At 62.7% G+C, this 113,061-nt stretch carries 112 protein-coding genes, 1 tRNA gene and 4 pseudogenes (1 of these 117 only partly in view); 61 read left to right on the top strand and 56 right to left on the bottom strand.

Features of this window, described 5'->3' with window-relative positions:
• From fmt to truA, 3 genes are all read left to right on the top strand, one after another.
• Positions 1–822, top strand: an 822-nt coding sequence (gene fmt, locus X773_RS57585) for a methionyl-tRNA formyltransferase (protein WP_023677467.1), incomplete at its 5' end; no start/stop codon positions are given.
• A complete protein-coding gene (locus X773_RS57590; protein ID WP_023677468.1) occupies positions 819–1,328 on the top strand; it encodes an N-acetyltransferase in 510 nt (169 codons plus the stop codon). The genes fmt and X773_RS57590, both read left to right, overlap by 4 nt.
• Positions 1,329–1,346: 18 nt before the next feature.
• A complete protein-coding gene (gene truA / locus X773_RS57595) occupies positions 1,347–2,102 on the top strand; it encodes a tRNA pseudouridine(38-40) synthase TruA (RefSeq protein ID WP_023677469.1) in 756 nt (251 codons plus the stop codon).
• Here truA and X773_RS57600 read toward each other — a convergent pair.
• Positions 2,084–2,692 (bottom strand): hypothetical protein, encoded by a 609-nt coding sequence (locus X773_RS57600; RefSeq protein ID WP_023677470.1) that lies wholly within the window; start codon positions 2,690–2,692, stop codon positions 2,084–2,086. The genes truA and X773_RS57600 overlap by 19 nt on opposite strands.
• A gap of 2 nt (positions 2,693–2,694) precedes the next feature.
• Positions 2,695–3,905 (bottom strand): annotated as a pseudogene (gene dapE / locus X773_RS57605) (succinyl-diaminopimelate desuccinylase).
• 129 nt (positions 3,906–4,034) lie between these two features.
• Between dapE and X773_RS57610 the strand changes: the two are divergent.
• Positions 4,035–5,071: pseudogene (locus tag X773_RS57610) on the top strand (2-dehydropantoate 2-reductase).
• Here the strand turns inward: X773_RS57610 and X773_RS57615 are convergent.
• The 4 genes from X773_RS57615 to dapD all read right to left on the bottom strand — a co-directional run bounded on the left by X773_RS57615 (position 5,061) and on the right by dapD (position 8,569).
• Entirely contained in the window at positions 5,061–6,161 is a 1,101-nt protein-coding gene (locus X773_RS57615) for a GGDEF domain-containing protein (RefSeq protein WP_023677471.1), read from the bottom strand. The pseudogene X773_RS57610 and the gene X773_RS57615 overlap by 11 nt on opposite strands.
• Positions 6,162–6,496: 335 nt before the next feature.
• Complete coding sequence (locus X773_RS57620) at positions 6,497–7,285, bottom strand: hypothetical protein (protein WP_023677472.1); 789 nt, start codon at positions 7,283–7,285, stop codon at positions 6,497–6,499.
• Between the two features lie 21 nt (positions 7,286–7,306).
• Positions 7,307–7,684: a DUF805 domain-containing protein gene (locus tag X773_RS57625; protein WP_023677473.1), complete on the bottom strand. Its 378-nt coding sequence runs from the start codon at positions 7,682–7,684 to the stop codon at positions 7,307–7,309.
• Positions 7,685–7,714: 30 nt separating this feature from the next.
• On the bottom strand, positions 7,715–8,569 hold the full coding sequence (dapD, locus tag X773_RS57630; protein ID WP_023677474.1) for a 2,3,4,5-tetrahydropyridine-2,6-dicarboxylate N-succinyltransferase: 855 nt from the start codon (positions 8,567–8,569) through the stop codon (positions 7,715–7,717).
• Between the two features lie 145 nt (positions 8,570–8,714).
• Here dapD and X773_RS57635 point away from each other — a divergent pair, with 145 nt between their 5' ends.
• Positions 8,715–9,554, top strand: coding sequence for an LOG family protein (locus tag X773_RS57635; RefSeq protein ID WP_023677475.1), 840 nt, complete (start codon positions 8,715–8,717; stop codon positions 9,552–9,554).
• A gap of 34 nt (positions 9,555–9,588) precedes the next feature.
• On the opposite strand, the gene X773_RS57640 is transcribed toward X773_RS57635, so the two are convergent.
• Positions 9,589–10,296 (bottom strand): pyrimidine 5'-nucleotidase, encoded by a 708-nt coding sequence (locus tag X773_RS57640; RefSeq protein ID WP_023677476.1) that lies wholly within the window; start codon positions 10,294–10,296, stop codon positions 9,589–9,591.
• Positions 10,297–10,457: 161 nt separating this feature from the next.
• Here X773_RS57640 and X773_RS57645 point away from each other — a divergent pair, with 161 nt between their 5' ends.
• Positions 10,458–11,219, top strand: a complete 762-nt coding sequence (locus X773_RS57645) for a GGDEF domain-containing protein (protein ID WP_023677477.1) — start codon at positions 10,458–10,460, stop codon at positions 11,217–11,219.
• Positions 11,220–11,268: 49 nt separating this feature from the next.
• On the opposite strand, the gene X773_RS77365 is transcribed toward X773_RS57645, so the two are convergent.
• Entirely contained in the window at positions 11,269–11,436 is a 168-nt protein-coding gene (locus X773_RS77365; protein ID WP_023677478.1) for a hypothetical protein, read from the bottom strand.
• A 93-nt stretch (positions 11,437–11,529) separates the two neighbouring features.
• Between X773_RS77365 and X773_RS57650 the strand changes: the two genes are divergently transcribed.
• Positions 11,530–12,030, top strand: a complete 501-nt coding sequence (locus tag X773_RS57650) for a MarR family transcriptional regulator (protein ID WP_023677479.1) — start codon at positions 11,530–11,532, stop codon at positions 12,028–12,030.
• On the opposite strand, the gene phhA is transcribed toward X773_RS57650, so the two are convergent.
• Positions 12,025–12,858 (bottom strand): phenylalanine 4-monooxygenase, encoded by an 834-nt coding sequence (gene phhA / locus X773_RS57655; protein ID WP_023677480.1) that lies wholly within the window; start codon positions 12,856–12,858, stop codon positions 12,025–12,027. The two genes, X773_RS57650 and phhA, sit on opposite strands and share 6 nt — an antisense overlap.
• Positions 12,859–12,998: 140 nt before the next feature.
• Here phhA and X773_RS57660 point away from each other — a divergent pair, with 140 nt between their 5' ends.
• Positions 12,999–13,475, top strand: coding sequence for an Lrp/AsnC family transcriptional regulator (locus X773_RS57660; protein ID WP_023677481.1), 477 nt, complete (start codon positions 12,999–13,001; stop codon positions 13,473–13,475).
• 102 nt (positions 13,476–13,577) lie between these two features.
• A pseudogene (bchE, locus tag X773_RS57665) lies at positions 13,578–15,115 on the top strand (magnesium-protoporphyrin IX monomethyl ester anaerobic oxidative cyclase).
• A 19-nt stretch (positions 15,116–15,134) separates the two neighbouring features.
• Here the strand turns inward: bchE and argB are convergent.
• Together argB and X773_RS57675 are read right to left on the bottom strand one after the other, a co-directional pair.
• Entirely contained in the window at positions 15,135–16,028 is an 894-nt protein-coding gene (gene argB, locus X773_RS57670; RefSeq protein WP_023677482.1) for an acetylglutamate kinase, read from the bottom strand.
• A 96-nt stretch (positions 16,029–16,124) separates the two neighbouring features.
• Positions 16,125–17,621 carry an amidase gene (locus X773_RS57675; RefSeq protein WP_023677483.1) on the bottom strand — a complete coding sequence of 499 codons (1,497 nt, stop codon included), beginning with the start codon at positions 17,619–17,621 and terminating at the stop codon, positions 16,125–16,127.
• A 126-nt stretch (positions 17,622–17,747) separates the two neighbouring features.
• Here X773_RS57675 and X773_RS57680 point away from each other — a divergent pair, with 126 nt between their 5' ends.
• The 4 genes from X773_RS57680 to msrB all read left to right on the top strand — a co-directional run bounded on the left by X773_RS57680 (position 17,748) and on the right by msrB (position 20,425).
• Positions 17,748–18,287, top strand: a complete 540-nt coding sequence (locus X773_RS57680; protein ID WP_023677484.1) for a sigma-70 family RNA polymerase sigma factor — start codon at positions 17,748–17,750, stop codon at positions 18,285–18,287.
• Positions 18,284–18,988: an anti-sigma factor gene (locus tag X773_RS57685; RefSeq protein WP_023677485.1), complete on the top strand. Its 705-nt coding sequence runs from the start codon at positions 18,284–18,286 to the stop codon at positions 18,986–18,988. The genes X773_RS57680 and X773_RS57685 overlap by 4 nt, the downstream gene beginning before the upstream one ends.
• A 204-nt stretch (positions 18,989–19,192) precedes the next feature.
• Complete coding sequence (locus X773_RS57690; RefSeq protein ID WP_023677486.1) at positions 19,193–19,750, top strand: fasciclin domain-containing protein; 558 nt, start codon at positions 19,193–19,195, stop codon at positions 19,748–19,750.
• Between the two features lie 174 nt (positions 19,751–19,924).
• Positions 19,925–20,425 (top strand): peptide-methionine (R)-S-oxide reductase MsrB, encoded by a 501-nt coding sequence (msrB, locus tag X773_RS57695; protein ID WP_023677487.1) that lies wholly within the window; start codon positions 19,925–19,927, stop codon positions 20,423–20,425.
• A 126-nt stretch (positions 20,426–20,551) separates the two neighbouring features.
• Here the strand turns inward: msrB and X773_RS57700 are convergent, their stop codons facing one another.
• Together X773_RS57700 and X773_RS57705 are read right to left on the bottom strand one after the other, a co-directional pair.
• Positions 20,552–22,105: a DHA2 family efflux MFS transporter permease subunit gene (locus tag X773_RS57700; protein WP_245274730.1), complete on the bottom strand. Its 1,554-nt coding sequence runs from the start codon at positions 22,103–22,105 to the stop codon at positions 20,552–20,554.
• Positions 22,106–22,173: 68 nt separating this feature from the next.
• Positions 22,174–23,352, bottom strand: a complete 1,179-nt coding sequence (locus tag X773_RS57705) for an HlyD family secretion protein (protein ID WP_023677489.1) — start codon at positions 23,350–23,352, stop codon at positions 22,174–22,176.
• A 143-nt stretch (positions 23,353–23,495) separates the two neighbouring features.
• Here X773_RS57705 and X773_RS57710 point away from each other — a divergent pair, with 143 nt between their 5' ends.
• Positions 23,496–24,245 carry a TetR/AcrR family transcriptional regulator gene (locus X773_RS57710; protein ID WP_023677490.1) on the top strand — a complete coding sequence of 250 codons (750 nt, stop codon included), beginning with the start codon at positions 23,496–23,498 and terminating at the stop codon, positions 24,243–24,245.
• A 21-nt stretch (positions 24,246–24,266) separates the two neighbouring features.
• On the opposite strand, the gene yihA is transcribed toward X773_RS57710, so the two are convergent.
• The 5 genes from yihA to rpmH form a co-directional block, all read right to left on the bottom strand.
• Positions 24,267–24,926, bottom strand: coding sequence for a ribosome biogenesis GTP-binding protein YihA/YsxC (gene yihA / locus X773_RS57715; protein WP_031211985.1), 660 nt, complete (start codon positions 24,924–24,926; stop codon positions 24,267–24,269).
• Positions 24,923–25,561, bottom strand: a complete 639-nt coding sequence (locus X773_RS57720) for a CatB-related O-acetyltransferase (protein WP_023677492.1) — start codon at positions 25,559–25,561, stop codon at positions 24,923–24,925. The genes yihA and X773_RS57720 overlap by 4 nt, the downstream gene beginning before the upstream one ends.
• Before the next feature lie 143 nt (positions 25,562–25,704).
• Positions 25,705–27,528 carry a membrane protein insertase YidC gene (yidC, locus tag X773_RS57725; protein WP_023677493.1) on the bottom strand — a complete coding sequence of 608 codons (1,824 nt, stop codon included), beginning with the start codon at positions 27,526–27,528 and terminating at the stop codon, positions 25,705–25,707.
• 13 nt (positions 27,529–27,541) lie between these two features.
• Positions 27,542–27,895, bottom strand: coding sequence for a ribonuclease P protein component (gene rnpA, locus X773_RS57730; RefSeq protein WP_023677494.1), 354 nt, complete (start codon positions 27,893–27,895; stop codon positions 27,542–27,544).
• Positions 27,896–27,918: 23 nt separating this feature from the next.
• Positions 27,919–28,053: a 50S ribosomal protein L34 gene (rpmH, locus tag X773_RS57735; protein ID WP_008833937.1), complete on the bottom strand. Its 135-nt coding sequence runs from the start codon at positions 28,051–28,053 to the stop codon at positions 27,919–27,921.
• Between the two features lie 334 nt (positions 28,054–28,387).
• On the opposite strand from rpmH, the gene X773_RS57740 reads away from it, so the two are divergent.
• From X773_RS57740 to X773_RS57750, 3 genes are all read left to right on the top strand, one after another.
• A complete protein-coding gene (locus X773_RS57740; RefSeq protein WP_023677495.1) occupies positions 28,388–29,875 on the top strand; it encodes a HAMP domain-containing sensor histidine kinase in 1,488 nt (495 codons plus the stop codon).
• A gap of 325 nt (positions 29,876–30,200) precedes the next feature.
• Positions 30,201–30,277, top strand: a tRNA-Arg gene (locus X773_RS57745).
• Between the two features lie 638 nt (positions 30,278–30,915).
• A complete protein-coding gene (locus X773_RS57750) occupies positions 30,916–31,230 on the top strand; it encodes an antibiotic biosynthesis monooxygenase (protein WP_023677497.1) in 315 nt (104 codons plus the stop codon).
• A 46-nt stretch (positions 31,231–31,276) separates the two neighbouring features.
• On the opposite strand, the gene X773_RS57755 is transcribed toward X773_RS57750, so the two are convergent.
• Both X773_RS57755 and X773_RS57760 read right to left on the bottom strand, forming a co-directional pair.
• The gene (locus X773_RS57755) at positions 31,277–32,419 is read right to left on the bottom strand and encodes an alpha-hydroxy acid oxidase (RefSeq protein ID WP_023677498.1); all 1,143 of its coding nucleotides are present in this window, start codon (positions 32,417–32,419) and stop codon (positions 31,277–31,279) included.
• 69 nt (positions 32,420–32,488) lie between these two features.
• Positions 32,489–33,595, bottom strand: coding sequence for a LacI family DNA-binding transcriptional regulator (locus X773_RS57760; RefSeq protein ID WP_031211986.1), 1,107 nt, complete (start codon positions 33,593–33,595; stop codon positions 32,489–32,491).
• A gap of 454 nt (positions 33,596–34,049) precedes the next feature.
• Here X773_RS57760 and X773_RS57765 point away from each other — a divergent pair, with 454 nt between their 5' ends.
• The 4 genes from X773_RS57765 (at position 34,050) to X773_RS57780 (ending at position 38,451) form a co-directional block, all read left to right on the top strand.
• Positions 34,050–35,012 carry a sugar-binding protein gene (locus X773_RS57765; protein WP_023677500.1) on the top strand — a complete coding sequence of 321 codons (963 nt, stop codon included), beginning with the start codon at positions 34,050–34,052 and terminating at the stop codon, positions 35,010–35,012.
• A gap of 114 nt (positions 35,013–35,126) precedes the next feature.
• A complete protein-coding gene (locus X773_RS57770) occupies positions 35,127–36,671 on the top strand; it encodes a sugar ABC transporter ATP-binding protein (RefSeq protein WP_023677501.1) in 1,545 nt (514 codons plus the stop codon).
• A 99-nt stretch (positions 36,672–36,770) separates the two neighbouring features.
• Positions 36,771–37,766 (top strand): ABC transporter permease, encoded by a 996-nt coding sequence (locus X773_RS57775; protein WP_023677502.1) that lies wholly within the window; start codon positions 36,771–36,773, stop codon positions 37,764–37,766.
• A 154-nt stretch (positions 37,767–37,920) separates the two neighbouring features.
• Positions 37,921–38,451 (top strand): DUF2231 domain-containing protein, encoded by a 531-nt coding sequence (locus X773_RS57780; protein WP_023677503.1) that lies wholly within the window; start codon positions 37,921–37,923, stop codon positions 38,449–38,451.
• A 91-nt stretch (positions 38,452–38,542) separates the two neighbouring features.
• Here the strand turns inward: X773_RS57780 and phnN are convergent, their stop codons facing one another.
• The 9 genes from phnN to X773_RS57825 form a co-directional block, all read right to left on the bottom strand.
• Positions 38,543–39,172, bottom strand: a complete 630-nt coding sequence (gene phnN / locus X773_RS57785; protein ID WP_023677504.1) for a phosphonate metabolism protein/1,5-bisphosphokinase (PRPP-forming) PhnN — start codon at positions 39,170–39,172, stop codon at positions 38,543–38,545.
• Positions 39,169–40,308: an alpha-D-ribose 1-methylphosphonate 5-triphosphate diphosphatase gene (locus X773_RS57790; protein WP_023677505.1), complete on the bottom strand. Its 1,140-nt coding sequence runs from the start codon at positions 40,306–40,308 to the stop codon at positions 39,169–39,171. The genes phnN and X773_RS57790 overlap by 4 nt, the downstream gene beginning before the upstream one ends.
• Before the next feature lie 96 nt (positions 40,309–40,404).
• Entirely contained in the window at positions 40,405–41,112 is a 708-nt protein-coding gene (locus X773_RS57795; protein WP_023677506.1) for a DUF1045 domain-containing protein, read from the bottom strand.
• 154 nt (positions 41,113–41,266) lie between these two features.
• Positions 41,267–42,079 (bottom strand): 5-deoxy-glucuronate isomerase, encoded by an 813-nt coding sequence (gene iolB / locus X773_RS57800; protein ID WP_023677507.1) that lies wholly within the window; start codon positions 42,077–42,079, stop codon positions 41,267–41,269.
• Positions 42,080–42,081: 2 nt separating this feature from the next.
• Positions 42,082–42,300 (bottom strand): hypothetical protein, encoded by a 219-nt coding sequence (locus X773_RS57805; RefSeq protein ID WP_023677508.1) that lies wholly within the window; start codon positions 42,298–42,300, stop codon positions 42,082–42,084.
• Between the two features lie 27 nt (positions 42,301–42,327).
• Positions 42,328–43,245, bottom strand: coding sequence for a myo-inosose-2 dehydratase (gene iolE, locus X773_RS57810; RefSeq protein WP_023677509.1), 918 nt, complete (start codon positions 43,243–43,245; stop codon positions 42,328–42,330).
• 44 nt (positions 43,246–43,289) lie between these two features.
• Positions 43,290–45,134: a 3D-(3,5/4)-trihydroxycyclohexane-1,2-dione acylhydrolase (decyclizing) gene (gene iolD, locus X773_RS57815; RefSeq protein ID WP_023677510.1), complete on the bottom strand. Its 1,845-nt coding sequence runs from the start codon at positions 45,132–45,134 to the stop codon at positions 43,290–43,292.
• Between the two features lie 34 nt (positions 45,135–45,168).
• The gene (iolC, locus tag X773_RS57820) at positions 45,169–47,103 is read right to left on the bottom strand and encodes a 5-dehydro-2-deoxygluconokinase (RefSeq protein ID WP_023677511.1); all 1,935 of its coding nucleotides are present in this window, start codon (positions 47,101–47,103) and stop codon (positions 45,169–45,171) included.
• Between the two features lie 200 nt (positions 47,104–47,303).
• Complete coding sequence (locus X773_RS57825; RefSeq protein ID WP_023677512.1) at positions 47,304–48,032, bottom strand: SDR family oxidoreductase; 729 nt, start codon at positions 48,030–48,032, stop codon at positions 47,304–47,306.
• Between the two features lie 138 nt (positions 48,033–48,170).
• Between X773_RS57825 and X773_RS57830 the strand changes: the two genes are divergently transcribed.
• Positions 48,171–49,061 carry an AraC family transcriptional regulator gene (locus tag X773_RS57830; RefSeq protein ID WP_023677513.1) on the top strand — a complete coding sequence of 297 codons (891 nt, stop codon included), beginning with the start codon at positions 48,171–48,173 and terminating at the stop codon, positions 49,059–49,061.
• Here X773_RS57830 and X773_RS57835 read toward each other — a convergent pair.
• The gene (locus X773_RS57835; RefSeq protein WP_023677514.1) at positions 49,058–49,903 is read right to left on the bottom strand and encodes a MurR/RpiR family transcriptional regulator; all 846 of its coding nucleotides are present in this window, start codon (positions 49,901–49,903) and stop codon (positions 49,058–49,060) included. The two genes, X773_RS57830 and X773_RS57835, sit on opposite strands and share 4 nt — an antisense overlap.
• Before the next feature lie 153 nt (positions 49,904–50,056).
• Between X773_RS57835 and X773_RS57840 the strand changes: the two genes are divergently transcribed.
• The gene (locus X773_RS57840; protein ID WP_023677515.1) at positions 50,057–51,166 is read left to right on the top strand and encodes a Gfo/Idh/MocA family oxidoreductase; all 1,110 of its coding nucleotides are present in this window, start codon (positions 50,057–50,059) and stop codon (positions 51,164–51,166) included.
• 213 nt (positions 51,167–51,379) lie between these two features.
• Here the strand turns inward: X773_RS57840 and X773_RS57845 are convergent, their stop codons facing one another.
• The 7 genes from X773_RS57845 to X773_RS57875 form a co-directional block, all read right to left on the bottom strand.
• Positions 51,380–52,471, bottom strand: a complete 1,092-nt coding sequence (locus tag X773_RS57845) for a 3-deoxy-7-phosphoheptulonate synthase (RefSeq protein WP_023677516.1) — start codon at positions 52,469–52,471, stop codon at positions 51,380–51,382.
• A 474-nt stretch (positions 52,472–52,945) separates the two neighbouring features.
• Positions 52,946–53,740, bottom strand: coding sequence for an SDR family oxidoreductase (locus X773_RS57850; RefSeq protein WP_023677517.1), 795 nt, complete (start codon positions 53,738–53,740; stop codon positions 52,946–52,948).
• A gap of 23 nt (positions 53,741–53,763) precedes the next feature.
• Positions 53,764–54,765, bottom strand: coding sequence for an inositol 2-dehydrogenase (gene iolG / locus X773_RS57855; protein ID WP_023677518.1), 1,002 nt, complete (start codon positions 54,763–54,765; stop codon positions 53,764–53,766).
• Positions 54,766–54,833: 68 nt separating this feature from the next.
• On the bottom strand, positions 54,834–55,601 hold the full coding sequence (locus X773_RS57860) for an ATP-binding cassette domain-containing protein (RefSeq protein ID WP_023677519.1): 768 nt from the start codon (positions 55,599–55,601) through the stop codon (positions 54,834–54,836).
• A 2-nt stretch (positions 55,602–55,603) separates the two neighbouring features.
• The gene (locus X773_RS57865; RefSeq protein ID WP_023677520.1) at positions 55,604–56,680 is read right to left on the bottom strand and encodes an ABC transporter permease; all 1,077 of its coding nucleotides are present in this window, start codon (positions 56,678–56,680) and stop codon (positions 55,604–55,606) included.
• A 114-nt stretch (positions 56,681–56,794) separates the two neighbouring features.
• Complete coding sequence (locus tag X773_RS57870; RefSeq protein WP_023677521.1) at positions 56,795–57,736, bottom strand: sugar ABC transporter substrate-binding protein; 942 nt, start codon at positions 57,734–57,736, stop codon at positions 56,795–56,797.
• A 309-nt stretch (positions 57,737–58,045) separates the two neighbouring features.
• Positions 58,046–59,077, bottom strand: a complete 1,032-nt coding sequence (locus X773_RS57875) for a LacI family DNA-binding transcriptional regulator (protein WP_023677522.1) — start codon at positions 59,075–59,077, stop codon at positions 58,046–58,048.
• A gap of 134 nt (positions 59,078–59,211) precedes the next feature.
• Between X773_RS57875 and X773_RS57880 the strand changes: the two genes are divergently transcribed.
• From X773_RS57880 to X773_RS57890, 3 genes are read left to right on the top strand one after another with little or no spacing between them, the layout of a single operon-like run.
• Positions 59,212–60,342, top strand: coding sequence for a fatty acid desaturase family protein (locus X773_RS57880; RefSeq protein WP_051406153.1), 1,131 nt, complete (start codon positions 59,212–59,214; stop codon positions 60,340–60,342).
• A gap of 41 nt (positions 60,343–60,383) precedes the next feature.
• A complete protein-coding gene (locus X773_RS57885) occupies positions 60,384–60,698 on the top strand; it encodes a MocE family 2Fe-2S type ferredoxin (RefSeq protein WP_023677524.1) in 315 nt (104 codons plus the stop codon).
• 2 nt (positions 60,699–60,700) lie between these two features.
• Positions 60,701–61,930, top strand: a complete 1,230-nt coding sequence (locus X773_RS57890) for an FAD-dependent oxidoreductase (RefSeq protein WP_023677525.1) — start codon at positions 60,701–60,703, stop codon at positions 61,928–61,930.
• Between the two features lie 34 nt (positions 61,931–61,964).
• Here the strand turns inward: X773_RS57890 and X773_RS57895 are convergent, their stop codons facing one another.
• From X773_RS57895 to hslV, 5 genes are all read right to left on the bottom strand, one after another.
• Positions 61,965–62,924 carry a DUF1402 family protein gene (locus tag X773_RS57895; RefSeq protein ID WP_023677526.1) on the bottom strand — a complete coding sequence of 320 codons (960 nt, stop codon included), beginning with the start codon at positions 62,922–62,924 and terminating at the stop codon, positions 61,965–61,967.
• A gap of 182 nt (positions 62,925–63,106) precedes the next feature.
• A complete protein-coding gene (gene hslU / locus X773_RS57900) occupies positions 63,107–64,420 on the bottom strand; it encodes an ATP-dependent protease ATPase subunit HslU (protein ID WP_023677527.1) in 1,314 nt (437 codons plus the stop codon).
• Positions 64,421–64,424: 4 nt separating this feature from the next.
• Positions 64,425–65,021, bottom strand: coding sequence for a DUF2585 domain-containing protein (locus X773_RS57905; protein ID WP_023677528.1), 597 nt, complete (start codon positions 65,019–65,021; stop codon positions 64,425–64,427).
• A gap of 4 nt (positions 65,022–65,025) precedes the next feature.
• Entirely contained in the window at positions 65,026–65,568 is a 543-nt protein-coding gene (locus tag X773_RS57910; protein WP_023677529.1) for a GNAT family N-acetyltransferase, read from the bottom strand.
• A complete protein-coding gene (hslV, locus tag X773_RS57915; protein WP_023677530.1) occupies positions 65,558–66,109 on the bottom strand; it encodes an ATP-dependent protease subunit HslV in 552 nt (183 codons plus the stop codon). Before hslV ends, X773_RS57910 begins: the two co-directional genes overlap by 11 nt.
• 226 nt (positions 66,110–66,335) lie before the next feature.
• Between hslV and hisB the strand changes: the two genes are divergently transcribed.
• The 14 genes and pseudogenes from hisB (at position 66,336) to X773_RS57980 (ending at position 77,678) form a co-directional block, all read left to right on the top strand.
• The gene (gene hisB / locus X773_RS57920; protein WP_023677531.1) at positions 66,336–66,935 is read left to right on the top strand and encodes an imidazoleglycerol-phosphate dehydratase HisB; all 600 of its coding nucleotides are present in this window, start codon (positions 66,336–66,338) and stop codon (positions 66,933–66,935) included.
• 4 nt (positions 66,936–66,939) lie between these two features.
• Positions 66,940–67,413 carry a DUF2628 domain-containing protein gene (locus tag X773_RS57925; protein WP_023677532.1) on the top strand — a complete coding sequence of 158 codons (474 nt, stop codon included), beginning with the start codon at positions 66,940–66,942 and terminating at the stop codon, positions 67,411–67,413.
• Position 67,414: 1 nt separating this feature from the next.
• The gene (hisH, locus tag X773_RS57930; RefSeq protein ID WP_023677533.1) at positions 67,415–68,065 is read left to right on the top strand and encodes an imidazole glycerol phosphate synthase subunit HisH; all 651 of its coding nucleotides are present in this window, start codon (positions 67,415–67,417) and stop codon (positions 68,063–68,065) included.
• Between the two features lie 3 nt (positions 68,066–68,068).
• Positions 68,069–68,359, top strand: coding sequence for a DUF1330 domain-containing protein (locus X773_RS57935; RefSeq protein WP_023677534.1), 291 nt, complete (start codon positions 68,069–68,071; stop codon positions 68,357–68,359).
• A 2-nt stretch (positions 68,360–68,361) separates the two neighbouring features.
• Positions 68,362–69,105 carry a 1-(5-phosphoribosyl)-5-[(5-phosphoribosylamino)methylideneamino]imidazole-4-carboxamide isomerase gene (gene hisA, locus X773_RS57940; RefSeq protein WP_023677535.1) on the top strand — a complete coding sequence of 248 codons (744 nt, stop codon included), beginning with the start codon at positions 68,362–68,364 and terminating at the stop codon, positions 69,103–69,105.
• A 3-nt stretch (positions 69,106–69,108) separates the two neighbouring features.
• Positions 69,109–69,945, top strand: a complete 837-nt coding sequence (locus X773_RS57945) for an arginase family protein (protein WP_023677536.1) — start codon at positions 69,109–69,111, stop codon at positions 69,943–69,945.
• Entirely contained in the window at positions 69,942–70,736 is a 795-nt protein-coding gene (gene hisF, locus X773_RS57950) for an imidazole glycerol phosphate synthase subunit HisF (protein ID WP_023677537.1), read from the top strand. Before X773_RS57945 ends, hisF begins: the two co-directional genes overlap by 4 nt.
• Positions 70,737–70,772: 36 nt before the next feature.
• Positions 70,773–71,173 (top strand): annotated as a pseudogene (gene hisE / locus X773_RS0138110) (phosphoribosyl-ATP diphosphatase).
• A gap of 18 nt (positions 71,174–71,191) precedes the next feature.
• Positions 71,192–72,151, top strand: a complete 960-nt coding sequence (gene coaA, locus X773_RS57955; RefSeq protein ID WP_023677538.1) for a type I pantothenate kinase — start codon at positions 71,192–71,194, stop codon at positions 72,149–72,151.
• A gap of 77 nt (positions 72,152–72,228) precedes the next feature.
• Entirely contained in the window at positions 72,229–73,236 is a 1,008-nt protein-coding gene (locus tag X773_RS57960) for a glycosyltransferase family 2 protein (protein ID WP_051406152.1), read from the top strand.
• A complete protein-coding gene (locus X773_RS57965) occupies positions 73,236–74,006 on the top strand; it encodes a class I SAM-dependent methyltransferase (protein ID WP_023677540.1) in 771 nt (256 codons plus the stop codon). Before X773_RS57960 ends, X773_RS57965 begins: the two co-directional genes overlap by 1 nt.
• 7 nt (positions 74,007–74,013) lie before the next feature.
• Positions 74,014–74,409 carry a GtrA family protein gene (locus X773_RS57970; RefSeq protein ID WP_023677541.1) on the top strand — a complete coding sequence of 132 codons (396 nt, stop codon included), beginning with the start codon at positions 74,014–74,016 and terminating at the stop codon, positions 74,407–74,409.
• Positions 74,410–74,482: 73 nt separating this feature from the next.
• Entirely contained in the window at positions 74,483–75,973 is a 1,491-nt protein-coding gene (locus X773_RS57975; RefSeq protein ID WP_023677542.1) for a hypothetical protein, read from the top strand.
• A gap of 91 nt (positions 75,974–76,064) precedes the next feature.
• Positions 76,065–77,678, top strand: coding sequence for a hypothetical protein (locus tag X773_RS57980; protein ID WP_023677543.1), 1,614 nt, complete (start codon positions 76,065–76,067; stop codon positions 77,676–77,678).
• Here X773_RS57980 and X773_RS57985 read toward each other — a convergent pair.
• The 3 genes from X773_RS57985 to X773_RS57995 form a co-directional block, all read right to left on the bottom strand.
• Positions 77,641–78,258, bottom strand: coding sequence for an alpha-ketoglutarate-dependent dioxygenase AlkB (locus tag X773_RS57985; RefSeq protein WP_023677544.1), 618 nt, complete (start codon positions 78,256–78,258; stop codon positions 77,641–77,643). The genes X773_RS57980 and X773_RS57985 overlap by 38 nt on opposite strands.
• A gap of 131 nt (positions 78,259–78,389) precedes the next feature.
• Complete coding sequence (arfB, locus tag X773_RS57990; protein WP_023677545.1) at positions 78,390–78,827, bottom strand: alternative ribosome rescue aminoacyl-tRNA hydrolase ArfB; 438 nt, start codon at positions 78,825–78,827, stop codon at positions 78,390–78,392.
• 79 nt (positions 78,828–78,906) lie between these two features.
• Positions 78,907–80,517 (bottom strand): phosphoenolpyruvate carboxykinase, encoded by a 1,611-nt coding sequence (locus tag X773_RS57995; protein ID WP_023677546.1) that lies wholly within the window; start codon positions 80,515–80,517, stop codon positions 78,907–78,909.
• A gap of 342 nt (positions 80,518–80,859) precedes the next feature.
• Here X773_RS57995 and X773_RS58000 point away from each other — a divergent pair, with 342 nt between their 5' ends.
• The 13 genes from X773_RS58000 to X773_RS58060 all read left to right on the top strand — a co-directional run bounded on the left by X773_RS58000 (position 80,860) and on the right by X773_RS58060 (position 98,786).
• Positions 80,860–81,561 (top strand): response regulator transcription factor, encoded by a 702-nt coding sequence (locus X773_RS58000; protein WP_023677547.1) that lies wholly within the window; start codon positions 80,860–80,862, stop codon positions 81,559–81,561.
• 22 nt (positions 81,562–81,583) lie between these two features.
• Positions 81,584–83,368 (top strand): sensor histidine kinase, encoded by a 1,785-nt coding sequence (locus X773_RS58005; protein WP_023677548.1) that lies wholly within the window; start codon positions 81,584–81,586, stop codon positions 83,366–83,368.
• 31 nt (positions 83,369–83,399) lie between these two features.
• A complete protein-coding gene (locus X773_RS58010) occupies positions 83,400–83,846 on the top strand; it encodes an HPr kinase (protein WP_023677549.1) in 447 nt (148 codons plus the stop codon).
• 164 nt (positions 83,847–84,010) lie between these two features.
• The gene (locus X773_RS58015) at positions 84,011–84,412 is read left to right on the top strand and encodes a PTS sugar transporter subunit IIA (protein WP_023677550.1); all 402 of its coding nucleotides are present in this window, start codon (positions 84,011–84,013) and stop codon (positions 84,410–84,412) included.
• Complete coding sequence (locus tag X773_RS58020; RefSeq protein ID WP_023677551.1) at positions 84,409–84,705, top strand: HPr family phosphocarrier protein; 297 nt, start codon at positions 84,409–84,411, stop codon at positions 84,703–84,705. Before X773_RS58015 ends, X773_RS58020 begins: the two co-directional genes overlap by 4 nt.
• 156 nt (positions 84,706–84,861) lie before the next feature.
• The gene (gene ahcY, locus X773_RS58025; RefSeq protein ID WP_023677552.1) at positions 84,862–86,262 is read left to right on the top strand and encodes an adenosylhomocysteinase; all 1,401 of its coding nucleotides are present in this window, start codon (positions 84,862–84,864) and stop codon (positions 86,260–86,262) included.
• Positions 86,263–86,450: 188 nt separating this feature from the next.
• The gene (locus X773_RS58030; RefSeq protein ID WP_023677553.1) at positions 86,451–89,012 is read left to right on the top strand and encodes a PAS domain-containing sensor histidine kinase; all 2,562 of its coding nucleotides are present in this window, start codon (positions 86,451–86,453) and stop codon (positions 89,010–89,012) included.
• An 8-nt stretch (positions 89,013–89,020) separates the two neighbouring features.
• Positions 89,021–90,532, top strand: a complete 1,512-nt coding sequence (gene tsaE / locus X773_RS58035; RefSeq protein ID WP_023677554.1) for a tRNA (adenosine(37)-N6)-threonylcarbamoyltransferase complex ATPase subunit type 1 TsaE — start codon at positions 89,021–89,023, stop codon at positions 90,530–90,532.
• A gap of 41 nt (positions 90,533–90,573) precedes the next feature.
• Positions 90,574–91,332 (top strand): nucleotidyltransferase family protein, encoded by a 759-nt coding sequence (locus tag X773_RS58040; RefSeq protein WP_023677555.1) that lies wholly within the window; start codon positions 90,574–90,576, stop codon positions 91,330–91,332.
• Entirely contained in the window at positions 91,329–94,466 is a 3,138-nt protein-coding gene (gene addB / locus X773_RS58045) for a double-strand break repair protein AddB (RefSeq protein ID WP_023677556.1), read from the top strand. Before X773_RS58040 ends, addB begins: the two co-directional genes overlap by 4 nt.
• Positions 94,463–97,975, top strand: coding sequence for a double-strand break repair helicase AddA (gene addA, locus X773_RS58050; protein ID WP_023677557.1), 3,513 nt, complete (start codon positions 94,463–94,465; stop codon positions 97,973–97,975). Before addB ends, addA begins: the two co-directional genes overlap by 4 nt.
• Positions 97,976–98,048: 73 nt before the next feature.
• On the top strand, positions 98,049–98,372 hold the full coding sequence (gene trxA, locus X773_RS58055; protein ID WP_023677558.1) for a thioredoxin: 324 nt from the start codon (positions 98,049–98,051) through the stop codon (positions 98,370–98,372).
• A 132-nt stretch (positions 98,373–98,504) separates the two neighbouring features.
• A complete protein-coding gene (locus tag X773_RS58060) occupies positions 98,505–98,786 on the top strand; it encodes a cupin domain-containing protein (RefSeq protein ID WP_023677559.1) in 282 nt (93 codons plus the stop codon).
• A gap of 48 nt (positions 98,787–98,834) precedes the next feature.
• On the opposite strand, the gene X773_RS58065 is transcribed toward X773_RS58060, so the two are convergent.
• The 6 genes from X773_RS58065 to X773_RS58090 form a co-directional block, all read right to left on the bottom strand.
• Positions 98,835–99,254: a VOC family protein gene (locus X773_RS58065; protein WP_023677560.1), complete on the bottom strand. Its 420-nt coding sequence runs from the start codon at positions 99,252–99,254 to the stop codon at positions 98,835–98,837.
• A 61-nt stretch (positions 99,255–99,315) separates the two neighbouring features.
• Positions 99,316–100,641 (bottom strand): folylpolyglutamate synthase/dihydrofolate synthase family protein, encoded by a 1,326-nt coding sequence (locus X773_RS58070; protein WP_023677561.1) that lies wholly within the window; start codon positions 100,639–100,641, stop codon positions 99,316–99,318.
• A 62-nt stretch (positions 100,642–100,703) separates the two neighbouring features.
• Positions 100,704–101,630, bottom strand: coding sequence for an acetyl-CoA carboxylase, carboxyltransferase subunit beta (gene accD, locus X773_RS58075; RefSeq protein ID WP_023677562.1), 927 nt, complete (start codon positions 101,628–101,630; stop codon positions 100,704–100,706).
• A gap of 37 nt (positions 101,631–101,667) precedes the next feature.
• Positions 101,668–102,507 (bottom strand): tryptophan synthase subunit alpha, encoded by an 840-nt coding sequence (trpA, locus tag X773_RS58080; RefSeq protein WP_023677563.1) that lies wholly within the window; start codon positions 102,505–102,507, stop codon positions 101,668–101,670.
• A gap of 2 nt (positions 102,508–102,509) precedes the next feature.
• Positions 102,510–103,760: a tryptophan synthase subunit beta gene (gene trpB, locus X773_RS58085; RefSeq protein WP_023677564.1), complete on the bottom strand. Its 1,251-nt coding sequence runs from the start codon at positions 103,758–103,760 to the stop codon at positions 102,510–102,512.
• 33 nt (positions 103,761–103,793) lie between these two features.
• The gene (locus X773_RS58090) at positions 103,794–104,453 is read right to left on the bottom strand and encodes a phosphoribosylanthranilate isomerase (RefSeq protein WP_023677565.1); all 660 of its coding nucleotides are present in this window, start codon (positions 104,451–104,453) and stop codon (positions 103,794–103,796) included.
• A 167-nt stretch (positions 104,454–104,620) separates the two neighbouring features.
• Between X773_RS58090 and X773_RS58095 the strand changes: the two genes are divergently transcribed.
• The gene (locus tag X773_RS58095; protein WP_023677566.1) at positions 104,621–104,839 is read left to right on the top strand and encodes a hypothetical protein; all 219 of its coding nucleotides are present in this window, start codon (positions 104,621–104,623) and stop codon (positions 104,837–104,839) included.
• 31 nt (positions 104,840–104,870) lie between these two features.
• Here the strand turns inward: X773_RS58095 and X773_RS58100 are convergent, their stop codons facing one another.
• The 3 genes from X773_RS58100 to X773_RS58110 all read right to left on the bottom strand — a co-directional run bounded on the left by X773_RS58100 (position 104,871) and on the right by X773_RS58110 (position 106,689).
• Positions 104,871–105,338, bottom strand: coding sequence for a hypothetical protein (locus tag X773_RS58100; RefSeq protein ID WP_031211993.1), 468 nt, complete (start codon positions 105,336–105,338; stop codon positions 104,871–104,873).
• A 3-nt stretch (positions 105,339–105,341) separates the two neighbouring features.
• Positions 105,342–106,100 (bottom strand): M48 family metallopeptidase, encoded by a 759-nt coding sequence (locus X773_RS58105; RefSeq protein ID WP_023677568.1) that lies wholly within the window; start codon positions 106,098–106,100, stop codon positions 105,342–105,344.
• A gap of 100 nt (positions 106,101–106,200) precedes the next feature.
• Complete coding sequence (locus X773_RS58110) at positions 106,201–106,689, bottom strand: DUF2852 domain-containing protein (protein WP_023677569.1); 489 nt, start codon at positions 106,687–106,689, stop codon at positions 106,201–106,203.
• On the opposite strand from X773_RS58110, the gene X773_RS77370 reads away from it, so the two are divergent.
• Positions 106,619–106,819 (top strand): hypothetical protein, encoded by a 201-nt coding sequence (locus X773_RS77370; RefSeq protein ID WP_198023569.1) that lies wholly within the window; start codon positions 106,619–106,621, stop codon positions 106,817–106,819. The genes X773_RS58110 and X773_RS77370 overlap by 71 nt on opposite strands.
• A 128-nt stretch (positions 106,820–106,947) precedes the next feature.
• Here the strand turns inward: X773_RS77370 and X773_RS58115 are convergent, their stop codons facing one another.
• Positions 106,948–107,412, bottom strand: coding sequence for an Lrp/AsnC ligand binding domain-containing protein (locus X773_RS58115; protein WP_023677570.1), 465 nt, complete (start codon positions 107,410–107,412; stop codon positions 106,948–106,950).
• Between the two features lie 170 nt (positions 107,413–107,582).
• Here X773_RS58115 and X773_RS58120 point away from each other — a divergent pair, with 170 nt between their 5' ends.
• The gene (locus X773_RS58120; RefSeq protein WP_023677571.1) at positions 107,583–108,596 is read left to right on the top strand and encodes a 1-aminocyclopropane-1-carboxylate deaminase; all 1,014 of its coding nucleotides are present in this window, start codon (positions 107,583–107,585) and stop codon (positions 108,594–108,596) included.
• Between the two features lie 2 nt (positions 108,597–108,598).
• On the opposite strand, the gene X773_RS58125 is transcribed toward X773_RS58120, so the two are convergent.
• The gene (locus tag X773_RS58125; protein WP_023677572.1) at positions 108,599–109,366 is read right to left on the bottom strand and encodes an alpha/beta hydrolase; all 768 of its coding nucleotides are present in this window, start codon (positions 109,364–109,366) and stop codon (positions 108,599–108,601) included.
• Between the two features lie 215 nt (positions 109,367–109,581).
• On the opposite strand from X773_RS58125, the gene infC reads away from it, so the two are divergent.
• From infC to pheS, 5 genes are all read left to right on the top strand, one after another.
• Positions 109,582–110,118: a translation initiation factor IF-3 gene (gene infC / locus X773_RS58130; protein WP_023677573.1), complete on the top strand. Its 537-nt coding sequence runs from the start codon at positions 109,582–109,584 to the stop codon at positions 110,116–110,118.
• 202 nt (positions 110,119–110,320) lie between these two features.
• Complete coding sequence (locus X773_RS58135) at positions 110,321–110,962, top strand: isoprenylcysteine carboxylmethyltransferase family protein (protein WP_023677574.1); 642 nt, start codon at positions 110,321–110,323, stop codon at positions 110,960–110,962.
• 179 nt (positions 110,963–111,141) lie between these two features.
• On the top strand, positions 111,142–111,345 hold the full coding sequence (gene rpmI, locus X773_RS58140; RefSeq protein ID WP_006201248.1) for a 50S ribosomal protein L35: 204 nt from the start codon (positions 111,142–111,144) through the stop codon (positions 111,343–111,345).
• A gap of 147 nt (positions 111,346–111,492) precedes the next feature.
• Complete coding sequence (rplT, locus tag X773_RS58145) at positions 111,493–111,894, top strand: 50S ribosomal protein L20 (RefSeq protein ID WP_006201247.1); 402 nt, start codon at positions 111,493–111,495, stop codon at positions 111,892–111,894.
• A 96-nt stretch (positions 111,895–111,990) separates the two neighbouring features.
• Positions 111,991–113,061, top strand: the 5' portion of a protein-coding gene (pheS, locus tag X773_RS58150; protein ID WP_023677575.1) for a phenylalanine--tRNA ligase subunit alpha. 15 nt of this gene lie beyond the right edge of the window; only the first 1,071 of its 1,086 coding nucleotides appear in the window; it begins with the start codon at positions 111,991–111,993; its stop codon lies beyond the right edge, outside the window.

Consider the following 113,061-nt stretch of genomic DNA (forward strand, 5'->3'; position numbering starts at 1 on the left):
GGCGGCCGGCGCGGGCTCGAACTGACGCCGTCGCCGGTGCAGCGCGAGGCGGAGCGGCTGGGCATCGAGGTGCGGTCGCCGGTGTCGCTGAAGAGCGAGGCGGAGCAGGAGGCGTTCCGCGCCTTGCGTGCCGACGTCGCCGTGGTCGTCGCCTACGGATTGCTTCTACCCAAACCCATTCTCGAGGCGCCGCGGCTCGGTTGCCTCAACGGTCACGCATCGCTATTGCCGCGCTGGCGCGGCGCTGCCCCTATCCAGCGCGCCATCATGGCCGGCGATACCGAAACGGGCATTATGGTGATGCGGATGGAGGAAGGCCTCGACACCGGGCCGGTGGCAATGGTTGAAAAATGTCCCATTGGACCCGACATGACGGCCGGCGATCTGCACGACCGGCTGATGGTCCTCGGTGCTGCGCTGATCGTGCAAGCGCTCGAACGGCTGGAGCGGAATACGCTGACATTTACCACACAGGCGGAGGTGGGGGTGACCTACGCCAAGAAAATCGATAAATCGGAGACTCGCATAGACTGGCTGCGACCTGCCGGCGACGTGCACAACCAGATTCGCGGCCTGTCGCCCTTTCCCGGTGCATGGTGCGAGGCCGAAATCGGCGGCCGCGTGGAACGGCTGAAACTGCTTCGCTCGACGCTCTCGCAAGGCGCCGGCGAACCGGGAGGAATTCTCGATGACCGGCTGACGGTCGCCTGCGGGTCAGGCGCGATCAGGCCGGTCGAAGTTCAACGTGCGGGCGGAAGGCCCATTGCCGCGCAGGAGTTTCTGCGCGGGGCCAAGCTCGAAAAAGGAATGAAATTGTCATGAGCATGATGTCCATACGCGCGGCGACGCCGCGGGACCGCGAGGCGATCCGCCTTGTCGAAGAACACGCGTTCGGCCAGCAGACGGAGGCCGGACTGGTCGACGCGCTGGTCACCGGCGGTGATGCCGTCGTCGAACTGGTGGCGGACGAAGACGGGCAAGTGGTCGGCCATATCCTGTTTTCACGGCTCTTCGTGCAGAATGGCGGCAAGAGTTTCCCGGCGGTGGCGCTGGCGCCTCTAGCGGTCGAGCCGTCGTTCCACGGCACCGGCATCGGCGGTGCGCTGGTCCGCGAGGCGCATATCCGCCTGAAAGCTGCCGGCGAGACGCTCGCCGTGGTGCTCGGCGATCCGGCCTATTATGGGCGTTTCGGCTACAGCCGTGCCCGTGCCGCGAAATTCGACAGCGACTACCAAAGCGAGGCTTTGCAGGCGCTTGCCTGGGGCGAGGCGCCGGAGACCGGCAGGCTGGTCTACGCCTCGGCCTTCGGCTCAGCCCTCGCCGCCTGATTTCGCCTCGATCCGGGAATGCCGCGTTTTCGCCTCGACATCGAATATGACGGCAGTCTCTTCGCCGGCTGGCAGCGCCAGGCCAACCAGCCATCGGTGCAGCAGGCGATCGAGCAGGCGATCGAGAAGTTCTGTGGTGAGCAGGTTTCGCTGCGCGCCGCCGGCCGCACCGATGCCGGCGTCCATGCGACCGCTCAGGTGGCGCATGTCGATCTGATCAAGGCATGGCCCGGCGACAAGGTGCGCGACGCCGTCAACGCGCATCTGCAGGCGGCCAAGGTGCGCATCGCCATCCTGAAGGCCGCCGTCGTGCCGGATGGCTTCGATGCGCGTTTCTCGGCGATCAGCCGCCATTACCTCTACCGCATCGTCAATCGCCGCGCGCCGGCGGCGCTCGACAAGGGCAAGATCTGGTGGGTACCGAAGCAGCTCGATGCCGGTGCCATGCACGAAGCGGCAAAGGTGCTGCTTGGCCGGCATGATTTCACCACCTTCCGCTCGACCCAGTGCCAAGCCACCAGCCCCGTCCGCACGCTCGACCGGCTGGATGTCAGCCGGGCGGGCGATTTCATTGAGGTCCGCGCTTCGGCGCGGTCATTCCTGCACAACCAGGTGCGCTCGATGGTCGGCTCGCTCAAACGTGTCGGCGAAGGCGGCTGGACTGTTGCCGACCTCAAGGCGGCGCTTGAGGCGCGCGACCGTGCGGCCTGCGGTCAGGTGGCGCCGCCCGACGGGCTGTTTCTCGTCGGCGTCGATTATCCGACGCCTGGCTGATCCGGAACGCTGATCCCGAGCAGCGCCTGCAGGCCGAACAGGACGATCAGCGACGCCACGAACATGCCGGCAAAAACGGCGCTGCCGGCGGCCGCACCCCTGCCGATCGCAACGTTGGTCATCCGCCAGGTCAAGACCATCGACAGCGCGAACAACAGCAGCGACACGAGTCCGGAGACTTCGTTGGCCGACGTCAGGAAAAGCCGGATCAACGCCGATGGCAGCATCATCCAGGCGATGATCGCCGAGGCCCAATTGCTGGCCACGACATAATGGACGAAACGGCCGCCGACGCCGACCCGCGGCGCCACCAGGGCGAGGCCTATGAGCGGCAGCACCCAGGCGCCGATATCGACGGTTGCCAGGCGGATCAACATGCTGAAACGGCCGACGAATGCGTTGGGATCGCCGATTTCGTTGGCAATACCGACCCAGCCGACGATCAGTGCCGGCGCCGCGACAACGATGGCAAAAAAGGAGTTCCAGAATCCGTCCGCCGAAAGGTCGAGCAGGCGAAATCCGTCGGCCTTGCCGAGCATCAGCCGCCAGGCACCGGCAAGCGAAGCGTAGGTTTCATCCGCTGAAAGCATCACTAGGATATGTCCTGCGCAAACCAGTCTTCAACGAAGCGCAGATAAATCTGCGTCAGCGTCTCGAGGTCGGCAATCGCCACGCGTTCGTCGACCATGTGCATGGTCTTGCCGACCAGTCCGAATTCGACCACCGGACAATAATCCTTGATGAAGCGGGCATCGGAGGTGCCGCCGGAGGTGGAGAGCGCCGGCTTCCTGCCGGTCACCGCCTTGATCGAGCCGCCAAGCGTCTCGATCAACCTGTCGTCGCGTGTCAGGAAAACATGGCTCGGCCCGTCGCGCCAGACGANCGCCAGACGATCTCGTAGTCGACCGGCGTCTTCTTGCCGGCGCGGTATTTCTTGCGTTTCGCCGCCCGGTCGAGGCGGTTGTGGATCTCGGCCTGGATCGTCTCGGCGGTCCATGTGTCATTGAAGCGAATATTGAAGGTAGCCGCCGCCTTCGCCGGGATGACGTTGGTGGCAGGATTGCCGACATCGATGGAGGTGACCTCAAGATTGGTCGGCTGGAAATCCCTTGTTCCGTTGTCGAAGACGGGGTCAAGCAAGGCGTCGACCAGCGTCACCAGGCCGCGCACCGGGTTGTCGGCTAGCTGCGGATAGGCGGCGTGTCCCTGGCGGCCGTTGACGACGACCGTGCCCGATAGCGAGCCGCGCCGGCCGATCTTGATCATATCGCCGAGCGCGTCGGGATTGGTCGGCTCGCCGACGATCGAGGCATCCCATTTCTCGCCCTTGGCGGCCGCCCATTCGAGCAGCTTCGTCGTGCCGTTAATCGCCGGCCCTTCCTCATCGCCGGTGATCAGCAGCGAGACCGACCCCTTCGGGCCGCCCTTCTGCGCGATATGTCGCGCTACCGCCGCGACGAAACAAGCAATGCCGCCCTTCATGTCGACGGCGCCGCGGCCGAACATCTCGCCATTGGCGATCTCGGCGCCAAAGGGTGGGTGCGTCCAGGCTGTTTCATCGCCCACCGGCACGACATCGGTATGGCCGGCAAACATCAGATGCGGGCCGTTGCCGGAACGCCGCGCGTAAAGGTTCTCTATGTCAGGTGTGCCGGATTCGGAAAACACCGGGCGCTCGACGGCAAAGCCGAGCGGCTTCAACATTTCTTCCAGCGCGCTCAGCGCACCGCCTTCGGCGGGCGTCACGGAAGCGCAGCGGATGAGAGCAGCCAGATTTCTGGTCGGATCGGTAGGCAGCGTCATGGGCAAAAGCGATAGTCGAAAGCGCAAGGCCTGTCACGGCCAGACATAAGGGCCAGCCATGCCGCCGACATTATGGTTTTCATGCCGTATAGTTGCGGCAAGGCCTCTCGACCAGGACAGGGCCATCGCATGATCACGCATGGCAGGACGATCGTAATCGCCGGTGCCGGCAGTATCGGCTGCTACGCCTCCGGCTGCCTGATACTTGCCGGGCGAAAGGTGGTTCTGCTGGCGCGGTCTCGCATCGAGANGAGAAGGCGCTGCAAAAAGGTGGATTGCGCATCACCGACCGTGATGGCCGCGACCGATCCGTCAAGCCGGAGGCATTGTCGGTCACCGCCGATCCGGCCGCGGCATTCCCCGGTGCCGATGTCATCCTGCTAACGGTCAAGAGCGGCGCGACGCAGGACATGGCCGGGCTTATTGCGGCCCATGCCCGACCGGATGCGGTGGTACTCAGTCTGCAGAACGGCGTCGACAATGCCGATAAGTTGCGAGCCCATCTCGCCGCCCGGCGGGTGCTCGCGGGCATGGTGCCGTTCAACGTGGTCCAATCGGCGGAGGGCGAATTGCCGCTTCGTCTGCACCGCGCCAGCGGCGGCAAGGTGATGATCGAACAGGGTCCGACAGGCCTTGACGAACTGCTTGACGTTGAGGGCTTTGCCGTCGCCACGCATGGTGACATCGAAGCGGTGCTATGGGGCAAGCTGCTGCTCAACCTCAACAACGCGCTGGTGGCGCTTTCCGGCCTGCCGCTGGCGGCAGAGCTTGCCGATCGCCGCTGGCGGCTGATCCTGGCCGGCCAGATCGACGAAGCATTGGCGGCAATGATGGCGACGGGCATCGAACCCGCTCGCATCGCCGGCCTGCGTCCCGCGCTGCTGCCGAAAGTGCTTCGCCTGCCCGACTGGCTGTTCAAGTTCTTGGCGCGGCGGATGCTTGCCATCGACCCTGCCGCGCGTTCGTCGATGTGGGATGACCTTCAGCGCCGCCGGCCGACGGAGATCGGCGAACTGCAAGGCGCGGTCCTGCGTTTGGCCGAAAAGGCCGGCACGCCGGCGCCGTTGCTGAAGCATGTCACGGCACTGGTGCGCGCGGCCGAGCAGAAGAGGCGCGGATCGCCCTGCCAGACGCCGGAAGCCGTTGTCGCGACCGTCAGATCGTAGCCCGCACAGGCGCCCAGTAACGGCCCTTGCCGGTGCGCTTGGCTTCGTAGAGCGCATGGTCGGAACAGGTGAGCAGGATTTCCGGATCGCCTCCGTCGGCGGGTGCGCATGCGCTGCCGACGCTCAAGCCGACATGGATGGCGGAGCCGACTCCGAGGTCGAAGGGCACCGAGACCTTTTCGATGGCCCGCTTTGCCAGGTAGGTGGCCTCGATCTCCGAGGTTGCGGGCAAAAGAATGACGAATTCGTCTCCGCCGATACGGAAGACCACGTCCCCCGGACGGAAGCCGCGCTTCAATCGTTCGGCCACCTTGCGCAGCAGCACGTCGCCGACGGCGTGGCCAAAACGGTCGTTGACCTGTTTGAAACCGTCGAGATCCATGCTGAGCACTGCAAACGGCTTGCCGCCATTGGCGGCCGGCGCCGCAAGGTCGCGGCACATGTCGCGCAATTTCTCCTGCAGGAAGATGCGGTTTGGCAGGCCGGTCAGCGCGTCCTTGATGGCCAGGTCGCGATTGTCCAGTTCGGCGCGGATCATGCGGGCATTGATTGCGTGGTTCTGAAGCAGCACGATGATGACGCCGGCCACATAGAACGGCGTTTGAATTCCGACGATCGGCATTCCGGGCGCCGCAGAAAACAATGCACCGACCACGTAAGGCAGGCTTACGGCCAACATGACGAATATGGCGAAGCGCGGGGTCGCCGCATTGCGTGACGACACCACGCCGACGACGCCTGCGACATTCAAGGCGGCAAGTACGGAAAGCGCCATATTCCCGCTGGCAACACAGCCATAGCAGCCGAGGCCGAAAACGACCGACCAGACGCCGCTGGCTGCCATCAGGCCCGCCAGCGGCCCTTTCGAGCCGCGCCTGCGGGCCTGCTCGCATTCCCGCATCAGCAGAACGCGGACGGTGAAAAGCATCAGGTCGGCGGCAATCCAGGCGTAGGGCCACCAATCCCCGGTGGCAAGAGCGGCGCTGACCGCAACCAACAGAACGCTGATGGTGCCGAACAGGACCGCGAATTTGCGCTCGAAGGTGGTGTCGAGAAGCCGGGCGCGGACAGCTTCCGGTTCCAATTTCATCGGCGAAGAGAACCAGGCAAACAGGCGAGCGGCGGCGCTCCACGTTTTGCGCGGCTCCTTGGTGGTCAGGGATAGGTCGCTTGCCAGTCGAGCGCTCCGTGCCGGTCGACACAGTCTTCGCCGGCATGCTGGGCCAGGGTGATTAACATTCGCTTAGAGCATCCGGCGCAAAACCGGGCTTTCGGAACTCCCCGTTCCGCCGCTCTGGAGCAATTCCAGGAAAAGTGTGAAGCGGTTTTCCGTCCGGAATTGCGTCAAAACAAAAAGATAGAGCGGTTCGGCGTTTCTGCGAAACGATGAACCGTTCTAGCGGATCTGCCGCCGGATGGCCGGTTTTAGCTTGCCGGCCCCGGTTGTCTGCGGACTGCAGGCCGACGCGGCGGACCCGGCTCGGGATAGGTCTTCGCCGCACGTGCCGGCTGCCCATGAGGGGTTTCGATCAGCGTGATCTTCTGCCAGATCTTTCGCGAGAGGTTCGAAGCCAGGTTCTCGATGTCGTTGACGCCGTCGATGACCACGGCGTCATTGACCGACTGCGCAAACAGCGCGGCGATCTTGCCGGTGATCGACAGCATCTCGGAGCAGTAGTCGAGATAGCGGGCAAGGTCGGCGGCGTTGGTGATGCGGGCTGGCGAATGCGCAGTCGGCTTGAAACTGGCTGAAAGCGTTGCCGGATCCTTGGTCAGCTGGTGCATGTCGATGACGTGGATCAGCGAACGCAGCCCGTGGAGCTGGCGAAACACCCGCTTGCGCTTGATCCGCTCCTCGGAGCGAATCAGGGCCAGAAAGCCCAGCACCGCGAGGATGATCATGTTGAGGGAGGCTTCGATGCCTTGCACCGACTGGAAGGCATCGTGGTTTCCCGAGATGCGGCCGAGCGGCAGGATTGTGCCGACGAACAGGAACATCAGCGCTCCGACGACGAAGGCGGCGATGATGAGGCCGCGCAGCCACCAGATCGGCGCCTCCAGCGCCTTGGCTGCCTTTGCCAGATCGCGCGACAGCGACACGAGCTCGGCGGCGACGCCGCGCAAGCCGGCATCGGGAAAACGCTCGGCGACGCGCTCTTCCAGCCGTTCGGCGGTTTCGAGGATCAGTTTCGAATCAAGCGAGCGGTAGCGCATGACGAAATATCCGATCGGCGCTCAGGGTTCGGCCGGTGCGTTGGTGCGCTTGCCGTAGCGGTTGGGTCCCGGCTGCCCGGGAAATAGGCAAAGCACGAGGAAAGCGATAATCGAGACAACCGGCACGAACAGCACCAGCGCCGCAACGCCCGGCTTGTCGAGGTCATGCAACCGCTTCACCGCCAGCACCACGTTCGACCAAAGCGAGGCAATGAAGGCGATGAAGAAAATGAACGACCACATGTTGCTCTCGGTAGTGCCTTCCGGAACCAGCGTGAAACGGTAGAGTGGGAGGGCCTGTATGATGGCCACCAGCAGTCCTCCCAGAAAATAGGCCGCGCGGCTGACGCGGCCCGAAGTTCTGAAGAAAAGCCAGATGAGGTCTGATCTGTCAGGCAAGCGAATTCCGTCCGTATTCGTTGAGAAAGATCAATCGCGCAGCAATTCGTTGATCGATGTCTTGGAACGGGTTCTGGCGTCGACCCGCTTGACGATGACGGCGCAGTAGAGGCTGGGGCCGGGCTCGTTGTTTGGAAAAGGCTTGCCCGGCAGCGAGCCGGCGACGACGACGGAATTAGGCGGCACCTCGCCGTAGAAGATCTCGCCGGTGGCGCGGTCGACGATCTTGGTCGACTGGCCGATGAAGACGCCCATGCCGAGCACCGAGCCTTCGCGAACGATGCAGCCTTCGACCACTTCGGAACGGGCGCCGATGAAGCAATTGTCCTCGATGATGGTTGGGCCGGCCTGCATCGGCTCCAGCACACCGCCGATGCCGACGCCGCCCGACAGATGCACATTCTTGCCGATCTGGGCACAGGAGCCGACCGAAGCCCAGGTGTCGACCATGGTGCCGCTGTCGACATAGGCGCCGACATTGACGAAGGACGGCATCAACACGGCGCCGGGCGCGACATAGGCGGAGCGGCGCACGATCGACGACGGCACGGCGCGGAAGCCCGCCTTCTCAAAATCGACGGCGCTCCAGCCGTCGAACTTCGAAGGCACCTTGTCCCACCATACCGCCTGACCGGGACCGCCCTTTATGATCTCCATCGGGGTGAGCCGGAAAGACAGCAGCACCGCTTTTTTCAGCCACTGGTTGACGTGCCATTTGCCGTCGGCCTGCCGCTCGGCGACGCGGGCGACGCCCCGGTCGAGCAGGTCGAGCGCCGATTGGATGGCCTCGCGCGTCTCGCCGCGGGTTGCGGTCGAAATCGTGTCGCGTTCCTCGAAGGCGTTCTCGATGATCTCCTCGAGGCTCGCGAGATCGGGCTTCGACATGAATTCGCTCCATTACCAAGCTGTTAAGGGCCGGCGCCTTAACCTGTTTGAAAGTCGCGCGGACCCTATGTGAAGGCTTGGGGAGGGTCAATCGCAGCAGCGTCACGGGACGGCGCAAGTGAATGATTGGACGGGTAAAGCAAATATGACTCCCATGGAAAAGGCGGGATGGACGCCGCTGCCGCATTCGGACGAGGATCTGGAGCGGTCGAGAAGCGTGCCGGACACGCCGCAAACGCGCGCGGAGACATACCGGCTGGCCTGGAACGATCCCGATTTCATGACGCGGCGCGAGTTGCGCGCGGTCAGGCTGCAGCTCGAACTGCTGAAACCGGAGATGATCCTGGCCGAGCGCGGCATCCAATCGACCGTCATCCTGTTCGGCGGCGCCCGCATTCCCGAGCCCGGCGGCGAAGCCTGGGCGGCCAAGAACGAGACGCAGAAGAAGAACCTCGAGCAAAACAGCAAATATTACGAGGAGGCGCGCAAATTCGCCCGCCTCTGCTCGCAGCAGTCGGCCACCTCGTACTATCGCGAATTCGTCGTGGTGACCGGCGGCGGGCCGGGCGTCATGGAGGCCGGCAATCGTGGCGCCGACGATGTCGGCGCGCCTTCGATCGGTCTCAACATCGTGCTGCCGCACGAGCAGGCGCCAAACGCCTACGTGACGCCGGAACTCTGCTTCAACTTCCACTATTTCGCGATCCGCAAGATGCATTTCGTCATGCGTGCCAAGGCCGTTGCGGTGTTTCCAGGCGGCTTCGGCACGATGGACGAGTTCTTCGAAACGCTGACCCTGATCCAGACCGGCCGAATGGAACGCGTGCCGGTCATCCTGTTCGGCAAGGCTTTCTGGGCAAGGGCGATCGACCTCGATTTCCTCGCCGAGCAAGGCACGATCACGCCCGGCGACCAGGATATCATCGATTTCGTCGACACTGCCGACGAGGCCTGGGGGATCGTCAGCCGCTTCTATAAACTTTGACATGCAAGCAAGGACTTGAAGCGCGCCGGCTGCCTCAAGCAGGGACTTCCACGATCGCCGTGAGAAAGCCGGCGAGGTCGTCGGTGACGAAGTCCACATCGTCCTCGTTGGCCGGGTCGCGTTCCCAGATTTCCGAGAAGGTCGGCTCGAAATTGCGCGGCACCACCAACACTGTGGTCATGCCCAGCGATTTCGGCACCGACAGGTTGCGGGCAAGATCTTCGAACATCACCGCATTTTGCCCGGTAACGGCGTGGAGTTCGGCAAATTTCTCATAGGATTGCCGCGCCGGCTTGGGGTTCAGTCCGGCTGCGACGATATCGAAAATATCATCGAAATGCTCGAGAATGCCCAACTGCCGCGCGGTGCGTTCGGCATGCCGGCGATCCCCGTTGGTGAAGATGAATTTACGGCCGGGAAGCTGGCGAATGGCGGTGCCTAGGACGGGATCTGGAACCAGCCAGGAATAATCGATGTCGTGGACCTTCTCGAGAAAATCGTCGGGGTCGATGCCGTGGCGCGTCATCAATCCGTTCAGCGTCGTGCCATATTCGCGGTAGAGCTCCTTTTGCAGCTTGCGTGCTTCCTCGCGCGGCAGCGTCAGCAATTCTCCGACGTAGGCGGTCATCTTCACATCGATCTGCGAGAACAGATTCGAATGGTGCGGATAAAGCGTGTTGTCGAGATCGAACACCCAGTCGGTGACATGGGCAAAGCGGGCGGGGTCGGGAAGTGTGGTCATACGTCCTTATGGCACGAAACGATCTTTCTAACAGGAGGTTTATCCACAACCTATGCGCGCCCTGGGTAGTAAAAATGGCGCCATGATTAAAATCTTAAGCATCGCCGAAAGGTGACATTCAGCGCTTTGCTGGAACCAAGGCGGACCAGTGGGAGCAAGCGATGAATCGCATATTTCTAAAGTCTGCCGCCATCGCTTTCGCCTCCGTCGCGGTCTCGCTTTTGCTGACGCTGATCGTCGTGCCGGCAATGGGGTTTCCGATCAATCGCACCATTTGGCTGACATCCACCGTGTGCCCGCTCGCGCTTGCCTGGAGCGTCGGCGCCTATACGTTCTGGCAGGGCGAAAGGTTGCAGACCGCGCATCGCGAGCTCGCCCGCGCCCATGCCCAACTCGCCGCCGCGCACAGGCGCTTGGCGGAAAAGGCGAGCCGCGACGACATGACCGGCATGCTCAACCGCGAAAGTTTCTTTGCCGCTCTCGACGGCTCTCGGCGCAAATCCGATCGCGGGGCATTGCTGATCGTCGATGCCGACCATTTCAAGACCATCAACGACAGCTACGGCCATCTGATCGGCGACGATGCGCTGCTCCTGATCGCAAACGCGATAGAGCGTGGCGTGCGCAGCGGCGACGTGCTTGGCCGCATCGGCGGCGAGGAATTCTGCGCCCTTCTGATTGGTGCCACCGAACACGAGGCCAGGCGCATCGCCGAGCGCATCCGCCGTGAAGTCGAGCGTATCCGTTTCCGGCCCGTCGACGAACGAACGGTTCCGCTGACAGTCAGTATTGGCGGCATCACCTGCGGCAGAGACGCCGCAGTGTCGGAGCTAATGCGCGCCGCCGACCAGCGGCTCTACGAGGCCAAGCATCGCGGCCGCAATCTGTCGATCATCGACCGCGATATTTCCGAAGCCGCCTGAGCTCGGCCCTAAGCCTTCTGCTGCATTCAACCGCGCCGCTGCCAGACTGTCAAAATCCGAAGATGGCGATGCGGAACAGCAGGGCGGCCGCCGCCAGCGCCACCAGAGCGATGCCAAGGCCAATGGGAGAGCCCCAGCCATACCACTCCATCGCCAGCTTGGCATATTTGAACTCCTCGGCCGGTGTGAGTGGGCCGCGCGTCGGGGTCTGATTCATGTTTCACTCCTTGCAGGCTGCGACAGGCCTTGCCTTGCGCCTGATGCAGCATATTACTATAATGGACGTAATGTTAGGCAGATTGATAGTTAGATGGTCGAAATAAATTCGTCAAGCATGAATCGGGCCGACATGAAGACCGCCATCAGCCTTGCCATTATGGGCTGGCAGGACGCGACGCAGGCTTATGACGAGGCAGTGGGCGATAGGCTTGGGCTGAGTATGGCGGAACGCCATTGCCTGGCGCTGCTCTATGGCGGCCCGCGATCGGCTGGCGAGGTCGCGGCCGCAACAGGATTGACGCCGGCCGCGGTCACCGCGCTGATCGACCGGCTGGAGGCGCGCGGCCTGCTGACACGAACGCGCAGCCTTGAGGACAGGCGCAAGGTGGTCATAGAGGCGACGGAACTCACGCGAGAACTATCGACGCGCTATTATGGCGCGATCGCGCAGGAGGGGGAAAAGGTGATCGCCACATTCAGCGACACTGAGCTCGCCACGATCCTGCGCTTCGTCACGGCGTCCCTCGACCTTCAGCGCGACCAACTGGCCCGGCTGAAGGCCGAGGCGTTGGAAACAGCCGACAGCCTATAGGCTCGCCGGGTCGAGCGCTGGCTCGCCTTTGCGGCGCGCCACGATCGCCGCAAGATCGGCGGTCTCGAAAGCATCGCGCAGGGCGTCGAACGACGGCAGCACGAAATAGGCGCGCTGGAACTTATCGATCTCGTAGCCGGTGCGCATTACGGTTTCCAGGTCGAAGGGGACATGGTGCGCCTCGCCGCCTTCGACCGCGAACTGAAGCTCGGTGAAGGATGACATCAGCCCGGCACCGAAAGCCTTCAGCGGCTGGCCCGGCTCGCGTATCAGCCCGTATTCGACGGTGTACCAGTAAAGCCTGGTGATCATCTCGTCGCCGCCGAGCGCAATCACGCTGTCGGCCTTTTTGCCATACATCTGCATGAAGTCGGCAAAGACCGGCTGCGTCAGGATCGGCACGTGACCGAAGAAATCGTGGAACATGTCGGGCTCGACGATGTAGTCGAGCTCCTTTTGGGTTCGCAGCCAGTTGGTGACCGGGAAGCGGCGGTTGGCGAGGTGGTCGAAGAACGGCTGGGCGGGGATGAGCCCCGGCACGGCGACGATCTCCCAGCCGGTGAGCTTGCGCAGCTTCTCGCTGACCGCACCGAAATCCGGGATCTTGTCGAGAAGGCCGAGCGCCGCAACGCCATCGAGATAGGAATGGTGGGCGAGCTTCCTGGTCAGCTTCGTCTGGCGGTCGCACAGCGTGCGCCACACCGCCTGTTCTTGGTCGCTATAATTGTAGCCCTGCGCCACGGTGAAATCGGCACGGCAGACCGAATAATCGCCGCGAAGGCCTCGCGCAGCGCATTCGCGGGCATAGTCGGCAACGTTCATTGTCATGGCTTGCTCTCCCTGGAAATCATGATCAGCGGATTGCCGGAAATTCTAGCGGGATGGCGCGAGGCAAATCAGCTTTGATGGTGGCTCAAATGCGGGGTTGGAGGTAAAAGACTCCACGGTCGAGCTTTGGGAGAGTGAAAATGCCTCAGTTTGATGAATTCGAGATCAAGATGCTCGACATCCTGCAACGCGACGGGCGCAAGCCGGTCTCCGAATTGGCGCAGGAGATTGGGCTGTCGACGACACCTTGCGCGCGGCGCTTCGAGGCCCTTCAGCAAGCGGGCATCATAAAGGGCTTTGCTGCGGTGCTCAGCCGCCGCGCCGTCGGGCTGATGGTCGAAGTGTTCATCCAGGTGCGCCTCGTAACCCACAGCGACGGCTCGCCCGAAACCTTTATCGCCGCCGTGCAACGCATGGACGAGGTGTCGTCGTGCTGGACGATGACTGGAGACTACGATTTCCTGCTGCATGTCATGGTGCCGTCGGTCGACGAGCTCAATGCCTTCGTCATGCACCGGCTGATGCGGCTCGAAGGCGTGCGCGACGTACACACGCAGCTTGTGCTGCAGAACATCAAGGGGCCTGGCCATGTCCCGCTTGCACATCTCAGACGATAGGCATTTCTGCGGAAAAGCTGCACACAAACTGCTGAAGCGAGCCAATCTCCAGAGCTAGATCGCCGACTACGACATGCGGACCGCCATTGCATAAGGCCCGCCATGAAAATCGTCTTGATCAACCCGCCGCATACCGCCATCGGCAGCCGTGTGCCGGACGACCATCTGCCGCCGCTCGGCTTGCTGGCACTGGGCGGTCCGCTGATCGACGCGGGACATCAACTACGGCTTGTGGACGCCGAATTCGGGCCGATGGCGCTTGCCACGCTGGTCCGGGACGCCTTGAGCGACCATCCCGACTGCATTCTGATCGGCCATTCCGGCTCGACCTCTGCACATCCGACAGCCCTGCTGATCGCCGGCATGGTCAAGGACATCGAGCCAGCGACAATCCTGATTTATGGCGGCGTGTTTCCGACCTATCACTGGCGCGACATACTGGCCGAAACGCATGCCTTCGACTTCATCGTGCGCGGCGAGGGCGAGGCGACAATCGTCGCGCTGGTCGAAGCGCTTGAGAAACGCAAGCCGCTGTCGGACGTGGCGGGGATCGCTTTTCCTGACGATTCGCGCCGTCCTTTTGCCACCCGGCCGGCAAGGACGACGCCAATTTCGACGATTACCGCATCGGCTGGGAACTGATCGACTTCAGCCGCTATAGCTATTGGGGAGACAAGCGTGCGGTGGTCATGCAGTTCTCGCGAGGCTGTCCGCATCTGTGCAACTATTGCGGCCAGCGCGGCTTCTGGACGCGCTGGCGGCACCGCGACCCCGGGAAGTTCGCGCGGGAGATTGCCTGGCTACACCGCGAGCATGGCGTCGAGCTGATCAACCTTGCCGACGAGAACCCGACGTCGTCCAAAAAAGCCTGGCGCGCCTTTCTCGATGCGATGATCGCCGAGAATGTGCCGGTGCTGATCGTCGGCTCCACCCGCGCCGACGACATCGTCCGCGACGCCGACAGCCTGCATCTCTATCGCCAGGCCGGCGTCATCCGCTGGCTGCTTGGCATGGAAAATACCGACGAGCAGACGCTTGCATTGATCCGCAAGGGCGGCAGCACCTCATCCGACCGCGAGGCGATACGGCTGCTGCGCCTCAATGGCATCTTGTCGATGGCGACCTGGGTGGCCGGTTTCGAGGACGAAAGTTTGCGCGACCTCTGGCGCGGCTTCCGCCAGCTGATCGCTTATGACCCCGACCAGATCCAGGCGCTCTATGTAACGCCGCACCGCTGGACGCCGTTCTTCAGGATTGCCAGGGACCGCAAGGTGATCCAACTGGACGCCCGCCTGTGGGACTACAAGCACCAGGTGCTGCGGATGACGCGCCTCAAGCCGTGGATGTTGTTCTTCGCCATCAAGCTGATCGAACTGGCCGTGCAGTCGCGGCCCAAGGCGCTGGCGCGCATCCTGTTCCACAAGGATCCGGAGCAACGGCATTCGATGCGCTGGTACACCAAAATGGGCCGCCGCGTCTGGTTCCGCGAAGTCTGGGGCTTTCTGGTCCGCGACCGCCGCCTGAAAAATGGCCCGACGCTCGCCGAATTCTGGGGCGCGCCGCAAGACGAGGAAGAGGAATCGATGGTTGTCGAACGCCTGTCGCGTCAGTCCGTGACCGCTATTTCGCCAAACGCCTGAGCCCCTCAGACACCCGGCCTCACGGCACGATCAGCGTGCCGGCGCCGTGTTCGGTGAACAGCTCGAGCAGCACCGCATGCGGCGTCTTGCCGTTGAGGATGACGACGCCTGCGACGCCGCGCTCGATTGCCTCGATGCAGGTCTCGACTTTGGGGATCATGCCGCCCGAGACAGTGCCGTCCTTGATCAGGGCCTTGGCCTCGGCCACGGTCAACTCGTCGATCAGCTTCTTGTCCTTGTCGAGCACGCCGGGCACGTCGGTAAGGAACAGCAGGCGCGTCGCCTGGCAGGCGCCGGCGATGGCGCCGGCAAAAGTGTCGGCGTTGATGTTGTAGGTATGGCCGTCGCGGCCGGGCGCCACCGGCGCCAGCACCGGGATCATTTCGGACCGCGCCAGGAGGTCGAGCAATGTGCGGTCGACCTCGACAGGCTCACCAACGAAGCCCAGGTCGAGCACCCGCTCGATGTTGGAATCCGGATCGATCATGGTCTTGCGCGCCTTTTCGGCAAACACCATGTTGCCGTCCTTGCCGCACAGCCCGATCGCCCACTCGCCCTCGGCATTGATCAGCGCGACGATCTCCTTGTTGATCGACCCGGCCAGCACCATCTCGACAATCTCGACGGTCTTCTGGTCGGTGACGCGCAAGCCGCCCTCGAATTTGGATTCGATGCCCATCTTGCTGAGCATGGCGCCGATCTGCGGCCCGCCGCCATGCACGACGATCGGGTTGACGCCGGATTGTTTCAAAAGTGCGATGTCGCGGGCGAAAGCCTTGCCGAGCGCGATGTCGCCCATCGCGTGGCCGCCATATTTCACCACGACCGTCTTGTTCTCGTAGCGCTGCATATAGGGCAGCGCCCTTGAAAGCAGCGCGGCCTGCATTTCGGCGGTGGCGGCGACATCCGTCATCGGCGTGGTTCCCAGCTTGGCATGAACGGCGGCGTCTTAGCGAGAATTGGACGAGGGGGCAAACGGCTTTGCTGTCACGATCGATCAAATCACCGCCTATGCCGGCCGCTGCAGCGGCGCCCGTCGGCCCAGCCAGCCCGAGATCCTTTCCATCTGCGCGGCGAACGACAAAAGCGTTTCCTCGTCGCCGGGGCGGCCGGCGGCCTGGACGCCGAGCGGCAGGCCGGCATCGGTGACGTAAACCGGAAGCGTGATCGACGGTTGCCCGCTGACGTTCTGGATCGCCGGCCAGTGGGTGAACCACAGGCTCTTGTCCATCAGCTGGCCGAATAGCGGCTTGAACTTCAGCAGGCCGGCGAGGCGCAGTCTGTCCAGAACATTCTCGATGAATTCGTCGGCGCCTTTCGGGTCCATGGTGCCGCAGGCGAGCGGCGGGTGCGCGATGACAGGCATCAGCACTGCATCATAGTGCGCGGTTTCGGTGATAAGCCGGCGCGAGGTTGCGTGCAGCCGCTGCAGGCCGGCATAGATTTCGCCGGCCGAGAGAATTTCACCGAACCGGCTCATCACGCGCGTGGCGCGTTCGATGTCGCCTGAGATGGAGCGGCCGACGCGCAAGGCCTCGCCACGCATCGTGCCGGCCACCGCCGCAGCGACGGTTCTGGCGAAATCGGCGATGAAATCGCGATCGATATAGGGCAGGTCGATCTCCTCGACGCTGTGTCCGCCTTCGCGCGCCAGCCCGATCGCCGCATCCAGAGCTTTCAACGTCTCTTCCGATATCGGCAGGCCGAGCGGCGATTTTCGATAGAAGGCGAGCTTGAGCTTGCCCGGATCGCGCCCGGCGGCCGCAGTGAAACTGCCGTTCGGCGAGGGTGCCGCGTAGGGCGACAGCGGGTCGGGCCCGTGGGTCAGGTCGAGCAGCAGGGCCGTATCGCGCACCGAGCGGGCCAGCGCATGGTCGACGACGAAGCCGTACCAGCTTTCGGTGACGAGCGGCGTCAAGGGTACGCGGCCGCGCGAGGTTTTCAGCCCGATCAGCCCGGTACAAGCCGCAGGCACCCTGATCGAGCCGCCGCCATCCGAGGCATGTGCCACCGGCACGACGCCGGCCGCGACCAGCGCAGCCGCACCGCCTGAGGAACCGCCGGTCGTATGCGCGGTGTCCCATGGGTTGCGGGTGATGCCGAAAGCCGCCGATTCGGTCACCAGCCTCAGCCCGTGTTCGGGTGCGGTGCTGGTGGCGATCGGAATCAGGCCGGCGGCCAGATAGCGCTCCGTCATCACCGAGCTGAAATCGGGGGTGAAGGCCGGGATGCGGCTGCCGCCATGCGTCGGCACGCCCTTCATAGCGATGCCAAGATCCTTCAGCGCAAAGGGCACTCCGGCAAACGGCAGCTTGCGATCGACGGTTTTCGCCCGCGCCCGCGCCGCCTCATAGAGCGGTTCGGCGATGGCGTTGATCTCCGGGTGGGTGGCCTCGGCCCGGGCGATCGCCGCATCGACGAGATCTTGCGGTGTAATGTCTCCCTTGTGCACGAGTGCGACCTGGCCGGTTGCGTCATGCTCCCACAGAACCCGCTCGATCGACATGGTCGCCCTCCCGCTCATTGCAAGCTAGCGGGCGGCGATTTCATTGGCAATCGACGCTGGCGCTGCCGGTGCGCAAGACCATTTCAGTCGTTGCAAATACATTGCAATCGCCTAATTTGGCGGCGGATGACGCCGCAGGACATCAGCAACCTGATTGTCCGGACTTCGATGAAGGACCGGGCTGCGTTCGATCTGCTCTACCGGCAGACCAGCGCGAAACTTTTCGGCGTCTGCCTTCGTGTATTGAAGGATCGGGGAGATGCAGAAGAGGCGCTTCAAGAGGTCTTCGTCAAGATATGGACGAAGGCGGACCGTTTCGCCGTTTCGGATCTGAGCCCGATCTCTTGGCTGGTGGCCATTGCGCGCAATCATGCGATCGATCGGATCAGGGCGCGGCGAGAGCCTGCCGCCTATATCGATGCCGCGCTCGACGTGGCCGATCCGGCGCCGGGGCCGGAGGCCATGGCCGTGGCGGGCGGTGAGTCCGAACGCATCTACCATTGTCTCAAGGAATTGGAGAAGGACCGGGCGGCGGCCGTCCGGGGCGCCTATCTGGATGGCAAAAGCTATGCCGAACTGGCGGAGCGCTATGGCGTACCGCTGAACACGATGCGGACCTGGCTGCGCCGCAGCCTGTTGAAACTGAGAGAATGCCTGGAAAGATGACGCTGGCTGACGACAATGGACCGGAACGTGGGGGCGACGACCTGTTCGCCGCCGAATACGTTCTTGGCGTTCTGGCCGCCGATGAACGCGAGATCGCGTCGCGCCGCATCGATGCGGACGCCGCCTTCGCGCGCCTTGTCGATGCCTGGGAGGCGCATCTTTCGCCGATGGCCGCCGCCTATCCGGAGACAGAGCCTCCGATCAGGGTCAAGGAAGCATTGGACCGCCGGCTGTTCGCTGCAGAGCCGCGCGCCGGCCTGTGGTCGAGCCTTGGCTTCTGGCGCGGTCTTGCCGCCGCCGCCATTGCGGCACTGGCGATCTACATCGCCGTGCCTTACTTCCGCCCGTCCACCGAACCGCCGCAGGCGCGGCTTGTCGCCTCGCTGGCGGCCGAAGGCAGCGACGTCAAATATCTCGTCGTCTACGATGCCGCCCGTCACGAGGTCGGTCTTTCCCACGTTTCCGGCGAGCGGGCCGCCGGCAAGGACTTCGAGCTGTGGATGATCGAAGGCAAGAAGGCGCCGGTGTCGATGGGCGTCATCCCGGCCGGTGCGACCGCGCATTTGGCCATCCCGCCCGCCGTCCAGGAGAAATTGGCGAAAGGCGCCGTGCTTGCGGTCAGCGTTGAGCCTGCCGGCGGTTCACCGACCGGCCAGCCGACTGGACCGGTGGTCGCAGCGGGCGATCTGAAGAGCATCTGACCGCTTCTCATCTCCGGAAGCAGACCTGAAATCTATCTCCCGCGATTGAAACGCCTGCAAAGCTTGTTGGCGGCTGTCGATCCGCGCCGGGCAAATTGCAGCGACAAATATTTTTTTGCGGAGAGGACGAAACTCCAGCATTTCTATCGCGTATCTCCTTGCGTTCCCAAATGAGGGGAACGATAACCCGAGGAGATTGAAATCATGCGTAAATTCGCCACCCTTTTGCTTGCCGGCACGGTCGCCATATCCGCGCTCGCCACCATTGCCTATGCTCAAAATCCGATGGTCGGCGGCGCCGCCATGTATGCCCAGAAAAACATCGTCGAAAATGCTGTCAACTCGAAGGACCACACGACGCTGGTCGCTGCCGTCAAGGCAGGCGGCCTGGTCGATACGCTGCAAAGCGCTGGCCCCTTCACTGTGTTCGCGCCGACCAACGAGGCCTTTGCGGCACTTCCAGCCGGCACGGTGGAGACGCTGCTCAGGCCTGAAAACAAGGACAAGCTCGTCAAGATCCTGACTTGCCATGTCATCGGCGCCAAAGCGATGGCCGCCGACGTCGCCAAGATGGTCAAGAACGACGGCGGCACCCACAAGGTCAAGACGGTCGGTGGTTGCGAACTGTCGCTCAAGGCCGACGGCGGCAAGGTCACCGTGACCGACGAGAACGGCAACGTCGCCAATGTGACCATCGCCGATGTCGAGCAGTCCAACGGCGTCATCCACGTCGTCGACAAGGTTCTCCTGCCGAAGATGTAACAAACGCACGCTGCCGGCGAAGATATCACTAAGGGCCTCCCTGCGCACACTCCGCGCCGTTCACGCAAGATGTGGATAGGCGCGGAGTCCCGCTTTGAGGACAGCGATCGTCACCGGCTTTTGATTTCCGTGTGGCGGTCGAATTTGGCACAAGCAATGACAGGAGGAATGGCCATGAACCGTCGCGAGCTTCTTTTGAGTGGTGCGGCAGCCATTGGCGTTGTCGCAGGCGCCACCGCGCTGCGCATGGGCGGAGCCCAGGATGCACGCGCGGCTGAGACTTTCGAGGTTACCAAGACCGAAGCCGAGTGGCGCGCCATCCTGTCCGACGCGGCCTTCAATGTGCTGCGCAAGGAGGGCACGGAATACCCGGGCACCAGTCCGCTGCTCAACGAGCACCGCAAAGGCATCTTCGCTTGCGCCGGCTGCGGCCTGCCGGTCTATTCGTCAGAGACCAAGTTCGATTCCGGCACTGGCTGGCCGAGCTTCTGGCAGGAAATCCCGAATTCCGTCGGCAAGACCGTGGACAGGTCTTTGGGCATGACCCGCACGGAGGTCCATTGTCGCCGCTGCGGCGGCCATCTCGGCCACGTATTCGACGACGGTCCGCCGCCGACCGGGTTGCGACACTGCATCAATGGCGTTGCCTTGACCTTCAAGCCGGCGACGGCGTGAGGACGGCTGCGACCCTGACTTTGTCGGAGCGCGAGAGGACTTCGTAATGGTTGATTTTGCGCATGACCCCGAAAATCGCTTTTCGGGGTCATGCGCGAGGGCGCTAGGCGGGGGATCCAGCGCGCCTCAATGGCCTCCGCCACCGCCGCCCTGAGCGGCTGGCTTGCGGATCACCAGGGTGAAGAGCCCAAGCGTCGCGAACAAAACCGTCAGCATGAAGAATACGTCCATGAACGACAGCAGCGACGCCTGCTGCTGGACCATGCCTGACAGTTTGGAGATGGCCGCCTTGGAGGCGTCGAGCCCGGCGGTCTGCTCGAAGTTGAGCGTCATGTTCTGCAGCTTCTGCTGCGCAGCGGCACTTCCCCATTGCACGTGCTCGGAGAGCCTGGCGTAGTGGAAGGCATTGCGGTCGATCAGCACGGTGTTGATGACTGCCAGGCCGACGGCGCCGCCGAGATTGCGGGTCAGGTTGAACAGGCCAGACGCATTCTTCAGCCGCTCCGGCGGCAAGGTTCCGAGCGCAATGTTGTTGATCGGCACCATGCAAAGCATCATAGAGCAGCCGCGCAGGATCTGCGGGATCAGCAGTTCATAGAAATCCCAGTCGGCGGTGAGATGCGTCATCCACCAGGTCCCCGTGGCGAAGCCGAAGAAGCCGATCATCATCATGATGCGCGGGTCCATCTTGTTCGACAGGATGCCGGAGATCGGCGCAGTGAAGAACATGGCCAGGCCGCTGACGAACAGCGCCTCGCCGATCATCATCGAATCGTAGCCGCGGATCCGCCCCAGGAACACCGGATAAAGATAGGTCAGACCGTAGAGGCCGATGCCGACGACGAAGGAGAACAGCGAGCCGAAGGCAAAATTGATATTGCTGAAAGCCCTCAGATCGACAATCGGCTCCTCGGCGGTGAACACGCGCCAGAAGAACAGCACCGCGCCGAAGGTCATGATGACGGCGCAGATGAACACCGCCTGATCCTGCAGCCAGTCGTTGTTGGGACCTTCCTCCAGCACATATTCCATGCAGCCGAGGAAGGCGGCCATGCCGGCAAGCCCCCACCAGTCGAACTTGCTGAACAGCTTGAGATTGGGTTTGTCGAAGTCGATCAGCGACCAGGCGGCCGTCGTCACCAGAATGCCGGGCACGACGTTGACCAGGAACAGCCAGTGCCAGGACATGGCATGGCTGATATAGCCGCCGACGGTCGGGCCGATGGTTGGCGCCAGCGTCGCTACCAGGCCGATCATCGGCGAGACGATGGCGCGACGCGACGGCGGGAAGATGGTGAAGGCGGCTGCAAAGACGCTCGGGATCATGCCGCCCCCGATGAAGCCCTGCACGGCGCGGTAGACGATCATCTGGTCGATATTGGTTGCGGTCGCCGCCAGCGCGCTGGCCGCGGTGAAACCTGCCGCCGAGATTGTGAACAGCACCCGCGTCGACAGCATCCGGCTGAGGAAGCCCGACAGCGGGATCATCACCACCTCGGCAATCAGATACGCCGTCTGCACCCAAGGAATCTCGTCCGAACTGGCGCTCAGGCCCGCCTGGATCTCGGCCAGCGAGGCCGAGACGATCTGGATGTCCAGGATGGCCATGAACATGCCGAACACCATTGCCAGGAAGGCGATGACGCGGCGTGTCGAGATGTGGTCAACCGGCACCGGCATGGCTGGCGTCGGCGCCGATCCTGCAGTTAGGGTTGCGGTCGCCATGACCCTTTGCTCCCGGTTCCGCTTTACTTCGATGCCGAAGGCGCCGTGCGGCTGTCGACGGCGACGACGACGCTCAGGCCGGCGCGCAGCTTGCCCGTCTTCAGCACATCCGCGGGCACGTCGATGCGAACCGGAACGCGCTGCACCACCTTGGTGAAATTGCCTGTGGCGTTCTCCGGCGGCAGCAGCGAGAACACTGCTCCCGAAGCCGGGGCCAGCGACGACACGGTACCCTCGATGTCCTGACCGTCGATCGCGTCGACCGACACTCTGACCTTTTCACCAGGCACCAGCCGGGCAAGCTGGGTCTCCTTGAAGTTGGCGACGATGTAGAGCTTGTCCATTGGCACGATGACGGCGAGCTTCTGTCCGGGGCTGATCAGGTCGCCCTGCTCGACCGAGCGGTTGCCGACCACGCCGTCATAGGGTGCGCGCAGCACGGTGAAGGACAGATCCCGCACCGCCTTGTCGTGGGCAAGCTGCAGCGAGGCCAGCGTGCTTGCCGATTCCGCCCGCTGCGCCTGAAGCACGCCGATATTGGCCTGAGCCGCCGCGATCTGCGCGTCGGCGCCGGCTAGTGCGGCATTGGCTTGCTCGACCGCCGTCTGGGCATCGTCCAACTGGGCCTGGGTACCGACGCGGGTCTTGAGCAACTGGGCGGCACGAACCTGAGCTCGCTTCGCATTATCGGCCGCGGCCTGGTCGGCGGTCTTCTGCGCCTGCGCCTGCTTGAGCGAGGCGCGCGCCGCCTCGGTCTGGGCATCGATGCGGTCGAGCGTCTTGCTCAACGTGGCGATCTGCGCCTCGGCCTGGGCAACGGCTATCTTGTAGTCGCCGTCATCGACGATCAGCAGCGGGTCGCCGGCCTTCACCTGCTGGTTCTCGGTCACTTTGACCTGATCGACATAACCCGAGATTTTTGGCGAGATGAACGCCGTGTCGGCCTGGACATAGGCATCGTCGGTCGTGATCATGAAGCGCCCGTCGGTCCAGTAATCATAGCCATACCAGGCGCCGGCGCCCAGCAGGGCCAGGCCGATGATGGGCAGCAACATCGAGCGCATCGACCGCTTCTTCTTGGCGGGAGCCAGCGGGGTGACGTCGGCGGGCTTGAGAGGGGTTTCCGGCGCTTCGATCGCAGGCTGGACCTTGGCACTGGGGAAGGGGCGGACTTCGGCACTGGTGGGCGCGTTCGAGGACATGATATCTCTCTAAATTAACTGGCGCTGAATTTCGTCAGACTGAACCGTTCGGTTCGATCTCGATATTGACTTAGCGCTTAAAGAGGCCCATATCAAGAGCAATCGAACCGGATGGTTCGAATTATTTTACGAGGTGTGACATTATGGCCGAAGCCCCCAAGGCCGCTCCTTTGCCTGATTCAGGCCCATTGCCCAGCGCCGGCAAGGACCAGTGCGATCTGCTGGACAGTCTGCCGCGCGGCCGCCCGGCCGCGGGGCAAGACCCGGTCAAGCGCAGCCAGATCATCGAGGGTGCGCGCCGTGTCTTCATCGATAAGGGCTTCGAAGCCGCGTCGATGAACGACATTACGCGCGAGGCCGGCGTGTCCAAGGGCACCATCTATGTCTACTTCGCCAACAAGGAAGAGCTGTTCGAAGCGCTGATCGAGGAAGAGCGCGGCACGATTTTCAAGAACATGTACGAAGTGCTCGACCAGATTGGCGACCTTCGCCAGACGCTGGTGAAGTTCGGCATCGTGCTGTCCATGAAGATCACTTCGGCGAGGGTCATCCTAGCGCAGCGGACGGTGATCGGCGCGTCGGAACGCATCCCGGAGCTTGGTGCCCGGTTCTACGAACGCGGCCCGAAGCGTGGCCATGACAGGGTCGTCGTTTTCCTCAACATGGCTATCGAACGCGGCCTGCTGAAGATCGACGACGTCGAGCTTGCCGCCTATCAGTTCACCGAGCTGTGCCTGGCCGGTCTTTTCCGCCAGTGCATTTTCGCCTATCGCACCAAGGCGCCAAGTGCGGCCGAGATCGAACACATCGTCAGGTCGGGCGTCGATGTGTTCCTGAAGGCCTACGGCACCGAACAGCTTGCAGAGCAGGAACGGGTCTCCAGCCCCGCCTGACAGGCTGCCAGGGTCGGTGGCCTATCCGCCATTGGCGGCGAGCACGATCGCCGCACGCAATCCCTCGAGGCCCTCGCTCTTTTCCGACGACGTGGCGAGCACGAAGGGAAATGCCGCCGGGCGTTTCTTGATCTTCTGGAGCGTTTCCTCGATCAGCCGCGGTACCCCCGCCGCCTTGATCTTGTCGGTCTTGGTCAGCACGATCTGATACGACACCGCCGCCTTGTCGAGCAGCGACAGCACCTCGTCGTCCTTGGCCTTGATGCCATGGCGGGCATCGATCAGCACGTAGACGCGCTTCAGCGTCACCCGGCCCTTGAGATAGTCGAACACGAGCTTCGTCCACTCGTCGACCTTTTCCTTCGGTGCCGTGGCGTAGCCATAGCCTGGCATGTCGACCAGCGCCATCGGCGGCAGATCGGCGCCTTCTCCCGAAAATCCGCCAGGCACGAAATAGTTGAGCTCTTGTGTGCGGCCCGGCGTGTTGGAGGTGCGCGCCAGCCCCTTTTGGTTGACCAGCGCGTTGATCAGCGACGATTTGCCGACATTGGAGCGGCCGGCAAAGGCGATCTCGGGTGGACCCTCCGGCGGCAGGAATTTCATCGCCGGCACGCCGCGGATGAAGATCCAGGCTCGCGTGAACAATTCGATGCCGATCGTGGTCTTGTTCAACGCGTTCAAACCGCTGCCTCCAGAAGAAAAATGTTGCTGCCACGAATGGCATCGAGATTGCGGCTGATCTTTTCCACCGGCCAGTGCCACCACGCTAGCGCCAGCAGCCGCCGGATGGTCCTGTCGTCGAAGCGCATCTTCACCACCTTGGCCGGATTACCGGCGACAATCGCATAGGCTGGCACATCGTGCGTCACCACCGACTTTGCCGCGACGATAGCGCCGTCGCCGATTTTCACGCCCGGCAGCATCACCGCTTCCATGCCGATCCAGACGTCGTTGCCGACGATTGTGTCGCCACGCACCTCCTTCGACCATGTCGCCGGGTCGAAGCCTTCCTCCCACCCGTGACCAAAGATGTTGAACGGATAGGTCGAAAAGCCGGACATGGCGTGATTGGCGCCGTTCATGATGAAGCGCGCGCCTTCGGCAATGGCGCAGAACTTGCCGATGATCAGCCTGTCGCCGATGAACGGATAATGATGCAGCACGCATTTTTCGGCGAATTTGTCGGGTCCGTCAGGGTCGTCATAATAGGTGAAGTCGCCGATCTCGATATTCGGCGCCGTCACCAGCGGCTTCAGAAAGCCGACGCGCGTGTGCAACGGGATCGGATGCTTGATCGATGGATTGGGTCCGGTCATATCGAGCTCCGTCGGCAACTGCCAGCCAGGTCAAAATAGCGCGATCCGTCCGGCAGTACCAATCGCTTAATCCAGGCGGGCAGCTTGTGCAAAAAGCCCCGGACGAGCCGGGGCTTTCTGGTTTCGCACTATCGGAGCGCCGGCTATTCCGCCGGCGACGGTTTCTTGCGGAACAGCGCGACCAGATTGTCCCACAATTCGATCTTGGCGCCTTGCCGCTTCATGATCACGCCCTGCTGCAGGATCGACAGCGTGTTGTTCCAGGCCCAGTAGATGACGAGGCCGGCCGGAAAACCCGCCATCATGAAGGTGAAGATCACGGGCATCCACGTGAAGATCGCCGCCTGCGTCGGGTCCGGCGGCGTCGGGTTCATGCGCATCTGCAGGAACATCGTCACGCCCATGATCAGCGGCCAGACGCCGATCATCAGCATGTGCGGCAAGGTAACGGGGATCAGCCCGAACAGGTTGAAAATCGATGTCGGGTCCGGCGCCGCCAGATCCTGGATCCAGCCGAAGAACGGCGCGTGCCGCATCTCGATGGTGATGTAGAGCACCTTGTAGAGCGAGAAGAACACCGGGATCTGCAATGCCACCGGCCAGCAGCCGGCGAGCGGATTGATCTTCTCGGTCTTGTAGAGCTCCATCATCGCCTGCTGCTGCTTCATCTTGTCGTCCGCGTATTTCTCGCGGATCTCGAGCATCTTGGGCTGCACCTTCTTCATGTTAGCCATCGACGCATAGGACTTGTTGGCGAGCGGGAAGAACAGCGCCTTGATGATGACGGTGGTGGCGAGGATCGCCAGACCGAAATTGCCGAAGAATTTGTAAAGCGTGTCGATCAGCCAGAACATCGGCTTGGTGATGAAATAGAACCAGCCCCAGTCGATCAGAAGGTCGAACTGGCGGATATGACGGTCCTTTTCATAGGCGTTGATCGTCGAAACTTCCTTGGCGCCGGCGAATATCTCCGATTCCACGGTCGTCGATTGCCCGGGAGCGATCGTGACCGGATCGGACAGGAAATCGGACTGGTAGCTGTGCGGGTGGGGCCCGCTCTTGAACTCGAAATAAGAGAATTTGGGCTGAAATTCGCGGCCGGCAGGCGGCACCAGGGTCACCGCCCAATATTTATCGGTGATGCCTAGCCAGCCGTCGGTCGACTTGCCTGGCTTGTATTCCTTGTCCGATTCGACCTTGGAGTATTTGTACTCTTGCAGGCCTTCGCTGCCGGTAACACCGATCAGGCCTTCGTGCAGCACATAAGTGCTGGCGATAGCCGGCTTGTCGAAACGGGTAACGCGGCCATAGTTCGACAACGTCGCGGGTGCCGAGCCCCCATTCTGGACCGTGTCGGACACGGTGAACATATATTGGCTGTCGACAGAGAAGGTGCGCTTGAAGGTCAGGCCCTTGTCGTTGGTGAAGGTGAGCGTCACTGGCGTCGCCGGCGTCAGCGTCGCATTGCCGTCGGTCTGCCAGACCGTGTCGGGGCCGGGCAGCCTGCCCACATCCGGCGTGCCGGAAAAGCCGATCTCGGCGAAATAGCCGTTCGGCAGGGACGCCGGGTTGAGCAACGCGATCTCGGGCGAAGTCTTGTCGACCGTCTCCCTGTAATGCTTGAGCCGGAGGTCGTCGAGGCGCGCACCGGTGAGGTTGATCGAGCCTTCGAGGCTCGGCGTGTCGATCTTGACGCGGCTGGTCGAGGCAATCGCCTGGTCGCGGCCGGCGGGCGTCACAGCGTCGCCGCCAGGCGCGCTCGGAATGGCGCCGGGCTGCACCGGTGTTTCGGTGGCGCCCGGGCTGGTGCCTTGGGCGGCCTTCTTCTGCTCCGCCACGCGCTGCTCTTCGATGCGGGCGGCTTCGCGCTGCATCTCGCTGCGCGGCATCACATAGAAATATTGCCAAAGCGCCAGGATCAGCACCGACAGTGCGATGGTGATGAAGAAGTTGCGGTTGTTTTCCATCGAAGCCCTTGGCCTATCGTGTTCCACGCAATCTGCGGGAGAGTTCGGCCTTCAACTGGCCGAACGGAGTCGTAAGCACGTCTTCGCGCCCGACGATGACATAATCATTGCCGGGCACCATGTCATCCGCGGCATGCGTGCGCACGGCCTCTCTCAGCCGCCGCCGGATGCGGTTGCGAACGACGGCGTTGCCGACCTTCCTGGTGACCGTATAGCCGACGCGCGGCGCCTCGCTGTCGCCGCGGCCCAGGACCTCGACGAGGAAAAGCCGCCCGCGGCGCTTTTCGCCACGGCGGACGGCCAGGAATTCCGCGCGCTTCAGAAGCCGCTTGGGATGGGGACCCGTTGGCTTGCCGGTTGCGGGCAACGATCTTGTCTCTCGCTTGGTGCTCAGGCGCTGAGACGCTTGCGGCCGCGGTTGCGGCGGGCTGCGACGACGCCGCGGCCACCTTTGGTGGCCATGCGGGCGCGGAAACCGTGCCTGCGTTTGCGAACGAGTTTGGACGGCTGGTAAGTACGCTTCATTTGTTTAAATACCGCGGGGTGCGGCCCTTCTTGATTCTGTCACTTTGTAACAGGAGCTTTGCCGGGCCGGTTTTGGCGCGATCGAAACCGCGCCGGGACGAATGGCCCGAGCGTGAGCGGGCTTATAGAAAGAAGGGTTTTGGAAGTCAATCCAGCGTGTCGGGCCGGCATTGTCGGACCGGCATCGAAGTCTTGCGGCCCTTTGTCCGGCTTCGACCAAGGATGAATTTGGCAAAAAAGCCGCAATCGCCTAATCTCACCCGATCAAGCGATCGTGAAGACGAGCAGTCCCTAAGACAAGCAGCCGTGATGACAGGCAGCCGTGACGACGAGCATGAGTGAAGTCCCAGCAACCGACGAAAGCATCGCCCAGGCGAAGGCGGCCACCCGCAGGGTGCCGCTGGCGCGCGGCCTGTCGACCAAGTTGCTGCTGCTCACCATCGTCTTCGTGCTCTTGGCCGAAATCCTCATCTTCGTGCCCTGGATCGCCAGCTACAGGCTGAGTTGGCTGAAGGAGAGGCTGAGCACCGCCGCCGCGGTTTCCATCGTCCTGGTGCAGGGCGAACCTGCCTCGCTGTCGCGTGCCGCCCAGAACGACGTACTGATGGCGATCGGCGCCAAGGCGATCGCCGTGCGCGACGGCGGCGTCTCGCGGCTTCTGGTCGTGGCCGAAATGCCGCCGCAGGTCGACGAGCATATCGATATCGCCAATGTCGGCATGATCAAGGGTATGACCGGCGCGCTGGACACGCTGTTTTTCGGCGGCAAGCGGATGCTGCGCGTTTTCGGGCCGGTCGGCGACAGCGACAAAGAATTCGAGCTGATCATGCCCGACCACCGCCTGCGCAATGCCATGCTGATCTATTCGCGCAACGTCGCCTTCGTCTCGCTGCTGATCTCGCTGTTCACCGCCATGCTGGTCTACGCCGCGATAGACCTGATCATGATCGGCCCGATCAGGACGATGACACGCTCGATGCTGTCCTTTTCCGAGGCGCCCGACGATCCCGGTCGCATCATTCACCCCGCCGCCCGGGCCGACGAGATCGGCGTCGCCGAACGCGAGCTGTCGCAGATGCAGGAGCGGCTGCAGAAGATGCTGACCGAGCAGAAGCACCTGGCCGATCTCGGCCTGGCCGTGTCGAAGATCAACCACGACATGCGCAACATCCTCGCCTCGGCGCAACTGATGTCGGACCGCCTGCGCCAGGTCAAGGACCCGACCGTGCAGGCCTTCGCACCAAAACTGCTGCGCGCGCTCGACCGTGCGGTGTCCTACTCGGAGGGCGTGCTGGCCTATGGCCGCACCCAGGAGCCGCCGCCGTCGCGCCGCAGGCTGCGGCTGCGCCAGCTGGTCGAGGACGTCCAGGGCCTGCTCGACATCGAATGCGGCATCGAATTCGTCAACGCCGTCGATCCGGTGCTTGAGGTCGACGCCGATTCCGACCAGCTGTTCCGCGTGCTCACCAATCTTAGCCGCAACGCCGTGCAGGCGATGGCGGCCGACACCGAGAGCGCCGTGGTGCGCCGCTTGACCATATCGGCCGAGCGCATCGGCAGCGTCAGCCGCATCGTCGTCACCGACACCGGCCCCGGCCTGCCGCCAAAGGCGAGAGAAAACCTGTTCGCGGCATTTCGCGGCTCGGCCCGCAGCGGCGGCACCGGCCTTGGCCTGGCGATCGCCCATGAATTGATCCGCGCCCATGGCGGCACGGTGGAGCTGGTCGAAAGCATCGGCGGCCGCACCACATTCGCGGTCACCATTCCCGACCAGCCGGTCCGGCTCGACCAAGCCCGCAACGGTCTGCGCCGCCCGGCGTAACGAACCGTTTGTTTACGGACCGTTTCAATTCGCAAATGGTTGGTCCGAGACTACGAGCCATCGGCTCGGCCGCCGTGCAACGGCGTGTTTCGTTACGGGCCGTTCCGATTGGCAAATGACTGATCCAAGACGACGACCTATCGGCTCGGCCGCCGCGTGACGCGATCTTGCCTTCGCCGGCCGGCGCATGACGGCAAAACATGACGGCAAAACTTTTGGCCAGGATCGGCTTGCTTTTCGCAAATTCAGTCGCTAGGGAACAGCTCACATTCGCGGCCGGTCGCCAGGATCGGATCGCGGGGCTATGCAAAGCATGGCCTGTTGCGCGCCCGTAGCTCAGCTGGATAGAGCACCAGACTACGAATCTGGGGGTCAGGAGTTCGAATCTCTTCGGGCGCGCCATTAAACTCATGCCTACCCCGGGAACATAGGTAACAGAATCTACCACCGGTGGCCTGAAAGTCGCGAGGGCTGAGCGCCATCCATGCCAAAAAGGAGATCGTCAGCTAATGCTGCTCAGTCGGCCTGCTTAATCTCCAGGCCCGGTTCAGTCGGCGGGCCTGGCGTGCAATCCTGGCCAGTGCATTCCTGCACGGGATCTTTCGCCGGCGGGAGACAATTTTGGCCTTCACAATGAACGGGCGGCTGCGTTGTTGCGGCTTTATTGTTCTGCGGCACAGGCCGATCCTCAGCGCGAACGGCCGGCATTCCAAGTTCGATCATGGCCGTGCACAAGAGCGCAATCCGAAGCAAATTCATTTTCGCCTCCGCAACTGACAGCGAGACGCAGATTATACCTTCGAACTGCGGCCAACATCCTGTCACCCGCGAACGGCGTTAACAGCGCGTTTCATTGCCGGTCGGAAGGGCGTACCGATTGCGATCGAGCGTCGTCCTCTTCCTGGCAAAATAGCGCCAGAAACGGGGCTTTCGGCCAGAGGTGACTGAAGCCAACCTTCCGATTTTCCTGTACACCTGTTCGAAGGGTTCGAGGTGCGTTAGGGCCTCGCATATTCGAGTTCTTTCACGGGGGAACGTACATGACGGCATTCAACAGCGTCCGCTTCCGGGTCAAGCCGGGTAGTGAAGATGAATTCATCGAACTGTTCAGCAGCGCTGCGCGCAATTTCGAGGGATTGCGAAAAATGGCTCTCATCAAATCGGGAGATGGCGCCTTCTTCTCGATTGGAGAGTGGGACACTTTTCAGCACATGGTCGCTGCCAGGCCCAAAATGCTGGGCAATCTTGATCGGTTCCGGCATACGTTGCAGCAGCTTGAGGGCGGATATACGGATGCTGTTTCCGGCGAGGCTGTCTTCGAAACGGACGGCAGGAGCAGCGGCAGGTCGGTATAGTTTCGCACTTCGAAAAGCTTATGCTCTGCGCCACTTCCCGGCTCTATTACCTAAACCGCACATTCCCCCTGGAAAGCTCTGCCACCGACCTGCATCCCATCAGCCGCATGTCGCGTTCGATCTCGGTTCGCATCAGGCCGAGCGCCCGTTCGACGCCGGCCTGTCCGGCGGCTGCCAGCGGGAAGAGATAGTAGCGCCCGACGCCGACGGCCTTGGCGCCCAACGACAGGGCCTTCAGCACATGCGTGCCGCGCTGGACGCCGCTGTCGATGATCACGTCTATCTTGTTGCCCACTGCGTCGACGATCTCCGACAACTGGTCGAAGGGGCTGCGCGAGCCGTCCAGCTGCCTGCCGCCATGATTTGACAGAACGATACCGGTGCAGCCGATGTCGACGGCTTTTCTGGCATCGGCGACGCTCATGATCCCCTTCAGGCAAAACTGGCCGTTCCAGAAGCGGACCATGTCTTCGACGTCCTTCCAATCCAGCGACGGCTCGAGGATCTCGGTGAAATAGCGGCTGATGGAAAGCGCTCCGCCGCCGAGATCGATATGGCCGTCCAACTGCGGCAGGCTGAACTTTTCGTGCGTCAAATAGTCGATAGCCCATCTCGGCTTGATCGCGAACTGCATCATGCCGCCGAGCGTAAGCCGAAAGGGGATGGAAAAGCCGGTCCGCAGGTCACGCTCGCGGTTTCCGCCGGTGACGCTGTCGACCGTCAGCATCATCACGTCGACGCCGGACGTCTTGGCGCGCTCCATCATGGCGCGGTTCAGGCCGCGATCCCTGTGGAAATAGAACTGATAGACCTGCGGCGTCCTGTGCTTGCGGACTTCCTCCAGGCTGACCGTGCCGAGCGACGAGACGCCGAACATCGTGCCGAACTTCTCCGCCGCCGCGGCGACGGCGCGCTCGCCGCTATGGTGAAACAGTCGCTGGAGAGCCGTCGGCGAACAATAGACCGGCATCGCCAGCTTCTGGCCCATGACGGTGACCGACATGTCGACCTGTCCGACGCCGGCAAGGACGTTGGGGACGAGATCGCAGTCCTCGAACGCCGCCGTGTTGCGCCGCAGCGTCGTCTCGTCGTCCGCGCCGCCATCGATATAATCGAAGATCGGACCTGGCAGGCGCTGTTTTGCCAGCCGGCGGAAGTCCTGAAAATTGTAGCAGCTTTGCAATCTCATGAAATCAATCGGGTATATGCCGGGCCCGATGTCAAGCCTGTGCCATTGTCGATCGCCGGCGCTCTCGCCTCAGCCCGCCAGAGCGCCAACCGACTCCCGCTCCACCAGCGGGCATTCGAGCTTGGTGATGGGATAGCGGCCACGACCGGGAGCAGCGGGGACTTCGAGCTGCTCGATCGCCCATTGTCCCATCGCCATATGCGGCAGGATCGACGTCGTCAGCGGCGGGAACAGATGCCGCGCGATCTCCTCGTCGTCATAACCGATCACCGAAATATCCCGGGGGATGTGCAGGCCGGCCTCCTTTAGCGCCTCGTAGCAGCCGATCGCGGTGCGGTCGTTCTGGCAGAAGATCGCGGTCGGCCGGTCCTTCAGCGCCAAGAGCTTGACGGTCGCGGCATAGCCGGCGCTCGCCGACCAATCGCCTTCGACGACCAGCGCCGGGTCGAACGGAATGTCGGCCGTCGCCAGCGCCCGGCGGTAGCCCTTCAGCCGGTCCTGCGCCGCTTGCATCCAGGGCTCGCCGGTGACGGTGGCGATGCGCCGGTGGCCATGGCCGATCAAGTGGCGGGTGGAGCTCTGGCCGCCGGCGATCTCGCTCGGCACCACGGCGGGGAAGGCATAGTCGGCGGTGTAGCAGTTGAGCAGGATGACCGGAATGTCGAGGCCGTAGAGATAGTCCGGCGCGACGATCTCGCGGGTGAAAATGGTCATGTAGATCAGCGCCGAAATGCCCCGCTTGGTCAGTGCCGCGATGGCCCGGGGCTCCATCACCTCGTCGCCCATGGTTTGCGCCACCAGCAGCACATTGCCGGCGTTCCACGAGGCTTGCCGCGCCCCTTCAATGGCGACGACCGCCTCCGGGCTGGTCGCCAACTGGTCGACGGCAAAGCCGATCACGCCATCCAGCCCGTCGAATGCGGCAACTGGGGCCCGCAAGGCAGAAAACACGGGCGGCGAATAGCCCAGCGTTCGTGCGGTCTCAATCACTCGCTCTCGGGTTTGCTGCGACAGCCTGATGCCTGGCGTGTTGTTGAGGACGAACGAGACCGTCGCCTGCGAACAGCCGGCGGCCCTGGCGATGTCGGTCATGGTGACGCGGCCCTTGGGGTTTTTCCCGGACGGCTTGCGCCGCCTGGTACCCTCAAGGATGGGATCGCGCAGTGGTTCGTTCATGTCATTCGTCCCTCAAATCTCGCATTTATAACGCGAAGCGCTACTAATAGATATAAGCGCCCTCTCAGGTGATTTAGTCGCCAATCCAAAACGGTTGTGACTGGGGAGGCCTCTCTCGTTTGTGGCGAGTATCCCGATCAACTAATACTCTTTACTAATATCTGGCATCCCTATAACGTCAATCCATCATGCCCGGACGACATCGGACCGCGCGTGTTCGGAACGCGAGCCAGCCTGGTGTCGGACGGTTCCCGTCAGCCGGAGCTCGCCTGCCGTTTCGAGGAAATGTCAGACAAATCGGACTATTTACGAACGACGAATGAGTCTCTAAAGTCGACGATCGCGGCTGGAATGGCGTCGTTCTTCGCTGCCGAAACCCTGAGGAGGAGGGCGTCCAAGCCGCGCCGGCACGTTCATCATCAGCGAAATTACTGAGTCAAATGGGAGGTTGAATATGAAATCTGCGATACGAAATGCGTCCGTCGCCGCTGCGGCCCTGCTGCTCGGCCTGTCCGTCAGCGCAATTGCGCGGGCCGACGACAAGCCGACACTGGCCTTCGTCGTCAACGGCGCTTCCGATTTCTGGAAGGCTGCCGAAGCCGGCGTCAAGAAGGCTCAAGGCGAACTGCCCAATTACAATCTCGAACTCAAATATCCGGAGCAGTCCTCGGTCGCCATCCAGCAGCGCCTGATGGACGATCTGGTGACGGCCGGTGTGAAGGCGATCATGGTCTCGGCCGTCGATCCCAAGACGTCGACCGACGGGCTGAACAAGATCGCCTCGGAAACGGCGTTGTTCACCACTGACAGCGACGCACCGCAGACCAAGCGTGTCGCCTATATCGGCTCTTCCAATGTCGATGCCGGCAAGCAGGCGGCAGAGATCGCCAAGAAGGCAATGCCCGACGGCGGCAAGTGCCTCGGCTTCGTTGGCCTGCTCGGCGCCGACAATGCCAAGGAACGCATCCAGGGCATGAAGGACGGCCTCGCCGGCACCAAGATCGAATTGGTCGACGTGCGTGGCGACGACATCGACCAGGCCCGCGCCAAGAAGAACGTCGAGGACGCGCTGGTCGCCAGCCCCGACGTCACCTGCATGGTCGGCTTCTACTCCTACAACACGCCGCGCATCTATGAAGCGCTGCGCGATGCCGGCAAGCTCGGCCAGATCACCGTCGTCGGCTTCGACGACGATCCGATCACGCTGGGCGGCGTCAAGGAAGGTACCGTCGCCGCCACCGTCGTGCAGCAACCCTTCGAATGGGCCTATCAGGGCATGAAGCTGATGGCTGCCTATCTCGAGGGCGACAAGTCGGGCGTTCCCGCCGATGGCCTGATCATCGTGCCGACCAAGATCATCGGCAAGGACGATGTCGACGCCTACGCCGCCAACCTCAAGGCGATGTCGGGAAATTGAGCGAATAAGTTGCGCCGGCTCAAGGGTTCGCCCTGAGCCGGCGATTCTATTGACGCGCCTCGCAAGGCCCGTCAGTCTGAGGCCAAAACGGCTCACCGGCTGCTGTCAGGCGTGATGAATTATTCCGACCCATCCATCGTTGCATCCACGGCCGCTCCGTTCCTGAGCCTCGACGGCGTGCGCAAGACTTATCCCGGCGTTGTCGCGCTGGACGGGTTCTCGATCGAGGTCAGGCCCGGCGAGGTCATCGGCCTGGTCGGCGAAAACGGCGCCGGCAAATCGACGCTGATGAAGATCCTCGGCGGCGTGACCCGGCCGGACACCGGCACCATCACCGTCGATGGCGTCGCCCATGACAGTCTGACCGTCGAAGCCAGCATCGGTTCGGGCATCGCCTTCGTCCACCAGGAACTCAACCTGTTCGAGAACCTCGACGTCGCCGCCAATATTTTCTTCGGCCGCGAACCGCTGCGCGCCGGCCCGTTCAGGCTGGTCGACCGCGCCAGGCTGCGAGCGCTGGCGGCGCCGCTGCTCAAACGCGTGGGCGCCAATTTCTCGGCCGATACGCCGGTGTCGGCGCTGTCGCTGGCCCAGCAGCAAATGGTCGAGATCGCCAAGGCGCTGTCGATCGAGGCGCGGCTGGTCATCCTCGACGAACCGACATCGAGCCTGCCGATCGCAGAAACCGACAAGCTGCTCGGTGTCATCAAGGCGCTGAAGGCAGACGGCATCAGCGTCATTTTCATCTCGCACCGCCTGCACGAGGTCGAGCGCGTCGCCGACCGCGTCGTCGTGCTCAGGGACGGCATGCTCGCCGGAACCTTGCCGAAGAGCGCCATCAATCACGACCAGATGGTCAAGCTGATGATCGGCCGCATGCTGAAGGAGAGGGAGAAGGCCGCAGAATCGGCGCGCCCGCCGGGCTCTGTCGCGCTGTCGGTCAAGGCCATTCGCACCGCTGCCTATCCCGACCGGCCCGTCGACCTCGATGTCAGGCATGGCGAGATCCTCGGCCTCGCCGGTCTCGTCGGCTCCGGTCGGACGGAGCTGGCGCGCGTCCTGTTTGGCATCGACAAGAGCTTTGGCGGCTCGTTCCAGCTTGACGGAAAAGATCTGGTTCTTGGTTCGGCCGCGGACGCAGTGGCCAACGGTATTTTCCTCGTCCCCGAGGATCGCAAGCTGACCGGCATCCTGCTCGACCTTTCGATCGCCCAGAACATCTCGCTGCCCAATCTGCCGGCACATTCGCGGCGCTCGCTGGTCTCGGCCAGCGCCGAGGCCGCCACCGCCGAGAAGCAGAAGACCGATCTCGGCATCAGGGCGCCCTCCGTGCAGACGCGTACCGGTACGCTGTCGGGCGGCAACCAGCAAAAGGTCGTGCTGGCCAAATGGCTGGCGATGAAGCCGAAGGTGATGATTCTCGACGAACCGACCCGCGGTATCGACATCGGCGCCAAGGCCGAGATCTACGGACTGATGCGGGCGCTGGCCGATGCCGGCGTCGCCGTGCTGATGATCTCCAGCGACATGGAGGAGGTGATCGGCGTTTCCGACCGCATTGCCGTCATGCATGAAGGCCAGATCTCGGGCATTCTCGATAAGGACCGGTTCAGCCAGGAAAACGTGCTGCTGCTGGCGGTCGGCAAGCAGCCGAAGTAGTTCGCANATTCTCGATAAGGACCGGTTCAGCCAGGAAAACGTGCTGCTGCTGGCGGTCGGCAAGCAGCCGAAGTAGTTCGCAGGCACTGGGAGAAGACGATGAGCAAGAAAGATCTCGGCCTGCTGATCCTGATCCTGGTGGTCGGTGCGGTGGTGGCGATCATCAACCCGCGCTTCCTGCTGCCGATCAATCTCGCCAACACCTCGAACCTGATCGGGTTGTTCGGCATCCTGTCGATTGGCCAAGCCTTCGTCATCATCACCGGTGGCATCGAATTGTCGGTCGGCTCGGTGGTTGCGCTGCTCGGCGTGCTGTTTATCGACTTCATCGCCACGCGCGGCATGGCCTGGCCGGTCGCCCTGCCGCTGATCCTGGTGCTCGGCGGCATCATCGGGCTGGCGCATGGCTGGCTGATCACCCGGCTCAAATTGCAGCCTTTCGTGGTGACTTTGTGCGGCCTGTTGATCTATCGCGGCGTGGCGCGCTTCTACACCGCCGACGGCACCGCCGGCTTTGCCTTCGGACAGAACTTCCCGGAACTCGAGTTCCTGACGGCGGGGCGGTCCTGGGGCGTGCCGAACAGCTTCATCGCGCTGATCGTCATCGCCGTCGTCATGTGGGTGGTGCTGCACCGGTCGGTGTTCGGGCGCTATCTCTATGCCATCGGCAAGAACGAGGAAGCGGCAAAATATTCCGGCATCCGCACCGGCCGCATCGTCATGGCCGCCTATGTCATCTGCGGCGTGCTGACGGCGCTGTCAGCTATCTATTTCGCCATGTACACACGCTCGATCTCGCCGGCGAGCCACGGCCAGTTCTACGAGCTCTATGCCATCGCGGCCGCGGTGCTCGGCGGCTTCTCGCTGCGTGGCGGCGAAGGCTCGCTGATCGGCGTCCTGCTCGGCACGGTGCTGCTGCAGGAGCTGCAGAACCTCGTCAACCTGCTCGGCATCCCGTCCTCGCTCAACTTCGCCGTCATGGGCGGGGTGATCCTCATCGGCGTGCTGGTTGACCAGCAATGGGGCGTGTTCAGGGCGCGGCGGCGGATGCTGGAAGCCACACGCAAGGGCGTGGCGGGTGCTGCCGCTGAGTGACGCAAAAATAGCTGGATGAAATACGCCGACTGCCATGGCAGGTGGCGTGAAAGAGTCAACCGGAGCTTCGCGACAGCAGTTCAGGTCGGTCTCTATTTGGAACGAAAACCCGTATCTGAGCGTTTATTTAAGCTTTGCTACGCGGAGGCGTTCCATGCCCACGAATCCAGTTAGTACCGCCAAAGTAGGAACTCACCCCCTCCACCCGATGCTGATACCTTTTCCTGTCGCGTTTCTTGTCGGTGCGTTTGTCACCGACCTGGTTTTCTGGGGGACTGCCGATGCCTTCTGGGCACGAGCATCGATGTGGCTGATCGGGGCAGCCATAGTAATGGCCCTTATCGCTGCGACAGCCGGTTTTATCGACTTCCTCAACGAGCCGCGCATTCGCGCCTTGTCCGACGCCTGGTACCACATGCTGGGCAACTTGACCGCAGTCGTTGTGGCACTGATCAATTTCTACCTTCGCTATGCTCAAGGCGCCGAAGCGGCGGTCCGACCATGGGGCGCGCTCTTGTCGTTCATAGTGGTCTGCATACTGCTGTTCACCGGCTGGAAGGGCTGGGAGATGGTCTATCGGCATCACGTTGCAGTTCTGGATACACCAGCGGATGCGCCAGCGAAGCCTTCGACAACCACTGCCACGGATACTCGTCATGCTGGTCGGGACCGGCACGCCGCATGAGGCCATAATCCAGAAAAGTGGATACCGGTTTCCAAAAAGATATCGGTTAGACAAGTAGCGCCCATACCGAATGCATCGGGTGGGCGCTATTTTAGATAAGGCCCGACATGTCGGAGAAGGCCATGGCCTTGCGCAGCATCTCGGCGAAGCGCTCGCCGGCCGCTTCACGAGGGCCGCTATTGTCGATCGAGGTGACACCCGGTCCGGACAGCGCCACATTGGCGCTGCGCGCCAGCCGTGCCAGCACTTCGCCGCGCGATTCGCGACCGCGCAATGCCAGCCGCTCGGCCAGGATATCCGGTGTAGCCGTGATTTCGACGACAGCCAGATTGGCGTAGCGTTCCCGCAGCGCCGGGATGATCGCGCGCGAGACGTTGGCGATCGCGACACGGCCGTTTGAGACCGACCAATCGACTTCGGCCGGGATGCCATAGCGCAGGCCATGCGCCTCCCAGGAAATCGCGAAGGCGCCATCCGCTTCGGCCTCGACGAAGGCAACGTCGGCGAGCGTGTCGTGATCCTCGGTGGCCGCATCGCTCGGCCGGGTGATCACCCGGCGCACGAACTCCAGCCGGCTCTCGTCGGCAAACACGGCGCGCGCATAGCCGATCACCGTGTCCTTGCCGGCACCGCTCGGCCCGACGACGGCGACGAAGACACCGTCGCGGATCGGAAATCCCGTAGCGGACAATTCACGCTCGACCGATGCCGACACCATCATGCGACTCGGCGTCCCTGCCGCCAGACCGTGCGGACGACCGGGACATGGTCGTCGACGCGCACGCGAACCAGATCGGCGCGCCGGCCGGGCTCGATGACACCGCGATCGGTGAGGCCGACCGCCTCGGCCGGGTTCTTCGAGACCATCGCCACCGCCTGTGGCAAGGAAATGCCCTCGACCACGTCGCCGAGGAAGAAGGCTGACTGGATCAGACTGAAGGGAATGTAGTCCGACGACAGGATATCGAGCAGGCCATCGCCGGCCAGCGTGCGGGCCGAGACATTGCCCGAATGCGAAGCGCCGCGCATGACATTCGGCGCGCCCATCAAAACGCCGAGCCCTGCCTTTTTCGAAGCCCGAGCCGCCTCCTCGGTGGTTGGGAACTCGGCGACACGGACGCCTTGCTCGATCGCTTCGTCGACATGGCCGACGGTCGCGTCGTCATGGCTGGCGAGCACGATGCCGCGCTCTTGGCAGGCAGCGGCGATGAAGCTGCGATTCGGGCTCGAGTTCTTCGCCGATTCCGCCATCCGCTTTTCGCAGAATTTCTGGAAATCGCGATCGGTCAGCTTCAGCTTGCGCTGGTAATAATAGGCATAGGTTTCGAGATCGACGAATTGCCGCTGTCCGGGCGCATGGTCCATCAGCGACGCCAGCCTGACCCGCTCGTCGCCGTCGAAATTGGCGAAGGCCGTGAGGCAGTCCGGCGCCGAAACCTCGCAACGCAGATGGAGGAAATGGTCGGCCCTGAGCCGGTCCTGCTGCACGCTGTCCTCGATCGCGTCGGCCAGCTTGCGTATGTCGGCGGCCGTCAGGTCGGCATCCTCGTCCATGCCGACACGCAAAGCGTCGAGCACGGTGGTGATGCCGGCGGTCGCCACCTGCGCGTCATGCGCGAGCACAGCTGCGATCGGGTTCCAGCGCACTTTCGGCCGCGGCGCGTAATGGCCTTCGAGATGATCGGTGTGGAGCTCGACCAGGCCAGGGATGATGAAGTCGCCGCCCATGTCCTCGCCGCTGCGGCCGGGTCCGGCATCGATGGCGGCGATCATGCCGTCGCGCAGCACGATCGACCCTTCGACGATCTGGTCGGCGAGCACGATCCGGGCGTTGTCAAGAACAGTCTCGGCGGTCATTTCAAGCAGTCCTTGCAGGATTTTGCAGCCAACTGGAACCAATTGGCGTCGTACAAATGCGGTTAGAACAAATAGTCATTTAGGCAGTTCTTCTGGTCAGGCAGTTCTTCTGGCCGGGCGGCGCCCGAGCGCGTGATGGGACAGCACCATGAACGGTGCGCCCGGTTCAGTTTCCACAAACAGCGTCAGCGCGTCCACCGCCACCGGCCGTTGCAGCACGTCCGCAAACAGGCTGTCGATTGCTAGGCGAAGACGAGGGCTTTCCTGTGACGACACCCGGCCGGACAGCGTCATATGGAAGCGAAACGTCTCGAAGACATAGGGATAGCCCCACTGGCAGAGATTGCGGAACTCGTCGGGCTTCAGCGAATCGGGGCTGCGCCGTTCGATCTCGGCTTCCGTCAACGGCGCGCGGAAGCGGTCGAAGTCGCGCACCACGTCGTCGGCGAAGCGGTTGAGCGCCGGCAGCGGTGCTTCCGGCAACAGCGCGAAGAAGCCGTCGATCTGGCTGACGACGAGGCGCGGGATCGTAACCACCGGCGTCGCCTCGGCAAAATCGTCGAGTGCTGCACGAAGCGAGGTTTCCGTCTCGGTGGAGGCCAGTCTGAAGGGCGCCTTCAGTGTCGCATGAAAGCCATAGCGGCGCGCCGAGGCGGTATGGAAGGCAACTTCTGCCGCCGACAACTCGCCCGCAGCCTCGACCGGCTTTGTGGCGGCACCGAATGGGTCGCGGCCGAGCCAGTTGGCGGCGATCCGTGCCAGCGGTTCGTCTTGTCGGGGGGTGAAATAGATCGCGTAGCGCATCGAAGTTCCTCGTCAGCCCCGCTGCCCATAGGCGATTTGCATGACGAAATGACGAAGCTGGTGATTGCTTCTGATAACAAAGTTGTCCAGGCGGGTCATTAGCCGACGATTTTTTCGCCTTGGACCAGCGGATGAAGGCGAAGCGAAAAACCTGTTAGGCCTTCATCAGCCATTCGTGCTCGGGCGCGTTGTGGAATTTCCACGTCCGCTTCGGTCCGGCCATGACGTTGAGATAATAGAGATCATAGCCGTGGCAGGCTGCGCAGGGGTGATAACCCTTGGGGACCAGCACGACGTCGCCATCCTCGATCGCCATCGCCTCGTCGAGCGAACGAGCACCGTTCTCGTCGGCATCGGTGTAGACGCGCTGGAAAGCAAAGCCCTGTGGCGGGTTGAGACGGTGGTAATAGGTCTCCTCGAGATAGGATTCAGCCGGCAGATTGTCCTGGTCGTGCTTGTGCGGCGGATAGCTCGATGTGTGGCCGCCGGGTGTGATGACCTCCACCACCAGCAAGGAATCGGCCGGCTTGCCCTCCGGCAGGATGTTGGTGACATAGCGCGTGTTGGTGCCTTTGCCGCGAACCTCCTGGCCGAGATCGTCGGGCCCGATGACACGGACCGGCAGACCGCCGCCCAGTCCTGGCGCCGAACAGACGGCAAGTTCGAGATCGGTATCGGCGCTCACCGACCACTCCGACCCCTGCGGCACATAGACCGACCACGGCTTGCCCTCGAACGGCGACATGCGTTCGCCGAGCAAGCCGAGATCCTTGCCGCCGGCCTTGGCCTTGCCCTTGCCGGTGACGAACACCAGGCAGACCTCACGATCCGCGGTTTGCCCGGAAGCGCTCTCGCCGGGCCTGAGCCGATGCAGATCGAAGCCGACATAGGTCCAGCCGGCGCTTTGCGGCGTCACATGGGCGATGCGGCCGTGGCCCTTATTGGCTTTGACGAGCAGTTTCGACATGGTCATTCCTTCGGTTTGGCGTCTGCCGATGGCTCGTCCTCGTCAGCCGGCTTGTAGAGGTAGAAAAACTGCCAGACGGCATAGCCGGCGAAGCCGAGCGCGATCACGCCCCAGAACGGCGTGCCGGTGGCGAATTCGATCACCGACCAGACCAGGCAGACCGCGACAACGGCGACGCGCCGCCACAGCGGCCGGAAAAACGGGTGCTCGGAGTCTTTCATCGGATCAACACCTTTCCTTGCGAACTCTCAAGCATTGGGAAAGCCCTGTGTCTCCACCGTATAGCCGGCCGCCGTCATAGCCCGCATCAATTCCTTGTAGCCGACCTGCGCCATCTTGAGCGGCGGGTTCTTCTTCGGATCCTGCTCGGCCTCGACCACGAACCAGCCTTCATAGCCATGGTCGGCGAGCCTCTGGACGATGGCGCCAAAATCCAGCGAGCCATCTCCCGGCACGGTGAAGGCGCCAAGTGCCACCGCGTCGAGGAACGATTGCTTGTTGCGATCCAGCTTTTGGATCACCTCCATGCGTACGTCCTTCACATGCACGTGGTTGATGCGCCGGTGGTGGTTGTTTATCGCGCGCAGCACATCGCCGCCGGCAAAGGCCAGGTGACCGGCGTCGAGCAGCAGCGGAATGCCTTCGCCCGAATAGCGCATGAAAGCGTCGAGCTCCGGCTCGGTCTCAACTACTGCCGCCATATGATGATGGTAGGAGAGCGGCATGCCTTGCTCTGCACACCATTCGCCGAACTGCGTGAGCCGCCGGGCGTAGGCTTTCATCTCATCGTCCGAAAGCCTCGGCTTGGTGGCGAGCGGCTTGGAGCGGTCGCCCTGGATGGAGCGGCCGACTTCACCATAGACGATGCAGGGCGCATTCACCGCCTTGAACAGGTCGATCATCGGCTGGATGCGATCCTTATTCCCCGATATATCCTCATTGACCAGCGTCCCGGAGAACCAACCGCCGCAAAGCGTCACGTCGGCCTCTCTCAGGATCGGCAGCATGATCTCCGGATCGTTGGGAAAGCGGCGGCCCATTTCCATGCCGGTGAAGCCAGCCGAGCGCGACTGGCGCAGGCACTCCTCCAGCGACACATCATCGCTGAGTTCGGCAAGATCGTCGTTCCACCATGCAATGGGGGACATGCCCAGTTTGGCTTTCAAGTCGTCACTCCAGTTTCAGACATTCGAGGCGCGTTCGCGGATGGCTAAAGAACCCGCCCGCTCAGCGCTTCCTCGTATTTCTTGCGCGCCGCATTCACTTGCGGCCGTGCCGAGACTTCCGGCACTGCGACATCCCACCAGCTTCCACCGGCCTCGGTCGAAACCAGCGGGTCGGTGTCGATGACCAGCACGGTCGTTCGCGTGTTCTTCTTCGCTTGCGCCAGCGCCGTTTCCAGCCCGGCGATCGATGGCACTTTTTCGGCAATCGCACCCATGCTCGCAGCATGCGCGGCGAAGTCGATCTCGGGCAAGGTTTCGTGACGGGCGTCCTTCAGCAGATTGTTGAAGTTGGCGCCGCCGGTCGCCATCTGCAACCGGTTGATGCAGCCATAGCCGCGGTTGTCGAGCAGCACGATGGTCAGCTTGAGGCCGAGCATCACCGAGGTCGCGATCTCGGAATTGAGCATCAGGTAAGAGCCGTCGCCGATCATCACCACGACCTCTTCGTCCGGCTTGGCCATCTTGACGCCAAGCCCGCCGGCGATTTCGTAGCCCATTGTCGAGAAGCCGTATTCTGCGTGATAGGAGCCGGGCGCGCCCGCCTGCCATAGCTTGTGCAATTCGCCGGGCAAGCCGCCGGCGGCATGAAGCAGTACCACGCCGGAGCCCATGGCGCGCTGTACTGCGCCGATCACTTGCGCGTCGGACGGATAGGCGGCATTGGTCGACGCCGTCACCTTGTCGGCATCCGCTTGCCAGTTCTTCTTGCCCGTGATCGCATTGTCGGTCCAGCCTGAAGGGGCTTTCCAGCCTTTCAGCGCCGCAGCGAGTTCGGCGAGCCCTTCCGCCGCATCGGCGACCAGCGGCAGCGCCTGGTGCTTTCCGGCGTCAAAAGGCTGCACGTTGAGCCCGATGATGGTCCTGCCGGCATGCTTGAACAATGCCCAGGAGCCGGTGGTGAAATCCTGCAGTCTGGTGCCGACGGCAAGCACGACGTCGGCCTCTTTGGCCAGCCTGTTGGCCGCCGAAGTGCCGGTAACGCCGACCGCGCCCATGTTCAACGGATGATCGTCCGGGAGCGAGGATTTGCCGCCTTGCGTCTCACAAACTGGAACGCCGGCGCCTTGCACCAGTTTTGCCAACTCCTCGGATGCCTGCGAATAGAGTACGCCGCCGCCCGCGATCACCAGCGGCTTTTTCGCCGCTTTGAGTACCGCGACTGCGGCCGCCAGTTCGTTGCGGTCCGGGCGCTGCCGTCGCGGCGTCCAGAGTCGCTCGGCAAAGAAACTCTCGGGGTAGTCATAGGCCTCGGCCTGCACGTCCTGGCACAGCGCCAGCGTCACCGGGCCGCATTCGGCGGGATCGGTCAGCACCTGCATGGCGCGGTTGAGCGCCGGCATGATCTGCTCCGGCCGCGTGATGCGGTCGAAATAGCGCGACACCGGGCGGAGGCAGTCATTGACCGTCGCCGTGCCGTCGGAAAAATCCTCGGCCTGCTGCAGGACGGGATCGGGAATGCGATTGGCGAAGACGTCGCCGGGCAGAAACAGGACAGGCAACCTGTTTACATGCGCAAGTGCCGCAGCGGTCACCATGTTGAGCGCGCCGGGGCCGATCGAACTGGTCGCGGCCATGAAGCGACGGCGGAAATTGGCCTTGGCGTAGGCGATCGCCGCATGCGCCATTGCCTGCTCGTTATGGGCACGGAAGGTCGGCAGTTCGTCGCGAACCTGGTAGAGCGCCTCGCCGACGCCGGCGACATTGCCGTGGCCGAAGATCGCCCAGACGCCGCCGAAGATCGGCACTTTCCTCCCGTCCATCTCGGTCATCTGTCGAGCAAGAAAGCGGGTCAGCGCCTGCGCCATCGTCAGGCGGATTGTCTTGGTCATGTCGGTTCCTCCGCAGTCCTTATGCCGCGCCTTCTTATGCCGCTTTGCGGCCGCGCGCCGCAAGCCATGCCTCGGTCAGTCTCTCGAAGCGAGATGCCATGTCGGCAACCGCTTCATCGTCTGACATCTTGCTGGCAAGCCATTGTTCGGCCGCGTTGATGAAGATGGTGCGGCCGACGGCAAAGCCCTTGACGATAGACGCCTTGGCGGTGGCAGCAAAGGCCGCTTCCAATTCGTCCTGCGGCGCTTCGAGGCCAAGCAGCACAATCCCGCGGCACCACGGATCGTTCTTCAGGATCACCGCCTCGATCTTTGCCCATGCGCCGGCCGATGCCTGCGGTTCGAGCTTCCACCAATCGGGCTTGATGCCGAGTGCGTAGAGTTCCTCGAGCGCGCGCGGGATGGTCATGTCGTCGAGCCTGCCGTGCTTGCCGGCGATGATCTCGACCAGAAGTTCTCTGCCCACTTTCCGCGCGGCCTCGAACAAAGCGCGCAGTTTCTGCTGCTGTTCGCTCTTCAGCGCCGCGGGATCGTCGGGATGATAGAAGCACAGGCACTTGATGCAGTGGTCGACCGGCCATTCGGTCAGTTGCGAACCTATGTCTTGCGAGAACTCGAAGCGAAGCGGCCGCGAACCCGGCAACTCGACCGGCCGGCCGAGCCAGGCGAAGGAATGGTGGGCGAATTCGAACATCGCCTCGCGTCCGTATTTTTCGTCGAGCAGCATGCCGTAGCCGGCGCGGCCAGCCGCAACCTTGGCCGCAGCCTTGACCGTCAGCACCTTGAAAGCTGGGATTCGCGACGGATCGGCGCCGGCTTTTGCCGCGACATCCTCCAGCTGGACGCGGTGGTCGCAGGCGAACGCCATCAGCGAGGGGATGTCGCGCCGGCGCGTGGTCGCCCAATGGATGTGATTGATCGCCTCGTCCTTGCGCAGCGCCAGATGCTTGCTGCCGTTTTTCAGGAAGAACTGCAATTCCTCGAAAGTCGGGTATTCCGGTGCGCAGAGCAGCCGCGACACGGCAAAGGCGCCGCAGGCATTGGCCCAGGTCGCCGCCGTCGCCAGGCTTTCCTCGCCGAGCCAGCCGCGCAGGAAGCCCGACATGAAGGCGTCGCCGGCGCCGAGCACATTGTAGACCTCGATTGGAAATCCCTTGCCGACGATACCGTCCTCGAGGTCGTCGCTGATCGGCCCGTCATAGACGATGCAGCCCATGGCGCCGCGTTTCAGCACGATGGTTGCCGCCGACAGCGAGCGGATGGTTTTCAGCGCGCTCAGGCAATCGTCTGCGCCCGAGGCGATCATGATTTCCTCTTCGGTGCCGACGATGAGATCGCAATCGGGCAGCACCGTCTTCAACTGCGCCGAGACGCGGTCGGATTTCACATAGCGCTCGAAGCCTTCGGCGTGGCCGGCGAGACCCCAGAGGTTGGGGCGGTAGTCGATGTCGAACACCACCTTGCCGCCCTTGGCTTTCATGACACGGATCGCCTTGCGCTGGGCGGCGTCGCTGTTGGGCCGTGAAAAATGCGTGCCGGTGACGACGACCGCGCGTGCCGAAGCGATAAACGCCTCATCGATATCGTCTTTCGAAAGCGCCATGTCGGCGCAATCGCTGCGATAGAAGATCATCGGCGAGACGCCTTCATCCTCGACCGACAGCAGCACCAGGGCGGTCAGCCGCTCCGGATCGGTCTTGAGGCCTTGGACCGAAACGCCCTCGCGGGTCAGCTGCTCGCGGATGAAGCGGCCCATCTGCTCATTGCCGACGCGGGTGAGCAGCGCCGAGCGCAGGCCGAGCCTGGCAGTACCGACCGCGATATTGGCCGGACAGCCGCCGACCGACTTGGCAAAGGAAGTAATGTCCTCGAGGCGCGAGCCGATCTGCTGGCCGTAGAGATCGACGGAAGCGCGGCCGATCGTGATAATGTCGAGCGGCGAATATTTCGCTTCCACGGCTTCGCCCATTCGAACCTCCCATCGGCTTTGTTGTCTTGGGTAACACGCGCGAGCGGCAGCGTGGCGCCAGCAATATGAAATAATAATTCCAATCCATAGTCAATATGGAACGAGCATTCCCAAAGCTGAAAAGTGCTGTGCAAGGCTCGCGCGTTCAGAAACTTTGAAGTCAGACGAACGTCAAGTATCTACCGCTGAAACCAGCTGATTTACCAAGGAAGCGGGCCATCATCGTTGAAGAACCCGGCGGTCGGGCCATCGGCGTCCAAGGTCGCCAGGTGAATGACGATCTCGGCCGCCTGCTGCACCGTGCGGTGACCTTTATACCCGTTGAGATCGGTGGCAGTGTAGCCGGGCGCCGCGGCGTTGACCTTGATGCCTTGGGGCGCGAGCTCCCTGGCGAACGCCACCGTGATGGCATTCAAGGCTGTCTTGGAGCTGCCGTAGCCCATCATGTTAACGGCGTGGTTCGCAGTGGCGGGATCGAGCGCCCGGCCGATGGACCCGGTGGAGCTGCTCACCATCACGATCCGGGCAGCAGGTGCTGCTAGCAGCAGCGGCAGGAATGCCTGGGTCACGCGGATCGGGCCGAAGACATTGACGTCGTAGGTGGCCTGGATGTCGGCGATCCGCTGCTGGCTCGGCGGCAGGTCGTAATTGATGGCGACGCCGGCGTTGTTCACCAGCACGTCGAGGCAGGGGCTGGCCTGCCTGAATGCCTCGGCTGCCGCCTTCACCCTGTCATCCCGCGTGACGTCCAGCTCAAGCCACTCCACGTCGAGGCCTTCGGCGCGCAATGCCTGCGCCGCCGCCATGCCGCGTTCGGCGCTCCTGGCGCCGAGCCAGACCTTGAAGCCCATGGTCGCCAGTCGCCGGGCGATTTCATGGCCTATACCCTTGTTGGCGCCGGTCACCAGCGCGCTTTTCGATGTTCTCATAATCGGTGTCTCCATTTTTCTTGTGGAAGACCCACAAATGGTGCGAGGCAGCGGGCGTTGCGCGCCGGAAATTCTCCGGCTCTTGCCTAATCCTCTCACGCTGTTGCGCCGCCGGTGCGAATGCGCGATGCTGGCGCAATGAGCAAGGCGCTGCAGGAGTTGATCGAGATCGCCGGCCGCCATGCGCGCGGGCGACGAACAAGAACGGCGGTTCCCCGCGTTTCGATCGGCCGCAGCGAAGTCGCCACGCCGCCATTGTCAGGGGTGTGGGGGTCGGGGATCTTATTCGTACTGCAGGGCGCGAAGACGGTTCTGATCGGCGACCGAGCTCTTCGTTACAATCCGGCCAGCTATTTCATCTATACTGTCGAGACGCCCACCATCAGCCAGATAATCGAAGCGAGCGCGGCGCGTCCTTACCTGGCCATTGGCTTGACCCTTGACCTGCAGGCCGTCGCCGCGCTCCTCGTCGAGCACGCGCCGGCCCTCAGTGGCGACAGTTTCTCCACCTCTCCCGCTGATGACGATCTGCTCGACGCGTTGCGTCGAATGATGCGGCTGCTTGACCGGCCAGCGGAGATTTCCGTGCTCGCGACCATGATCGAGCGAGAGATGCTGTTTCGGCTCCTGCAAGGCCCCCAAGGCGGAAAGCTTCGTGAACTTGCGCGCGCCGATGGCCATCTGTCCCGGATTGGCCGGGCGATCGCCTGGATCCGTTCGCATCCCCATCAGCCGGTCCGGGTCGGCGATCTGGCCGAGATTGCCCGTATGAGCAGTGCTGCGTTTTATCGTCACTTCAAGGCGGCGACGGCCATGAGCCCAATCCAGTATCAAAAGCAAATCCGCTTGCTGGAAGCCCGCCATCTGCTGATTGCCCAGCCGGGCAACGTCGCACGTGTCGCCTTCGCCGTCGGCTATGAGAGTGCTTCCCAGTTCAGCCGGGAGTATGCCCGCCAGTTCGGGTCGCCGCCTGCCCGCGACGCAGCGCGGCTTTCGGCAGAAGGCGAAACCGCAATAGAGGTGATCTAAGGCTTGCGCTTCTTGCCAGTATCGCGCCGCTTCTCGCCGACCGCGACGGTCAGCGCCATAGCCAAAGCCATCGTCGCCGACAGCGAGCGGAAGCCGGCGAAATCGGCCTCGGCGACCTCGAACCAGACCCTGGCGAATTGGGCGAGTGGCGAAAAGGAGCTGTCGGTAATCGCCACGATCGGCACGCCTTGCTCCGAAATGACGCGCGCCTCCTCGATGGTGGCCGGGGCATAGGGCGAAAAGCTGATGGCGATCACGGCGTCCCTTGGAGAGGCAAAGCCGATCATCTCTGCATTGAGGCCGGCGGCCGATTCGATCAGCTGGTTGCGGATCTTGAGCTTGCCCAATGCATAGGCGATATAGGAGGCGACCGGGTAGGAGCGCCGCTTGGCCAGCACGTAAATGGTTTCGGCCTTGGCCAACACGGTGATCGCATCTTCGAAATGGTCTTCATTCAGCGTGCGCGAAATGTCGTTGAGCGAGGTACTGGCTGCGGCAACAAAACCGTCGAAAATCGCGCGGTGGCCGGCGCCTTCCTCGGCCTTGGCGCGCAATGCCGCCAGCCTTTCATCATAGGATGAGTTGCGCTCGCGCAGGCGCTCGCGAAACACCAACTGCAGGCTGGTGAAACCATCAAAACCAAGCTGCTGGGCAAAGCGGATCAGGGTCGAAGGCTGGACACCGGCGGAAGCGGCGATGCTGGCAGCGGTGCCGAAGGCGATATCGTCTGGGTTGTCGAGCGCATAGGCGGCGATCTGGGCGATACGTTTCGGCAGGCTGTGGCGCCGCTCCAGGATCGTCGCCCGCAGCGTCTCGAAATCGCGCGGCACCCGTTCGTCCATCGTCGCTCCGCCCAGGCTCATCGTCTGGTTCCCTCTGTGCCCCATCATAGCGGGCCTGTGCAAGAACACCATAAAAAATGAGACAAGCGTTCCATCTGCAGACAAAATGGACTAATTCATCCACACAAATTTTGCACACAGGGAGGCAAGCGGATGGTCGGGGTAGGTCTTATCGGCACGGGTTTCATGGGCAAGTGCCACGCCATTGCCTGGAACGCGGTCGGCACCGTCTTTCCCGAAGTGGCCAAGCCAAGGCTGGTCCATCTGGGCGAGGTCAACGAGGATCTTGCCAAACGCCGTGCCAGCGAATTCGGCTTCGCCAAGGCCTCCGGCGATTGGCGCGCTGTCGTCGACGACCCGGAAGTCGATGTCATCTCGCTGACCACGCCGAACCAGTTCCACCCGGAAATGGCCATCGCCATCCTCGAAGCCGGCAAGCATCTGTGGTGTGAAAAACCGATGGCGCCGAGCTTCGCCGAGGCGCAAGCAATGGCTGCGGCGGCCCAAAAGTCCGGCAAGGTGGCCGCGCTCGGCTATAACTATATTCAGAACCCAGCGATCCGCCATATCGGCGCGCTGCTCGACGAGAAGATCATCGGCGAGGTCAACCATCTGCGTATCGAGATGGACGAGGACTTCATGGCCGATCCGGAGGCGCTGTTCTTCTGGAAGCACGAGGCGGCGTCCGGCTACGGCGCGCTCGACGATTTCGCCGTGCACCCGCTGTCGCTCATCGCCGTACTGTTCGGCCGCGTTGCCCGCGTCATGTGCGACATGGCCAAACCCTATGCCGACCGCCGCGTCGCCTCGGGCGGGCGCCGCGCGGTCGAGACCTACGACATCGCCAGCATCCTGATGCATCTCGAAAACGGCATCGCCGGCACGCTGCTGGTCAACCGTTCGGCTTGGGGCCGCAAAGGCCGGATCGCCATCCAGATTTTTGGCTCGAAGGGCTCGATCCTGTACGACCAGGAGCGGATGAATGAGTTCCAACTCTATCTGACGGCCGACCGGCCGACCGAGCAAGGCTACCGCACCATCCTGGTGGCGCCGCATCATAAGCCTTATGACGCCTTCCTGCCGGCGCCCGGTCACGGCCTTGGCTTTAATGATCTCAAGATCATCGAATGCCGGGAGCTGTTGACGCGGCTTGCCGGCAAGCCGGCGCGGATCATCGATTTCGACGAAGGCCTGGAGATCGAGCGCACGGTGCACGCGATGGCGCGCTCGTTCGCGGAACAGCGCTGGATTGCGGTGCGGTAGTAAGCCCGCGCTGGTCTCCCCTTCTCCCCTTGTGGGAGAAGGTGGCCGAGCGAAGCTCGGTCGGATGAGGGGTGTTGGACGGATCGCTACAGCGAAGAAATAACCGCTTAAAATCCCTCAATATTTTTGCGCCGAGTTTCTTCCAGCACCCCTCATCCGGCTCGGCGCTGCGCGCCGATCCACCTTCTCCCACAAGGGGAGAAGGAGAAGTGCTCACGCGGCTCCCGGGCGATCGGCGATCATGGCACGTCTCGCCGACCGGCGCTGCTCGACGGCGTCGGCAAGGCCGTGCAGCACCGTTTCGGTGGTTTCCCAGTCGATACAGCCGTCGGTGATGCTCTGGCCATAGACGAGCGGCTTGCCGGGCACGACGTCCTGCCGGCCGGCGACGAGGTTGCTCTCGATCATGATGCCGACGATGCGCTCGTCGCCCGCCGCGATCTGGCCCGCCATGTCAGCCGCCACCAGCGGCTGGTTTTCCGGCTTCTTGCTGCTGTTGGCGTGGCTGACATCGATCATCAGCCGCGGCGCCACGCCGATCCGGCCGAGCTCAGCGCAGGCAGCAGCAATGCTTGCCGCGTCATAATTCGGCACAATACCGCCGCGCAGGATGACATGGCAGTCCTCGTTGCCGGTGGTCGTCGCGATGGCGCTGCGCCCGCCCTTTGTCACCGCCATGAAATGATGCGGCTGGGCGGCGGACTTCACCGCTTCGGCGGCAATCCGCAGATTGCCGTCGGTGCCGTTCTTGAAGCCGACCGGGCAGGACAGGCCTGACGCCAGCTCGCGATGGATCTGGCTCTCTGTCGTGCGTGCGCCGATCGCGCCCCAGGCGACGAGGTCGGCAATATATTGCGGGGTGGCCATGTCGAGGAATTCGGTGGCCGCCGGAAGGCCGAGATTGTTGACGGCGGAGAGCACGTTGCGGGCCATCCGCAACCCCTTGTCGATGTTGAAGCTGCCGTCGAGGTCGGGATCGTTGATCAGGCCCTTCCAGCCGACCGTCGTGCGCGGTTTCTCGAAATAAACCCGCATCACGATCTCCAGCCGGTCCGACAGGCTTTCACGCAGCGATGCCAAACGGCTGGCATAGTCTACGGCGGCGGCCGGGTCGTGGATCGAACAGGGGCCGACGACGACCACCAGCCGATCGTCGGCGCCGGTCAGCACGGCGTGGATGGCATTGCGTGATGCGGCAACGGTGCGCGTCGCCGTCAGCGTGCGCGGTATTTCCCGCATCACCTCGTCGGGTGTGCTCAGTTCTCTGATTTCCTTGACCCGAAGATCGTCTGTGGTCGTCAACACGGCTTCTGCTCCTGATTGGGAGACCTGCCGGCTGAAACAAAAAAGCCGCCAGGTCTGGCGGCTGTTCGGATGTTATTGCTGCAATCTTCAGATCGAGCGCAATCCTCCCGCCGCCAGCGAGCTCAAAAAGTACCAATATGTGGCGGTCAGGTTGATCATGAGGGCTGATATAGTCGATGCGGATGCGCTTGTCACGTGCCTGGTGAGGAGGAGGTTTACTCCAGCCCATTCGCGATTGGCTGAAGCCCCCCGAACTTCGTCATCCCAGGGCGAAGCAGGAGCGGAGCTCCGTCGCGGAGACCCTGGGATCCATGCCGTTGCCTTGGCCAAGGAGTGCTGCGGAACTAAATTCTGCATTGTAGCGACGCCTAGATGTCACGGCATGGATCCTCGGGTCTGCGCCGCGTCGCTGCGCTCCTTGCTCTGCCCGTGGATGACGAAGTGATGGGCGGCGTTCCGCTAGACTTGCCGGCGTTATTCCGGTGACGCCCCGGCGATGCTCTGATCGTAGTCGACCAGCGACCCGGTCATGACGCCGGACTGCGGGCTGATCATATAGCTGATCAACCGGGCAAGCTGCGCCGGCTTCACCAATTGGCCCATCGGCTGCGCGGCTTCGGCCTTCTCCAACCAGTCCTCCGGCGCGTCGTGCCATTTCTTCTGCACGATCGCCTCGCCCTCGGTGTCCATCCAGCCGGGCAGCACCGCATTGCAGCGGATGCGATTGCCGCGATAGGCATTGGCGACATTCTTGGTGAGTGTCGCCAGCGCTCCCTTGCTCGACGAATAGGGCGCCAGGAACGACTGGCCGCAATGCGCCGACATCGACAGCACGTTGACGATCGAGCCCGGTACCTGGCGCGCCAGCAAATGCGCCACCACGCCCTGCATCAGGAAAAACGGGCCGCGCACATTGGTCTGGAATATCTGGTCGAACAGATCCTCGGAGGTCTCGACCAGCGAGCCGCGAGCCGAGGTGGCAGCGGCGTTGACCAGCGCGTTGACGGTACCAAAATGGCCAATCGCCGTTTCGACCGCACGCTTGCAGTCGGCCACTTTTGAGACGTCGGCGCTGATGAAGATGGCATCGACGCCTGCCCCCTTGAGGATGGCGACAGCCTTGTCGCCCTTCTCCTGCGAGCGGCCGATCAGCGCCAGCGCCCGGCAGCCCTCATCGGCCAGCGCTTCGGCGACGGCAAAGCCGATGCCTTGTGCGCCGCCGGTGACGATGGCGCGTGTTTCGGAATTGCGACCGGCTGAACCGTTCATCGCCTTGCTCCTGTGCTTGATAGTCAGATTGTTTTGTCGAGGCGGATGGTCTTGCCTTCCTTGGCCGATTTCAGCGCCGCATCCGCCAGCCTGAGCGCCACCAGCCCGTCCTTGCCGCTCGGCGTCGCCTTCTTGCCTGACGTCGCTGCCGCAATGAAGGCAGCGATCTCGTTAGCATAGGCGTCGAGATAACGGGTCATGAAGAAATCGTGCAGCGGCGGCCGCGTATAGCCTTTCTCATTGGCCAGTTCGATCGACACCGGCCGCTGGTTCTCGGCCGCAATCATGCCTTTCGAGCCATGCACCTCGATGCGCTGGTCGTAGCCGTAGGTGGCGCGGCGTGAGTTGGAGATAACGCATTGCTTGCCGGAGGCAGTTTCGAGGATGACGCTGACGCTGTCGAAGTCGCCGGCCTCGCCGATCTTCTTGTCGACCAGCACCGAAGCATGCGCGCTGACCGCCACCGGCTCCTCGCCGAGCAGGAAGCGCGCCATGTCGAAATCATGAATGGTCATGTCGCGGAAGATGCCGCCCGAGCGGCCGATATAGTCGAGCGGCGGCGGGCCGGGATCGCGCGAGGTGATTGTCACCATTTCGACAGTGCCGATGGCGCCGTCGTCGATCGCCTTGCGCACGGCGGCAAAATGCGGATCGAAGCGGCGGTTGAAGCCGACCATCAGGGTGGCGCCGGCCTTGTCGACGACGGCCAGGCAACGTTCCACCCGGGCGGCGTCGAGGTCGATCGGCTTTTCGCAGAAAATCGCTTTACCCGCTTTGGCGAAGCGTTCGATCAGATCGGCATGGGTATCGGTCGGCGTGCAGATGACGACCGCATCGATATCGCCGGCCTTCTCGATGGCATCGATGCTGCGCACTTCGGCGCCATAGGCAGAGGCCAGATCGGTCGCCGCCTTCTCGAAGGCGTCGGCAACTGCGACCAGCCTGGCCTCAGGATTGGAACCGACGGCGCGAGCATGGACCTTGCCGATACGGCCGGCACCGAGAAGAGCAAAGCGAAGAGGCATGAAGAGTTTTCCTTTGAGAATGGTTCGGAAGGGAGGGCGTGTTAGCGCCTGTGGCTCGGCGTTGGCCGTTACGCCGCAAGTTCCGCCTGCCCGGTCTTGGCGCCGGTGATGTAGGAGACGATATCGTTGCCGTCGGTGTCCTGCTTGCGCAAATTGGCGACGATGCGGCCGCGCCGGAAAACGACGATGCGGTCGACCAGGTCGAACACCTGGCGCATGTTGTGAGAGATCAGGATCAGCGGTTCGCCATTCTCCTTCAGCGTGCGGATGATGTTTTCGACCTGCATCGTCTCCTGCACGCCGAGTGCCGCCGTCGGCTCATCCATGATGATGAGCTTGGAAGCAAAGGTCGCGGTTCTGGCAATTGCTACGCACTGGCGCTGGCCGCCCGACATATGACGGATGGTGTTGGAAAGATTGGGGATCTTGACCGCTGTCCGGACCAAGGCTGCCTCGGTCGCCTTGCGCATGAACTTGCGATCGAGGATCGAGAAGGGCCCGAGATTGAAAAGCACCCGCTCGCGGCCGAGGAACAGGTTCGACGGCACGTCGAGGTCGTCGGCGAGCGCCAGGTTCTGGAACACCGTCTCGATGCCCGCCTCGCGGGCTTCGATGGGGCCGGCAAAATTCACTTCCTTGCCGTCGAACCACATCCTGCCGCTGGTGCGCTGCTCGACGCCGGTGATCTGGCGTACGAAGGTCGATTTGCCGGCGCCATTGTCGCCCATGATGGCGACATGCTCGCCCTTGCGCAGCTCGAAGTCGGCACCCTCCAGCGCATGGACGCCGCCATAATACTTGGTCAGGTTTTCGGTTTTCAGGACGATGTCCGACATGATCAAGCCCTCATTGCCCGCAGGCGTTGGCGCCACTGGTCGAGAACGACTGCGCCGACGATGATCACGCCTTTGACCATCTCCTGATAATAGGCGTCGAGGCGCAGAAAGGTGAAGCCGGAGATGATGACGCCGAAGATCAGCGAGCCGATCACTGTCCCGATAATCGAACCGCGGCCGCCCGACAGCGAGACGCCGCCGATAACCGCCATGGCGATCGCGTCGAGCTCGTACATTACACCCATGCCGGCCTGGGCGGTGAGATTCTTGGAGCTCAGCACCACGGCGGCGAGCGCGGCGAGGACGCCGGCAATGACGTAGACGAGGATCTTGTGGTTGGCGATGTTGATGCCGGACATGCGCGCGGCGTCCTCATTGGAGCCGATTGCATAGCAGTGCTTGCCATATTTGGTGTAACTCAGGATCAGCTGGAACAGCACTGCGAGCGATATGAAAATGATGACCGGCATCAGCCCCTTGCCGATGACGGCGAAACTCTCGGTCGGAAACGAGATCGGCTGCCCCTTTGACCACCATTTGGCGATGCCGCGCGCGGTGACCATCATGCCGAGCGTGGCGATGAACGGCGGGATGCGCGTGTAGGCGATCAAAGCGCCGTTGACCAGGCCGGCAAGCAGGCCGCAGCCGATCGCGACCAGCACGGGCACGATCACCGGCAGGTCGGTCCAGCCCTGGGCGATGAACATCGCCTTCGGGTTCGGGTTGCCATTGACGGTCGCCACCTGGGCGAAGCTCATGGCTATCATCGCCGTGGCGCCGACGATCGAACCTGAGGACAGGTCGATGCCGCCGGTAATGATCACCTGCGTCACGCCGATGGCAATGATGCCGACTATCGACACCTGCAGGATGATGATCTGCAGGCGCGCTTCGTTGAAGATCGCATCGATATTGTCGCGGGTGTTGAACAGGAAGCTGTCGCCCAGGAAAACCCGGCCGATCAGCTCGAAAGCGCCGACCAGGATGACGAGCGCCAGGAAGACGTTGAATTCGGCCGGCCATGCGCGCCGTTTCGCATCATAGCTGAGCCCGCCGACGCCGTGAGATGTCTGTGCCAATCGTGCTTCCTCCGTCAGCCACGGTCTCCACTCGGCGCTGTTCAGGCCGAGAGGGAAAAAGCGGAGCGGCGCTGTCTTACTTTGGCGCGCCGCTCCGTATCGGACAGGTCCGCCTCAGTTCTTCTTCAGGAACTTGTCGATATTTGCCGGCGTGACCAGCTGGAACGGGATGTAGACCTTGTGCTCGACCTTCTCGCCCTTCGCCAGCTTGAGCGCTGCGTCAAGCGCGCCGGCACCCTGGCCGGCCGCGTCCTGGAACACCGTCGCATCGAGGTCGCCCGCCTGCATCGCGGCAAGCGCATCCTGGGTAGCGTCGACCCCGCCGACGACAACCGACTTCATGTCGATGTTGGCGGCCTTCATCGCCTGGATGGCGCCGATGGCGCTTTCGTCATTATTGGCGATGACGCCGTCGAACGGCTTGCCGGTCGACAGCCAGTTGGTCATCAGGTTCTGCGCTTCTTCGCGCTTCCAGTTCGACGTCTGCTTGTCGATGATCTTGATGAAGCTGCACTCCGGCGTGGCGATCACGTCGTCAATGTCCTTGGTGCGCTGCACCGCTGCCTGATTCGACAGCTCGCCCATGATCACATAGACGTTGGCTTCAGTCTTGCCGGCCTCCTTGAACAGGCGGCAGACCTCCTTGGTCTCGAGCGTGCCGGAATCGGCTTCGTTCGAGGCGACGAAGGCCTGGTTTTCGGGCAGCGTGTCGACGTTGACCGGCTCGCGATTGACATAGACCAGTGGAATCTTGGCAGCGGCGGCTGCGTCCGACATCGCCTGAGTCGCCGAGGTGTCGACCGGGTTGACGATGATGGCGTCGACGCCTGAGGCGGCGAAGTTCTTGATCTGGTCGAGTTGCTTGGCGACGTCGTTCTGCGCATCCTCCACCTGCAGCTCGACGCCGTCCATGCCCTTGGCCTGTTCAATCATGCCGTTGCGCAGCACGGTGAGAAAATTGTCGTCGAACAACGCCATCGACACGCCGATCTTGGCAGCAAAGGCGGACGAACTCATCAGCGCCGTGAACGCGACGCCCAAAAGCAGTTTTTTCATTTTATTTCTCCTCCACATTGGTGTCCGGCTGCACCGATCTACCCGGAATCCCCGATCTCGCAGGGAATTCTCTCCCGATTGCCATTTTTAGTTCCGGAGGCATTTGCCTGAAACAGATCTTCCGGAACGAAAGAACCAAAATTCTCAGTTGGTGAAATATTTATTCCATTTCGCTTGGGCGTCAAGCGAGATTTCGCCATGAGGAATGGATTTTCGGCATTTCGAGCGCTTTTAGACGGACGCTAACGCAAGCCAGGCCTGAAAGCGTTCTGATAGATTACATCATGTCTGCCGCCGATGACCGCGACGTCAGATGTTTTCCGGCAGATAAATGTCGAAGGGCAGAAAGGTCTGGCCCGGCGCATTCGCAGCGCCGGTCTCGATGGCATGCGCCATCAGCCCGACAAGCTCGCGGCAAAGCGCCGCCAGTGGCGTCGAGATCACCATGGTCAGGAAATTATCTGCCAGCGCCGCGCGGGAGTCGGGCGTGATCTCGTTGCAGACGACCGCCGGCATCTCAGCCGGCTTTGCCTCCCTCAGCGCCGAGATCGCGCCTTCCATGCCGCCACCGGCGACATAGCAACCGGCGAGATCAGGGTGGCGGGCCAGAAGCTCGATCATTGCATCATGCGTGATCTGGTTCGCTTCCAGATTGACCAACGTCTCGAGGAGAGTGAATTCCGGCGCCTGCTCGCGAAAGAAGGAGCGAAAACCGATCTCGCGAAGCTCATGGCCATGGAAGCGATGGCTGCCGACGAAGAGGGCAACCTTGCCAGGTCTCTTCGCGGCCTTCGAGATCATCCAGGCAGCGGTGCGGCCGACCTTGCGATTGTCCAGGCCAACATAGCCCTCGCGAATACCGGACGCAAAGTCGGAAAGCAGGGAGAACACCGGTACGCCATTGGCTTTGAGAGCCTCGACGGCGACCGTCAGCGTCGGGTGATCAGGCCCGACCAGGGCGACGGCCCTGGATTTGGCGGCCAGCTTGCGCATCCGCTCGACGATCTCGTCCGGCGCCAGCGAAGCGGCGAAGTCGATGGTGGCCACGCCGCGAAAGCGCGGCGACTGCGATACCGCCAGTTCAAGCTCGCGGGCAAATTCACTGTAGAAGACGTCCTCCCGTCTCAACAGCAGGAACCCGAGCCGGTATTCGGGCAATTCATGGCGCATCCGCTGCTTGATCAATCCGGCTGCGTGATAGCCGATGCTGGTCGCGGCCTCATAGACGCGGCGCGCGGTTTCTTCGCGCACCGGCAAGCGGTTGTTCAGCACCCGGTCGACGGTGGCAACGCTGACCCCCGAAATGCGCGCCAGGTCGGTGATCGTCGGCCGTTTCGCCATCGCTGCCTCATTCCACTGTTTGGCCCTTTTACACCATTCTGATGGAAAATGATAGAAACTATCTTTGTGATATTGAGCCTATCAGGGCTCGGCGTTATTTTGAACGCTGACCGAATATGATCGAGGCCTCCGCCATGGTGGATATTGGACTCCGAACCGGGAATACGAGCTCCGCAGCGGCGTCCCGACGCGACTACAGCCTGATCGGCCGCGACGCGAAGCTTGCCGTCGAGAGCGGGCTGGCGGCGGCCGAGTGGTATCACACCGACGTGCCGCGCAAGGAGATGAAGGAGCTGATGCAGCGCTCCGACGGCCCGGCGATCCGCGATACCATCATCTGGCTCGGCACCATGATCCTCAGCGGCGCCGGCGCCGCCTGGTTCTGGGGCAGCTGGTGGTGCGTGCCGTTCTTCTTCGTCTATGGCGTCCTCTACGGTTCCTCCACCGATTCACGCTGGCACGAATGCGGCCACGGCACCGCCTTCAGGACGCAGTGGATGAACGATGTGGTCTATCAGATCGCCTGCTTCATGATCATGCGCAATCCCGTGACCTGGCGCTGGAGCCATACGCGCCACCATACCGATACCATCATGGTCGGCCGCGATCCGGAGATATCGGTGATGCGTCCGCCCGATCTGCTGCGCGTGGTGCTCAACTTCGTCGGCATTCTCGACGCCTGGCACGCGATGAGCGACATGCTGCGCAATGCAGCCGGTATCGTCAGTCCGGCCGAAAGAACCTTCATTCCCGACCAGGAGCAGCCGAAGGCAATTCGCATTGCCCGCATCTGGACGACAATCTATGCCGCGACCATTGCGCTGGCGCTCTATACCGGCTCGTTCCTGCCGCTGATGCTTGTCGGGCTGCCCAGGCTTTACGGCGCGTGGCACCATGTCATGGTCGGCCTGCTGCAGCATGGCGGCCTGGCTGAAAACGTCACCGATCACCGGCTCAACAGCCGCACCGTTTACATGAACCCGATAAGCCGCTTCATCTACTGGAACATGAACTACCATGTCGAGCATCACATGTTTCCCATGGTGCCCTATCACGCGCTGCCCAGGCTGCACGAACTGATCAAGCACGATCTGCCGGCGCCGACATCGTCCATCCTGGCGGGCTACCGCGAGATGATACCGGCTTTCCTGCGCCAGCTGCGCAATGAGGATTATTTCATCAAGCGCGAACTGCCGCCGACGGCGAGGCCCTATCGCGAGGACTTCCACAACGACAACGCTACCGCTGCGGTGGCTGCCGAATGACAAGCCCATGCCGAGGGTGCCAAGTATTGGGGGAGCCGTAGATGAGCGACTGGGTCGAGGCCTGTGACGCCGAGGACATCGACGAAGAGGACGTGATGCGCTTCGACCATGGCGGCCGCACCTTTGCCATCTATCGCAGCCCCGACGACGAGTATTTCGCCACCGACGGGCTTTGCACGCATGAGAAGGTGCATCTGGCCGACGGGCTGGTCATGGACGACATCATCGAGTGCCCGAAGCACAATGGCCGCTTCAACTACAAGACAGGGGCTGCCAGGGGCGCGCCGGTCTGCGTCGATCTAAGAACTTATCCGGTCAAAGTCGACGCCGGCAAAGTCCTTGTCCGGATTGGTTGATGATGACGAAGGGAATGGTCATCATTGGCGCCGGCGAATGCGGCGGGCGCGCCGCCCTTGCGCTGCGCGAGCTCGGCTATGATGGCCCGGTGACGCTGGTCGGCGACGAGCCGCATCTTCCCTATGAGCGGCCGCCGCTGTCGAAAGACGCGATGGTCGCCGACGCGCCCCTGCTCAAGGCGATCGCCAGTGAGGCGGTCCTGGCCGAAAGATCGATCAGGCATATCCATTCGGTCCAGGCGGTGGCGATCGTCCGAGAGGCGCATGTCGTGCGCCTCTCGGACGGTTCCGTCCTGGCCTACGACAAGCTCCTGCTGGCGACCGGTTCGGTGCCGCGCAAGCTGCCGATGCCGGGCCTTGGCGGGCGCTGCGTCTACCTCCGGACCTTCAACGACGCGCTGGCCATTCGCGCCCATCTCAGCGCCGGAAATCGCATCGCCATCATTGGCGGCGGCTTCATCGGGCTTGAGCTTGCCGCGGCGGCACGCAGACTGGGTGCGGCGGTCACAGTTATCGAGGCGCAGCCGCGCATCTTGATGCGCGGCGTGCCGGCCGAGATCGCTGAGGTCATCCATCAGGCGCATGAAGCCGAAGGCGTGAAAATCCTGTGCGGCGAGGGCATCGCCGCCATTGCCGATGATGGCGCCGAAGTGCGCATCGCGCTCGCCGGTGGACACGACATTGTCGCCGATCTTGCCGTGATCGGCATCGGCGCCGTGCCGGTGACCGGACTTGCCGCGGAGGCGGGGCTGACCGTCGACAATGGTATCGCCGTCGACGCCGAGCTTCGCACCAGCGACCGGGATATCTTTGCCGCCGGCGATTGCTGTTCGTTTCCGCTCGCCGTCTATGGCGGCCGGCGCGTGCGGCTGGAAGCCTGGCGCAATGCACAGGAGCAGGGCGCGCTTGCCGCCAGGAATATGCTTGGCGCCGGCGAGTCCCATGCGGCGGTGCCGTGGTTCTGGTCGGATCAGTACGGCCTGACCTTGCAGATCGCCGGCCTGTCGGACGAAGGCCGCAGCATCGTGCGCCGCGACCTCGGCGACGGCGCCTTCATCCTGTTCCACCTCGCCGAGGACGGCAGGCTGGTTGCGGCAAGCGGCATCGGCCCCGGCAACGCGGTCGCCCGCGACATAAGGCTGGCCGAGATGCTGATTGCGAAGCAGGCAAGGCCGGCGCCGGAAGCGCTAGGCTCGCAGACCATCAAGTTAAAGTCGCTGCTGGCGGCTTGATCCGCCGCGTGGATAATTGGCCGAGCGCGTTCGGCTAGAACAGCGCCTTCAGCTCCGGCAGCTTGTCGTTGACCAGCCAGCCATAGTAATTTTCCTCGGGCAGTTTTTCCGGCTCGCCCGCAGCGCGGCGCTTGTCGTTCTCGGCCTTCAGCGCATAGGCGCGCTGTTCGGGGTTGCCGACATTGTAGAGCGTCGACGTGATGCCGGGATTGCCTGAGATGTCGAAGCCGGCAATGCTTCTATAGGCGTCGATCGATTTCCGGATTGTTGCTGCGACATAAGGCAGTGTCAGGTCAGGATCCATGATGGTCTTGTAGACCGCGTTGGGATCGCCGACGTCGAGTTCCGGCAGGCCGGAAACCTTGTGCACGAGGTCGCTCATTTGCAGCGCCGTCAGCGGATTGAGCTGGCCAAGGCCAAAAGTCTGGCCGGCATAATAAGGCTGGAAGAAAGTGGCGCCTAAGCGGTCGTTGGGAAAGCTCTCGCCGTCGACGGTCTTGCCGCGGAACGACCGGTTCCACACCTGTTCGCGGCACTCCCACAGATCGTAGCTGTCGGACTTCCCTGCGCATTTCGCAAATTGCGGCCGCTGCACGAAATCGGAGATGTCCTCGCCATCATAGGCAAAGGAGAGCTTGCTCGACAGATACGAAATCGCCTTGACGTAGTAGGTCTGCAGCCGGTCGTAGGCATCGACATTGTAGGTGTGCTCGCCGACGATGGCGCCGACGATATGCATTGGGTCGATGCCATAGGCCGCGGCTGCCTGCTTGATCTTGCCGCGCAGCTCGGCATCGTTCTGGAGCAGCGCAAAGACTTTGCGGTATTTCGCCTGGAAGGTAGTGTTGGTCGCCTGGGTGCGCCGGCTCGAAGCGCCCGGTATGTCGGGCTGCTCGGTGTTGCGGTTGCCCGGCGGCACCATCGTTGCCGCTTGCGCGGCGAACATGGCTGCCGCCAGCGTCAGCCCCAAAATGACGAGGATCAGTTTTTTCATGCGCCGCCGCCCAAATAGTCGCCGGCAAACTAGGTAATGCTCCACCGGGAGTCGAGAGACGCCTGCACCCGACGGGACGAAAGCTTGCCGGATGCTTCCATTTGGCCACACATCGGGAATGCTGGGCCAAATTGGGGAGGCCGGGAGCAATTCCCCGACCCTCTGCGAGAATGAAGCGTCTCCTACAGGATGAAACGCGACAAGTCCGTGTTTCTGGAGAGGTCGCCGACATGCTTCTCGACATAGGCGGCATCGATGGTCACCGAGGTGCCGTTGCGGTCCGGCGCGTCATAGGAGATATCGTCCAGCACCCGTTCCATCACCGTCTGCAGCCGCCTGGCGCCAATATTCTCGACGCTGGCGTTGAGGTCCACGGCGATGCCGGCCAACGAATCGATGGCGTCGTCGGTGAAGACCAGATCGACGCCTTCGGTCTTCATCAGCGCAATATACTGCTTGATCAGGCTGGCTTCGGTCTCGGTGAGGATGCGGACGAAATCGCCCTTCTCCAGCGCCCGCAGCTCGACGCGGATCGGCAGGCGGCCCTGCAATTCCGGCAGCAGATCGGAGGGCTTGGCGACGTGGAACGCACCCGAGGCGATGAACAGGATGTGGTCGGTCTTCACCGGTCCGTATTTGGTCGCAACCGTGGTGCCTTCGACCAGCGGCAGCAGGTCGCGCTGCACACCTTCACGCGAAACACCGGCACCGATGCCGCCTTCGCGCGAGGCGATCTTGTCGATCTCGTCAAGGAAGACAATGCCGTCGTTCTCGGTCGATTCGAGTGCCCTGCGCACCACCTCGTCCTGGTCGAGCAGCTTGTCGGACTCGTCGCTGATCAACAGCCCGTAGGACTCCTTGACGGTCGTCTTGCGCATCTTGGTCTTCTGGCCGCCCATTGCCTTCGACAGCATGTCGTTGATGTTGAGCACGCCGATATTGGCGCCCGGCATGCCGGGGATCTCGAAGCCGGGCATGCCGCCATTGCCGGTATCGGCCACTTCGATCTCAATCTCCTTGTCGTCGAGCTCGCCGTCGCGCAGCTTCTTGCGGAAACTGTCACGGGTGGCCGGGCTCGCCGTCTTGCCGACAAGCGCTTCGAGCACCCGTTCCTCGGCGTTGATGTGGGCACGCGCCTTGACGTCCTCGCGCATCTTCTCGCGAACCAGCCCGATGGCGATCTCGACCAGGTCGCGGATGATCTGCTCGACATCGCGGCCGACATAACCGACCTCGGTGAACTTGGTGGCTTCGACCTTAACGAAAGGCGCACCGGCAAGGCGTGCCAGGCGGCGCGAAATCTCGGTCTTGCCGACGCCGGTCGGGCCGATCATCAGGATATTCTTCGGCATCACCTCTTCGCGCATCTGGCCCTCGAGCTGCTGGCGGCGCCAGCGGTTGCGCAAGGCAATCGCCACGGCACGCTTGGCGTCTTTCTGGCCGATGATGAAGCGGTCGAGTTCCGAAACGATTTCGCGAGGAGAGAAGGTGCTCATGTCACTAAATTCCACTTTGCCACTGCCGAATGGACTCGAACGGATGCAGCAGCATGATCACGTTGAGTGTCAGATTGTCCCGGATGAGATAGCCGACACCGAATTCGAAGATGAGGGCGAGGGTTACGACCACCCATATAGGAAGCCTTCGCGCCATGACAAACCCCAGCACCATGGCCAGCGTGTCCGACACCGAATTGATGATGCTGTCGCCATAATAGTCGAGCGAGATCGTGCCGGCGCGATAGCGATCGATGATGAAAGGGCTGTTCTCGAGCAGCTCCCAGCCGCCCTCTATAACCACCGCAAAGGCCAGCCTGAGCCCGATCGGCGAGCGCGGGAAAAGGAACCACGCCAGCGCATAGAACAGGAAACCGTGAATGATGTGCGAGAAGCTGTACCAGTCGGAAATATGCTGGGAATTCTCCGAGCTTTGCACGATGCCGTGCCACAGCTTGACATAGCCGCAGGTACAGATCGGCGTCCGCCCCATGCCGTAAAGAACCCCGGCCTGGAAGATGACCAGGCCGAGAACCAGCAGAAGCCCCATTCGCCAACTGTCGTAGTAGGCCGAGACGGTTTTGTCGCTGGATACGCTCATGCTGCTATTGCCCCTCTTCTGCGTCACCCTGTCCGGCATCACCCTCTGGGGCATCAATCGCCATCAGCACGGCATCGCCATATTCCGACTTCCTGCGATCGATAGCCGTGAAACCGGCCTTTTCATAGGCACGGATAGCCCGTGCATTGGCGGGGTCCGGGTCGATGATGACGCGCGGCGTACCTTCCTCGAAAAGCTGCTCGACGAACTGCCGGACGATCGCCGAGCCGTGGCCGACCCCGACAAGCTCCGGCACGCCGATCGACAGATCGATGCCGAGCGTGCCGAACGGCTGGTCGCTATAGGGATGGCCGTCCTCCAGATGCGGATCGTAGCCCTGCAAATAGCCGATGGGCTTTCCGTCGAGCTCGATAATCAGCGGCTCGACCGAAATGCTGTCGATATGCTCGCGGATCTCCGCAATCTCGGTCTCTGGGTCGTTCCACCATTTGGCGACATGCGGCTCGGCAAGCCAGCCGGCGATCATCGGCAGGTCCCTCTGGGTCACCGGCCGAAAACCATAGCGGAGGCTCCGCTCAGGCGGCATCGAGGGTTTCGACGACGAAGTTGTTGTTGGTGTAGACGCAAATGTCTGACGCGATCTGCATCGCCTTGCGGGCGATCTCCTCTGCGCCCTTGTCGCTGTCCACCAGCGCGCGTGCCGCTGCCAGCGCGTAATTGCCGCCCGAGCCGATGGCCATGACGCCAAATTCGGGCTCCAGCACGTCGCCGGTGCCGGTCAGCGCCAGCGACACCGACTTGTCGGCCACCAGCATCATCGCTTCCAGCCGCCGCAAATAGCGGTCGGTGCGCCAGTCCTTGGCAAGCTCGACGCAGGCGCGTGTCAGCTGGTCGGGATATTGTTCGAGCTTGGCTTCAAGCCGCTCGAGCAGAGTGAAGGCATCGGCGGTGGCGCCGGCGAAACCGGCAATGACGTTGCCGCCCTTGCCGATGCGGCGCACCTTCTTGGCGTTGCCTTTCATGATCGTCTGGCCGAGGCTGACCTGGCCGTCGCCGGCGATCACCACCTTGCCGCCCTTGCGCACGGTCAGGATGGTCGTGGCATGCATGGTCAGTTCATTCGACATTTTCTGCTCCGATAAGCACCGATCCCATCGAGGCGATCGGCGCGTTACGAGTGACTTGATCGGCCATATGTATGCATAGGCCGGACGATTGCAAACCGGCCATCCGCCGGGCCGGACTGTGCTCCGCAGCGGTAACTGGCAATCGCCGGATCATGCTGCTAGAAGGCTTTCGTTTTCAGGCATGTGAACGCCTGAATCGTGCAAAATCTGAGACAAGGATGAGGTCATGGCGCCCCGTTCCGCCGAGATAAGCCGCAAGACCAGGGAAACCGACATCGCCGTATCGGTTCAGGTCGACGGCTCGGGCAAATCCGACATTTCGACGGGCGTCGGCTTCTTCGACCATATGCTGGACCAGTTGTCGCGCCATTCGCTGATCGACATGACCGTGAAGGCCAAGGGCGACCTGCACATAGACGACCACCACACGGTCGAGGATACGGGCATTGCGCTCGGCCAGGCGCTGGCCAAGGCATTGGGCGAGCGGCGCGGCATCATGCGCTACGCCTCGATCGATCTCGCCATGGACGAGACACTGACGCGGGCGGCAATCGATGTCTCCGGCCGGCCTTTTCTGGTCTGGAATGTTTCATTCTCGTCGCCGAAGATCGGTACGTTCGACACCGAGCTGGTGCGCGAATTCTTCCACGCGCTGGCGCAGAATGCCGGCATCACGCTGCATGTCACCAATCATTACGGCGCCAACAACCACCACGTCGCCGAGACCTGCTTCAAGGCCGTGGCGCGTGTGTTGCGTTCGGCACTTGAGCGCGACCTGCGCCAGCCGGACGCGGTTCCCTCCACCAAGGGATCCCTGAAAGGGTAACGCCATGGCCATCTATGTCGTAATGGAGCCGCCAGGCCGCAGCGAAAGCGTGGACACTACCTTTATCCGTGACGGCTTTGCCTGGCTCGGCTTCCTAGTGCCGCCGCTGTGGCTGGCCTGGCACCGGCTGTGGGTCGAGGCGGCATTGGCGTTTGTCGCCATGGGCCTGCTCTCGATGCTGGGCGAAAGGCTGGACCTGGAAACAGCCGGCTCGCTTTTATCCCTGCTTGTCATGCTCTTTGTCGGACTGGAAGGGCAGGGCTTGCGGATCGCAGCCCTGCGCCGTCGCGGCTGGCATGAATGGGGCGTGGTCGAGGCCGACAGGCTCGACGACGCAGACGTCCGCTATGCATTGGAAGCCGATGCTCAGTCGGATGAACAACCGACGGTGCAACGCATCGTCCCAGACGCAGCACATGCCCGGTCGGCGCAGATGGGCCTGGCGCTGGGGCTGAACCATATTCCGGGAAAGCCCTGAGATGAGGGTGGCGATCATCGATTACGGGTCGGGCAATCTGCGCTCGGCCACCAAGGCCTTCGAGCGTGCTGCGCATGAAGCCGGCATTGCCGCCGCGATCGAACTCACCGCCGATGCCGAGCGGGTCAGGACCGCCGACCGCATCGTCCTGCCCGGCGTCGGTGCCTATGCCGATTGCGCCGCTGGACTGCGTGCGGTCGCCGGCATGTGGGAAGCGGTCGAGGAGGTGGCGATCGCCAAGGCTCGGCCGTTCCTCGGCATCTGCGTCGGCATGCAGCTGATGTCGGAGCGAGGCCTGGAAAAGACCGTCACAAAGGGCTTTGGCTGGGTCGCCGGCGACGTCAAGGAGATCACGCCGGCCGATCCGACACTGAAGATCCCGCAGATCGGCTGGAACACGATTGACCTGAAGCGCAAGCATCCGCTGTTTTCCGGCATTGCGACGGGTGGCAAGGGACTGCACGCCTATTTCGTCCACTCCTACCATCTCGATGCACGGAAGGAGGATGAGGTGCTGGCGGTTGCCGACTATGGCGGCCCGGTAACGGCCGCTGTCGCCCGCGACAACCTAGCCGGAACGCAATTCCACCCCGAGAAGAGCCAGGCGCTGGGCCTGGCGCTGATCACCAATTTCCTAGGCTGGAGGCCCTGAACCATGAGCAAGAAGGGCTATTGGATGGCAATGGTCGATGTCCACGATCCCGAGATCTACAAGCAGTACATCGAGGCCAATGCCGCGGCTTTCGCGAAATACGGCGCGAAGTTCCCGGTGCGCGCCGGGCGGTACACCAGCCCGGAAGGACCGGCAGGCAATCGCCACGTGCTGGTGGAATTCGAATCCTATGAAAAGGCGCTGGAATGCTACGGCTCGCCTGAATACCAGGAGGCCTTGAAGTACAGGCTCGCCGGCTCGACCGGCCACTTTGTCATCGTCGAAGGCGCCTGAAGGTGTTTCTGTTTCCGGCGATAGACCTCAAGGACGGCAAATGCGTGCGCCTCAGGCATGGCGACATGGCGACCGCCACCATCTACAATGACGATCCCGCCGCTCAGGCGCGCGCCTTCGCAGAGCAGGGCTTCGAATGGTTGCACGTCGTCGACCTCAACGGCGCCTTCAAGGGCCAGAGCGTCAACAGCGCCGCGGTCGGCGCCATCCTGAAGGCGACGAGCAATCCGGTGCAGCTCGGCGGCGGCATCCGCACCCTGGCGCAGATCGAGGACTGGCTCGACCGTGGGCTGGCCCGCGTCATTCTTGGCACCGTGGCGGTGCGCGATCCGGATCTGGTCAGGCAGGCCTGCAAGGCATTCCCGGGCAAGATCGCCGTCGGCATCGACGCCAAGGGCGGCAAGGTCGCGGTCGAAGGCTGGGCTGAAGCCTCGAGCCTCGGCGTCATTGAACTGGCGAGGAAATTCGAGGGTGCCGGCGTCGCCGCCATCATCTACACCGATATCGACCGCGACGGTGTGCTGACCGGCATCAACTGGGACGCCACCATCGATCTCGCCGACGCGGTGTCGATCCCGGTTATCGCCTCGGGCGGGCTCGCCTCGATCGCCGACATCGTGCGCATGACCCTGCCCGATGCCCGCAAGCTCGAAGGCGCGATCTCCGGACGCGCCCTCTACGACGGCCGCATCGACCCGGCCGAGGCATTGGCGATCCTGCGTGGCAAACCGATGGCAGGGGTGTGAAACGTGAAGGTCTCGATTATCGTTGCTCCCTACGACAGCGGGCACTATCACGAAGGGTGCGGCCAGGGGCCGGACGCCATCATCGGCGGTGGGCTGGTCGAAGCCCTGACCGTGGCTGGCCATGACGTCGCCGTCGAAGATATCGGCAAGGTCGGAGACGAGCAGGGGCGCGAAATTGCAACCGGCTTCGCCGTCTGCAACGCCGTCGCGACCAGGGTTAACCTCGCCCGCGATGGAGGACGCTTCCCCATTATCCTTGCTGGAAATTGCCTGGCCGCCGCCGGTGCGGTCGCCGGTGAAGTTGCGGATTCGATCATCTGGATCGACCAGCATGGCGATCTCAACACGCCGGAGACGTCCTCCTACGGCTTTCTCGACGGCATGGCGCTGGCGGCGACGCTCGGGCTCTGCTGGCATCCGATGGCGGCAGCAATTCCGGCGTTCCGGCCGATAGACCCGGCGCGCTGCATGCTGGTCGATGCCCGCGACCTCGATCCCGACGAAAAGCGACTGCTGGAAACTTTGCCGATCGTGCGCACCGAATGTGCCGGTGCACTCGATATGATCGGAAAGCTCACGGCGACAGGGACTGTGCGGGCGCATCTGCATCTCGACCTGGATGTCCTCGATCCGGATGTGTTGCAGGTGAACCGCTACGCGCACCCGGGCGGCCCGAGTCCGGAACAGCTACGGCAGCTTGCCTGCGGACTGGCCAGGTCAATCCCAATCGTCGGCGTGACGCTCTCGGCCTACGACCCGGCCTTTGATTCCCAGTCCGAAGTTCCGCCCGTCGTCGGCCAGCTGCTTGTCGACTTTCTTGCGGCGATCGAGAGGATCTGATGCTGAAAGCCCGCGTCATCCCCTGTCTCGACGTCAAGAACGGCCGTGTCGTCAAGGGCGTCAATTTCGTCGACCTGGTCGATGCCGGCGATCCCGTCGAAGCGGCAAAAGCCTATGACGCGGCCGGCGCCGACGAGCTCTGCTTTCTCGACATCACCGCCTCGTCGGAAAACCGCGAGACCATTTTCGATGTCATCGCCCGCACCGCCGAACAATGTTTCATGCCGCTGACCGTTGGCGGTGGCGTCCGTCAGGTCGCCGACATCAGGAAGCTGCTACTGGCCGGCGCCGACAAGGTGTCGATCAACACGGCGGCGGTGAAGACCCCAAATTTTGTCGCCGAGGCTGCCGACAAATTCGGCAACCAGTGCATCGTCGTCGCCATCGATGCCAAGAAAGTGTCCGCTGCGAGCGAGGCTGATCGCTGGGAGATATTCACCCATGGCGGCCGCGAGAAGACCGGCATCGACGCCGTCGAGTTCGCTCGGCGAGTGGTCGATCTCGGCGCCGGCGAGATCCTGCTAACATCGATGGACCGCGACGGCACCAAGGCCGGCTACGACATAGCCCTTACCCGCGCGGTCGCCGATGCCGTACGCGTGCCGGTCATCGCTTCCGGTGGCGTCGGCACGCTCGACCACCTTGTCGAAGGCATTCGCGACGGCCATGCCGGCGCGGTGCTGGCGGCGTCGATCTTCCATTTCGGCACCTACAGCATCGCCGAAGCCAAGCTGCACATGGCTCAGGCCGGACTGCCGATGCGGCTGGACTCGCCGGGTAATCGGTCCTAGAGCCTTTCCGGCTAAGAAGAGGCTGTAAACGCCGTCATGACCGAGTTCTCGCTCTCCGAACTGGAGAAGATTATTGGCGAACGCGCACGTTCCGGCGATCCGGATTCGTGGACGGCCAAGCTCTTTCAGCGCGGCATGAGCAAGGCAGCGCAGAAACTCGGCGAAGAGGCGGTCGAAACGGTGATCGCAGCCGTCAGCGCCGACCGGGACGCGCTTGTTTCGGAAAGCGCCGATCTCATCTATCATTGGCTTGTCGTTCTCGGCATAGCGGACATTCCGCNGACGCGCTTGTTTCGGAAAGCGCCGATCTCATCTATCATTGGCTTGTCGTTCTCGGCATAGCGGACATTCCGCTGAGCGATGTGCTCAACGAGCTTGAACGCCGCACCGGTCGTTCGGGCATCGCCGAAAAGGCGTCTCGGCTGGACCGGGGCTGATCGCTGCGGAGGAACTCGATGGACCAGCTCGCTCCTACCGAGAAGTATTCACCCTATCGTTTCTTCTCGGCCGAGCAATGGTCGCGGTTCCGCGCCGATACGCCGATGACGCTCACCGAGGACGAGGTCCGTCGTCTGCGGTCGCTGAACGATCCGGTCGATCTCCACGAGGTCGAGCGCATCTATCTTTCGATGTCACGGCTGTTGTCGGCTCATGTCGAAGCCAGTCAACTCCTGTTCAGGCAACGCCAGGCCTTCTTCAACGCGCTGGACGCGGCCAAGACACCGTTCATCATCGGCATTGCAGGTTCCGTGGCGGTCGGCAAATCGACCACGGCGCGCGTGCTAAAGGAGCTGCTGGCGCGCTGGCCGTCGAGTCCCAAGGTCGACCTGGTCACCACCGACGGTTTCCTGCTGCCGAACGAAATCCTGCGCCGCAACAATTTGATGGAGCGCAAGGGCTTTCCGGACAGCTACGACGTCGGCGCGCTGCTGCGCTTCCTGTCTGGCATCAAATCGGCGCAGCGCAACGTCCGCGCGCCGGTCTATTCGCACCTGACCTATGACGTCATTCCGGGCGAGTTCCAGACCATCGACCGGCCCGACATCCTGATCTTCGAAGGCATTAATGTCCTGCAGCCGGGCAAGCTGCCCAAGGACGGCAAGATCGTGCCTTTCCTGTCGGATTTCTTCGACTTCGCCATCTATATCGATGCCGAGGAGGCGCTGATCCATCACTGGTATATCGCCCGCTTCATGCGGCTGCGCGAAACCGCCTTCCGCGACCCGGCCTCCTTCTTCCACCGCTATTCGCAACTTTCCGAGGATGCGGCCCGCGCCATCGCCGAGGGCCTGTGGACCAACATCAACCTGAAGAATCTGCGCGAGAATATATTGCCGACCCGCGCCCGTGCCGATCTCATCCTGCGCAAGGGCGCCAACCATCTGGTCGAGGAAGTGGCGCTTAGGAAACTGTGAAATCCCGGGACATTCCTTAAAGTCATCTTAACCCAGTCTTTCTATTGTCGGGCCTGATCTGCGGGCTCGGCAAACAAATGAATGCGCCATTCCTAAACATCGATCAGCCGGCAGCTGACCGCATCGCACGTCCGGGCAGCGGCGGCGCAACGATTGCCCTGATCGTGCCTGTCCACAATGAGGAAGGCGCAATTGCTCCATTCCTGAAGGCGGTATGCGAAAGCACCGCGCCGCTGAAGGACAAAGGCGTTGCCCTCGAGTTCATCTTCGTCAACGACGGCAGCAGCGATACGACGCTCGAAAAGCTGATCGAAGCCCAACAAACCGATCCACGCATCCACGTAATCGACCTTTCACGCAATTTCGGCAAGGAAGCCGCGATGACCGCGGGGCTCGACAGCTGCGATGCCGATGCAGCGATTCCGATGGATGTCGATATGCAGGATCCGCCGCATGTCATTCCGCTGCTTGTGGAAAAGTGGCGCGAGGGTTTTGAGGTTGTTCTGGCCAAGCGAGCCAATCGGTCGAGCGACAGCTTTCTCAAGCAGCGCTCCGCCTCGATGTTCTACCGCGTTCACAACTGGATCGCGCAGCAGAAGATCCCGCACGATGTCGGCGACTTCCGTTTGATCGACCGCCAGGTCATCCAGGCGCTGCGGTCTTTGCCCGAACGCCGTCGTTTCATGAAGGGCCTGTTCGCCTGGGTCGGGTTCCGCACCGCAAGCGTCGAATATGTCCGCGATCAGCGCATCGCCGGCCAGTCGAAATTCTCCGGCTGGAAGCTGTGGAACTTCGCGCTCGAAGGCATCACCAGCTTCTCCACCGCTCCGCTTGAAATCTGGACCTATGTCGGCGCGACGATTTCCGCGCTGTCGTTCCTCTACGGCCTGCTGATCGTCGCCAAGACAATGATCTTTGGCGTTGATGTGCCCGGCTACGCCTCCCTGCTGGTCAGTGTTCTTTTCCTTGGCGGCATCCAGTTACTCGGCATCGGCATCATCGGACAATACCTCGGCAGGGTCTACGCCGAGATCAAGCAGCGTCCGATCTACATCGTGCGCCGCAAATATGAGGGAATGAGCTGATGGAGATCGACGCCTACCGACAGATGGCCGCCACCGAAGACGAGCATTGGTGGTTCTGCGGGCGTCGCGCCATCGCCGAGGCGGTCATTCGCAGCATCGGCCTGCCTGAAAACGCGCGCATCGTCGAGATCGGCGCCGGCACCGGCGGCAACATCCGGATGCTGGAGCAGTTCGGCGCAGTGACGGCAGTCGAGATGAGCGATCTCGCGCGCAGGATTGCCTGGGAAAAGACCGGCCGCGACTTCCTCGCCGGACATCTGCCGGACAACATTCCTGTCGCGCCGCAAAGCTGCGACCTCGTCTGCCTGTTCGACGTGCTGGAGCATGTCGCCGAAGACGAGGCGTCGCTTGCCGCGATCCGCCAAGTGCTGAAACCGGGCGGCAGCGTCGTCCTCACTGTGCCCGCACACCAATGGTTGTGGAGCACGCATGATGTGGGGCTGCATCATATGCGGCGCTATTCACGCAATCTGCTGCGTGAACGAATCGAAAGGGCTGGTTTCGCGATCGACCGGCTGAGCTACACAAATGCCGCGCTCTTCCCGGTAGCGGCGCTGGCACGACTGGTGGACAGGTTGCGCAAGTCGGCCTTGCCAGCCGGCCATGCCACGCCGCCAAAACCACTGAATGCGGCGATGAAGGCAGTCTTTTCGGCGGAAGGCCGCATCATACCAAATGCAAGCTTGCCCTTCGGGGTTTCGCTGCTGGCGGTATTCCGCGAGGACAGCGCCGTCGAAACCGCTCGCCTCGACGAGAAATTGGCAGCTTGACCGCGTCATGGGCACCGGCTCGTATCGTCGACTATCGCGCTTTGCGCTGATTGGCATCGCGTCGACGCTGATCTACGCCGTTTGCGCTTTTCTGCTGTCGCGTGGACAGGCAACGGCGGCCCTGCCGGCGGCGCTCACATCGTTTGCGGCCTACGCCGTCGCCGCGCTGTTCTCCTACACCGGGCATAAATATTTCACGTTCACCTCGGGCGGCAGCCACGCTATGGAATTGCCCCGCTTCCTCCTGCTCACCGCTTCCGGCCTCGCCGTCGCGATCGCCCTGCCGGGGCTTTTGACCCAGATGCTCGGCGTCCCTGCCGCAATCCCGATCCTGCTCACCTGCATTGCCGTGCCGGTCATCAACTATGTCGTCCTCGGGCGGTGGGTGTTTCGTGGTCTCTAGCGCGCGATCCCTCAGTGAACTGCTGCCCGGCGCCAACCGCTTCTCGCCCTTTGTGGGCGTAGCGGGTGCTCCGTTGCTGCTGGCCAGTCTGGTCGTCACATACGCCGTCTGGCTATCGACCGTTGCAATTCCGACCAATGTTGACGTGTCGTGGCTTCTGGTCGTCTGCGACCGCCTGCTTGGCGGAGAGCGGCTCAACACCGACATCGTGGAGACCAACCCCCCTTTCTCGATCTGGCTCTACATGCCGTTCATGCTCCTGGAAAAGCTCACTGGCATGCGTGCGGAATTCTGGCTGACGCTTGGCGTCGTTTGCCTGAGCCTGGCCAGTCTTTCCGTTTCCGTCCACATTCTCGCGCGCGATGAACCGGTCTGTCGGCAGCCCCATGCGCTGTGGGCGGCAGCGGCGGCCCTGTTTTTGATCCTGTGTTTCATGCCGGATCAATTCGGCCAACGCGAGCACTTCGCATTGGTTGCCATTCTGCCTTGGGTGGCGTTGCAATGCACACGTCAGCGGAACCTGGATTTCAGCGCGGGCTCGCGCCTGGAGCACATGGTCGCGGGCTTCGGCGCGGCGGTCGTGGTCATGGTCAAGCCGCCCTATTTTGTGCTGGCCTTCATGTTGCCGTCGCTCTGTCTTGCGCTTGAAAGGCGGTCGCTGAGACCGCTCTTCGTCGCAGAGAACCTGGTGGGCGCTGCGATCGTGGCCGCCTATATCGCGTCCATCGCGCTCTTCGACCGCGCTTACGTCAGCGACGTCCTGCCCTTGGTCAGGGAGGTCTATCTTCCGTTGAGGGCCTCTGCCGCCGATATGCTGGCAAACTGGCCGAAAGTGGTGCTGCTTCTGGCCGCCGCCACCGTGCTTGCGGCCGGCGGCCTGAGAAAGACGAACTGGGACGTCAGGATTCCGCTCCTGACCGCCCTGGGGTTCATTCCGGCCTTCATCGTCATGGGCAAGGGTTGGCCCAATCACGCGCTGCCGATGGTCGTTGTTGCGACACTTGCATTTGGCATCCAGCTTGTGCGGTTCGGCACATTCGGCAGTGCAGGCTTCGTTCGCAAGGCCGCCCTGATCTTCGGCTGCGTGCTGGTGCTGCAAATAGCGGTCAGGGCACAGTACGCGGCGCTGACGACGGATAACGGCCCGATCGCCCGGTCTGTCGCCGCGATCCGCGCAACGGTCGAAACCCCGACCATCATGTCGATTGCCGACCAGATGCAGGTTGCCCATCCCCTCGCCAGGCTGGTCGGCGGCAGGTTCACATCACGCCATCCGAGCGCCTGGGCGGTCTCCAACGCGGACACGCTCGCCCGCGTCACCGGCGATCTCGAACGGAGACCGGAACTTGAAAGCATCCGCGATCGGGTGATCGGCGAAAACGCCGCCGAGATATCAGCGAAGAAGCCCGATATCGTGCTGTCAGGCTCGCCCGCGTGGACTGCCCTGATGCTGCAGGACAAGCGGATCCAGGTCGCCTTGGCCGACTATCGTCTGCTGCACGCCGAGCCGGAAATCACTGTCTATCTGCGTTACACGGCGCCTGCGCCGCTCCAAACCGATTGAGCAGGAGCCCCCGGAAACCCATGACACGGCTGGATCCAATCGCTCCGCTGGACGACATATGGCTCGATCTCGAGAGCCTCGGTGCAACAGCATGAGCGTCTCGAACGACATTGGCGGCTTGAGCCGCTGGCGCGACCGGGATATTGCGGCGTCGCTGCTTCCTAGCCGCAATGTCCTGGCCATTGCCGCAGTCACCGTCTTCTCGATCTTCTGGCAGCGACGTTGGGGGACTGTTCCCGACACTAGCTGGCTGATCACGGTCTGCGAGCGTATGCTGTCCGGTGAGCGGCTTTACTCGCAAATCTACGAGACCAATCCCCCATTCAGCGTCTGGCTCTATCTGCCGCCAGTGGCTGCGGCCAGATTGCTGGGCACCGCCCCGGAAATCCTGGTTGAGGCCTGGACATACCTTGCCGTGCTTATCGGGCTTTCGCTCTCGGGCGTGATCGTCAAGCGTGCGGGTTTCACCGAAACTGCATCATTGTTTGCACTGGGGCCAGCGTTTTGCGCAATGTTGGTGGTCTTCCCCGGAAATGCCTTCAGCGAGCGGGAGCATATCGGCATGGCACTTTTCATGCCGCTGCTTGCGCTTCATGCCTGGCGCGCGCGCAGAGATGCAGCTGCCCAACCAGACCCCGGGCTCGCCGTACTCGCCGGCCTGTCGGGCAGCATTCTGCTGCTGGTCAAGCCCTACTATGCGATCATGGTGTTGGCGCCGGCGCTGGTCGTTGCAGTGCGCCGGCGCAGTCTGAAATCGATCTTCGCCCTGGAACACTGGGTCATTGGCGGAATCTGCGTTGTCTATCTCAGCACGGTCACGCTGATCCATCCGGAATTCGTGCGCGACATCTATCCCCTCTTGGCGGATGTTTATGCAAAGATCGGCATCTTTTGGCCGATTGTGATCGGCTACGGTTTCTCGTGGTGTTTCCTTGTCTTCCTGATCTGGTGGCTGTGGCCGGCCAGGCGGTTTCCAGAGCTGGCGGCGGTAGCGTTGGCTGCATCGATCGCCGGCATGTTTCCCCTGTTCTACCAAGCCAAAGGCTGGTCTTATCATGCCTATCCCGCGATCTTTTGCGCTGTGGCAGCCATTTTCTGCCTGCTGGCACTGCCCAGGATCGTGCAGCAGCCGTCGAAGCTGTTGACGTTCGTGACGGCTCCTTCGCGAGCTTGGGCATTGGCGGCGGTGGCAATCGCTTTCTTGCCCTATTGGAGCACCCAGAAACCAGGGCCGGCACTGGTTGCCGCAATTCGCGCCGCCACCGATCGGCCGACCGTAGCGTTGGTCAGTTCGGATATTTCCTCGGGACATCCGTTGAACCGTATGATCGATGGGCAGTTCGTTTCGACCCACGTCAGCGATTGGCTTGGAGCGTTCGCACTTTCCCTGTCCCGGCAGGCAGCTCTCTCGGGTGACACCGCCGAAGCCACGCGTTACCGAGCCATCATGGCGCGCTACGTCGAAAGCAAACGCGAAGAGTTCGCGCGTCTGCGCCCGGATATCGTCGTCTTCAAGAAAAACAACACAATGTGGACAAGCCAACTGATGGGGCGTTTTGGCTTTGACGCCATCCTGGCGCACTACCGCATTCTTATCGAGGACGAGACCGAGCGCATCTATCTGCGCGACGATTATGTCCGCCCGGGCCACCGGCCACCCGAACAGCCTATTTCGGCATCGTCACCCGTCGCAGCGTCAGATTGATGCGGCCGCCACTCCTGAGCAATGCCGAGGTCGACGGGTAGATACGGTCGACGCCGTGAAAGCAGAGCCGCCCTTCGCCGCCAAGCACGACGACGTCGCCGCTCCTCAGCCTGAACGATTTGGTGGCGCCGTCGCGCGTCGTCTGGCCGACCCGGAACAGGCAATCGTCGCCGAGCGACACCGAGACGACAGGCGCGGAGAAATCGCTCTCGTCGCGGTCCTGGTGAAGACCCATCTTGGCATCCTGCGAATAGAAATTGACCAGGCAGGCTTCCGGCGGGTGCGCATAGGCAGATACATCCCGCCACAGTTCGAGCAGCATCTCCGGGATCGGCGGCCAAGGCCTTCCGGTCACCGGGTGGGTCGGCTGGTAGCGATAGCCGTGCTCCTTGTCGGTGACCCAGCCCAGCGGACCGCAATTGGTCATGCGCACGCTCATCTCCTTGCCGGTACGCGGCATCGCCGGCACGAACAGCGGCGCCTTCTGCACGACCTGCCGGATATCTTCCACCAGCACTTCCTGCATGGCGCGCGACAGGTAGCCGGGCATATGGCGGACGCCTTTGGGCAGTACGAGCATCGCGTCGCTTAATCCGTTGGTCTGGAGAAATCAGAATGCCACCGTCAAATGAAAACGGCGACCCGAAAGCCGCCTCCGACGGTGGCTGCGCGCTTTAACCGGCGATCTGAGATCCGAAGCCGCTTTGGCTGTCACTCATCCCCGACCCGGCCGCGCAGTTTCTTGATCGAGCCGCGCCCGGCCTTGCTCTTGAGCCGTCTTTCGACCGCGCCTTTGGACGGCCTTGTCTTCTTGCGCGGCGGTGGTGGTGGTTCGGCGGCCTTGGCGACCAGTGCCGTCAGCCGCGCCCGGGCGTCCGCCCGGTTCTGCTCCTGGGTGCGGAAGCGTCCGGCTTCGATGACGATGACGCCGTCCTTGGTGGCGCGCTGGCCGGCAAGCTTGATGGTCCGTTCGCGCACCCGCTCCGACAGGCCGGCCGCATTGGCGGCATCGAAGCGCAATTGCACTGCCGTCGCCACCTTGTTGACGTTCTGGCCGCCCGGGCCGGACGAACGGATGAAGTCCTCGTGCAGGTCGCCCGGATTAATCACCGCATCGTCGGTAATGATGATCTTGTCGTCGGCGTTCATGCCGCACTCATGGCGCGGCAGGCGAAAAAAGAAAAGGCCCGATCGAAGCCGGGCCTTGAAGCATCACCAGGGGCGACGGCTATTCAGCCGCTATCTGCATGCGTGGTGCGGCGCCGAGCACGGTGGCGTCGACATGGGCTTCGAACTTTTCGAAATTGTCGACGAACATGCCGACCAGCCTTGCCGCCTGCCGGTCGTAGGCGGGCTTGTCGATCCAGGTCGATCTAGGGTCGAGAATGGCGCGGTCGACGCCGGCAACCGTCACCGGTACGTCGAAACCGAAATTGGCGTCGGTGCGGAAGTCGGCCGCTTTCAGCGAGCCGTCGAGCGCCGCCGCAAGCAGCGCCCGCGTTGCTTTGATCGGCATTCGCTTGCCGGTGCCGTAGGCGCCGCCGGTCCAGCCGGTGTTGACCAGCCAGCAATCGACGCCGTGGCGGGCGATGAGCTCGCGCAGCAGATTGCCGTATTCCGACGGATGCCGCGGCATGAACGGTGCGCCGAAGCATGTCGAAAATGTCGCTTCGGGTTCCGTAACGCCCTTCTCGGTCCCCGCCACCTTGGCGGTATAGCCGGAGAGGAAATGGTACATGGCCTGCGCCGGGGTCAGCCGCGCGATCGGCGGCATCACACCGAATGCGTCGGCGGTCAGCATGATGATGTTCTTCGGGTGGCTGGCGCGCCCCGTCTTGCTGGCGTTGGGGATGAAGTGGAGCGGGTAGGCGCAGCGTGTGTTTTCGGTCAGCCCGCCGTCGTCGAAATCCGGCACGCGGCCTGCGTCGAGCGCCACATTCTCCAGCACCGTGCCGAAGCGCTGGGTGGTGGCGAAGATCTCCGGCTCGGCTTCGGCCGAAAGCTTGATCGTCTTGGCATAGCAGCCGCCCTCGAAATTGAAGATGCCGTGCGGTCCCCAGCCATGCTCGTCGTCGCCGACCAGCGTGCGCGACGGGTCGGCCGACAACGTCGTCTTGCCGGTCCCGGAAAGGCCGAAGAAAACGGCCGCGTCGCCGACGGGCCCTTCATTGGCCGAGCAGTGCATCGGCATCACACCTTTTGCCGGCAGCAGATAGTTGAGCACGGTGAACACCGACTTCTTCATCTCGCCGGCATACGAGGTACCGCCGATCAACACGATCATGTGCGAAAGATCGACGGCAATCACCGTTTCGCCGCGCGTGCCGTGGCGGGTGGGATCGGCGCGGAACGACGGCAGGTCGATGATCGTCAAATCGGGCATGAAATGCTCGAGTTCGGCGGCGGCCGGTCGGATGAGCAGATTGCGGATGAACAAGGAGTGCCAGGCAAGCTCCGTGATCACCCTGGTCGGCAGCTTCAGCTCCTCGTCGGCGCCGCCGACCAGGTCCTGCACATAAAGGTCCTTTCCAGCCGCGTGGGCGCGAAAATCGGCAAGCAGCGTATCGAACTGGATCGGCGAAATCGCTTTGTTGTTGTCCCACCATACATGCGGCGCGGTGCTTTCGTCGCGCACCACGAATTTGTCCCTGGGCGAGCGGCCGGTGTGCTGCCCGGTCTCGGCGGCAAGCGCGCCATGCGCGGTGAGTCGGGCCTCGCCACGGCGGATTGCCTCCTCGTAGAGCGCGGCCGCGCCGAAATTATAGCGCACCACGCCCGTGGTTCTTAGGCCGATCCGATCGATTGCACATGCAGGATTGCGTTTGCCGGCTTCCGACATGGGTGTCCCTTCTTCGATTTACCGCGTCTTTACCGGCGAATTCCGGAACTCCCATTGCAGGAGCTAAAAACGTCAAAACCAGAAAAGGCGAATGATATCAAATCATTAATCGATTTAAATATTTTGAAAGTTGTTTAAATCGTTTATATGTGCAAAAACACTGATGGTTGCCCAAAGGATTGGCGATGTTCATTCGTCCAATCCATATCGAGGTACAATTGTGGCCGTCGACATGCCGTGCGTGACAGCGGATACAGCCTATGCCACATTTTGTACCTAATTTGTCCTGCAAAAGCCCCTTCTCGACGAAAGAAGGGACAGCTCATGAGGGAGCCGCTTGAAATGGCAACAATCGCGCTTGTCGACGACGATCGCAACATTCTGACTTCGGTTTCGATCGCCCTCGAATCCGAGGGTTATCGGGTCGAAACCTACACGGATGGGGCATCGGCGCTGGAGGGACTGGCGGCGCGCCCGCCGAACCTCGCCATCCTCGACATCAAGATGCCGCGCATGGACGGCATGGAGTTGCTGCGCCGGATGCGTCAGAAATCCGACCTGCCGGTGATCTTCCTGACCTCCAAGGACGACGAGATCGATGAACTGTTCGGCCTCAAGATGGGCGCCGACGACTTCATCCGCAAACCCTTCTCGCAGCGTCTTCTTGTCGAACGCGTCCGCGCCGTGCTGCGCCGCGCCAGCACCCGCGAGGCGGCTGCCAAGGCGCCCAACCAGCAGGCTCGGTCGCTTGAGCGCGGCCAGCTTGTCATGGACCAGGAGCGCCACACCTGCACCTGGAAGGGCGAGCCGGTGACGCTGACCGTCACCGAGTTCCTCATCCTGCATTCGCTGGCCCAGCGTCCGGGCGTTGTAAAAAGCCGTGATGCGCTGATGGATTCGGCTTATGATGAGCAGGTTTATGTCGATGACCGCACCATCGACAGTCACATCAAGCGGCTACGCAAAAAGTTCAAGGCCGTCGATGATGACTTCGAAATGATCGAAACCCTTTACGGAGTCGGATATCGGTTCCGCGAAGCTTGAGTCGAGCGGGAGCTGCTATTCGATGGCAGTGCAAGTAGAGCGAGTGAGACGGTCGGGCGCCGCCAGGCGCCCGCCGCGGATTCTGCCCGCCTTCGTGTCGAAAATTACGGTGCCGATGCGCCGGTTTCTCGGCCATCACATCTTTTCCAGCCTGACGCGGCGTATCCTCTTTCTCAACCTTGCCGGCCTTGCCGTCCTGGTCACCGGCATTCTCTATCTCAATACCTTTCGCGACGGGCTGATCGACGCCCGTGTCGAGAGCCTGATGACTCAAGGCGAGATCATCGCCGGCGCGATCGCCGCCTCGGCGACGGTCGAGACCGATTCGATCAGCATCGATCCGGAGAAGCTGCTCGAGTTGCAGGCCGGCGAAAGCCTCGGCCCGGGCTCCGATCAGCTCGATAACCTCGATTTCCCGATCAATCCGGAGCGCGTGGCGCCGGTGCTCAGGCGGTTGATCTCGCCGACGCGGACCCGCGCCCGCATTTACGACCGCGACGCCAACCTGCTGCTCGATTCCCGCCATCTCTATTCGCGCGGCCAGATCCTTCGCTACGACCTGCCGCCGGTCGAAGAGGAACAGCCGGACCTTCTGGAGCGCATCCAGAAATTCGTCTTCGATTTCTTCCGCAACAAGCAGCTGCCCGTCTATCGCGAGCAGCCGGGTGGCAACGGCGCCGCGTTTCCGGAAGTGGTCAAGGCGCTTACCGGCAGCCCGTCGACGATCGTGCGGATCTCGGAGCAAGGCGAGCAGATCGTTTCTGTGGCGGTGCCGATCCAGCGCTTCCGTGCCGTTCTCGGCGTGCTGATGCTGTCGACCGAAGGCGGCGACATCGACAAGATCGTCGCGGCCGAGCGGAAGGCCATCCTGCGCGTGTTCGGCATTGCCGCCCTGGTTACCGCCATCCTGTCGATGCTGCTGGCCTCCACCATCGCCAATCCGCTGCGCCGGCTTTCCGCGGCAGCCGTCAGGGTTCGCCGCGGTGTCAAGAACCGCGAGGAAATCCCCGACTTCTCCGATCGGCAGGACGAGATCGGCAATCTGTCGATCGCCGTGCGCGACATGACCAATGCGCTGTACGCCCGCATCGAGGCGATCGAAAGTTTTGCCGCGGATGTCTCGCACGAGTTGAAGAACCCGCTTACCTCGCTGCGCAGCGCGGTGGAGACATTGCCGCTGGCCAGGAACGACAATTCGCGCAGCCGGCTGATGGATATCATTCAGCACGATGTGAGGCGGCTTGACCGTCTCATCACCGATATTTCCGATGCCTCCCGTCTCGATGCCGAGCTGGCGCGGGAAGATGCGGGAACCGTCGACCTCAAGAAGTTCATCACCGATCTGGTCGCCGTCTCGCGCGAGGCCACGCGCAACAAGAAGGCGGTCGAGATCGAATTCAAGGTCGCCAAACTGCCACAGGGCGTGAAAGGCTACTTCGTCGTCGGTCATGATCTGAGGATCGGCCAGGTGATCACCAACCTGATCGAGAATGCCCGCTCGTTCGTTCCCGAGGAACGTGGCCACATCACCATATCGCTGGCGCGCGCCGGCAAGTTCAACATCGTCACCATCGACGACAATGGACCCGGTATCCGGGCCGATAACATCGATCGCATTTTCGAGCGGTTCTATACCGATCGGCCGGCCGGCGAGGCGTTCGGTCAGAACTCGGGCCTTGGCCTGTCGATATCCAGGCAGATCGTTGAAGCCCATGGCGGCACGCTGAGCGCCGAGAACATCCCGGGCACCAAGCCTGGCGAGATCAAGGGCGCGCGCTTCGTGGTGACGCTGCCGGCGGAAGGCTGACGGATGAATTCCAATCACGCCTGGTCCTATTGTGCAGCCTGAAAATATTCACGGCACCGCGATCCTGATAGGTGATCGCGGCATTCTCATCACCGGACCGTCCGGCTTGGGCAAGACGACGCTGGCGCTCGCCTTGATCGATCATTGCAGCCAGCGTGGGCTGTTTTCCCGGCTGATCGGCGATGACCAGCTCTATGCTGCAGATTGCGACGGGCGGCTGGTCTGCCGCGCACCAGCCAGCATAGCCGGCCTCGTCGAGGTGCCGGGATTCGGCCCCAAACCGATACAGTTCGAGCCAAGCTGTGTGATCGACCTCATTATCCGGCTGGTGCCAGCCGGCAAAATGGCCCGCTTCCAGGAAGACTGCAGCGAACTCGTTGTCGGCGTACCAGTGCCGCGCATCGATCTTGCCGAGCGCAATGTAGCGGCGGCCTTGCCGGCATTGATGTCGCGCCTGTCGATTGCGCCTTTCCTGTGATCCGATTTCGATTTTTTGCTGCAATGCGTCAAATTGGCTTGGGCCGGCGCAATTTTGGGCTTGTCAACGGGCCTTGCGTCGACAAGATAGCGCTCCCGCCACCTGGAACGGTCGGCGAGCATAAAATGCGCCTGTGAAGCGGCGATGACGGGAGCCACCAAAGAATGATCGGACTCGTGCTTGTAACGCACGGTCAACTGGCCGCCGAGTTCCGCAATGCCGTGGAACATGTCGTTGGGCCACAAGACAATTTCGAGACCGTGGCGATCGGTGCCGACGACGATATGGAACAGCGCCGCCGCGACATTATCGAGGCAGTCGGCCGCGTCGATACGGGATCAGGCGTCATCGTTTTGACCGACATGTTCGGCGGCACGCCCTCTAACCTCGCCATTTCCGTGATGGAATCCGGGCGTATCGAGGTCATTGCCGGCATGAACCTGCCGATGCTGATCAAGCTGTCCAGCGTTCGCAAGGGCGACAACATGACGGCCGCGCTGGATGAGGCGCAGGCTGCCGGCCGTAAATACATCAATGTCGCCAGTCAACTCCTGAGCAGCAAATGAGCGCGCTGTTGCCGGAAAAGGACAAGATCGTTCGCGACTTTCCGATCGTCAACCAGCGCGGCCTGCACGCACGCGCCTCGGCCAAGTTCGTTCAAATCGCCAGCGGCTTCAACGCCACGGTCCAGGTCGAGAAGGACGGCGTCAAGGTCGGCGGCACCTCGATCATGGGCCTGATGATGCTGGCGGCGAGCCCCGGTTATTCGATCCGCGTCACCGCCACCGGCCCGGAGGCCGAAGAGGTCATCGATGCGCTGGAGCAACTGGTTGCTTCCCGTTTTGGCGAGGAATGCTGACGTGCTGATCGCTTCTGAAGACATGCACGGATAAAGATTTCTTTATATCCCATTGTCGTCCGACTCCCGATCTGCTAGTCAGGCCGGCACCTCGCGCCCTCCGACACGCTTTCGGGGCGGGCGCGTCCCGCAATCAATTCGCATCGGAGCACTGCCATGACGGGTAGCAAGGACTATGTGGTCGCAGACATCGCGCTTGCCGGCTGGGGCCGCAAGGAGATCGAGATCGCCGAAACCGAAATGCCGGGCCTGATGGCCTGCCGCGAAGAATTCGGCGACAAGAAGCCGCTCAAGGGCGCGCGCATCACCGGCTCGCTGCACATGACCATCCAGACGGCGGTGCTGATCGAAACGCTTAAGGCGCTCGGCGCCGATATCCGCTGGGCTTCCTGCAACATCTTCTCGACCCAGGACCACGCCGCCGCGGCCATTGCCGAGGCCGGAATTCCGGTGTTTGCCGTCAAGGGCGAGACGCTGGAGGACTATTGGGTCTACACCGACAAGATCTTCCAGTGGGCCGATGGCGGCACCTCCAACATGATCCTCGACGACGGTGGCGATGCCACCATGTACATCCTGATCGGCGCCCGCGCGGAGGCCGGCGAGGATGTGCTGTCCAATCCGGGCAGCGAAGAGGAAGAGATCCTGTTTGCCCAGATCAAAAAGCGCATGCAGGCATCGCCCGGCTTCTTCACCAAGCAGAAGGAAGCGATCCGCGGCGTCACTGAAGAGACGACGACCGGCGTCAACCGGCTCTATCAGCTGCAGAAAAAAGGCTTGCTGCCGTTCCCGGCGATCAACGTCAATGATTCCGTCACCAAGTCGAAATTCGACAACAAATATGGCTGCAAGGAATCGCTTGTCGACGGCATTCGCCGCGGCACCGACACGATGATGGCCGGCAAGGTCGCGGTTGTCTGCGGCTATGGCGACGTCGGCAAAGGCTCGTCGGCTTCGCTCAAGGGCGCCGGCGCCCGCGTCAAGGTCACCGAGGTCGATCCGATCTGCGCGCTGCAGGCGGCGATGGACGGTTTCGAGGTGGTCACGCTCGAGGACGCGGCGCCGACGGCCGACATCGTCATCACCACCACCGGCAACAAGGACGTCGTTACCCTCGACCACATGCGCCTGATGAAGGACATGGTGATCGTCGGCAACATCGGTCACTTCGACAACGAGATCCAGGTGGCCTCGCTGCGCAATCTGAAGTGGACCAACATCAAGCCTCAGGTGGACATGATCACCTTCCCGGACGGCAAGCGGATGATCCTTTTGTCGGAGGGCCGTCTGCTCAACCTCGGCAACGCCACCGGCCATCCGAGCTTCGTCATGTCGGCGTCCTTCACCAACCAGGTGTTGGCCCAGATCGAGTTGTACACCAAGCCCGGTCAGTACGAGAACCAGGTCTATGTCCTGCCGAAGCATCTCGACGAAAAGGTCGCGCGCCTGCATCTCGACAAGCTCGGTGCCCGCCTGACCGAACTGTCCGGCGAACAGGCCGCCTATATCGGCGTCACTCCGCAGGGACCGTTCAAGCCGGAACACTACCGCTATTAACCACGGCGAAACTTGCCACTAGATATTGAAGCCGGGCAATTGACTTTTCGCCCGGCTTTATTTTTGCGCTGATTGATTCTTCACGCCGATTCGCGCAAGCGCTATGGTGCTGATTCGCGGTCCGGGGACGAGGCCCGGGCGCACGCATCAGGGCGGTCTTGCATTCAGGCGGCGAAGAGGACCAAGACATGCCGGGGGATAACCCGCCTTGCGCGGGACAGGCCGTTTCCGGCGGCCATAACGATTCGATCACGGGCTCCGCTGCCAGAGGCGGCAGCCTTCTATGGCGCGCCGGCAGCCGTGTCGGTGTGCTGCTTGCTTCTTCCGCGCTGGTTGGTCCGCTGCTTGGCTTTACTGCACATGCCCAAACCCGCGTGGCGCAAAAGGCCGGGCTGTCGGTCAGCACGGTCGAGGTCATGCAACTCGCCATGTTCGTCGGCGTCATGGGGGCGGCATTGCTGTCGGCCATCTTTCTGATCCGCGAACGGGCGCGCACCGCGGCGGAAAATGCCGAGCTCAGGACCCGCATCGCCGACGTCAATGCCGCGCTGCAGCGCTCGGAGGCGCTGCTCCATTCTCGCGATCAGCGCGTGGTGGTATGGGCGGCCGAGAACAAGAAGCCCGAACTTGTCGGGACATTGCCGATCGAGAGCGGCGCGCCGGAGGACCGGGCGGCCTTCCTGGCTTTCGGCCGCTGGCTGATGCCGCGTTCGGCGGCCGCACTCGAACATGCCGTAGCGGCACTGCGGGACAAGGCAAAGCCGTTCGATCTGGTCATCGAATCGCAGGCCGGCCAGCCGCTCGAGGTTCACGGCCGCAAGAGTGCGGCGCATGTGCTGGTTCGCTTCGTCTCGCTTTCGGAGACACAGCGAAGCCAGGCCAGGCTGAAGATCGAGAACCAACGCTTAGCCGCCGACCATGAGACGCTGATCGGTCTTCTGGATGCGCTCAAGATGCCGTCATGGCTGCGTACTGTCGACGGGCGGCTGAAATGGGTCAACCGCGCCTATGCCGAAGCGGTCGAGGCCGAGAATGCCGAAGCGGCGGTCCGCGATGGCAAGGAATTCCTCGGCGGCCAGGCGCGCGACACGATCGCTGCGCAGCACAAGTCGCGCGCGGTCTTTGAACAGACGCTCTCCACGGTCATCGAAGGCGACCGCCGTATGTTTGCCGTGACCGATTTTGCCGGGGCGGATGGTTCGGCTGGTCTTGCCTGCGACATCAGCGCTATCGAGGCCATTCGCGCCGAATATGAGCGGACCATGCAGAGCCACGCCGACACGCTCGATCAGCTCAACACCGCCGTGGCGATTTTCGACACCGACGAGAAATTGCGGTTTTTCAATCAGGCGTTCCAGAAGCTATGGGGCCTCGACAGCGGCTTCCTGCACAGCGCGCCGGACAACGCCTTGCTGCTTGACCGCCTGCGCAGCGAAGGCAGGATCGCCGAGCAGCCCGAATGGCGGCGCTGGAAAGAGAGCCTGCTCGGCGCTTACCGCGCGGTTGAATCGCAGGAGCATTGGTGGCATCTGCCGGACGGCAAGACCATTCGCGTCGTCGCCAATCCGCAGCCCAAGGGCGGCGTCACCTGGGTGTTCGAGAACCTGACCGAGAAGATGGACCTTGAAAGCCGCTACCAGACCGCCGTCCGGGTCCAGGGCGAGACGCTCGACAACCTCGCCGAAGGCGTCGCTGTGTTCGGCCCCGACGGCAAGCTGAGATTGTCGAACCCGGCGTTCGCGGCATTGTGGGGGCTGGATGCCGATGCCTCAAAACCCAACGTCCATGTCTCGACGATCCGCAACCTTTGCGACCGCCGTGCCGTCGACAGTCCGTGGGGCGGGTTCGTTGCCGCCATCACCGGCTTCGACGACGAGCGCCGCGACCGCCACGGCCAAACCGAATTGAACAACGGCACCGTTTTGCGCTACGCCGTCATCCCTTTGCCCAACGGCCAGGTGATGATGACCTTCGTCGACGTTACCGACAGCGTCAATGTCGAGCGGGCGCTGAAGGACAAGAATGAGGCGCTGCAAAAGTCCGACCAGATCAAGAACGAATTCGTGCAGCACGTCTCCTATGAGCTGCGCTCGCCACTCACCAACATCATCGGCTTTACCGAGCTTCTTTCACTGCCGTCGACTGGTCCGCTGAACCAGAAGCAACGCGAATATATCGGGCATGTCGGCTCGTCTTCCTCGGTCCTGCTCACCATCGTCAACGACATCCTCGACCTGGCGACGGTGGATGCCGGCATCATGGAACTCGACATTTCCGAAGTTCACATCGATCGAACCATTACGGCTGCCGCCGAACTGGTCGCCGACCGGCTGGAGGAACATGCGATCAAGCTTAGGATCGACGCGGCGGCCGCGCCGAAAACCTTCCACGGCGACGAGATCCGCGTCCGCCAGATCCTCTACAATCTGCTCAGCAATGCCGCCAATTACGCGCCGGAGGCGAGCACCATAACGCTCGCCTGCCGCCAACTTGCCGACGGCGTGGAATTTTCCGTTCACGATGACGGCCCCGGCATGCCGCCGGACCTGCTTGACTCAGTGTTCCGGCGCTTCGAGCCGCGCACCAATGGCGGCCGCCGCCGTGGCGCCGGGCTCGGCCTGTCGATCGTCAAGAGCTTTGTCGAACTGCATGGCGGCAGCGTCCGCATCGAGACCGGCAGGGATAAGGGCACCACGGTTGTTTGCGCCTTTCCCGACACGCCGTCCGGCATCCGCGCGGCGGCCGAGTAGCGCGTTCGATGGCGGTATTGGTGCTGGAGCGTTTTCTCGCCGACGAGGCTGCGACGGCAAGGTTCGGCGAGGATCTCGCCATGTCGCTGCGCATTGGCGACGTGCTCGCCCTCAAGGGCGATCTCGGCGCCGGCAAATCGACCTTGGCACGGGCGCTGATCAAGGCACTGGCCGACGATGCCGGACTCGACGTGCCGAGCCCGACCTTCACGCTGGTCCAGAGCTACGACACGCGTGTGCCGGTTCATCATTTCGATCTCTACCGCTTGGGCACGGCATCCGAGCTGGACGAGCTGGGCTTCGACGAGGCGCTGACGCAAGGCGCCGCGCTGGTCGAATGGCCGGAGCGGGCAGAGGCATATCTGCCGAAAACCTCGGTGCTGGTCGAACTTCTCCAGCAGGGCGACGGCCGACTGGCGAGACTATCGGGAGAGGGCGCCGCCTTCGAGCGCGCGGCGCGATCGCTGGCAATGCGCGATTTTCTCGGGCAGGCCGGTTGGGGCGAAGCGCAGCGACGACATTTCATCGGTGATGCCTCGGCTCGCTCCTACGAGATCGTCACGCTCGCCAGATTTCCGCCGCGGGTGCTGATGAACTCGCCAAGGCTGGTGCTCGGACCGCCAGTCCGCGACGGCAAACCCTATGCCGAGATCGCTCACACCGCGCAATCCGTTTCGGCGTTCGTCGCCATCGACCGGGCCTTGCGGGCCGGCGGCGTCAGCGTCCCGGAAATCTATGCCCAGGATCTCGACCAGGGTTTTCTCCTGCTGGAGCATCTCGGTTCCCAAGGGTTTCTCGACAAGCGCGGCCAGCCGGTGGCCGAGCGCTACGCTGCGGCGGCCGAACTGCTTGCCATGATGCACGGCAAAACATGGCCGGCCCGCATGCAGGCCGGCCCCGGCGTCTTCCATGAGGTGCCGCCTTTCGACCGCGACGCCATGATGATCGAGGCCGAATTGTTGGTCGACTGGTATGTCCCGGCGATATCAGGCGCTCCGCCTAGAGAGGCGCTGCGCGCCGGTTACCGCAGCGAATGGAGTGCGGTGCTCGATCGGCTGGAGGGGCGCGAATACACGCTGATGCTGCGCGATTTCCATTCACCCAACCTGATCTGGCGCGCTGACCGTTCCGGTCACGATCGCCTCGGCGTCGTCGATGTCCAGGACGCGCTGATCGGGCCGTCCGCCTACGACGTCGCCTCGCTCGCCATGGACGCGCGCGTCACTATCTCACCCGAAATCGAAAAGCACACGCTCGCCGCCTACATCGCCGCGCGACGCGCTGCCGGTGCCTTCGATGAGAACGAATTCCGCGAAACCTATGCAATCATGGCCGCACAGCGCAATTCCAAGATCCTCGGCATCTTCGTGCGGCTCGAAAAACGCGACGGCAAGCCTTATTATCTGAAGCATCTGCCGCGCATCCGCGACTATCTTCGCCGGGCACTGGCGCATCCGGCGCTGGCCGGGCTGCAGGATTTCTACATCGCCCACGGCTTGCTGGAGGAACGCTCGATTTGACGGCTAAGGATTTGGGCCCGAAGGCGTCGGATGAGCAGCCGATGCCGACGACCGCCATGGTGCTCGCCGCCGGGCTCGGCAAGCGCATGCGGCCGATCACCGACACCATGCCGAAGCCGCTGGTCAAGGTCGCCGGCAAGACATTGCTCGACTGGGGGCTGGACTGCCTAGCCGAAGCCGGCGTCGCCAAGGCCGTCGTCAACGTCCATTACCTCCCGCAACAGATCGTGGACCATGTAGCCCGCCGCAGTGCGCCGAGAATCGTCATCTCGGATGAGAGTAGGGGCTTGCTTGACTCCGCCGGTGGTATCGTCAAGGCATTGCCCAGTTTAGGGGTGCCCTTCTACGTGCTCAACGCCGACACCTTCTGGATCGACAGCGGCGTCTCCAATCTCAGGCGTCTTGCGCTTGCATGGGAGGGCGCGACAATGGACATTCTGCTGATGCTTGCGGATCTCCAGTCGGCAACCGGACATAGCGGCGGCACCGATTTCCTGGTGGCGCCGGACGGCGCCTTGCGGCGTGCGAACAACGATCCCGCCGGTCTGATCTATGCCGGCGCCGCAATCGCCCATCCGCGCCTTTTCAAGGACGCTCCGACCGGGCCGCACTCGCTCAATGCCTATTTCGATGCGGCCATCGCTACTGGGCGCCTGTTCGGCATGAAAATGCAGGGTCACTGGATTACTGTCGGCACGCCCGACGCCATTCCGCTTGCGGAAGCGGCCGTCGCCGCCGCGCTTGCCGGCACGCCCAATGCTGTTGCTGAGGCACCCGGCGCTTTTACCGAGGCGAAATGAGCGGCTCCCGCCGCGTTTTCTCGATCCCGCCCGGAGCGCCGTTCCTGCCGACGCTGGCCGAGGCGCTGCTTGCGGGGCGCTTGGTTCCCGGCTTCGCCTATGACGGCGATCCGCTGGCGCTGGCCGATCTCACCATCTATGTGCCGACGCGCCGTGCGGCGCGGGCGCTTCGCGGCGTCTTCGTCGATGCTCTCTCGCGCTCGGGAAGCCGCTCGGCGATCCTGCCGGTCATCCGCCCGCTTGGTGAGTTCGATGAAGATGAAGCCGCCTTCGAGGCAGGAGCTTCGGTCGCCATCGACCTTGCGCCGCCGATCGCCGCGGTCGAGCGTCTTCTGCTGCTTGCGCCGCTGGTGCGGGCGTGGAAACGCCGCCTGCCGGCACATGTCGCGGCATTGTTCGACGAGGAGATCGTCATACCGGCCTCCGCCGCCGACGCCATCTGGCTGGCGCGCGACCTTGCACGCCTGATGGATGAGATCGACACCGAAGGCACGGATTGGGCAAGGCTCGCCGACCTTGTAACCGGCAATCTTGCAGGCTGGTGGCAGGTGACACTCGACTTCCTGACCATCGTGACGGAGAACTGGCCGAACCTGCTCGAGGAACGCCATCGTTCCAATCAGGCCGCGCATCGTAATGCCCTGATAAGGCTGGAGGCGGCGCGGCTGAAGCGTAATCCGCCAGCCGGACCGGTGATCGCCGCCGGTTCCACCGGCTCCATTCCCGCCACGGCCGAGCTGCTTGCCGTGATCGCCGGTCTGCCCAATGGCGCCGTTGTGCTGCCCGGGCTCGACCGGGCGTTGGACGAGCCGTCCTTTGCCGCGATCACCACACCGGGCGCGCGCCCAGCCGTGCTTGGCCACCCGCAATACGGCCTGGCAAAGTTGATCGGCAAGATCGGCGTGCCGCGCGCCGATGTCGAGGAGATTGCTGTTGCGCCGCGACCGCTTGCGCTGCGCGCCGCACTTGTCGGCGAAGCGCTGCGCCCGGCGGAGACCACCGAGCTCTGGGCCGAGACGCGCGCCCGCTTTAGGGCCGGCGATATTGCCGAGGCCTTCGCCGATGTGACGCTTCTCGAAGCCGCCAGCGAACGCGACGAAGCCGTGGCGATCGCCGTCGCGCTCAAACAGGCCGTCGAACGGCCCGGCCAGCGCGCCGCACTCGTCACCGGCGACCGCGCTCTGGCGCGGCGGGTCTCAGTCGAGCTGCTGCGCTTCGGCGTTGCCGCCGACGATTCCGGCGGCACGCCGCTGATCAACACACCAGCCGCCAGCCTGCTCAGGCTGGCGCTGCAGGCAGCCTTCCGCCCGGGCGACCCCGTCGCCCTGCTGTCGCTGCTCAAGCATCCCCTGCTTGGCCTCGGCCTGGAGCGGGCAAGCGTGCGCTATGCGGCCGAAATCGTCGAACTCGTGGGGCTGCGCGGCGGCACAGGGCGTCCGGACGTGGCGTCGCTGCCGCAGCTCTTCGACACCCGGCTCCTCGAATTCGACGGCGGCGGCAATCGCCGTCCACCCTTCTGGTGGCCGCGGCTTTCGGTCAGGCGCATCGAACAGGCGCGCGACCTGCTGATCCGGCTAACGGCCGCGCTGGCGCCGCTGGTTGCTTTTCGCGGCGACGAGAATGCCGATCTTGCCACCCTTGTGCGCGCCAGCGTCGTTGCGCTCGAAAGTCTCGGCCGCGCCGCTGATGGCAGCCTGAGCGAACTCTATGCGGGCGATGCCGGCGAAAAGCTCGCCGAGCTCTTGCGCGGGCTGGTCGCGGCCTCGGTGTCGTTCTCCTTCGCCGCTGACGAATGGCCTGACGTGATGGAGGCGCTGATCGCGCCCGAGACGGTCAAGCCGGCGCAGGGCAGCGACAGGAACATCGCCATCTGGGGTGTGCTGGAAGCGCGGCTTCAGGATGTCGACACGCTGGTCGTCGGCGGGCTCAACGAAGGCGTGTGGCCGCGCAAGCCGGAGAGCGACCGCTTCATGTCGCGGCTGATGAAGACCGGCATCGATCTTGAACCGCCCGAGCGGCGCATCGGCCTTGCCGCCCATGATTTCCAGATGGCCATGGGCGCCAAAAAAGTGGTGCTGGCTCGCTCCGGCCGCTCCGGCGACGCACCGTCGGTACCTTCGCGCTGGCTGCAGCGCATCCTTACATTCGTCGGCGAGGACCACGCTGCTGCACTTCGCCGGCGCGGCGACGAACTGCTTGCCTGGGCGCGTGCGCTCGATGCCGGCGAAAAGCAGGACTTTGCGACGAGGCCGCAGCCGAAACCGCCGCTCGCCGCGCGGCCGCACCACTTCTCGGTCACCGAGATCGAAACGCTACGCCGCGATCCCTATGCGGTCTATGCCAGAAGGATACTCGGCCTGATGCCGCTCGATCCGGTCATTCGCGATCCGGGCGCCGCCGAGCGTGGCACGCTGTTTCACGCCATTCTGCACCTCTTCTCGGCGAGGGTGGCCGACCCGCGCGCGCCGGAGGCGCTGGACGGGCTCATCGCCGCAGGCCGCTCCTGCTTTGCCGAGGCGGCCCTGCCGGCCGATGTCGAGGCGGTGTGGTGGCCGCGTTTTGAAAAGCTTGCCGCCGGCATCATCGAATGGGAGCGCGGCCGGGCCGCCGCCGTGGCACGGCGGCACGCCGAGGAACGCGCCGAAAAGACCGGTGTCGGCCGATCCGGCGTGACCCTGTCCGGCTACGCTGATCGAATCGATCTGCTGGCTGGCGGCATGGCCGACATCCTCGACTACAAGACCGGCTCCTCGCCATCCAAAGCGCAGGCGCACACGCTGCTCGCGCCGCAACTGGCGCTGGAGGGCGCGCTGCTGCGTCGCGGCGCCTTCAAGGAGCTTGGCGCCTGTGAGCCGTCGCAACTGGCTTTCTTGCGGCTGAGGCCGAATGGCGAGGTGTTCGAAGAATCGATCCTCGAATACAACCGCAAGCCGCGAACCGCCGCCGATCTCGCCGAAGAGGCCTGGGCGAGGTTGGAAAAGCTGCTGATCCACTATGCCGACCCGACGACCGGGTATTTGTCGCGGGCGTTGCCGTTCCGCGAGGGTGAGACCGACGGCGATTACGACCATCTCGCCCGCGTGCTCGAATGGTCGGCCGGCGGCGATGCCGACGACGAGGGAGGGGAGGCATGAAAAAGGCCTATCCCATTCCAAGCGACACTGTCGCCAGTCAGGCAAGCGCCTCCGATCCGCGCAATTCCGCATGGGTGTCGGCCAATGCCGGATCCGGCAAGACCCATGTACTCGCCCAGCGCGTTATCCGGCTGTTGCTGCGCGGCACCGATCCGTCCAAGATCCTGTGCCTGACCTATACGCGTGCCGCCGCCGCCAACATGTCGAACCGGGTGTTTTCGACCCTGTCGCAATGGACGGCCCTGGGCGATGCCGAGCTCTCGACACGGATAGAGGCGCTGGACGGCCGCCAGCCCGACCGCGAAACCATGCGCCGGGCGCGGCGGTTGTTTGCCGAGGCTCTGGAAACACCGGGCGGGCTGAAGATCCAGACCATCCACGCCTTCTGCGAATCGGTGCTGCATCAGTTCCCGCTGGAAGCCAATATCCCTGCGCATTTCGAAATGCTCGATCCGCAAATGGAGGCATCGCTGTTTGCCGCCGCCCGCCGCGACATGATTTCGGGCGGCGTTGCAGGCGATGCGGCATTGTCCGACGCCTTCGCCACCGTGCTGGAGCGCGGCGGCGAGCATGGGCTCGACGCACTGCTGGCCGAGATCGTGCGCAAGCGCGATGGTTTGCGTGCGTTCATCACCGCGGCCGGCGGCGATGGTTTTCAGGCGCTGTTCGACGAGTTCCATTTCCGCGCCGGCCAGACGGCCGAAGGTATAGCCGCCTCGGTCTGGCCGCTGCCCGGCTTCCTGCCGGATTATCTCGTCACCTTTTCACGGGCGGCCGAGGCCGCCGATGCGCGCATCGTGCTGAACAATCTGCTGCCATACGCCCGCCTTGCCTTTGCCGAGGAGGATCCGGTACGTCGCCTGAATTTGCTCTCCAAGGCTTTCCTGAGGGCCGACGGCGAGCCTTACGATCCGGCAAAGACATTTAAAAGGGCATTGCTTGACCGGCTGCCCGATCTTGCCGAACGTTATCTGGCGGCGGTCGACGCCATTCTCGAAATCTCCGACCGGCTGGCCTTGTTCAGGATGCTGGAAGGCACGCGTGCGGCGCTGACCATCGCCGACTGGCTGATCGCCCGTTACGAGCAATTGAAGCGCGCCCGCGGCTTCCTCGACTTTAACGACCTGATCACCCGCACGGTCAACCTTTTGGCACGGCCCGATGCCGGCCCTTGGGTGCAGTACAAGCTCGACCAGGGCATCGACCACATCCTGCTCGACGAGGCGCAGGACACCAGTCCCGACCAGTGGGAGGTGGTCAAGCGGCTGGCAGAGGAGTTCTTTGCCGGGCTCGGCGCACGCGACGCGGTCCACCGCACCATCTTTGCTGTCGGCGACGAAAAGCAGTCGATCTATTCCTTCCAGGGAGCCGCCCCGGATTCCTTTGCCGACAGCCGGCTTTTGTTTGCCGGCAAAGTTAGATCCGCCGCCGCCGCCTTCGCCGATCTCAAGCTGACCTGGTCGTTCCGCTCGACCGAAGATGTTCTTGCCGCCGTCGACCGGGTCTTTGCCGACCCGAACGTGCGGCGCGGCATCAGCCACGATCCTGATCCGCTCGACCACAAGGCGATCCGCACCGATGCGCCGGGTCATGTCGAGGTCTGGCCGTCGATCGGCGCCGACGTCGTCGACGAACCAGACGATTGGACGCAAGCGGTCGACCATGCCCACGCGCCGGCAGTCCGCGTCGCTGAAAACGTCGCCGCAACGATTGCCGGCTGGATCGGCAACGGTGAGGTCATCGAAGGCCGCGGCAAGAAACTCCGCCCCGGCGACGTGCTGGTGCTGGTGCGCAAGCGCGATCGCTTCGTCCATGCGCTGACGCGGGCGCTGAAGCGCCGCGACATTCCGGTGGCCGGCGCCGACCGGCTCAGCCTGCCCGGCCACGTCGCGGTGAAAGACCTGATCGCACTTGGCCATTTTCTCATCCAGCCCGAGGACGATCTGTCGCTGGCCGCCGTGCTGCGCAGCCCGATCTTCGATGTTTCGGAAGAGCAGCTTTTCGCGCTTGCTGCCGAGAGGCCGTCGGGCGTCTCGCTGATCGCCTCGCTGCGCCGGCATGCCGGCGAAAGCGAGGCGTTGGCCGCCGTCGTCAGCCGGCTCGACAAATGGTCGAACGAGGCCGCATTCAAGCCGGTGTTCGAATTCTATGCCGCAGCTCTCGCCCGCGACGGCCTGCGCAAGAAGATGATCGCGCGGCTCGGTCCGGAGGCCGGCGATATCCTCGACGAATTCCTGAATTTCTGCCTGGCCGAGGAGCGAACCGGCCTGCCAGGGCTGGAATCCTTCCTGTCGACGCTGGAAAACGCCGGCCCCGAGATCAAGCGCGAAATGGACCAGACCCGCGACGAGGTTCGCGTCATGACCGTGCATGCCGCCAAAGGCCTGGAAGCGCCGGTGGTATTCCTTGTCGATGGCGGCTCCGCGCCGTTCAGCGACCAGCATCTGCCGAGATTGATGCCGTTCGAAGGCTCGGGCGACTGCTGGGAGGGCAAGGGCTATCTCTGGCGTTCGGCCAGCGATGTCGCCAATGGGTTTTCACGCGCCGCATCGGCCCGCGCCCGCGAGCTCGCCGACGACGAATACCGCCGGCTGCTCTATGTCGGCATGACCCGCGCCGAGGATCGGCTGATCGTCTGCGGCTACCATGGCAAGCGGGCGCCGAATACCGGCACCTGGCATTCGATCGTCAGCCGCGCACTGGTCGGTGCCGCGGAGAGCGAAGAACGCCGGCATCCCGCCACTGGCGAGACCGTGCATCGTTTCCAGGTGACGAAACTGCCGCCCATGCCACTGGCGGCAGTGAATGAGGCACGACAGGCGGAACGCTTTGCACCACTGCCTGAAACCCTGTTCCGGCCTCTGCCGCCCTTCGAGGAATTGCCGCGGCCGCTCTCGCCGTCCGGCGCCTCGGTGCTGATCGACGAGGCGCGGCAAGCGGTGGCCGACACGCGTTCGCCGGTACTGGATGCCGACGCCGAGCCCGGCTTTGCCGTCATGCGCGGTCTGGCGCTGCACAAATTGCTGCAGATGCTGCCCGGCATCGCCGAGGGAAAACGCCGGGATGCCGCCGAACGCTATCTGGCAAGAGCCGGCGCGGAATGGCTCGACGACGAGCACGACAAGGCCTTGGCTGGCGTTTTCAGAATTCTTGCCGACAGCCGCTTCGCGCCGCTGTTTGCGCCAAACTCGCGCGCCGAAGTCGCCATCATGGGCAGCCTGGAGGTAAGGGGCAAACTGCGCTCGATTTCCGGCAAGATCGACCGGCTGGCAGTAACGCCGGACAAGGTTTCGATCGTCGACTACAAGACCAATCGGCCAGCGCCAGCTACGCTCGCCGAAGTGCCGCAAGCCTATGTTCTGCAGCTCGCACTTTATCGCGCGCTGCTTCAGCCGCTCTATCCGGGACGCGAGGTCTCGGCGGCGCTGCTGTTCACCGAGGCGCCGCGGCTGATCGAGCTGCCGGCGGCGGCCTTGGACGATGCGCTTGCTAGACTCACGGGAGCGTGACACAACACTTGCTTGAAGACGGACGCGACCACCACCACATTTGGTGCGACGAACAAATCGAAAGGATCTCAGCATGGCCACCGTCAAGGTCGACAAGAGCAATTTCCAGGCCGACGTGCTCAACGCCAAGGAGCCGGTCGTGGTCGATTTCTGGGCGGAATGGTGCGGCCCGTGCAAGATGATCGCCCCGGCGCTCGAGGACATCGCCATCGAACTCGGCAGTAAGATAAAGATCGCCAAGCTCAACATCGACGAGAATCCTGAGCTGGCCGCGCAGTTCGGCGTACGCTCGATCCCGACGCTGATGATCTTCAAGGGCGGCGAAGTCGCCGACATGAAGGTCGGTGCTGCGCCGAAAACGGCATTGTCGCACTGGATCAACGGCAGCCTCGCCTGATCCGATCAAAATTTTGCAGAAAAGCCCGGCCTCGCGCCGGGCCTTCTTTTGCTGGCGTCATTGGTGGGCCGCTCTGGCACTCGCGGCTTGCCGCCCGGTATTCTTCTCTTCTGAATTCAAAGGAGAAGCGATATGACCGGATCCGCCAAGGCCACCGTCTTCATCGAAAATGAGCGCGTCATCGTCACCGAATACCGCTTCGCCCCGGGAGACAACACCGGCTGGCACCGCCATGGCCACGACTATGTGATCGTGCCGTTGACCGACGGCAAGGTGAAGCTCCTGACCAAGGATGGAGAATCCTTTGCCGAAATGAAGAAGGGCTCGCCGTATTTCCGCAACGAGGGCGTCGAACATGACGTCATCAGCGCAAACGATGGCGAATTCGCCTTCATCGAGGTCGAGCTGAAGTAGTCCACCAACGCATCGGCTGCGCCGCCACAATTGTCCGGCGAGACGCGATCACCAATCCGCGATACGATCGCCGCCGACGAATTGTGCGCTTTTCTCAGTATATTCAAACAGTTCGATCTTCACGCCGTTGGGGTCGCGGATCCAAGCCTGGTAGGTGTCATCGCACGCGCGTTTCTTTGAAGTGACATCAACGCCCTTTGACCTCAGTTGGGCGATCGCGGCATCGATGTTTTCCACTTCGAGGCAGAAGTGGTTGATCTGGTTCCAGTCGCTATAGCTCGCGCCGTCTTTCTGGAACACCTCGACATGGCTGCGGCTGCCGCAATTGAGGTAGAAGCCGAAAATCTTCCCGTCGCGCAGGAAATTGAACTGGGTGTCCATGCCGAGGACGTCCCGATAGAAGCTTCGCGTCATCTCCAGGTCATTCGCGAAAATGCAAACGTGAGCGAGCTGCTTTACCTTGATCATGATTGGCTCCTGGCGGTGGTCTGATAAGTGTGGCGTCACCGTGGCCCGGCTGAAGCACGCCTCAAGCCGGCGGCGTGCCGTTTTCGGCCAATACCGCGCCGGCCAGGTAAAGTGACCCGCCAATCAGGATGCGCGGCGGCGGTCCGTCCCATGTGTCGCGCAGCAGCATCAGTGCGTTTGCAACGGAACTAACCGGTTCGGCCGACAAGCCTGCCTCGATGGCGCGGGTCGCCAGTTCGTCGTTCGGCACGCCGGCGTCGCTCAGGCTCACCGGCACGGTGTAGACGTGCCGCACCAGCCCTTTGAAGGCGCGGAAATAGCCGCTTTGGTCCTTGGTGTTGATCATGCCCGAGATCAGGAACAGCGGCCGCGGGTTCTTTTCCTCCTGCTCGGCCAGGGCCTCAGCGACGACCACGCCGGCGCCGGGATTATGGCCGCCGTCGAGCCAGATGTCGGCGCCCTTCGGCGCCAGTTCGCTCAGCCGTCCTTGCGGCAGCTTTTGCATGCGGCCCGGCCAGGCAACATTCGCCATCGCCTTCTCGGCAGCGCGGTGGCTGATCTCGAAGCCCGCCGCCTTGACCGCCGCGATCGCCGCCGCCGCATTGGCGAATTGATGGCGCCCCGGCAGGCGCGGCGGCGGCAGGTCCATCAATCCGTCTTCGTCCTGATAGACCATGCGGCCGTTTTCCTCATAGGCAAGGAAATCCTGGCCATAGACGAAGGCGGGGCAGTCGAGCCGCTCGGCGGTTTCGATGAGCACCTGCTGGGCCGTCTCGCTTTCCTGCGCGCCGATGACGACCGGGCATCCGCGCTTGATGATGCCGGCCTTTTCGGCGGCGATCAGCTCGACGCGGTCGCCGAGATAGGCTTCGTGGTCGAGCGACACCGGCATGATCACCGACACGGCCGGTTCGGCGATGACATTGGTGGCGTCGAAGCGGCCGCCAAGGCCAACCTCGAGGATGACGGCATCGGCCGGATGTTCGGAAAACAGCAGGAAGGTGACGGCGGTGAGGATTTCGAAGACGGTGATCTTCTGGCCTTGATTGGCTTTGGCGACGCGGGCGATGGCTTCGGCGAAGACCTTGTCGTCCACCAGCCTGCCGCCGCCATCTGCGGCCAGCCGGTAGCGCTCGTGCCAGTTCACCAGATGTGGCGAGGTGTGGACGTGGACGCGGTAGCCGGCGGCTTCGAGCAGCGCCCGTGAAAAAGCAGCACAGGAGCCCTTGCCGTTGGTGCCGGCGATGTGGATGACCGGCGGCAACTGGTCTTGCGGATTGCCGAGGCGCTCGAGCAGCCGCGAAATGCGGTCGAGCGAAAGGTCGAAGCCCTTCGGGTGAAGCGCCATCAGGCTTTCGATTTCGCGGTCGGCGGCAAGCGTGGTCATGAAGGAATCCTACGCGCGCGCACAACGGCACACAACAGCCGCTCGCGCCGCGTGATGTCGCGTCAGGCTTGCGGCCGGGCTTCGGCCGGTATCGCCACCGGCGGCAGGATTTCCGGCTCCCGCGGGTTTTGCTCTTCCGGCAGCTTGAGCAGCATTCTCAGCAGCCGCGCAACCGTCTGGCGCATCTCCAGCCGCGACACCACCATGTCGACCATGCCGTGTTCCATCAGATATTCGGCGCGCTGGAAGCCGTCGGGCAGCTTTTCGCGGATGGTCTGCTCGATGACGCGCGGTCCGGCAAAGCCGATCAGCGCCCCGGGCTCGGCAATGTGCACGTCGCCCAGCATGGCGTAGGAGGCGGTGACGCCGCCGGTCGTCGGGTTGGTCAGGACGACGATGTAGGGAAGGCCGGCCTCCTTCAGCCTGTCGACGCCAATCGTGGTCCGCGGCAGCTGCATGAGCGACAGGATGCCTTCCTGCATGCGGGCGCCGCCGGAGGCCGCAAACAGGATCAGCGGCCGCTTGCGCTGCAAGGCGACCTCGAAACCATGCACGATGGCGTCGCCGGCCGCCATGCCGAGCGAGCCGCCCATGAAGGCAAAATCCTGCACCGTCACCACCACCGGCAGGCCCTCGACCGTGCCCAGCGCATTGATGATGGCATCTTCCATGCCGGTCTTGGCCTTGGCATCCTTCAGCCGGTCAATGTAGCGCTTTTCGTCGCGGAACTTGAGTGGATCCTGAACGACCTTGGGGTTTTCCAGCGTCTCGTATTTGCCGTCGTCGAGGAAGAATTTCAGCCGTTCCTTTGCCGATATCTTCATATGATGGCCGGAGGACGGAATGACGAACTGGTTCTGCTCCAGATCCTTATGGAACACCATTTCACCGGTCTCGGGATCCTTGATCCACAGGTTTTCCGGCATGTCGGTGCGGCGGCCGAGCATCGAATTGATCTTCGGACGGACGTAATTGGTGATCCAGTTCATCGCTTCGGCTCCTGTCCCTTAAGAAGACGTAGGAAGATTATTCGGCGGCAGCAAGGCGAGCCGCGCGAACCCCTTGCGAAAGCCCGCTGACCAGCGTGGCGACGGCCTCGGCCGGATCGGCGGTCTTTTCGCCCTTCGGCCCGAGCACGTTGGCGACGGCATTGACAATCGCGGTGCCGACAACGACGCCGTCGGCCGACGCGCCGATGGTGCGCGCCTGCTCGGCGGTCTTGACGCCGAAGCCGACGCAGACCGGCAGGTCGGTATGGCTCTTGATGCGCTTGACTGCTGCCGCCACCTTGCCGGTGTCGGCCAGCGCCGAACCGGTAATGCCGGTCATCGAGACGTAGTAGACGAAACCCGACGTGTTCTGCAGCACCTTGGGCAGGCGCTTGTCGTCGGTGGTCGGCGTCGCCAGCCGGATGAAATTGATGCCGGCCTTGAGTGCCGGGATGCAAAGCTCCTCGTCCATCTCAGGCGGCAGGTCGACGACGATCAGCCCGTCTATACCGCTGGCCAGCGCATCGCTCAGGAAGCGCTCGACGCCGTAGATGTAGATCGGATTGTAATAGCCCATCAAGACGATCGGGGTTTCACTGTCGCCGGCGCGGAATTCCGAGGCCATCTTCAGCGTTTTGACCAGTGTCTGGCCGCCCTTCAGCGCCCGCAGGCCGGCCGCCTGGATCGCCGGGCCGTCGGCCATTGGATCGGAAAACGGCATGCCGAGCTCGATGATGTCGCTGCCGGCGCCGGGCAGCGCCTTCATGATCGACAGGGAGGTGTCGTAGTCCGGGTCGCCGCCCATGAAATAGGTGACGAGTGCCGGTCGACCTTCGGCCTTCAGCTTTGCCATGCGGCGGTCGATGCGAGTGGCCATGATCAGATCTCCATGCCCAGCATATTGGCCACTGTGTGCACGTCCTTGTCGCCACGGCCGGACAGGTTGACGATGACGATCTGGTCCTTGTCCATATCAGGCACGATCTTCACCGCCTGCGCGATGGCATGGGCCGATTCCAGCGCCGGAATGATGCCCTCGACGCGTGTCGTCAGCTGGAACGCCTCCAGCGCCTCGTCGTCGAGGATCGGCACATAGTCGACGCGGCCGGAATCGCGCAGCCATGAGTGCTCCGGCCCGACGCCGGGATAGTCGAGGCCGGCCGAGATCGAGTGGCCGTCCATGATCTGGCCGTCGGCGTTCTGCAGGAGGTAGGTGCGGTTGCCATGCAGCACGCCGGGCGCGCCGGCACTCATCGAGGCGCAATGCTCGATGCCGTCGAGCCCGCGGCCGCCGGCTTCGACGCCGATGATGCGCACCTGCCTGTCATCCAGGAAGGGATGGAACAGGCCGATGGCGTTCGAGCCGCCGCCGACACAAGCGATGATGGTGTCCGGCAGCCGGCCTTCCTGCTCGAGGATCTGGGCACGCGCCTCGGTGCCGATCACCGACTGGAAGTCGCGCACCAGCTCCGGATAGGGGTGCGGGCCGGCGGCGGTGCCGATCAGGTAATAGGTACCCTCGACATTGGTCACCCAGTCGCGCAGCGCCTCGTTCATGGCGTCCTTCAGCGTGCCGTGGCCGGCGGTCACCGGCCGCACCTCGGCGCCCAGAAGCTTCATGCGAAAGACGTTGGGGCTTTGCCGGGCGACATCGGTTGCACCCATATAGACGATACAAGGAAGCCCGAAGCGCGCCGCCACTGTAGCGGACGCGACGCCATGCTGGCCGGCGCCGGTCTCGGCGATGATCCGCGTCTTGCCCATGCGCTTGGCGAGCAGGATCTGGCCGAGGCAGTTGTTGATCTTGTGCGAGCCAGTGTGGTTCAGGTCCTCGCGCTTGAAATAGACTTTTGCGCCGCCCCCGAGGCCCTTAGCCGCGGAAACCCCGCGAAGATGCCGGGTAAGGCCTTCGGCGAAATAGAGCTTCGAAGGCCGCCCGGCGTAATGCGTCGAGAGATCGGTCAGCTCGGCCTTGAAATCCGGGTCGTTCTTGACCTCGTTCCAGTGCCGCTCCAGCTCGAGGATCAGCGGCATCAGCGTTTCGGCAACGAAACGACCGCCAAAAATGCCGAACATGCCCTGCTCGTCGGGGCCGGTGCGGAAGGAATTCGGTATCGCCGGCTTATCCATCGCCGATCTCCTGGTCTGCGGTTTGAAGCGTGGTCAGGCGGCGCGGTTGTCGCGTGCTGCCCCGACGGCCCGGAAAAATTGTTCGATCAGCGCCGGTTCCTTGACGCCCGGCGCGCTTTCCACGCCCGAAGAAATATCTATTCCGGGCGGGTTCACGAGCCGAACGGCGTCGCCGATATTTCCAGCATTGAGCCCACCGGAAAGCATGTAATCGACGCCGGCGTCAAGGCCGGCAAGAATGCGCCAGTCGAAGGCAAGACCGTTGCCGCCCGGCAATTCCGAATTCCTAGGCGGCTTGGCATCGAACAGAAAGCGGTCGGCAATGCCGACGAAGGGTTTTACCTGCTCGAGATCGGCAGCCTCGCTGACCGGCAGCGCCTTCATCACCGGCAAGCCGTAGCGCGCCTTCACCTCGGCCACCCGCTCAGGGGTTTCGGCGCCGTGAAGCTGCAGCATGTCGGGCTGCATTTTTTCGACGATCTCATCCAGAAACGCGTCGCCGGCGTCGACCGTCACCGCAACCGCCTTGGCCCTGCCGCGCGCCGCTTCGCGCAGGCGGCCAGCTTCCGCCGGCTCGACATAGCGCGGGCTTTTGGCAAAGAAAATGAAGCCGACATGGCTGGCGCCGCCGGCCAATGCCGCGGCCAGTGCCTTGTCGGTCTTCAACCCGCATATCTTGATGTCGAGCGCCATGGCGCGGGATTGGCACGAAACGGCCAAAGAGTCGAGAAAAAGCATCCTGTTTGCCGCCAGCGCGGAACGCGCTACCTTGCTAATGTAAGAGCGCAACGCGCTACCTTGCTAATCTAAGAACGCAACGCGCTGCCTTGCTCAGGCACAAAGGCGGGAGAACAAAGATCATGCCGGAAAAGACCGTCGCGGAACTCAGGCAAAAGCTGGCGCAGGCCCATGAGGTCATCGCTCATTTGATGGACAAGGCCGCCTTCAACGGCGCCGAGGCGCACCGGGCGCTGGCTTATTTCAGCAACGATGGCTTCGAGAAGGATTTCCTGCCCTGGCCGCGCCACGCCGACGAGGGGCTGCGGCCGGAGGAGTTGAACGCGGCCAATGACGATTGAGCAATTAAGCCCTGATCAAAAGCGCACTCTGTCAATGGAGTGTTCCTCCTCTCAACGCGCAACTTAGGTTGTTCATGGCCTCCAACGGAAAGTCATGTTTGCGCCAGTTTTCCTTGTAACCTTTGAGGCCATGTGTGTTCAAAACCTCACGCGCGGCACTGAGAACTGCTTCTGCGAACTCTCGCAACCCGCATGTGGCTTCAAGTTTCACCTCGCCGAAGTCGTCTGGCTCGTCAGACCAGATTTCTGAAAATTCCAGTATCTGCACTCTGACAAAAGCGCCTTCTGGCACCAGGACGAAGCGATACTCACCGGGCTCATCACAGAAGCGTGCGACCGAATACCTGGTGCCTTTCAGCGCGTTCAGCGTGGCGCCAAGCAACTCGTTGAGGGCATCGCCCAGATAAGACGCCGCCACGGTCGCCTGAAGGTCCCCAACCGTGACATCGCACATCGCCCAGCCCGCTCCAATCAGCCGGTATTCCATCCGCGCAGGCATCAATCACTCGAACGCGATCGCCTGCAGCGCGCCGCCATTGCGCTTGAGCCAGTCCTTGCAGCGCTCGGTGTCCGGGCAAAGCTGCTCGCATAATTTCCAGAATTTCGGGCCGTGGTTCATCTCCTTGAGGTGCGCCACCTCATGCGCGACGAGGTAGTTTATCACCGGCCGCGGCGCCATCATGATGCGCCAGGAAAACGACAGATTGCCGTCCGACGTGCAGGACCCCCAGCGGCTCGACGTATCCTTGAAGCGGATCGCCTTGGCCCGCTTGCCAATCGCCGCGCTGTGCTTCGTCACCAGCGCCTCGATCTCGCGCTTGGCTTCGCGCTTCAGGAAATCGGCGATGCGGCGCGGCAGATGCACGCGTTCGCCATGCACGATCATCAGCGGTCCGCGCTCGTCGCGCGACAGCGTGACGGTTCCGCGTTTCGACGGTTCATGGACGATGCGATGCGGCACACCGCGCACCGGTACCTTGATGCCGGGCCGCACCTGTGGCCGGTTGGGTACCTTGGCCAGCCTTTGCTCCAGCCAGTCCTGATGGCGGTCGAGGAATTTTTCCACCTCGCCGCGGCGCAGCCCCGGCGGCACGGTGATGCGCAGGCCGCGGCCGCCGGAGTCGATACGCAGCGTCAGGCGGCGGGCGCGGTCGTTCTCGACGATCTTGAGCGGCAGCGTGCGGCCGGCAACGCAATGCTCGCGCTCCACGACGGGCGTGGGCTTGGGTTTCGCCGGGGTGCGGAAGAAGCCGAATGACATTCCGGGACGATACGCGATTCGAGGGAAACGAATAGAACAAAAAAGAAACGGCGCCGCTGACGCGACGCCGTTTTTGAATTATTTATCGGGGCAAGGACCTTTACTCGTCGAGCAGGCCTGGCGTGGAATTACCGCCGCGTTTGTTGTTCGTCGTCGAGCCGGTTGACCCACCGGTCGTGGGCGACGTCGACTTGTTGCGGTTGGCCATGAAGCGGTCGAACTCTTCCTGGTCCTTGGCGCGGCGCAATTCGCGGGCATATTCGTCGAACTCGCTCAGCATCTCGTCGAGCTTGCGGCGTTCCTCGGCAAGCCGCTCGAGTTCCTTTTCGCGCCAGTCGTCGAAAGCGACGTTGCCGGTGCGGGCGGAGCCATGGCCCCAGCGCGCGGCCTTGTCGGAGCCGCGGCGGCAGCCGGCGAAGATGCCGTCTGTGGCGCGATTGACGTCACGCTTGAAGCCCTCGAGCCGGTCGCCCCAGATGATGTAGGCGAGCATGGCGAAGCCGAGCGGCCAGAACACCATGAACCCGATCACCATCAACGCGATGGTCGCCGGCGTCCAGGCCGGACGGATCAATGCAGATGTGTTCATTTCTCCCAATCCTTCAGTTGGAGACAGCCAAATCCGGCTGCGTGAAATCGAAATGGGATGGAGAAAACGGCGATTCAAGACAGCGACCGCCAAAACCGGACAAGCGGCTGAAATGATTATCGCTTTTTGAGCATTTCGAGGAAAAGAGCAGTCAGGCCCCGTAAGGGGGCAATGCCGCCGACGGTTCTGTAGTGAAAATCCAGCGCCGATCGCGTCTGCTGGCTGAGTGCAATGGTTTGACGCTTCGAAGCCGTCCGTTCAAAAATCCAGAGGCGCATTGTCGACGACCTCTTTCATCACGAAGAAGGTTCTGGTCTGGCGAACGCCAGGCAGTGCGATCAATTGGTCCCCGTGGATTCGGTTGAAATCCGCCATGTCACCAACCCTGATCTTCAGAAAATAATCGAAGTCGCCTGCCACCAGATGGCAGTCGAGGATGAATTTCAGCTTGGCGACGGCCTTTTCGAATTCCGCGAAACTCTCCGGGGTCGAACGGTCGAGTACGACGCCAACCATCACCAACGCGCCTCTGTCGACCTTCTGCGGGGTCACCATCGACCTGACATGGCTGATGTAGCCTTCATCGAACAGGCGTTGCGTCCGGCGGTGGCACGTCGCCGGGCTAACAGCGACCGACTGCGCCAGCTCCGCATTGGTCAGTCGCCCATTGCCCTGGAGCAGGCGCAACATTTTCAGGTCGATCCGGTCGAGCGCTGCGCGCATGAAAGATTCTTCCGTTATTCGGATTAAGAATCGAATATATATGACATTTCAATGCCATGAAGCGATATTTTGGATATTCTGGGCTCGATCTTTGAGAGCACATTTCAAGGCAGAGCTGATAGTGTTCATCGCACCACACCGCAATGAATGGAACAAGCGAGGGCACTCTCATGCTCGAGAAATTCGAACGTTATCCGCTCACATTCGGGCCGACCCATATCGAGAAACTGGAGCGGCTTGGTGGTCATCTCGGCGGGAAGGTCGATCTCTATGCCAAGCGGGAGGATTGCAATTCCGGCCTTGCCTTCGGTGGCAATAAACTGCGCAAGCTCGAATATATCGTCCCGGACGCGATCGCCTCAAACGCCGACACACTGGTGTCGATCGGCGGCGTCCAATCCAACCATACGCGCATGGTGGCGGCCGTCGCGGCGAAGATCGGCATGAAGTGCCGCCTCGTGCAGGAAAGCTGGGTGCCCCACGAGGACGCCGTCTACGATCGCGTCGGCAATATCCTTTTGAGCCGGATCATGGGCGCTGATGTCCAGATGGTCGATGAGGGTTTCGACATCGGGATTAGGGAAAGCTGGGAACAGGCAATCGCGGATGTGAAGGCCAAGGGTGGCAAACCCTATCCAATTCCGGCCGGGGCTTCGGTACACAAATATGGCGGCCTGGGCTATGTCGGCTTTGCCGAGGAGGTCCGCGCGCAGGAGAAGGAGCTCGGCTTTGCCTTCGACTACATCGTCGTTTGTACCGTCACCGGTTCGACTCACGCCGGCATGCTGGTCGGCTTCGCCAAGGACGGCCGCGAGCGCAAGGTGATCGGCATCGACGCATCCTGCACCCCGGCGCAGACCAAGGCGCAAGTGCTCAAGATCGCGCAGAGCACCGCGACGCTGGTCGAACTCGGCAAGGAGCTCGATGAGAACGATGTCGTCCTGATCGAAGATTATGCCTATCCGGTCTACGGCGTCCCCTCGCAGGAGACGAAGGAAGCAATCCGTCTCTGCGCGCGTCTTGAAGGCATGATCACGGATCCGGTCTATGAGGGAAAATCCATGCAGGGCATGATCGATCTCGTGAGCAAGGGTTATTTTCCCAAGGGATCGAAAGTGCTCTACGCCCACCTTGGCGGCGCTCCGGCCATCAACGGATATGCTTATGCGTTCCGCAACGGCTGAATCTATCCCGCCTGCCGCACCATGGCGTCCACCGCCCGCACCAGCATGTCGAGATCCTGCGGCCGCGACAGGCGGTGGTCGCCGTCGGGAATGAGCGACAGCGTGACGTCGTCGGCCGGCAGCAGGCTGACCAGCTTCAACGCATGGCTCGACGGCACGTCGGGATCGGCAAGGCCTTGCAGGATGTGGACCGGACAGTGCGTGTCGATCGGCCCGGTCATCACCCGGTTGTTGCGGCCGTCCTCGATCAGCGCGCGCGTGTAGATGTAAGGCTCGGCTGAATAGTCCGACGGCTCCTCGAAAAAGCCCTTTTTCCTGAGGTCGCGCTTTTGCGCTCCGGTCAGCACCGGCTCGATCAGTTCAGCGGTGAAATCGGGCGCCGGGGCCAGCAGCACAAGACCTGCGATGCTGTTTTCGCCCGCCTTGCGCAATTCCTGCACCATGCGCAGCGCGATCCAGGCGCCCATCGAGGAGCCGACCAGGATCTGCCTGCCCTGGGTGAAGCGGCGGAAAACCGCCAGGCTCTCGCCCAGCCATTTCGAGATGGTGCCGTCGGCAAAGGCGCCACCCGATTCGCCGTGGCCGGAATAATCGTGGCGCAGAAAGGCGCGACCTTCTTTGCGCGCCCATTCCGACAGCGTTTCGGCCTTGGTGCCCAGCATGTCGGATTTGTAGCCGCCGAGCCAGACGATGCCGGGCTCGGCACCTGCCGCATGCCTGACGGCGATGCTCGTCCCGTCGACGTCCAGGAAGATCGGGGTGGTGGTCATGGTGTATTCCCTCACGCCGGTCTTTTGGCACAAGCGGGGGTTCAACGAAAAGTGCTCCGCCACTTTCTTCGCTTGGTGCAGAGGAGCATTCCATCGAGCAGGTGATTTCCTGAGAATGCTGTGCTATTGACTCCGACCGCGCGCTCACCACATTGCGCGTTCGCAATTCTGAACTGAAGAACCCCTTAACGAAACGGCTCAAGGAGACCACGACCATTCGCAGACCTTTCAAAGCAGCGGCGCCCACCAAGGAAGGCCCGCGCTCCAACCGTGACATCCGGGTTCCCCGGGTCCAGCTAATCGACGCCGAAGGCCAGAACCGCGGCGATGTCTCCATCAACGATGCATTGCTGCTCGCCGAAGAGGCGGGGCTCGATCTGGTCGAGATATCGCCCAATGCAGTGCCGCCCGTCGTAAAGATCCTCGATCTCGGCAAGCTGAAATACGCCAACCAGAAGAAGGCGGCCGAGGCGCGCAAGAACCAGAAGGTCATCGAGATCAAGGAGATCAAGATGCGCCCGAACATCGACAGCCACGACTATGAGACCAAGATGAAGGCCGTCCGGCGCTTTTTCGAGGAAGGCGACAAGGTCAAGCTGACATTGCGCTTCCGCGGTCGCGAGATGGCGCATATGGAACTCGGCATGCAGCTTCTGAACAAGGTTCGCGAGGAAGTGGCGCCCATCGCCAAGGTCGAAGCCGAACCGAAGCTCGAAGGCCGTCAGATGATGATGGTGCTGGCGCCCCGCTAAAGCGCGTTGCGCTTTAGTTCTGTTTTGTGCATGTCGTTGTCGCAAAACCGCTGCGCACTGTTGGGCGACGTGCATAAAATCCGCCTGAATCATGTTGCAAGGCGTCCCGGCGATCGGCGGGGCGCCTGTTTTCTTGGCCAGACGCTGCGATCGCCGGCGAGAGCAAAGACGCTCTGGTTCCCTCGACGATCGGATTCCCGACATGGTCAATGACGTCAAGCATTCGGAAGCCAAATATGGGCTGGGCAGCTACCAGCACACGCGCAGGATGGTGCTTGCCGTCGTCGTCGTCGTCCTGTTCGCGATGCTTTTGTTCGGGCAGTCGGTTTTTCCGCCCGATACGCCTGTGCATGAAACGATCGAGATGGTCGGCGTCGTGCTGATCTTTCTCGGCATCGTCGGACGCTTGTGGTCGACGCTCTATATCGGCGGTCGCAAATCCTCCGAAGTGGTGACCGGCGGACCCTATTCGATCACCCGCAACCCGCTCTATGTCTTCTCTACTTTAGCTGCCGCCGGTGTCGGCGCACAGATCGGCTCCATCACCGCCACGATCGGCTTTGGAGCGCTCTGCGCGGGTGCCTTTTACATCGTTATCCTGCGCGAGGAGAAATTCCTCAAGCAGGCTCTCGGCGCGCCATACCAGGCCTACCTGGCGAAAGTGCCGCGCTTCTTCCCGAAACTGTCGCTGTATCAGGAAGGCGACACCGGCAGCTTCAAGCCGCGCCTGCTGCGAACCACGTTACTGGACGGGCTGGTGTTCCTCGTTGCCTTGCCGGCTTTCGAACTGATCGACGGCGCCCAGCAGTCCGGCATATTGCCGGTGCTGTTCCGTTTCCCCTGAGCACTACAGTGTTGCTCGGCACGGGGTGTTGCGCGCCAGCCCGCTTTGACGTATAGGACCGCCGTTCCCAAAAAACCGCCCGGCAGGGCATGCCGTGGCGGTTTCATTTGCTTTTCGGGCTTTGGTCGGCCTGAAGCGAACAAAAAGCGCATTGGTGCGCATATAAACGGAGTAGCAAAATGCCCAAGATGAAGACCAAATCGGCCGCCAAGAAGCGGTTCAAGATCACAGGTACGGGTAAAGTTCTGTCGGCTGCGGCCGGCAAGCGTCACGGCATGATCAAGCGTTCCAACAAGTTCATTCGAAATGCCCGCGGCACGATGGTTCTGGCTGAACCGGATGGCAAGAAGGTCATCAAGAATTTTCTGCCGAACGGCCTCTAGGGCATGATGCCAAAAAGTTGCAGACTTTTTGGAAACATCATGCGCCAAAATAAGAGCATTCGGTCTGGGCACGCATTTGTTTTACGCAATTCCGAACGGAAAACCGCCAGGCACTTTTCCTGGAATTGCTTTTAAGGAGATCATGACATGGCACGCGTAAAGAGAGGCGTCACCTCGCACGCCAAGCACAAGAAGGTCCTGAAAGCCGCCAAGGGTTTTTACGGCCGTCGCAAGAACACCATCCGCATCGCCAAGCAGGCGGTGGAAAAGTCGCTGCAGTACGCCTATCGCGACCGCAAGAACCGCAAGCGCTCGTTCCGCGCGCTGTGGATCCAGCGCATCAATGCGGCGACGCATGAGCATGGCCTGACCTACGGCCGTTTCATCGACGGTCTCAACAAGGCCGGCATCGAGATCGATCGCAAGATCCTGTCGGACATGGCCATCCACGAGCCGCAGGCCTTCGCCGCACTCGTGGCCAAGGCCAAGGTCGCGCTCGAATACCTGAAGAATACCACGCCGAATGCTTTTGAAAGCGCTGTCGCTTAAGACCAGCGCTTCCCAAGCTATTCGACACTTGATTTGGGAAACCCGCGCTGGCAGGGCTGGCGCGGGTTTTTCTTTGCTTCCAATCGGATCTGGAACATGAGTGACATGGAAACTCTCGAAAATTCCCTGATGGCCGAGATCGCCTCGGCCGCCGACGAGCAGGCGATCGAGGCGGTGCGTGTCTCTGCCCTTGGCAAGAAGGGCTCGGTTTCCGAGATGCTGAAGACACTCGGCTCGATGAGCGCCGAGGAGCGACAGGTCAAAGGCCCGGCAATCAACGGCCTCAAGAACCGCGTCACCGAGGCACTTTCGGCGCGCCGCGCCGAGCTGAAAGATGTGGCGATCACGGCACGGCTTGCCGCCGAGAAGGTCGACGTCAGCTTGCCGGTCAGGCAATCGCCGGCCGAGCGCGGCCGCATCCATCCGATCAGCCAGGTTATCGACGAGATCGCGGCGATTTTCGGCGATCTCGGCTTTGCCATCGCCGAAGGTCCGGACATCGAGACCGACTATTACAATTTCACCTCGCTGAACTTCCCGGAAGGCCACCCGGCGCGCGAGATGCACGACACCTTCTTCTTCCAGCCGGACGCGCAGGGCGAGCGCAAGCTTTTGCGCACCCACACCTCGCCGGTGCAGATCCGCACCATGGAGATGCAGAAGCCGCCGATCCGCATCGTCATTCCCGGCAAGACCTACCGGCAGGATTCCGATGCCACCCACTCGCCGATGTTCCATCAGGTCGAGGGGCTGGTGATCGACAAATCGGCCAACGTCGCCAACATGAAATGGGTGCTGGAGGAGTTCTGCAAGGCCTTCTTCGAAGTGCCGAGCGTCAAGATGCGCTTCCGGCCGTCCTTCTTCCCGTTCACCGAGCCCAGCCTCGAGGTCGACATCCAGTGCGACCGTTCGCGGCCCGGCGAGGTGCGCTTCGGCGAGGGCTCGGACTGGATGGAGATCCTCGGCTGCGGCATGGTCCACCCCAATGTGCTCCGTTACGGCGGGCTCGATCCCGACGAATACCAGGGCTTCGCCTGGGGCATGGGCATCGACCGCATCGCCATGTTGAAATACGGCATGCCGGATCTGCGCACCTTCTTCGACGCCGATGTGCGCTGGCTGTCGCATTACGGTTTTAGGCCGCTTGACATGCCGACGCTGTTCGGG

Origin of the sequence: Mesorhizobium sp. LSJC280B00, assembly GCF_000502835.1 — a bacterium.
Lineage (GTDB): Bacteria > Pseudomonadota > Alphaproteobacteria > Rhizobiales > Rhizobiaceae > Mesorhizobium.

Bases quoted from the DNA above. Each gene is read 5' to 3' on its own strand.
- X773_RS57590 (WP_023677468.1), top strand. From the start codon at position 819: ATGAGCATGATGTCCATACGCGCGGCGACGCCGCGGGACCGCGAGGCG.
- truA (WP_023677469.1), top strand. From the start codon at position 1,347: ATGCCGCGTTTTCGCCTCGACATCGAATATGACGGCAGTCTCTTCGCC.
- X773_RS57600 (WP_023677470.1), bottom strand. From the start codon at position 2,692: ATGCTTTCAGCGGATGAAACCTACGCTTCGCTTGCCGGTGCCTGGCGG.
- X773_RS57615 (WP_023677471.1), bottom strand. From the start codon at position 6,161: ATGAAATTGGAACCGGAAGCTGTCCGCGCCCGGCTTCTCGACACCACC.
- X773_RS57620 (WP_023677472.1), bottom strand. From the start codon at position 7,285: ATGCGCTACCGCTCGCTTGATTCGAAACTGATCCTCGAAACCGCCGAA.
- dapD (WP_023677474.1), bottom strand. From the start codon at position 8,569: ATGTCGAAGCCCGATCTCGCGAGCCTCGAGGAGATCATCGAGAACGCC.
- X773_RS57635 (WP_023677475.1), top strand. From the start codon at position 8,715: ATGACTCCCATGGAAAAGGCGGGATGGACGCCGCTGCCGCATTCGGAC.
- X773_RS57640 (WP_023677476.1), bottom strand. From the start codon at position 10,296: ATGACCACACTTCCCGACCCCGCCCGCTTTGCCCATGTCACCGACTGG.
- X773_RS57645 (WP_023677477.1), top strand. From the start codon at position 10,458: ATGAATCGCATATTTCTAAAGTCTGCCGCCATCGCTTTCGCCTCCGTC.
- X773_RS77365 (WP_023677478.1), bottom strand. From the start codon at position 11,436: ATGAATCAGACCCCGACGCGCGGCCCACTCACACCGGCCGAGGAGTTC.
- X773_RS57650 (WP_023677479.1), top strand. From the start codon at position 11,530: ATGGTCGAAATAAATTCGTCAAGCATGAATCGGGCCGACATGAAGACC.
- phhA (WP_023677480.1), bottom strand. From the start codon at position 12,858: ATGACAATGAACGTTGCCGACTATGCCCGCGAATGCGCTGCGCGAGGC.
- X773_RS57660 (WP_023677481.1), top strand. From the start codon at position 12,999: ATGCCTCAGTTTGATGAATTCGAGATCAAGATGCTCGACATCCTGCAA.
- argB (WP_023677482.1), bottom strand. From the start codon at position 16,028: ATGACGGATGTCGCCGCCACCGCCGAAATGCAGGCCGCGCTGCTTTCA.
- X773_RS57675 (WP_023677483.1), bottom strand. From the start codon at position 17,621: ATGTCGATCGAGCGGGTTCTGTGGGAGCATGACGCAACCGGCCAGGTC.
- X773_RS57680 (WP_023677484.1), top strand. From the start codon at position 17,748: ATGACGCCGCAGGACATCAGCAACCTGATTGTCCGGACTTCGATGAAG.
- X773_RS57685 (WP_023677485.1), top strand. From the start codon at position 18,284: ATGACGCTGGCTGACGACAATGGACCGGAACGTGGGGGCGACGACCTG.
- X773_RS57690 (WP_023677486.1), top strand. From the start codon at position 19,193: ATGCGTAAATTCGCCACCCTTTTGCTTGCCGGCACGGTCGCCATATCC.
- msrB (WP_023677487.1), top strand. From the start codon at position 19,925: ATGAACCGTCGCGAGCTTCTTTTGAGTGGTGCGGCAGCCATTGGCGTT.
- X773_RS57700 (WP_245274730.1), bottom strand. From the start codon at position 22,105: ATGCCGGTGCCGGTTGACCACATCTCGACACGCCGCGTCATCGCCTTC.
- X773_RS57705 (WP_023677489.1), bottom strand. From the start codon at position 23,352: ATGTCCTCGAACGCGCCCACCAGTGCCGAAGTCCGCCCCTTCCCCAGT.
- X773_RS57710 (WP_023677490.1), top strand. From the start codon at position 23,496: ATGGCCGAAGCCCCCAAGGCCGCTCCTTTGCCTGATTCAGGCCCATTG.
- X773_RS57720 (WP_023677492.1), bottom strand. From the start codon at position 25,561: ATGACCGGACCCAATCCATCGATCAAGCATCCGATCCCGTTGCACACG.
- yidC (WP_023677493.1), bottom strand. From the start codon at position 27,528: ATGGAAAACAACCGCAACTTCTTCATCACCATCGCACTGTCGGTGCTG.
- rpmH (WP_008833937.1), bottom strand. From the start codon at position 28,053: ATGAAGCGTACTTACCAGCCGTCCAAACTCGTTCGCAAACGCAGGCAC.
- X773_RS57740 (WP_023677495.1), top strand. From the start codon at position 28,388: ATGAGTGAAGTCCCAGCAACCGACGAAAGCATCGCCCAGGCGAAGGCG.
- X773_RS57750 (WP_023677497.1), top strand. From the start codon at position 30,916: ATGACGGCATTCAACAGCGTCCGCTTCCGGGTCAAGCCGGGTAGTGAA.
- X773_RS57755 (WP_023677498.1), bottom strand. From the start codon at position 32,419: ATGAGATTGCAAAGCTGCTACAATTTTCAGGACTTCCGCCGGCTGGCA.
- X773_RS57760 (WP_031211986.1), bottom strand. From the start codon at position 33,595: ATGAACGAACCACTGCGCGATCCCATCCTTGAGGGTACCAGGCGGCGC.
- X773_RS57765 (WP_023677500.1), top strand. From the start codon at position 34,050: ATGAAATCTGCGATACGAAATGCGTCCGTCGCCGCTGCGGCCCTGCTG.
- X773_RS57770 (WP_023677501.1), top strand. From the start codon at position 35,127: ATGAATTATTCCGACCCATCCATCGTTGCATCCACGGCCGCTCCGTTC.
- X773_RS57775 (WP_023677502.1), top strand. From the start codon at position 36,771: ATGAGCAAGAAAGATCTCGGCCTGCTGATCCTGATCCTGGTGGTCGGT.
- X773_RS57780 (WP_023677503.1), top strand. From the start codon at position 37,921: ATGCCCACGAATCCAGTTAGTACCGCCAAAGTAGGAACTCACCCCCTC.
- phnN (WP_023677504.1), bottom strand. From the start codon at position 39,172: ATGATGGTGTCGGCATCGGTCGAGCGTGAATTGTCCGCTACGGGATTT.
- X773_RS57790 (WP_023677505.1), bottom strand. From the start codon at position 40,308: ATGACCGCCGAGACTGTTCTTGACAACGCCCGGATCGTGCTCGCCGAC.
- X773_RS57795 (WP_023677506.1), bottom strand. From the start codon at position 41,112: ATGCGCTACGCGATCTATTTCACCCCCCGACAAGACGAACCGCTGGCA.
- iolB (WP_023677507.1), bottom strand. From the start codon at position 42,079: ATGTCGAAACTGCTCGTCAAAGCCAATAAGGGCCACGGCCGCATCGCC.
- X773_RS57805 (WP_023677508.1), bottom strand. From the start codon at position 42,300: ATGAAAGACTCCGAGCACCCGTTTTTCCGGCCGCTGTGGCGGCGCGTC.
- iolD (WP_023677510.1), bottom strand. From the start codon at position 45,134: ATGACCAAGACAATCCGCCTGACGATGGCGCAGGCGCTGACCCGCTTT.
- iolC (WP_023677511.1), bottom strand. From the start codon at position 47,103: ATGGGCGAAGCCGTGGAAGCGAAATATTCGCCGCTCGACATTATCACG.
- X773_RS57825 (WP_023677512.1), bottom strand. From the start codon at position 48,032: ATGAGAACATCGAAAAGCGCGCTGGTGACCGGCGCCAACAAGGGTATA.
- X773_RS57830 (WP_023677513.1), top strand. From the start codon at position 48,171: ATGAGCAAGGCGCTGCAGGAGTTGATCGAGATCGCCGGCCGCCATGCG.
- X773_RS57835 (WP_023677514.1), bottom strand. From the start codon at position 49,903: ATGGACGAACGGGTGCCGCGCGATTTCGAGACGCTGCGGGCGACGATC.
- X773_RS57840 (WP_023677515.1), top strand. From the start codon at position 50,057: ATGGTCGGGGTAGGTCTTATCGGCACGGGTTTCATGGGCAAGTGCCAC.
- X773_RS57850 (WP_023677517.1), bottom strand. From the start codon at position 53,740: ATGAACGGTTCAGCCGGTCGCAATTCCGAAACACGCGCCATCGTCACC.
- iolG (WP_023677518.1), bottom strand. From the start codon at position 54,765: ATGCCTCTTCGCTTTGCTCTTCTCGGTGCCGGCCGTATCGGCAAGGTC.
- X773_RS57860 (WP_023677519.1), bottom strand. From the start codon at position 55,601: ATGTCGGACATCGTCCTGAAAACCGAAAACCTGACCAAGTATTATGGC.
- X773_RS57870 (WP_023677521.1), bottom strand. From the start codon at position 57,736: ATGAAAAAACTGCTTTTGGGCGTCGCGTTCACGGCGCTGATGAGTTCG.
- X773_RS57875 (WP_023677522.1), bottom strand. From the start codon at position 59,077: ATGGCGAAACGGCCGACGATCACCGACCTGGCGCGCATTTCGGGGGTC.
- X773_RS57880 (WP_051406153.1), top strand. From the start codon at position 59,212: ATGGTGGATATTGGACTCCGAACCGGGAATACGAGCTCCGCAGCGGCG.
- X773_RS57885 (WP_023677524.1), top strand. From the start codon at position 60,384: ATGAGCGACTGGGTCGAGGCCTGTGACGCCGAGGACATCGACGAAGAG.
- X773_RS57890 (WP_023677525.1), top strand. From the start codon at position 60,701: ATGACGAAGGGAATGGTCATCATTGGCGCCGGCGAATGCGGCGGGCGC.
- X773_RS57895 (WP_023677526.1), bottom strand. From the start codon at position 62,924: ATGAAAAAACTGATCCTCGTCATTTTGGGGCTGACGCTGGCGGCAGCC.
- hslU (WP_023677527.1), bottom strand. From the start codon at position 64,420: ATGAGCACCTTCTCTCCTCGCGAAATCGTTTCGGAACTCGACCGCTTC.
- X773_RS57905 (WP_023677528.1), bottom strand. From the start codon at position 65,021: ATGAGCGTATCCAGCGACAAAACCGTCTCGGCCTACTACGACAGTTGG.
- X773_RS57910 (WP_023677529.1), bottom strand. From the start codon at position 65,568: ATGCCGCCTGAGCGGAGCCTCCGCTATGGTTTTCGGCCGGTGACCCAG.
- hslV (WP_023677530.1), bottom strand. From the start codon at position 66,109: ATGTCGAATGAACTGACCATGCATGCCACGACCATCCTGACCGTGCGC.
- hisB (WP_023677531.1), top strand. From the start codon at position 66,336: ATGGCGCCCCGTTCCGCCGAGATAAGCCGCAAGACCAGGGAAACCGAC.
- X773_RS57925 (WP_023677532.1), top strand. From the start codon at position 66,940: ATGGCCATCTATGTCGTAATGGAGCCGCCAGGCCGCAGCGAAAGCGTG.
- hisH (WP_023677533.1), top strand. From the start codon at position 67,415: ATGAGGGTGGCGATCATCGATTACGGGTCGGGCAATCTGCGCTCGGCC.
- X773_RS57935 (WP_023677534.1), top strand. From the start codon at position 68,069: ATGAGCAAGAAGGGCTATTGGATGGCAATGGTCGATGTCCACGATCCC.
- coaA (WP_023677538.1), top strand. From the start codon at position 71,192: ATGGACCAGCTCGCTCCTACCGAGAAGTATTCACCCTATCGTTTCTTC.
- X773_RS57960 (WP_051406152.1), top strand. From the start codon at position 72,229: ATGAATGCGCCATTCCTAAACATCGATCAGCCGGCAGCTGACCGCATC.
- X773_RS57965 (WP_023677540.1), top strand. From the start codon at position 73,236: ATGGAGATCGACGCCTACCGACAGATGGCCGCCACCGAAGACGAGCAT.
- X773_RS57970 (WP_023677541.1), top strand. From the start codon at position 74,014: ATGGGCACCGGCTCGTATCGTCGACTATCGCGCTTTGCGCTGATTGGC.
- X773_RS57980 (WP_023677543.1), top strand. From the start codon at position 76,065: ATGAGCGTCTCGAACGACATTGGCGGCTTGAGCCGCTGGCGCGACCGG.
- X773_RS57985 (WP_023677544.1), bottom strand. From the start codon at position 78,258: ATGCTCGTACTGCCCAAAGGCGTCCGCCATATGCCCGGCTACCTGTCG.
- arfB (WP_023677545.1), bottom strand. From the start codon at position 78,827: ATGAACGCCGACGACAAGATCATCATTACCGACGATGCGGTGATTAAT.
- X773_RS57995 (WP_023677546.1), bottom strand. From the start codon at position 80,517: ATGTCGGAAGCCGGCAAACGCAATCCTGCATGTGCAATCGATCGGATC.
- X773_RS58000 (WP_023677547.1), top strand. From the start codon at position 80,860: ATGGCAACAATCGCGCTTGTCGACGACGATCGCAACATTCTGACTTCG.
- X773_RS58005 (WP_023677548.1), top strand. From the start codon at position 81,584: ATGGCAGTGCAAGTAGAGCGAGTGAGACGGTCGGGCGCCGCCAGGCGC.
- X773_RS58015 (WP_023677550.1), top strand. From the start codon at position 84,011: ATGATCGGACTCGTGCTTGTAACGCACGGTCAACTGGCCGCCGAGTTC.
- X773_RS58020 (WP_023677551.1), top strand. From the start codon at position 84,409: ATGAGCGCGCTGTTGCCGGAAAAGGACAAGATCGTTCGCGACTTTCCG.
- ahcY (WP_023677552.1), top strand. From the start codon at position 84,862: ATGACGGGTAGCAAGGACTATGTGGTCGCAGACATCGCGCTTGCCGGC.
- X773_RS58030 (WP_023677553.1), top strand. From the start codon at position 86,451: ATGCCGGGGGATAACCCGCCTTGCGCGGGACAGGCCGTTTCCGGCGGC.
- tsaE (WP_023677554.1), top strand. From the start codon at position 89,021: ATGGCGGTATTGGTGCTGGAGCGTTTTCTCGCCGACGAGGCTGCGACG.
- X773_RS58040 (WP_023677555.1), top strand. From the start codon at position 90,574: ATGCCGACGACCGCCATGGTGCTCGCCGCCGGGCTCGGCAAGCGCATG.
- addB (WP_023677556.1), top strand. From the start codon at position 91,329: ATGAGCGGCTCCCGCCGCGTTTTCTCGATCCCGCCCGGAGCGCCGTTC.
- addA (WP_023677557.1), top strand. From the start codon at position 94,463: ATGAAAAAGGCCTATCCCATTCCAAGCGACACTGTCGCCAGTCAGGCA.
- trxA (WP_023677558.1), top strand. From the start codon at position 98,049: ATGGCCACCGTCAAGGTCGACAAGAGCAATTTCCAGGCCGACGTGCTC.
- X773_RS58060 (WP_023677559.1), top strand. From the start codon at position 98,505: ATGACCGGATCCGCCAAGGCCACCGTCTTCATCGAAAATGAGCGCGTC.
- X773_RS58065 (WP_023677560.1), bottom strand. From the start codon at position 99,254: ATGATCAAGGTAAAGCAGCTCGCTCACGTTTGCATTTTCGCGAATGAC.
- X773_RS58070 (WP_023677561.1), bottom strand. From the start codon at position 100,641: ATGACCACGCTTGCCGCCGACCGCGAAATCGAAAGCCTGATGGCGCTT.
- accD (WP_023677562.1), bottom strand. From the start codon at position 101,630: ATGAACTGGATCACCAATTACGTCCGTCCGAAGATCAATTCGATGCTC.
- trpA (WP_023677563.1), bottom strand. From the start codon at position 102,507: ATGGCCACTCGCATCGACCGCCGCATGGCAAAGCTGAAGGCCGAAGGT.
- trpB (WP_023677564.1), bottom strand. From the start codon at position 103,760: ATGGATAAGCCGGCGATACCGAATTCCTTCCGCACCGGCCCCGACGAG.
- X773_RS58090 (WP_023677565.1), bottom strand. From the start codon at position 104,453: ATGGCGCTCGACATCAAGATATGCGGGTTGAAGACCGACAAGGCACTG.
- X773_RS58095 (WP_023677566.1), top strand. From the start codon at position 104,621: ATGCCGGAAAAGACCGTCGCGGAACTCAGGCAAAAGCTGGCGCAGGCC.
- X773_RS58100 (WP_031211993.1), bottom strand. From the start codon at position 105,338: ATGCCTGCGCGGATGGAATACCGGCTGATTGGAGCGGGCTGGGCGATG.
- X773_RS58105 (WP_023677568.1), bottom strand. From the start codon at position 106,100: ATGTCATTCGGCTTCTTCCGCACCCCGGCGAAACCCAAGCCCACGCCC.
- X773_RS77370 (WP_198023569.1), top strand. From the start codon at position 106,619: ATGAACCCGATCACCATCAACGCGATGGTCGCCGGCGTCCAGGCCGGA.
- X773_RS58110 (WP_023677569.1), bottom strand. From the start codon at position 106,689: ATGAACACATCTGCATTGATCCGTCCGGCCTGGACGCCGGCGACCATC.
- X773_RS58115 (WP_023677570.1), bottom strand. From the start codon at position 107,412: ATGCGCGCAGCGCTCGACCGGATCGACCTGAAAATGTTGCGCCTGCTC.
- X773_RS58120 (WP_023677571.1), top strand. From the start codon at position 107,583: ATGCTCGAGAAATTCGAACGTTATCCGCTCACATTCGGGCCGACCCAT.
- X773_RS58125 (WP_023677572.1), bottom strand. From the start codon at position 109,366: ATGACCACCACCCCGATCTTCCTGGACGTCGACGGGACGAGCATCGCC.
- X773_RS58135 (WP_023677574.1), top strand. From the start codon at position 110,321: ATGGTCAATGACGTCAAGCATTCGGAAGCCAAATATGGGCTGGGCAGC.
- rpmI (WP_006201248.1), top strand. From the start codon at position 111,142: ATGCCCAAGATGAAGACCAAATCGGCCGCCAAGAAGCGGTTCAAGATC.
- rplT (WP_006201247.1), top strand. From the start codon at position 111,493: ATGGCACGCGTAAAGAGAGGCGTCACCTCGCACGCCAAGCACAAGAAG.